107 protein-coding genes and 1 pseudogene (2 of these 108 running past the window's edge) are annotated in these 114188 nt (G+C 62.7%); 59 read left to right on the forward strand and 49 right to left on the reverse strand.

Translation table 11 applies throughout. The features are described from left to right. Positions 1 to 463: the 3' portion of an ankyrin repeat domain-containing protein gene (locus GM415_RS00520; RefSeq protein WP_158945728.1), read on the forward strand. Its footprint begins 821 nt before the window's first position; 463 of the gene's 1284 nt are visible here — the last part of the coding sequence; the start codon falls outside the window, past its left edge; its stop codon occupies positions 461 to 463. 13 nt (positions 464 to 476) lie between these two features. Here the strand turns inward: GM415_RS00520 and GM415_RS00525 are convergent, their stop codons facing one another. After that, complete coding sequence (locus tag GM415_RS00525; protein ID WP_158945729.1) at positions 477 to 959, reverse strand: DUF2569 family protein; 483 nt, start codon at positions 957 to 959, stop codon at positions 477 to 479. 125 nt (positions 960 to 1084) lie between these two features. On the opposite strand from GM415_RS00525, the gene GM415_RS00530 reads away from it, so the two are divergent. Genes GM415_RS00530 through GM415_RS00540 form a run of 3 tightly spaced genes read left to right on the forward strand, consistent with a single transcriptional unit; the run spans position 1085 to position 4290 of the window. Beyond that, on the forward strand, positions 1085 to 2104 hold the full coding sequence (locus tag GM415_RS00530; RefSeq protein ID WP_158945731.1) for an extracellular solute-binding protein: 1020 nt from the start codon (positions 1085 to 1087) through the stop codon (positions 2102 to 2104). Between the two features lie 12 nt (positions 2105 to 2116). Further along, positions 2117 to 3658, forward strand: coding sequence for an ABC transporter permease subunit (locus tag GM415_RS00535; protein WP_158945733.1), 1542 nt, complete (start codon positions 2117 to 2119; stop codon positions 3656 to 3658). Next, a complete protein-coding gene (locus GM415_RS00540; RefSeq protein ID WP_158945735.1) occupies positions 3652 to 4290 on the forward strand; it encodes an ABC transporter ATP-binding protein in 639 nt (212 codons plus the stop codon). The genes GM415_RS00535 and GM415_RS00540 overlap by 7 nt, the downstream gene beginning before the upstream one ends. On the opposite strand, the gene GM415_RS00545 is transcribed toward GM415_RS00540, so the two are convergent. The 13 genes from GM415_RS00545 to tmcD all read right to left on the reverse strand — a co-directional run bounded on the left by GM415_RS00545 (position 4271) and on the right by tmcD (position 23919). Next, positions 4271 to 5611, reverse strand: a complete 1341-nt coding sequence (locus tag GM415_RS00545) for a zinc-ribbon domain-containing protein (protein ID WP_158945737.1) — start codon at positions 5609 to 5611, stop codon at positions 4271 to 4273. The two genes, GM415_RS00540 and GM415_RS00545, sit on opposite strands and share 20 nt — an antisense overlap. A 20-nt stretch (positions 5612 to 5631) precedes the next feature. Further along, positions 5632 to 6753, reverse strand: coding sequence for a zinc ribbon domain-containing protein (locus GM415_RS00550; protein ID WP_158945739.1), 1122 nt, complete (start codon positions 6751 to 6753; stop codon positions 5632 to 5634). Between the two features lie 14 nt (positions 6754 to 6767). Continuing rightward, on the reverse strand, positions 6768 to 10832 hold the full coding sequence (locus GM415_RS00555; protein ID WP_158945741.1) for a hypothetical protein: 4065 nt from the start codon (positions 10830 to 10832) through the stop codon (positions 6768 to 6770). Continuing rightward, a complete protein-coding gene (locus GM415_RS00560; RefSeq protein WP_158945743.1) occupies positions 10829 to 11887 on the reverse strand; it encodes a ligand-binding sensor domain-containing protein in 1059 nt (352 codons plus the stop codon). Before GM415_RS00560 ends, GM415_RS00555 begins: the two co-directional genes overlap by 4 nt. A 145-nt stretch (positions 11888 to 12032) precedes the next feature. After that, the gene (locus GM415_RS00565; RefSeq protein WP_158945745.1) at positions 12033 to 12692 is read right to left on the reverse strand and encodes a substrate-binding periplasmic protein; all 660 of its coding nucleotides are present in this window, start codon (positions 12690 to 12692) and stop codon (positions 12033 to 12035) included. Positions 12693 to 12859: 167 nt separating this feature from the next. Next, positions 12860 to 15274 carry a methyl-accepting chemotaxis protein gene (locus tag GM415_RS00570; protein ID WP_199244317.1) on the reverse strand — a complete coding sequence of 805 codons (2415 nt, stop codon included), beginning with the start codon at positions 15272 to 15274 and terminating at the stop codon, positions 12860 to 12862. A gap of 195 nt (positions 15275 to 15469) precedes the next feature. Beyond that, positions 15470 to 17278 carry a YgiQ family radical SAM protein gene (locus GM415_RS00575; protein WP_158945747.1) on the reverse strand — a complete coding sequence of 603 codons (1809 nt, stop codon included), beginning with the start codon at positions 17276 to 17278 and terminating at the stop codon, positions 15470 to 15472. Between the two features lie 32 nt (positions 17279 to 17310). Then, on the reverse strand, positions 17311 to 18099 hold the full coding sequence (locus GM415_RS00580; protein ID WP_158945749.1) for a hypothetical protein: 789 nt from the start codon (positions 18097 to 18099) through the stop codon (positions 17311 to 17313). Positions 18100 to 18105: 6 nt separating this feature from the next. Next, positions 18106 to 19842 (reverse strand): DEAD/DEAH box helicase, encoded by a 1737-nt coding sequence (locus GM415_RS00585; protein WP_158945751.1) that lies wholly within the window; start codon positions 19840 to 19842, stop codon positions 18106 to 18108. Between the two features lie 380 nt (positions 19843 to 20222). Beyond that, positions 20223 to 20624, reverse strand: coding sequence for an acidic tetraheme cytochrome c3 TmcA (tmcA, locus tag GM415_RS00590; RefSeq protein ID WP_158945753.1), 402 nt, complete (start codon positions 20622 to 20624; stop codon positions 20223 to 20225). Positions 20625 to 20634: 10 nt separating this feature from the next. Beyond that, positions 20635 to 21954 (reverse strand): electron transfer complex ferredoxin TmcB, encoded by a 1320-nt coding sequence (gene tmcB, locus GM415_RS00595; RefSeq protein WP_158945755.1) that lies wholly within the window; start codon positions 21952 to 21954, stop codon positions 20635 to 20637. Positions 21955 to 21985: 31 nt separating this feature from the next. After that, the gene (gene tmcC / locus GM415_RS00600; protein WP_158945757.1) at positions 21986 to 22645 is read right to left on the reverse strand and encodes a TmcC family electron transfer complex membrane anchor subunit; all 660 of its coding nucleotides are present in this window, start codon (positions 22643 to 22645) and stop codon (positions 21986 to 21988) included. Between the two features lie 14 nt (positions 22646 to 22659). Further along, positions 22660 to 23919, reverse strand: coding sequence for an electron transfer complex subunit TmcD (gene tmcD / locus GM415_RS00605; protein ID WP_158945759.1), 1260 nt, complete (start codon positions 23917 to 23919; stop codon positions 22660 to 22662). Between the two features lie 835 nt (positions 23920 to 24754). On the opposite strand from tmcD, the gene GM415_RS00610 reads away from it, so the two are divergent. Then, on the forward strand, positions 24755 to 25534 hold the full coding sequence (locus GM415_RS00610) for an urease accessory protein UreH domain-containing protein (RefSeq protein WP_158945761.1): 780 nt from the start codon (positions 24755 to 24757) through the stop codon (positions 25532 to 25534). Between the two features lie 11 nt (positions 25535 to 25545). After that, on the forward strand, positions 25546 to 25962 hold the full coding sequence (locus GM415_RS00615; protein ID WP_158945763.1) for a MarR family winged helix-turn-helix transcriptional regulator: 417 nt from the start codon (positions 25546 to 25548) through the stop codon (positions 25960 to 25962). 136 nt (positions 25963 to 26098) lie between these two features. Here the strand turns inward: GM415_RS00615 and GM415_RS18160 are convergent, their stop codons facing one another. From GM415_RS18160 to GM415_RS00630, 3 genes are all read right to left on the reverse strand, one after another. Continuing rightward, entirely contained in the window at positions 26099 to 27673 is a 1575-nt protein-coding gene (locus tag GM415_RS18160) for a sensor domain-containing diguanylate cyclase (protein ID WP_277872927.1), read from the reverse strand. Positions 27674 to 27751: 78 nt separating this feature from the next. Beyond that, entirely contained in the window at positions 27752 to 28090 is a 339-nt protein-coding gene (locus GM415_RS00625; protein ID WP_158945765.1) for a thioredoxin family protein, read from the reverse strand. Positions 28091 to 28208: 118 nt separating this feature from the next. After that, on the reverse strand, positions 28209 to 31148 hold the full coding sequence (locus GM415_RS00630) for a sigma 54-interacting transcriptional regulator (RefSeq protein WP_242012301.1): 2940 nt from the start codon (positions 31146 to 31148) through the stop codon (positions 28209 to 28211). 148 nt (positions 31149 to 31296) lie between these two features. On the opposite strand from GM415_RS00630, the gene GM415_RS00635 reads away from it, so the two are divergent. The 4 genes from GM415_RS00635 to GM415_RS00650 all read left to right on the forward strand — a co-directional run bounded on the left by GM415_RS00635 (position 31297) and on the right by GM415_RS00650 (position 33937). After that, positions 31297 to 31539, forward strand: a complete 243-nt coding sequence (locus GM415_RS00635; protein WP_158945769.1) for a hypothetical protein — start codon at positions 31297 to 31299, stop codon at positions 31537 to 31539. Positions 31540 to 31695: 156 nt separating this feature from the next. Next, complete coding sequence (locus GM415_RS00640) at positions 31696 to 32115, forward strand: response regulator (protein WP_242012302.1); 420 nt, start codon at positions 31696 to 31698, stop codon at positions 32113 to 32115. A 17-nt stretch (positions 32116 to 32132) separates the two neighbouring features. Further along, positions 32133 to 33392 (forward strand): glycosyltransferase, encoded by a 1260-nt coding sequence (locus GM415_RS00645; RefSeq protein ID WP_158945771.1) that lies wholly within the window; start codon positions 32133 to 32135, stop codon positions 33390 to 33392. Beyond that, positions 33389 to 33937, forward strand: coding sequence for a peptidylprolyl isomerase (locus tag GM415_RS00650; RefSeq protein WP_158945773.1), 549 nt, complete (start codon positions 33389 to 33391; stop codon positions 33935 to 33937). Before GM415_RS00645 ends, GM415_RS00650 begins: the two co-directional genes overlap by 4 nt. A gap of 82 nt (positions 33938 to 34019) precedes the next feature. Here GM415_RS00650 and GM415_RS00655 read toward each other — a convergent pair whose 3' ends face one another. From GM415_RS00655 to GM415_RS00675, 5 genes are all read right to left on the reverse strand, one after another. Continuing rightward, positions 34020 to 35843: an AMP-binding protein gene (locus GM415_RS00655; RefSeq protein ID WP_242012303.1), complete on the reverse strand. Its 1824-nt coding sequence runs from the start codon at positions 35841 to 35843 to the stop codon at positions 34020 to 34022. Between the two features lie 64 nt (positions 35844 to 35907). Continuing rightward, positions 35908 to 39228 carry a response regulator gene (locus tag GM415_RS00660; RefSeq protein ID WP_158945775.1) on the reverse strand — a complete coding sequence of 1107 codons (3321 nt, stop codon included), beginning with the start codon at positions 39226 to 39228 and terminating at the stop codon, positions 35908 to 35910. Between the two features lie 115 nt (positions 39229 to 39343). Beyond that, positions 39344 to 40033: an aspartate/glutamate racemase family protein gene (locus GM415_RS00665; protein ID WP_158945777.1), complete on the reverse strand. Its 690-nt coding sequence runs from the start codon at positions 40031 to 40033 to the stop codon at positions 39344 to 39346. A 9-nt stretch (positions 40034 to 40042) separates the two neighbouring features. Beyond that, complete coding sequence (locus GM415_RS00670; protein ID WP_158945779.1) at positions 40043 to 40369, reverse strand: AzlD domain-containing protein; 327 nt, start codon at positions 40367 to 40369, stop codon at positions 40043 to 40045. After that, positions 40351 to 41067, reverse strand: coding sequence for an AzlC family ABC transporter permease (locus GM415_RS00675; RefSeq protein WP_338419782.1), 717 nt, complete (start codon positions 41065 to 41067; stop codon positions 40351 to 40353). The genes GM415_RS00670 and GM415_RS00675 overlap by 19 nt, the downstream gene beginning before the upstream one ends. Before the next feature lie 120 nt (positions 41068 to 41187). On the opposite strand from GM415_RS00675, the gene GM415_RS00680 reads away from it, so the two are divergent. From GM415_RS00680 to rarD, 3 genes are all read left to right on the forward strand, one after another. Beyond that, positions 41188 to 42615, forward strand: coding sequence for an aminotransferase-like domain-containing protein (locus tag GM415_RS00680; RefSeq protein ID WP_158945783.1), 1428 nt, complete (start codon positions 41188 to 41190; stop codon positions 42613 to 42615). 118 nt (positions 42616 to 42733) lie between these two features. Continuing rightward, positions 42734 to 43219 carry a cache domain-containing protein gene (locus tag GM415_RS00685; RefSeq protein WP_158945785.1) on the forward strand — a complete coding sequence of 162 codons (486 nt, stop codon included), beginning with the start codon at positions 42734 to 42736 and terminating at the stop codon, positions 43217 to 43219. Positions 43220 to 43305: 86 nt separating this feature from the next. Then, positions 43306 to 44223 carry an EamA family transporter RarD gene (gene rarD, locus GM415_RS00690; RefSeq protein ID WP_158945787.1) on the forward strand — a complete coding sequence of 306 codons (918 nt, stop codon included), beginning with the start codon at positions 43306 to 43308 and terminating at the stop codon, positions 44221 to 44223. A 93-nt stretch (positions 44224 to 44316) separates the two neighbouring features. Here rarD and GM415_RS00695 read toward each other — a convergent pair whose 3' ends face one another. From GM415_RS00695 to GM415_RS00705, 3 genes are all read right to left on the reverse strand, one after another. Next, the gene (locus GM415_RS00695; protein ID WP_158945789.1) at positions 44317 to 45420 is read right to left on the reverse strand and encodes a (Fe-S)-binding protein; all 1104 of its coding nucleotides are present in this window, start codon (positions 45418 to 45420) and stop codon (positions 44317 to 44319) included. Between the two features lie 99 nt (positions 45421 to 45519). Next, positions 45520 to 45900: a pancreas/duodenum homeobox protein 1 gene (locus GM415_RS00700; protein WP_158945791.1), complete on the reverse strand. Its 381-nt coding sequence runs from the start codon at positions 45898 to 45900 to the stop codon at positions 45520 to 45522. A gap of 98 nt (positions 45901 to 45998) precedes the next feature. Further along, a complete protein-coding gene (locus GM415_RS00705; protein WP_158945793.1) occupies positions 45999 to 47285 on the reverse strand; it encodes a DUF401 family protein in 1287 nt (428 codons plus the stop codon). A gap of 194 nt (positions 47286 to 47479) precedes the next feature. Between GM415_RS00705 and GM415_RS00710 the strand changes: the two genes are divergently transcribed. Beyond that, the gene (locus tag GM415_RS00710) at positions 47480 to 47953 is read left to right on the forward strand and encodes a hypothetical protein (protein ID WP_158945795.1); all 474 of its coding nucleotides are present in this window, start codon (positions 47480 to 47482) and stop codon (positions 47951 to 47953) included. A gap of 78 nt (positions 47954 to 48031) precedes the next feature. Here the strand turns inward: GM415_RS00710 and GM415_RS00715 are convergent, their stop codons facing one another. Both GM415_RS00715 and GM415_RS00720 read right to left on the reverse strand, forming a co-directional pair. After that, positions 48032 to 49372 carry a dihydrolipoyl dehydrogenase family protein gene (locus GM415_RS00715; protein WP_158945797.1) on the reverse strand — a complete coding sequence of 447 codons (1341 nt, stop codon included), beginning with the start codon at positions 49370 to 49372 and terminating at the stop codon, positions 48032 to 48034. Positions 49373 to 49555: 183 nt separating this feature from the next. Further along, a complete protein-coding gene (locus tag GM415_RS00720; protein WP_158945799.1) occupies positions 49556 to 50815 on the reverse strand; it encodes a glutamate-5-semialdehyde dehydrogenase in 1260 nt (419 codons plus the stop codon). Between the two features lie 334 nt (positions 50816 to 51149). On the opposite strand from GM415_RS00720, the gene GM415_RS00725 reads away from it, so the two are divergent. The 5 genes from GM415_RS00725 to GM415_RS00745 all read left to right on the forward strand — a co-directional run bounded on the left by GM415_RS00725 (position 51150) and on the right by GM415_RS00745 (position 56951). Further along, on the forward strand, positions 51150 to 51806 hold the full coding sequence (locus GM415_RS00725) for a YfgM family protein (protein WP_158945801.1): 657 nt from the start codon (positions 51150 to 51152) through the stop codon (positions 51804 to 51806). A gap of 35 nt (positions 51807 to 51841) precedes the next feature. Next, entirely contained in the window at positions 51842 to 53677 is a 1836-nt protein-coding gene (gene iorA, locus GM415_RS00730; RefSeq protein ID WP_158945803.1) for an indolepyruvate ferredoxin oxidoreductase subunit alpha, read from the forward strand. Between the two features lies 1 nt (position 53678). Beyond that, a complete protein-coding gene (locus GM415_RS00735; protein ID WP_158945805.1) occupies positions 53679 to 54275 on the forward strand; it encodes an indolepyruvate oxidoreductase subunit beta in 597 nt (198 codons plus the stop codon). A gap of 114 nt (positions 54276 to 54389) precedes the next feature. Beyond that, the gene (locus GM415_RS00740) at positions 54390 to 55967 is read left to right on the forward strand and encodes a sigma-54-dependent Fis family transcriptional regulator (RefSeq protein ID WP_158945807.1); all 1578 of its coding nucleotides are present in this window, start codon (positions 54390 to 54392) and stop codon (positions 55965 to 55967) included. 90 nt (positions 55968 to 56057) lie between these two features. Then, positions 56058 to 56951, forward strand: coding sequence for a hypothetical protein (locus GM415_RS00745; RefSeq protein ID WP_158945809.1), 894 nt, complete (start codon positions 56058 to 56060; stop codon positions 56949 to 56951). 83 nt (positions 56952 to 57034) lie between these two features. Here the strand turns inward: GM415_RS00745 and GM415_RS00750 are convergent, their stop codons facing one another. Beyond that, a complete protein-coding gene (locus GM415_RS00750; RefSeq protein WP_158945811.1) occupies positions 57035 to 57583 on the reverse strand; it encodes a hypothetical protein in 549 nt (182 codons plus the stop codon). Between the two features lie 148 nt (positions 57584 to 57731). Continuing rightward, positions 57732 to 59342 (reverse strand): glycosyltransferase family 2 protein, encoded by a 1611-nt coding sequence (locus GM415_RS00755; protein WP_158945813.1) that lies wholly within the window; start codon positions 59340 to 59342, stop codon positions 57732 to 57734. A gap of 82 nt (positions 59343 to 59424) precedes the next feature. Here GM415_RS00755 and GM415_RS00760 point away from each other — a divergent pair, with 82 nt between their 5' ends. Beyond that, complete coding sequence (locus GM415_RS00760) at positions 59425 to 61125, forward strand: glycosyltransferase family 2 protein (protein WP_158945815.1); 1701 nt, start codon at positions 59425 to 59427, stop codon at positions 61123 to 61125. Between the two features lie 33 nt (positions 61126 to 61158). Beyond that, complete coding sequence (locus GM415_RS00765) at positions 61159 to 61482, forward strand: hypothetical protein (protein WP_158945817.1); 324 nt, start codon at positions 61159 to 61161, stop codon at positions 61480 to 61482. Positions 61483 to 61954: 472 nt separating this feature from the next. Here GM415_RS00765 and GM415_RS00770 read toward each other — a convergent pair whose 3' ends face one another. From GM415_RS00770 to GM415_RS00780, 3 genes are all read right to left on the reverse strand, one after another. Next, complete coding sequence (locus GM415_RS00770; RefSeq protein ID WP_158945819.1) at positions 61955 to 62185, reverse strand: cold-shock protein; 231 nt, start codon at positions 62183 to 62185, stop codon at positions 61955 to 61957. Positions 62186 to 62356: 171 nt separating this feature from the next. After that, the gene (locus GM415_RS00775) at positions 62357 to 62620 is read right to left on the reverse strand and encodes an RNA recognition motif domain-containing protein (RefSeq protein WP_158945821.1); all 264 of its coding nucleotides are present in this window, start codon (positions 62618 to 62620) and stop codon (positions 62357 to 62359) included. Between the two features lie 259 nt (positions 62621 to 62879). Beyond that, on the reverse strand, positions 62880 to 64376 hold the full coding sequence (locus tag GM415_RS00780) for an ATP-binding cassette domain-containing protein (protein WP_158945823.1): 1497 nt from the start codon (positions 64374 to 64376) through the stop codon (positions 62880 to 62882). Between the two features lie 80 nt (positions 64377 to 64456). Here GM415_RS00780 and GM415_RS00785 point away from each other — a divergent pair, with 80 nt between their 5' ends. Beyond that, a complete protein-coding gene (locus GM415_RS00785) occupies positions 64457 to 65380 on the forward strand; it encodes a DUF362 domain-containing protein (protein WP_158945825.1) in 924 nt (307 codons plus the stop codon). A 41-nt stretch (positions 65381 to 65421) separates the two neighbouring features. Continuing rightward, positions 65422 to 67728, forward strand: a complete 2307-nt coding sequence (gene hypF, locus GM415_RS00790; RefSeq protein WP_158945827.1) for a carbamoyltransferase HypF — start codon at positions 65422 to 65424, stop codon at positions 67726 to 67728. Positions 67729 to 67813: 85 nt separating this feature from the next. On the opposite strand, the pseudogene GM415_RS18235 reads toward hypF, so the two are convergent. After that, positions 67814 to 68458 (reverse strand): annotated as a pseudogene (locus GM415_RS18235) (methyl-accepting chemotaxis protein); the annotation flags it as partial. A 1040-nt stretch (positions 68459 to 69498) separates the two neighbouring features. Here GM415_RS18235 and GM415_RS00800 point away from each other — a divergent pair. The 3 genes from GM415_RS00800 (at position 69499) to GM415_RS00810 (ending at position 71548) form a co-directional block, all read left to right on the forward strand. After that, positions 69499 to 69657 carry a YqaE/Pmp3 family membrane protein gene (locus tag GM415_RS00800; protein WP_158945831.1) on the forward strand — a complete coding sequence of 53 codons (159 nt, stop codon included), beginning with the start codon at positions 69499 to 69501 and terminating at the stop codon, positions 69655 to 69657. Positions 69658 to 69895: 238 nt separating this feature from the next. Next, on the forward strand, positions 69896 to 70837 hold the full coding sequence (locus GM415_RS00805; protein ID WP_158950674.1) for a choice-of-anchor A family protein: 942 nt from the start codon (positions 69896 to 69898) through the stop codon (positions 70835 to 70837). Positions 70838 to 70954: 117 nt separating this feature from the next. Further along, positions 70955 to 71548: a hypothetical protein gene (locus tag GM415_RS00810; protein WP_158945833.1), complete on the forward strand. Its 594-nt coding sequence runs from the start codon at positions 70955 to 70957 to the stop codon at positions 71546 to 71548. Positions 71549 to 71631: 83 nt separating this feature from the next. Here the strand turns inward: GM415_RS00810 and GM415_RS00815 are convergent, their stop codons facing one another. Next, positions 71632 to 72792: a glycosyltransferase family 2 protein gene (locus GM415_RS00815; RefSeq protein WP_158945835.1), complete on the reverse strand. Its 1161-nt coding sequence runs from the start codon at positions 72790 to 72792 to the stop codon at positions 71632 to 71634. Positions 72793 to 72855: 63 nt separating this feature from the next. Here GM415_RS00815 and GM415_RS00820 point away from each other — a divergent pair, with 63 nt between their 5' ends. From GM415_RS00820 to GM415_RS00830, 3 genes are read left to right on the forward strand one after another with little or no spacing between them, the layout of a single operon-like run. Beyond that, complete coding sequence (locus tag GM415_RS00820; protein WP_158945837.1) at positions 72856 to 73803, forward strand: glycosyltransferase; 948 nt, start codon at positions 72856 to 72858, stop codon at positions 73801 to 73803. Between the two features lie 59 nt (positions 73804 to 73862). Continuing rightward, on the forward strand, positions 73863 to 74072 hold the full coding sequence (locus GM415_RS00825) for a DNA-binding protein (protein ID WP_158945839.1): 210 nt from the start codon (positions 73863 to 73865) through the stop codon (positions 74070 to 74072). A 5-nt stretch (positions 74073 to 74077) separates the two neighbouring features. Beyond that, positions 74078 to 74599 (forward strand): hypothetical protein, encoded by a 522-nt coding sequence (locus GM415_RS00830; protein ID WP_158945841.1) that lies wholly within the window; start codon positions 74078 to 74080, stop codon positions 74597 to 74599. A gap of 21 nt (positions 74600 to 74620) precedes the next feature. On the opposite strand, the gene GM415_RS00835 is transcribed toward GM415_RS00830, so the two are convergent. Further along, positions 74621 to 74932, reverse strand: a complete 312-nt coding sequence (locus GM415_RS00835; protein WP_242012304.1) for a zinc-ribbon domain-containing protein — start codon at positions 74930 to 74932, stop codon at positions 74621 to 74623. 122 nt (positions 74933 to 75054) lie between these two features. Here GM415_RS00835 and GM415_RS00840 point away from each other — a divergent pair, with 122 nt between their 5' ends. Then, positions 75055 to 75957, forward strand: a complete 903-nt coding sequence (locus GM415_RS00840; protein WP_158945843.1) for an HD domain-containing protein — start codon at positions 75055 to 75057, stop codon at positions 75955 to 75957. Positions 75958 to 76060: 103 nt separating this feature from the next. Further along, the gene (locus GM415_RS00845) at positions 76061 to 77638 is read left to right on the forward strand and encodes a hypothetical protein (RefSeq protein ID WP_158945845.1); all 1578 of its coding nucleotides are present in this window, start codon (positions 76061 to 76063) and stop codon (positions 77636 to 77638) included. Between the two features lie 643 nt (positions 77639 to 78281). Here GM415_RS00845 and purU read toward each other — a convergent pair. Then, positions 78282 to 79157 (reverse strand): formyltetrahydrofolate deformylase, encoded by an 876-nt coding sequence (gene purU / locus GM415_RS00850; RefSeq protein WP_158945847.1) that lies wholly within the window; start codon positions 79155 to 79157, stop codon positions 78282 to 78284. A gap of 208 nt (positions 79158 to 79365) precedes the next feature. On the opposite strand from purU, the gene GM415_RS00855 reads away from it, so the two are divergent. Further along, complete coding sequence (locus GM415_RS00855) at positions 79366 to 79986, forward strand: D-sedoheptulose 7-phosphate isomerase (RefSeq protein WP_158945849.1); 621 nt, start codon at positions 79366 to 79368, stop codon at positions 79984 to 79986. A 112-nt stretch (positions 79987 to 80098) separates the two neighbouring features. On the opposite strand, the gene GM415_RS00860 is transcribed toward GM415_RS00855, so the two are convergent. Beyond that, positions 80099 to 80485: a hypothetical protein gene (locus tag GM415_RS00860; RefSeq protein WP_158945851.1), complete on the reverse strand. Its 387-nt coding sequence runs from the start codon at positions 80483 to 80485 to the stop codon at positions 80099 to 80101. A 151-nt stretch (positions 80486 to 80636) separates the two neighbouring features. On the opposite strand from GM415_RS00860, the gene GM415_RS00865 reads away from it, so the two are divergent. Continuing rightward, the gene (locus GM415_RS00865) at positions 80637 to 81056 is read left to right on the forward strand and encodes a DUF3592 domain-containing protein (RefSeq protein ID WP_158945853.1); all 420 of its coding nucleotides are present in this window, start codon (positions 80637 to 80639) and stop codon (positions 81054 to 81056) included. Between the two features lie 116 nt (positions 81057 to 81172). Here GM415_RS00865 and icd read toward each other — a convergent pair whose 3' ends face one another. Both icd and GM415_RS00875 read right to left on the reverse strand, forming a co-directional pair. After that, complete coding sequence (gene icd / locus GM415_RS00870; RefSeq protein ID WP_158945855.1) at positions 81173 to 82324, reverse strand: NADP-dependent isocitrate dehydrogenase; 1152 nt, start codon at positions 82322 to 82324, stop codon at positions 81173 to 81175. Next, positions 82317 to 82640 (reverse strand): hypothetical protein, encoded by a 324-nt coding sequence (locus GM415_RS00875; RefSeq protein WP_158945857.1) that lies wholly within the window; start codon positions 82638 to 82640, stop codon positions 82317 to 82319. Before GM415_RS00875 ends, icd begins: the two co-directional genes overlap by 8 nt. Before the next feature lie 116 nt (positions 82641 to 82756). On the opposite strand from GM415_RS00875, the gene GM415_RS00880 reads away from it, so the two are divergent. The 4 genes from GM415_RS00880 (at position 82757) to GM415_RS00895 (ending at position 86347) form a co-directional block, all read left to right on the forward strand. Then, positions 82757 to 83488, forward strand: coding sequence for an SIR2 family NAD-dependent protein deacylase (locus GM415_RS00880; RefSeq protein ID WP_158945859.1), 732 nt, complete (start codon positions 82757 to 82759; stop codon positions 83486 to 83488). Positions 83489 to 83504: 16 nt separating this feature from the next. Beyond that, complete coding sequence (locus tag GM415_RS00885) at positions 83505 to 83990, forward strand: GNAT family N-acetyltransferase (RefSeq protein ID WP_158945861.1); 486 nt, start codon at positions 83505 to 83507, stop codon at positions 83988 to 83990. Positions 83991 to 84288: 298 nt separating this feature from the next. Then, complete coding sequence (locus tag GM415_RS00890; protein WP_158945864.1) at positions 84289 to 85632, forward strand: TrpB-like pyridoxal phosphate-dependent enzyme; 1344 nt, start codon at positions 84289 to 84291, stop codon at positions 85630 to 85632. A gap of 247 nt (positions 85633 to 85879) precedes the next feature. Continuing rightward, complete coding sequence (locus tag GM415_RS00895) at positions 85880 to 86347, forward strand: META domain-containing protein (protein WP_158945866.1); 468 nt, start codon at positions 85880 to 85882, stop codon at positions 86345 to 86347. A 16-nt stretch (positions 86348 to 86363) separates the two neighbouring features. Here the strand turns inward: GM415_RS00895 and GM415_RS00900 are convergent, their stop codons facing one another. Next, entirely contained in the window at positions 86364 to 87458 is a 1095-nt protein-coding gene (locus tag GM415_RS00900; RefSeq protein ID WP_242012305.1) for a glycoside hydrolase family 3 protein, read from the reverse strand. Between GM415_RS00900 and GM415_RS00905 the strand changes: the two genes are divergently transcribed. The 5 genes from GM415_RS00905 to GM415_RS00925 all read left to right on the forward strand — a co-directional run bounded on the left by GM415_RS00905 (position 87451) and on the right by GM415_RS00925 (position 91124). Next, positions 87451 to 88581, forward strand: coding sequence for a rhomboid family intramembrane serine protease (locus GM415_RS00905; RefSeq protein ID WP_242012306.1), 1131 nt, complete (start codon positions 87451 to 87453; stop codon positions 88579 to 88581). The two genes, GM415_RS00900 and GM415_RS00905, sit on opposite strands and share 8 nt — an antisense overlap. Positions 88582 to 88639: 58 nt before the next feature. After that, complete coding sequence (locus GM415_RS00910; RefSeq protein WP_158945868.1) at positions 88640 to 89449, forward strand: metal ABC transporter ATP-binding protein; 810 nt, start codon at positions 88640 to 88642, stop codon at positions 89447 to 89449. Continuing rightward, positions 89446 to 90249 (forward strand): metal ABC transporter permease, encoded by an 804-nt coding sequence (locus GM415_RS00915; protein WP_158945870.1) that lies wholly within the window; start codon positions 89446 to 89448, stop codon positions 90247 to 90249. Before GM415_RS00910 ends, GM415_RS00915 begins: the two co-directional genes overlap by 4 nt. 94 nt (positions 90250 to 90343) lie before the next feature. After that, a complete protein-coding gene (locus GM415_RS00920; protein WP_158945872.1) occupies positions 90344 to 90898 on the forward strand; it encodes a HyaD/HybD family hydrogenase maturation endopeptidase in 555 nt (184 codons plus the stop codon). Beyond that, the gene (locus GM415_RS00925; RefSeq protein WP_158945874.1) at positions 90867 to 91124 is read left to right on the forward strand and encodes a HypC/HybG/HupF family hydrogenase formation chaperone; all 258 of its coding nucleotides are present in this window, start codon (positions 90867 to 90869) and stop codon (positions 91122 to 91124) included. Before GM415_RS00920 ends, GM415_RS00925 begins: the two co-directional genes overlap by 32 nt. 80 nt (positions 91125 to 91204) lie before the next feature. Here the strand turns inward: GM415_RS00925 and GM415_RS00930 are convergent, their stop codons facing one another. The 4 genes from GM415_RS00930 to GM415_RS00945 form a co-directional block, all read right to left on the reverse strand. Further along, a complete protein-coding gene (locus tag GM415_RS00930) occupies positions 91205 to 91537 on the reverse strand; it encodes a DMT family transporter (RefSeq protein WP_158950682.1) in 333 nt (110 codons plus the stop codon). A 25-nt stretch (positions 91538 to 91562) separates the two neighbouring features. Continuing rightward, positions 91563 to 92057 carry an RNA-binding protein gene (locus tag GM415_RS00935; RefSeq protein WP_242012307.1) on the reverse strand — a complete coding sequence of 165 codons (495 nt, stop codon included), beginning with the start codon at positions 92055 to 92057 and terminating at the stop codon, positions 91563 to 91565. A 352-nt stretch (positions 92058 to 92409) separates the two neighbouring features. Next, complete coding sequence (locus GM415_RS00940; RefSeq protein ID WP_158945876.1) at positions 92410 to 94128, reverse strand: nickel-dependent hydrogenase large subunit; 1719 nt, start codon at positions 94126 to 94128, stop codon at positions 92410 to 92412. A gap of 61 nt (positions 94129 to 94189) precedes the next feature. Further along, the gene (locus GM415_RS00945) at positions 94190 to 95176 is read right to left on the reverse strand and encodes a hydrogenase small subunit (RefSeq protein WP_158945878.1); all 987 of its coding nucleotides are present in this window, start codon (positions 95174 to 95176) and stop codon (positions 94190 to 94192) included. Between the two features lie 517 nt (positions 95177 to 95693). Here GM415_RS00945 and GM415_RS00950 point away from each other — a divergent pair. Genes GM415_RS00950 through GM415_RS00965 form a run of 4 tightly spaced genes read left to right on the forward strand, consistent with a single transcriptional unit; the run spans position 95694 to position 97885 of the window. Further along, a complete protein-coding gene (locus GM415_RS00950) occupies positions 95694 to 96320 on the forward strand; it encodes a cysteine hydrolase family protein (RefSeq protein WP_158945880.1) in 627 nt (208 codons plus the stop codon). Positions 96321 to 96355: 35 nt separating this feature from the next. Next, positions 96356 to 96658 (forward strand): MTH1187 family thiamine-binding protein, encoded by a 303-nt coding sequence (locus GM415_RS00955; protein WP_158945882.1) that lies wholly within the window; start codon positions 96356 to 96358, stop codon positions 96656 to 96658. A 19-nt stretch (positions 96659 to 96677) separates the two neighbouring features. Next, on the forward strand, positions 96678 to 97331 hold the full coding sequence (locus tag GM415_RS00960; protein WP_158945884.1) for a Crp/Fnr family transcriptional regulator: 654 nt from the start codon (positions 96678 to 96680) through the stop codon (positions 97329 to 97331). Positions 97332 to 97333: 2 nt separating this feature from the next. Then, positions 97334 to 97885, forward strand: coding sequence for a GNAT family N-acetyltransferase (locus GM415_RS00965; protein WP_158945886.1), 552 nt, complete (start codon positions 97334 to 97336; stop codon positions 97883 to 97885). A 7-nt stretch (positions 97886 to 97892) separates the two neighbouring features. Here the strand turns inward: GM415_RS00965 and GM415_RS00970 are convergent, their stop codons facing one another. Then, entirely contained in the window at positions 97893 to 98639 is a 747-nt protein-coding gene (locus tag GM415_RS00970) for a UPF0280 family protein (protein WP_158945888.1), read from the reverse strand. A gap of 126 nt (positions 98640 to 98765) precedes the next feature. Then, positions 98766 to 99419 (reverse strand): lactate utilization protein, encoded by a 654-nt coding sequence (locus GM415_RS00975; RefSeq protein ID WP_158945890.1) that lies wholly within the window; start codon positions 99417 to 99419, stop codon positions 98766 to 98768. 242 nt (positions 99420 to 99661) lie between these two features. Between GM415_RS00975 and rpmH the strand changes: the two genes are divergently transcribed. From rpmH to GM415_RS01000, 5 genes are read left to right on the forward strand one after another with little or no spacing between them, the layout of a single operon-like run. Next, on the forward strand, positions 99662 to 99796 hold the full coding sequence (rpmH, locus tag GM415_RS00980) for a 50S ribosomal protein L34 (protein WP_097012604.1): 135 nt from the start codon (positions 99662 to 99664) through the stop codon (positions 99794 to 99796). Continuing rightward, positions 99784 to 100167 carry a ribonuclease P protein component gene (gene rnpA, locus GM415_RS00985; RefSeq protein ID WP_158950687.1) on the forward strand — a complete coding sequence of 128 codons (384 nt, stop codon included), beginning with the start codon at positions 99784 to 99786 and terminating at the stop codon, positions 100165 to 100167. Before rpmH ends, rnpA begins: the two co-directional genes overlap by 13 nt. Then, positions 100167 to 100442 (forward strand): membrane protein insertion efficiency factor YidD, encoded by a 276-nt coding sequence (gene yidD / locus GM415_RS00990; RefSeq protein WP_158950686.1) that lies wholly within the window; start codon positions 100167 to 100169, stop codon positions 100440 to 100442. Before rnpA ends, yidD begins: the two co-directional genes overlap by 1 nt. Beyond that, positions 100415 to 102070: a membrane protein insertase YidC gene (gene yidC / locus GM415_RS00995; protein ID WP_158945892.1), complete on the forward strand. Its 1656-nt coding sequence runs from the start codon at positions 100415 to 100417 to the stop codon at positions 102068 to 102070. Before yidD ends, yidC begins: the two co-directional genes overlap by 28 nt. A gap of 50 nt (positions 102071 to 102120) precedes the next feature. Beyond that, on the forward strand, positions 102121 to 103224 hold the full coding sequence (locus GM415_RS01000; protein WP_158945894.1) for a Jag family protein: 1104 nt from the start codon (positions 102121 to 102123) through the stop codon (positions 103222 to 103224). 206 nt (positions 103225 to 103430) lie between these two features. On the opposite strand, the gene lgt is transcribed toward GM415_RS01000, so the two are convergent. Further along, a complete protein-coding gene (gene lgt / locus GM415_RS01005) occupies positions 103431 to 104243 on the reverse strand; it encodes a prolipoprotein diacylglyceryl transferase (protein ID WP_158945895.1) in 813 nt (270 codons plus the stop codon). A 105-nt stretch (positions 104244 to 104348) separates the two neighbouring features. Between lgt and GM415_RS01010 the strand changes: the two genes are divergently transcribed. The 3 genes from GM415_RS01010 to GM415_RS01020 all read left to right on the forward strand — a co-directional run bounded on the left by GM415_RS01010 (position 104349) and on the right by GM415_RS01020 (position 106581). Then, complete coding sequence (locus GM415_RS01010) at positions 104349 to 105101, forward strand: hypothetical protein (RefSeq protein WP_158945897.1); 753 nt, start codon at positions 104349 to 104351, stop codon at positions 105099 to 105101. A gap of 45 nt (positions 105102 to 105146) precedes the next feature. Further along, positions 105147 to 105803, forward strand: a complete 657-nt coding sequence (locus tag GM415_RS01015; protein ID WP_158945899.1) for a tetratricopeptide repeat protein — start codon at positions 105147 to 105149, stop codon at positions 105801 to 105803. 160 nt (positions 105804 to 105963) lie between these two features. Beyond that, positions 105964 to 106581 (forward strand): 3'-5' exonuclease, encoded by a 618-nt coding sequence (locus GM415_RS01020; RefSeq protein WP_158945901.1) that lies wholly within the window; start codon positions 105964 to 105966, stop codon positions 106579 to 106581. Positions 106582 to 106615: 34 nt separating this feature from the next. Here the strand turns inward: GM415_RS01020 and arfB are convergent, their stop codons facing one another. Further along, a complete protein-coding gene (arfB, locus tag GM415_RS01025; protein ID WP_158945903.1) occupies positions 106616 to 107044 on the reverse strand; it encodes an alternative ribosome rescue aminoacyl-tRNA hydrolase ArfB in 429 nt (142 codons plus the stop codon). Positions 107045 to 107171: 127 nt separating this feature from the next. Between arfB and GM415_RS01030 the strand changes: the two genes are divergently transcribed. Then, positions 107172 to 107660, forward strand: a complete 489-nt coding sequence (locus tag GM415_RS01030) for a YchJ family protein (RefSeq protein ID WP_158945905.1) — start codon at positions 107172 to 107174, stop codon at positions 107658 to 107660. Between the two features lie 72 nt (positions 107661 to 107732). On the opposite strand, the gene GM415_RS01035 is transcribed toward GM415_RS01030, so the two are convergent. Beyond that, positions 107733 to 108866: an amidohydrolase family protein gene (locus GM415_RS01035; protein WP_158945907.1), complete on the reverse strand. Its 1134-nt coding sequence runs from the start codon at positions 108864 to 108866 to the stop codon at positions 107733 to 107735. A gap of 144 nt (positions 108867 to 109010) precedes the next feature. Here GM415_RS01035 and ispG point away from each other — a divergent pair, with 144 nt between their 5' ends. From ispG to GM415_RS01055, 4 genes are all read left to right on the forward strand, one after another. Further along, complete coding sequence (gene ispG / locus GM415_RS01040) at positions 109011 to 110084, forward strand: flavodoxin-dependent (E)-4-hydroxy-3-methylbut-2-enyl-diphosphate synthase (protein ID WP_158945909.1); 1074 nt, start codon at positions 109011 to 109013, stop codon at positions 110082 to 110084. Position 110085: 1 nt separating this feature from the next. Beyond that, entirely contained in the window at positions 110086 to 111825 is a 1740-nt protein-coding gene (locus GM415_RS01045; protein WP_158945911.1) for a proline--tRNA ligase, read from the forward strand. A gap of 442 nt (positions 111826 to 112267) precedes the next feature. Then, entirely contained in the window at positions 112268 to 112516 is a 249-nt protein-coding gene (locus GM415_RS01050) for a phage regulatory CII family protein (protein ID WP_158945913.1), read from the forward strand. Positions 112517 to 112670: 154 nt separating this feature from the next. Then, on the forward strand, positions 112671 to 114188 hold the 5' portion of the coding sequence (locus GM415_RS01055; RefSeq protein ID WP_158945915.1) for an ATP-binding protein. It continues 735 nt past the right edge of the window; 1518 of the gene's 2253 nt are visible here — the first part of the coding sequence; its start codon is at positions 112671 to 112673; the stop codon falls past the right edge of the window.

Genomic DNA, 114188 nt, shown 5'->3' on the forward strand with positions numbered 1-114188 from the left:
TGCCGACCCCATGGCAAGGGACAAGGATGGCGGCACCCTGCTGCACTACGCAGTGAGCAAACGCGACGCCCCGGCCCTGATCAGGCTCTACGCGGCAAAGGGAGTGAATCCCGAAGAACTGGGTTGGGACAACGCCACACCGCTCATGACCGCACTGGCCGCCGCCCACGAGCGGGGACCGCTCCAGCCCTCCATCCCGGGAGCCGGGCAGGAGGAAATCGACAACGCGCCGGACCTGGACGCCGTGCTGGCCGCCCTGGCCGAAGCCGGGGCCGACCTGAACGAGAGGGGCCATTCCGGCGCCACGCCGCTCATAACGGTGACGATCTGGAACGACGGCAGGCTGGCAAAGGCCCTGCTCAAGGCTGGCGCGGACAAGACCCTTCGGGACAACGGCGGCAAGACGGCCAAGGACCTGGCCTACGAACTGGGGCACCGCTACATCTACCAGATGTTGGAATAGCAGCTGAAAAGGCTCAACGGATCAGGGTCAACTTCACCCGACGAGACACGAGCAGATACCATATCCACAGGCCGGAGGCGACAACGCCCGCCGCGATCCTGCCTAGCATCATGGCCATCTCGTTGAACATGAGATAAACCATGGAGCGGAGCCAGAGCAGATCAACGATATTCATCAGGTGCATGGCGATCATCGCCACTATGTAGGCCCGGACAAACAGCCGTCGCTTGGTCAGCAGCAGGAACAGCAGCCCCGCCGAGAGCACTATCTGGCTGACGGCCACCCCGATCTCGAAACGAAAGATGGGAAGCACCAGGTCCATGGCGGCGGGGTCCACGTGGCGGATGGTCTCCATCAGACCTGAGATGTCCCAGGCCCGCACCCCGATGGTCAGGAGCTGACCGGCGGCGAGCAGCAAAAGCCAGCCACCCAGCTTGGGCAAGCCATCCTTGCCGTGGCATAGTACCAATTCATTCTGTGAGCCGCTTTCGCCCATGCTCCCTCCTTTCGCAAATTCCGACACAGACTAGCACCCCCTGGAGGTGCGGGCAAGACTGGCCGGAATCGGGACAATTCTTCAGGCGATTGCCGTTCTTCGGGATTCCATGCTAGGGGGAAGATATGCCAGTATTCCGATACGCCCTCCTCTGTATTCCTGCGCTCTGCCTTGCGGCGATCTTCGCCTTTGGCGGCTGCTCTGACGCGCCCAAGGACGAGGTGGTGGTATACGTTTCCGTGGACCGCCAACATGCCGAGCCGGTCCTCGTGGCGTACGAGAAGCAAACCGGCGTGAGGGTCAAGGCGGTATACGACGTGGAGGCGGCCAAGGTCACGGGCCTGGTAAACCGGCTCATCCAGGAGCGTGAGGCCCCAGTTGCCGACGTCTTCTGGAACGGCGAGATAGTCCAGACCATGCGGCTCAAGGAACGCGGCGTGCTCGCGTCCTACGACTGTCCCGCGACCCGTTCGCTCTCCAACACCTACCGCGACCCCGACGGATACTGGCACGGGGCCGGAGGGCGAGCGCGGGTGATCATCGCCAACACCGACAGGCTCGACAAAGGCAGCATGCCCTCGGGCCTGGAGGATTTCCTCGCCCCGGGCACCGACCCAAAGACCATGGGCATCGCCATGCCCCTGTTCGGCACCACGGCCACCCACGCCGCCGCGCTCTATGCCATCTGGGGACCGGATAGGGCCGAAGAATTCTTCTCCCGCCTTCGCGACAAGGGAGTGCTCGTGGTCAACGGCAACTCCGAGGTCCGCGACATGGTGGCCGACGGCCGCATGGCCTGGGGCCTGACCGACACGGACGACGCATACGGGGCCGTAAAACGGGGCGCTCCCGTCAAGATAATCCTCCCTGACCAAAACGGTCTGGGCACCCTGGTCATACCGTATACCGTCGGCCTGATCAAAGGCGGCCCCAACACGGAACAGGGACGCTGGCTCATCGATTACCTCGTAGGGACCAAGGCCGAAGCCATGCTCATCAGGTCCGGCTTCAGCCAGCTCAGCGCCCACGGCAATCCGACTCCGGGCAGATGGGAGGGCATCAAAACCATGGACGTCACCTTCGAGGACACCCTGCGCCAGATGAAAACGTCGCACGAAGATCTCAGGCGGATCTTCCTGCAATAACGGATGGACGCCATGGGGTACGCATCACCAACAGCCACCAGGATAACGCGCGCTGGCGCAGCCTGCTTCCTGCTCCTGGTCCTCGCCCCGATGTTCGCCTCGGCCCTCGACGGCGATTCCCTGATCGAGACACTTAGACTGTCGCTGCCCACGGGCCGCAAGGGAGCCCTGCTCCTGAACAGCCTCTCCCTGGCCGCGCTCACCGCCGCCCTGACCACGCTTCTGGGCGCGCTCACCGGCATCGCCATGCTCACGCCGGGCAGGCTCCCGACACGTCTCAAGCTCCTCTTCCCGGCCCTGTTTCTGGTCCCGCCACACATCCATTCCCTGGCCTGGTCCCGCCTCTTCCACTGGACAGCCTCCCTTTTCGGCCTACCCCTGGCAAACGGCCTGCCCGCCGCAGCATGGGTCCAGACCATGCATCTGCTGCCGCTCGGCGCGGGCCTGGCGGCCCTGGCCCTGGCCCATCTCGACCGCGCCGGCATTGAGACGGGCCTGACCATGGCCGAACCCGGAGCGGTCTGGCGCTCCATAGTCCTGCCCCAGGCCACGCCCATGCTGCTGGCCGGAGTCGGCCTCGCCTTTGTCCTCTCTCTGGTGGACTACGGCATCCCGTCCCTGTTCCAGGTAAATACTTACGCAATGGAGATATTCGCCGAATTCAGCGCCAGCGGACAGGCAGCCCGCCCTCTGGCGCTCTCGCTGGCCCTGCTCGTGCCGTCGGGAGCGGTCCTGGCCGCCACCCACCGGGGGCTGCGCAAGGTCCTGCTCGCCCCATCCCGAAAGACGGAGGGAGCGTTTCTTCCCCCTTGGCCGGTAGCGTGGCGACCGCTCCGCCTCCTGGGCTCGGCCATCGCCCTTGTCCAAGCCGCCGTCCCCCTGACGGTGCTGGTCCTGGGGCTGTCAAAGGGGACGACGGGTGGCTCCACCGTGCTCGGCTCATTGGGCGAGCTGGTTTACTCCCTGGCCGTGTCCGCAGCCGCCGCACTCCTGGCCCTGCTCCCGGCCCTCGGCTACGCCCGCGTCATGCAACGAGGCGGCAGCCTCCGCTGGCTTCTGCCCCTGGTGGCGCTGGCCATCCCCGCTCCGTTGACGGGAGCCGGGCTCATTGCCCTGTTTCGCGGCACCCCGCTCATGGGGAGCGACCTGCTCCCGGCCCTTGCCTCGGCCTGCCGATTCATGCCCGCCGCCGCTCTGATCCTGGCCGCCGCCCTGTCGCACCTTCCCGAGGACCGGTTGGAGGCGGGCCTGGTCTTCGCGGGAAACGAAAGCCGCTTTGCCCGGAAGATCTTTCTTCCCCTGCTGGCTCCGGGCCTGGCCGCCGCTCTACTCCTGGTCTTCGCCCTGGCCCTGGGCGAACTGGGCGCGACCCTGATGGTCTGTCCGCCGGGCCGGGGCACGGTGACCATGAAGATCTACAACTACCTGCATGCCGGGACATTCGACGCCGTGGCCGGACTCTGCCTGGCCACCCTCGGGCTGGTGCTGGGAGGAATGCTCTTCGCCCAGCGGATGGCCTTTGGGGACAAAATCGGGAGGAGGCCTTCATGCTGAACCTGACGGACGTAAGCAAACGCTTCGGCGCCACCGCCGCAGTGGAAGGCGTCTCCCTGAATATTCCCCCGGGAGAGCGCCGGATCCTGTTCGGTCCGTCCGGCTGCGGCAAGACCACCCTGCTGCGGATCATAGCCGGGTTGGAATCCCCGGACCAAGGCAGCGTCTTTCTTGGCGAAAGGGACGCCGCCGGTCTTCCACCATGGAAACGGAACATCGGTTTCGTGTTTCAGGAATCGGCCCTGTGGCCGCACATGACAGTGGAGGAAAACATCGCTTTCGGTCTTGAGAACCAAAGGCAACCGGACTTGGACCTGCTGACAGCCTTGGGCGTGAACGACATGCTCGACCTCTGCCCCGGCACTCTGTCAGGAGGACAGGCACGGCGGGTGGCTCTGGCCCGCGCCCTGGCGGTCCGGCCCAAACTGCTGCTCCTGGACGAACCCTTCACCAACCTGGACCGAGAGGCCGCACTCGCGCTGCTCGGCGTCACCCGCGCCTTTGCCCATGAAATCGGGGCCACCGTTCTCTGCGTCACCCACGACCGGGAAGAGGCCGCCCTATGGGATGCGCCGGTTCTGATCATGCGGCAGGGCAGGCTTGAAGACTCTCCTATAGATCAATCAGCCTGAACGTCGCCTGGATGATGTAGTCCAATGGCGAACCAGCCGTGCGGAAGACAACCTCGCCGGTATACACTGCATTGCCGGTGGCGGCATCCAGCACCCGGACACGGTTGTCAAAAGAGACCGCGACCAGCTTTCCGTCCGGGCTGACGCACGCGCTGCGCAGCTTGTTGCCGAACTCGTTCAGTGCCACCACCCGCTCGCTGCCGCCCTTGACCGGATGGAAGATCAGCGAGCGGTTCCACTCGTCTCCGTAGGTGGGAGTGTCGTAGGCCAGCCAGGAGCCGTCCGGGGCGACCACCACATTGCTCGCCCCGGTCCAGTTGTCACCGGAGCGGCGGACGAGCGCCGTGCCCGACTTGGGCTTGAATTTATTCTTACCCCAGAGCAGCACCGACCCCTTCCGGGTCACGGCTGCCAGGATTCGGTAACCGCCGATGTCCAGGGATGTGGCCTTGACTTCCGTCCCGATTGCGATGGGATTGGGCTTGTGCGCGCCGTACTTCCCCGAGGCGTTCCAGACGCGAACCATGTTGTCCGTGGCGTCAAAAACCACCAAGTATTTCCCGTTGGGCGTGAAGCCGAGAAAGGAAGCCACCTCCTGAAGCCGGTCATTGGACTTGGGTTTCCAGGAAAGCGCCTTGAGCTTCTCCCGCGTTATGCCCTGGCCTTTCAGCCGCCACAATTCGATGATGCCCCGGGAGCCATCCCGATAGCCGCAGGCCATCATCCCCTTGTCTCCCCATGCCACGGACTGGAAGCCGCCTGCGGGATGGGTGGAGGGGAACACGGTCAGGAATTGCCCGCCGGTCAGGTCCAGGATGCCCATGTCGCCCATGTCGGTGCCCACGGCCAGCCGCCCGCCGTCCGGGGAAAAGGCGAGCCCCTCGACCCGATTCAGGTAAAGCAGCATCTCCTCCCGTTCCGCAAGGGCGGGCTCCACAACCACGAACCAATAGGCCGCGCCGAGCCCCAAAACCACGATCAGCACGGCGATGCGGAGAAACCATTTTCGTCCCTTGGATTTGCCGCCGCCCGAGCGTTTCTTTCCGGCTCCGTCCGCGTCGAGGGGCGGCGGTGGCGGTGGCGATTGCGGTTCGGGCTCCGGTTCCTGGGGAGGTTCAGCAGCAGGTTCAGGCTCGACCGCTTGCTCAGGCTCTGGAACAGGTTCCGGCTCTGACGCAGGGGGCGAAGGGGCCGGAGCTTCCGGCTCCGGCTCCGGCGGTGGCGGCGCTACAGCCTCAACGGGAGCCCCGCAGGACGCGCAAAACTTGTCGCCGGGCTCCAGAGCAGAGCCACACCGGGAACAGAATTTATCAGCCGCCATATCCGCCTCCTTGCAACAGATCAGCCTTGCTTTGCTCCGCACCGGGAGCAAAAAGCGGCGTCCGGCTTGAGCGCCGCGCCGCAGGAAATACACTTGCCCTGCTTGTGGGCCTCTTCCACCTGATGGCCGCAAGAGGAGCAGAAGGCCGCCCCCGGTTTGAGCTCTGCGCCACAGGACACGCAGCGGGAGCCCGAAGCCTCGCCCGAACCGGCTCGCCTGCCGGGCGCGTCCGACACCTGCCGCTTCATCCAGTCCGCGAGTTCGCCGCCGGAGCATGAGGCCAGAGTGATCTCGACGTCTCCACCGCCGCGCTCCTCGAAGCCCAGAGTCCACAGGTATCTGCCAGCCCCCGTCAGAGCCACAGAATAGTTGACCTCCGCCTTGTCCCGTCCGAAGCGGGTCAGCACGCAGGCTGCTGCAGGCAGCACAGGCTGAAGGGAGGCGCCCATGAAAAGCATCTCGCCCGAGGGTAGCCACCCTCCCGACGAGGGTCGCAACAGCCCGAGCCGTTCCAATTCCCGCGCGCCTCGTTCGGCAGCGTCCGCAGCCAGGAGGCCATTGGGGGCGAGGAAGTTCAGCAGGGTCACCATCCACCGCCCGTCACCCGCTTCCAGGCCCACGGCCAGGTTGTGATCCAGCTCCTCCAGGCTCAGGGTCAGGTCCATGCCCGGAGCCCGGTGCAGCAGGGAAACGCAAAGCTGGGCGCGCAGGTGGTCCAGGCACGCGGCCCAAGCGGCCAGCCCGGCCGGACTCAGCGACGCACGATAGTCCACGCCCTCGGGTCCGCTTCCGGCCCAGAGCATTCCCGCCAGATCCCCGGTCACGGCTTCGGAGTCATACCCAGCCGTGAGCCGGACTCCCTGGTCCACCCCATCCACGCGCACCAGCGGCGAGCGGGGATCATTCCCCCGGTAATAGAGCCGGGGCAGGACGCCCTCCGGAGTTCCCTCCAGCAACCGGACCTCCAGCAGGGGGTCGGCCAGGATTTCGAATGCCTCACGCCATATGCCCCCGGGAGCCGCCACGGGCTCGGCCCGCTCCGAGGCAAAGGGATGAAGCGGGCTGTGCGGGGCCGTGACCATGCTCAGGGCGTCAAAAACCGCCCGCACCTGGCCCGAAGTCAATTCAAGCGTTTCCAACATGAGTCTCTCCCCGGCTACTTGCCTGGTTTGGTGCCGCCCGGCACAAAGGTCCCGCCGTCCGCCCTGCCGCCGCCGCTGCCCGCGCCGGTCTCTGCGGCCTGCATGGGCGAACGCTGCAACCCGCCTTCGTTCATGACCTGATACCAACGCTCATAGTCGTGCGGACGCAAGTCGCCGTTCTTGATCTTGACGTCGATCTCGCCCTGGAACTTCACCCAGGAGTGAGGATCGGTGCCACCCCCGGCCAGCCGCCAGGCATCCCGTATCTCCTGATCAGTACTCTTGAGCCAGGGATACTTGGCCGAGTTGTCGTCGATGAACTGCTTGACCTCGGCCGACGGGGTGATGCCCGGGTCTACCACGGGCTCGCGGGGGCCGCCCTGGGCCGCGTCCTGCGCCTTCCATTCCTTCTGTGAGAACGGAATGTCACGGTCAGGGTCCAGTCCCGGGTCCTGACCATTCCGCAACTTGTCCGCAGCGGCTTCCGCGCGCTGAGTCCTGGCGTCTCCGGCCACATCGTCGCGGATGGAATCGACCAGGTCCCGCTCGCCGGGCGTGTCGCCAAGCCGCTCGGGCGGGCTGCCCGAGGATGCATCGGGATCGCCGCTGACGTGCCAATTCTCCGGTTCCTCCCAGGCCTGGCTCCGCCTGAGTCCGGTGGCTTCGTCGATTTCCGACCAGGGATCGCTGCCTTCGCCGGTCTTTGCCGTGCCGGACGAAGCCTGAGCATCCGCCTCGGGGCGGTTGAGCCCTTCGAAATCAGCCCCGCCCTCGTCCGTCCGGGCTCCTCCGCCACCTTCGCCGAAGAGGTCGCGCGTAGAGACGATGTTCGGATCGCCCTCGCCGGGAGCGTCAGCAGGGCGCACCGAGTCGTCCTGCAACCGCGAGGGCTCGGGCTCGCCGGAGCGCACTATTCCACCGTCGGCGTCGCCGCTCCTTGCGCCGCCTGTTGTGGTCCCGTCCCCGTCAAACAGATCACGCGTGGAGACAATGTTCGGATCATCGGCGGAAGGCGCGTCAGCCGGACGCACCGAGTCGTCCTGGAATCTGCCCGTATCGGGTTCACCGCCATGAGTCGGACCCGCCCCGGAGTCGTTGAACACCTGGTCGTAGGTGAAGATGTTGTCGCCGTCCTGATCCGGCGCGTCCGCAGGGCGCACCGAGTCGTCCTGCAACCGCGAAGGCTCGGGCTCGCCGGAGCGCACCATTCCACCGTCGGCGTCGCCGCTCCTTGCACCGCCTGCTGTGGCCCCGTCCCCGTCAAACAGATCACGCGTGGAGACAATGTTCGGATCATCGGCGGAAGGCGCGTCAGCCGGACGCACTGAGTCGTTGTCGAGGCGTGAAGGATCAGAGTCGCCGGAACGCATGGCTCCCGCGCTCCCTTCGTCCGTTCCGCCGGTTCGGGACATGCCCGCAGAAGCGTCCGTATCAGGAGCCGCGCCCCGAGTGCCCATGGGTACATCGCCATCCGCGGTGCGGACCTGAGGGCCCTTGGACGGAGTAGAATAGGAGGTGCCCACGCCGTCGCCCGCATCAGCGGGCTTCACGCCCGAAGGCTGGTCAAAGCCGCGTGGGGGCGGGCTGGCCGGGGGAGCCTGGACGTCCACGTCGCCCATGCGCACCCGATTACCTGCGGAGGGCGAGGCATAGTGCGACTTGGGACCGCTGATGGGATCATTGGAGCCTATACCGTGGGAGCCCTGAGCCAGCGTAGGATCGTTGCCGGCCTGGATATGCGGCAGCTTGCGGTCGCCCAGCCAGCGATCCAGCCGCGTGCCCGCCGCGCCCAGTCCTCCGGCAAAACCACCGATGGCGAAGGCCTGCTTGACCTCCTCCTTGGTCCCGCCCGTTACCAGGGTCTGAACCGCGTTGGTCGTGCCGCCGGACAACGTGTTGAGGAGGATATTCTCCGGAGCCAGGCCGCCGATCTTCTTATCCACCAATCCGCCTATGGCGTTGACAGCCGCATGGGTTGCCGCGCCCTTGAGTCCCTTGTCCCAGTTCTGGGCCGCTCCGAAAACGGCATTGGCAACTATCCCCCCGGAGGGGTCGATGCGCGAGGCCGCCACCTGCCCGACCTGGGCCGCTGTCTGGAAACCGAACTGCGCGATGGCAAGGTCCACTTCCCTATTCATGTGATGGGCCGCTTCGGCGTCGTGTTTGGCGGTATCGATATTGCCGAGGGCATGGGTCAACCGCCTGAGATCCCGCATATCGTCGTCGGTGAGGTCATCCGGGTTGACCCCGGTGGCATCCGCACCGATGCGGTCAAGGATACGCTGGGCCGCAGCCTGCTGTTCCGGGGTGAACGTATGGATGTGCTCGTCTATCCAGTCACGCCGGTGATAAATTTCGTTGAGCTTGTCGTTGCCGTAGTCCCCGGGTTTGCGATCCGGGGCCACCCAGGCCTGACGGTCGGCATCCCATGTGTAGCCCTGAGCCTGGAGGTCGGCCTCGCGCTCGGCCCGCTGCCGATCCTTGTCCTTTTCCACGTCGCGCCAGAACTGATCGCGCTCCCGGTCCCGATCGCGCAACTGCTGCTTGCGTTCGTCGATCCATTTCTGGGCCTCGGACGGGTCCATCCACTCGCCGTCGTACCATACCTGGCCTGGCTTGCCGCCCTCGTAGGTGCCGTCCTGGACAATGAGGGGTTCCCCGTCCGCGTCATAGATGACAGGGCCGGGCGACACGCCGCCCGCACCCGAAGAAGCCGGGCCTCCCGGATACGCCCCGTTCGCCAGCGCCTGGCTCAGGGCCGTATAGAACGATGGGCCAAGCATGGCCCCCAGCCCGGGAATAAGAGTATTGGCGAACCCCTGAAAACCTCCGTCCGAAAGAAGCCACAAAAGAAAATGTTCCAGCAGCGGCGGCGACTGGCCGGGCCTGAGAGCCTCCTTCCAACCACCGTCGTCTGCCCAGCCGTTCAAGGCGGCCAGAGCCATTGCCGAGGAGACCAGGCCGAACAGCAGAGAGGCCGGAACCGACGGCGAAGGGCCCGAAGTCCGGGCCAGAAGCAGAGCCGTCAACAGCATGGCCAGCCCGCCGTAGAGGGCAACCTCGGGGGACAGCACGGTGCGGAGCAGAAAGGCGAACGAGCCGCCGAACAGAGCCACGTAGCCCGCCGCCTGGGAAAACTCGCGTCCCCTGCCCCCCTGGGCCATGCCGTAGGTGGCCGTCCAGAAGGAACGAAACAGCAGGCAGAGCATCTGTCCCATACGCGAGGAGATCGCCGCGCCCACGCCAACGGCGAGCATGACGTTGGCCCAACCGCCCACGAACGCGCCCGCCACCAGGGCCATGCCCGCGCCTCCGGCCAGTCCGGCCAGAGCCAGGCCGCCAGCCTGGTGGAAATAGCCCCCAAGTTGACCGGGGATGGACACGATGTCGCCCACAGCGGCCACAGGCCCCCTCGTGAACAGGTTGCGCAGGAACCCGAACAGCAAGGGCACCCCCACGCCCAGCACCACGGCCCCGGACAGGCCCGAGGAAAACCCGGTCAGATAATCGTTGTTCACGCCCAGCAGGCTCGCCAGCGCCCTCTCCAGCCAGGCGAAATTACCCGGCGGTATGCTGGGACTCCCATAGCCGCCCCAGCGGACGATCACGAAATAAAAATAGACCGCCCCTGTGGCGAGCATGATGAGCAGGGTCAGGGGCAGCCTGCGCCGGAAGTTGTGCCACGTCATGGCAAGAATCTGTCTGAACAAGGGCCAGAATCGGGGAACGGACGCCTCGCTGTCCGGGACGGGGCCCGAGCCTTCTCCGCCGGGACGTCTGGGAGGCGGCATCGTGGAGCGCGAGGTGCGCTCGCCTTTGATGGCGTCAGTCGGCGAAGCGGTGGAACCCGACTCTGCCGTCATGCCTTCAGCCACGTCGGTCCGAGCGTCTTGCCTGCTCGGCAGTTCGCCGGGGGTCGTCCATTGGCCGGAGTCCGGGTCTAGGCAGTGCTCGTTGCCGTCACCGTCCCGCCAATGCATGTTCAGGACCGCCTGTTCGAAAAATTCCCTGTCCAGCTTGCCCTTACGGTACTGCTTCGCCAGCTTGGCATATTCTTTCTCGATCTTCTTCCTGTTCATGGCGAACTCCCTGTCACGTCATCCGCGAATAACCGCTCCACGGCTTCCGGCCCGATCCTGACCACGCCTCCGAGCGTGCCGAGCCACATCCCTCCGCTCCTCTCCCGGCGCATGGTCATGACCTCCCTGGCAGGGAGGCCGTCGTCCATGGTCAGGCGGCGCACCGCCGCCCCATCCTCGAGGACCGTAATACCGTCGTATTCATGCCCCAGCCACAGCCGTCCGGCATCGTCCCTAAACAGGCTGCGCACCTTGGGACCGGCCAACAACGCTGCCGGAACCGTCTCCGCCAGCCGCCACTCACCGCCGTCCGAACCGAACCTGGCCGCGCCCCCTTCCTGAAAATATCCAAAGCCGACCCAGACCTCCCGTGCGGAGACAGCCAGGATGGAGGTCACGTTGGGGTGGGGAAGCCCGTCGCGCCCGTTCCAGACCTGCCAACGGCTGCCGTCGAACCGGGCCACTCCTCCCATGGGGGCGGCATAGGACCCGGCCCAGACATTGCCCGCCTGATCCAGGGCCACGACCTGCACCTTGTCGTGGGGAAGCCCGTCCCGGCTCGTGAAACGGCGCACCGCGCTTGGGTCACCGTTCCACCCTGCGGGCAATCGGGCCAGGCCGCCGTAGAACGACGCCCAAACCGCCCCGCCCGGCTCGCGGCACAGCCCGGTGGCGAACACGCCGGGCAACCCCTCTTCCATGGTGAAGGAACGCCACCGCTTGCCTTCCAGCACGGACAAGCCGCCCGCGTGAGCCACCCACAGCCTTCCGGAGCCATCGTCCAACAGGGCGTTAACCAGCAGATTGGACTCCTGGCCCGGGATCTCCACCAGCGCGGCTCCGCCGTTGTCGTCCAGCCGAAACAGGCCGACGAGCCCACCGGCGTAGACGCCGTCCCCGAACGGGGCCAAGGCCCGGATGCCGCCGATATCACGCCAGACCTTCCATCCGGCGGGCGGCTCGGGCGGGCCTCCGGGGTCGACCAGATACACGGCGGCTCCCGCAAGCATTGCCACCCAGAGCAGGGAGAGCATTGGCCCCTTCAATCGTCCCATGAAATATACACCTCAGTATATCCCATACGATTTTCAGGTCCATGCGTCCACCCGCCGGGGCAATCCGGGAATATCTCCCAAAATGAAAAAGCCCGCCCCGCAGGATGCGGGGCGGGCTTTCAGCACTGTTTCGGCGCGCCGGTCTCTACCGGCTGAAATTATGCTCCATGATCTTGTCGTATTCACCGCTGGACTTGAGCTCATCGAGCGCCTGCTGCCATCGGGCTATGGTCGTATCCGGGACGTCACGGGAAAAAGCGAGCCACGCCGAGGACTCGGCGAACTTGCACTGGGTGCGCTCGAAGAGCGAAGGGTCCAGGCCCGCCTTGGAGACCATGTAGGCGTAAGTCCTCTCACCCATGAGCACCAGGTCGACACGCCCCTCCTCCAGTTTCTTGTAGCTGGAGTCGTAGCTCGGGCTGATGTCGAGATTTCGGAACCCCGCCGCAGCCAGGGCCTGATGCGTATAGCCGTCCTTGCGCACGGCGATCCGAGTCACCCGCTTGGCTTCCTCCAGGTCGGCGACCCTGACGTCGCTGCCCTTGCGGCAAAAGAAATAGTCGCCCTCGCTGAAGATGGGCCCCACCCACTTGAACAGCTTCTCGCGCTCGGGGATGCGGACAATGGCGAACAGGGCCTGCCCGGGCGAGCTGACCGCCTGCTCATAGGCGCGGAGCCAGGGCGCGGACCGGATAGGGTTGATGTCCCCGACCCGGGCCTGGATTTGCTTGACCACCTCAGGGGCGACGCCAAGCAACTCCCCGTTCACCTCATAGGCGAGCGGCGGATAGATAATGACCTGCATGTTGATCTCCTCGGCAAAAGCACCGAGGGGCAAAAGCAGGCTAACCAGAACGAAAAAAGGAAAATACCATTTCATGGACACCCTCACGAACGGATAATGTAAAGTAGCCATGGGATGTTGTCCACATACCAGCTCTACTTTATTTATCTGCACAAGTGCCCAGATGTTCAACCCTGCATCTTGTCGATAGCCCTCCGCAATTCCCCGGCCAGACCGTTGAGCCTTTCGATGGCGGCTGCGGACTCGCGCATGGAATCGGCGGTCTCTCCGGCGATGCGGTTTACGGTGTCCGTGGCTGCGTTGATCTGCTCACTGGTGGCGGACTGCTCCTCGGCCGCAGAGGCAATGGACTGAACCTGCACTGCGGCCTCGTCAGCCTTGGCCACGATGAGATTGAGCGATTCGCCGGACTGTTCGATCATCCGGCGGCACTCGCGCAACGCTTCTGCCGAATCCTCGGTGGACCGAATATTGTTTGAAGCGCTCTCCTGAATGGAATGGATGTACTCGCCCACCTCGTGGGTGGCGTCCATGGTCTTCTCGGCCAGCTTGCGCACCTCGTCGGCAACCACCGCGAAACCGCGCCCGGCCTCGCCGGCCCTGGCCGCTTCGATGGCGGCGTTGAGCGCAAGCAGATTGGTCTGGTCGGCGATGTCCGTAATCACGCCCATAATCGCGCCGATACCCTTGGCATGCTCGCCCAGATCGTCCATCTGGGCGCGCAAGCCCTCGGACTGCTCGTGCACGGCGCGCATCATCTCCACGGACCGGCCCACGATCTCGGCCCCGGAGCGGGCCAGTTCGCTGGTCTCCTCGGACATGGAGGCCGTGGACGAGGCGTTCCGAGCCACCTCGGTGACCGAGCTGTTCATCTCATCCATTGCCGAGGATGCCTCCATTGCTCGGTTGCTCTGCTCCATGGCCCCGTCGCTGGCGGTTCGGATCTTCTCGGCCAGGTCCCTGGCGGAGGCGGACACCGCCCGGGCGATCTCCGTGGCCTCGTCCGCGGCGGCTTCAATGAGCGCGTTTTTGTTCTCGACGGCTTCTTTCTGCCGCCGCTCCTCGGTCAGGTCCACCCAGATGGTGATGGCGCCCATGAGCTCTCCGTCCAAGTCATAGATGGGCGTTGCCACCACCTGCAGGATGACCTTGACGCCGTCGATGTCCCTGTCCAGTTCAAGCTCCCATTCGACCTGCTTGCGCCTGCGCATGGCAACCTGAGTGAGCGTCTCCCGCTTCAGGTCGTGGTAGACCACCTCGTTGAACAACTCCCCGAAATACTTGTCCGGTGTCTTGCGCTTGCCCAAAATATCCACGGCCGCCTGGTTGAGGTGCGTGACCCGGTTCTCCAGATCGACCACACCACAGGGAATTGTCACCCCGGCCAGCACGCCCCGGCTGAAGCCGAGCCGTGTTTTCATCTCGCGGACCATCTCCTTGACCGAAGCCATGGTCCGGCCGATGGCGTCGTCCGCGCCGTAATCGAAATCGCACTCGAAGTTGCCCTGGCCCACTGCCTGGGCTGTGGCCGCCAGCTTGTTCATGGGGGCCACCAGTTGGCGGCTGACGAACCAGATGATCAGCAGGGCGAGCCCCAGAGGGAGCGCCGCAGCCTCGGCAGCGCTGATCAGGATACGCCTGTCCACGCCCGAGAGCAGATCCGAGGTCTTTACGCTGGTCACCAGATAGGCGTCCCAGGGCTCGAACCGGACCACGCAAGACCAGACTTCGCTCCCGTCCGCCTGCACGGCGAAGGTGCCGCCCCGGGAGGACAGGGTCTCGTCGCCCAAAACCTTGTCGCGGACGGCTGCCGCAGCATGCTCATCCTCTGCCTTGACCGACTCCTGCCCGCCGTGGAGGAACACATAGGAATACCCTTTCCCGCCCACGTTCACCTTGCCTATGAAGGAAGCAAAATCAGCGGAGATCACCGGCCGCGCCACCTCAAGCGCGCCCATCACCTTGTCATCGAAATCGCGGACCGCCTCATAGGCCACCACGTACCACCCTCCATCCAGGGAGAGCAGCCCCTCGTAGCGCTTCCCGGCCAGGATCGCAGCGTAAGCCGGGTTGTCCGCCGGGATATAGCTGCCTTTGGCGGATTTGCCGTCCGGCCCGGGCATGGTCGTGGTCACCCGGATGAGCCGCTCACCGTTCAGTTGGAGCACCGAACAGACCGCCCCGGAAGTCTCGGCCATGGAATCCACCAGGTCGGTGGACTCGTGCAGGTACTTGGTTCCGAGCTTGAAGGCCGGGATGGTGACGTCCTCGGATGCGCCTGTCGCCTGATTGGTGATGGTCATGTCCACGTCGTAGAGCATCTCAAACATGGGCAGCCCACTGACGCCCATGGCCGACTTGAAAATGTTCAGATCCGAGATGATCTTTTTCCGCGCCAAGCGGTCCTGCATGGTCACGGTCTCGGCCAGGGTCGCCGAGATGTCGTTGAGGGAGGTTACGCCGTTTTCGAGATATTCGCTGCGTGAATTGATGAAGTTCACTCCGGTCATGCAGACGATGGTCAGAAGGACGATGCACACCGAGGCAATGGTAAGCTTGCTTTGGAACCCTAGAGCAATCATAATAACCGCCTGTAATGATTGATTTCAGCATTCTTGAGATTCAGCACATTAAGCACGATGAAGAAAAAATTGTAACAATTGGACGTTACAATTCGGCAACAAACGGACGGCAAGCTGCCGCCATCCTGCGGTGTGGAGCGAATCGAAATGATTCAGAAAGAAAAGAAGAAGGGAGAGCCCGAAGCGCTGCTCGGGCTAACGGCGGTTGCGACGCTTTTTCGCGGGAAAGGATTTCGTCCTGGGTTCCGGCTTGCGGCCCTTGCCGCCCTTCGGCGGCTTGCCGCGCGTGGGCATGAGCATGCCGTGCTGGCGAAGACGCTCGGCATCGGTCTTGGCTACCGGAATGGGGTTCCCATCCAAGTCGGTCCCTGCGTGGAACATGGCCGCGGCAGCCGTGCCCGGCAGAGGAATGAAACACTGCACCTGCTCCGGCTTCCAGCCCCGGGAACGGAGCCACTCGCCGAGTTCGCGCATGTCCTCGTCAGTACATCCGGGGAAGGCGCTCATGAGGTAGGGGATCACGTACTGGCGCTTGCCCGCCTTGCGGGACTCCCGGTCAAAGAGGTCGAGGAACTTCTCGAAGGCCGCGAACTTCGGCTTGCGCATGAGCTTGAGGACATGGTCCGAGCGATGCTCCGGCGCCACCTTGGCCTGGCCACCCACATAATTGCGAACCAGGCAACCCAGGGCTGGCATGTCCGTCAGTCCGAGGTCGATGCGCCAACCCGAGGCCACGCGCACATGCTTGACCGACGGCATGTCGGAAATGGCGTCCAGCAGCCCGACAAAGTCCTGCTGGGAGACCTTGAAGTGTTTACAAACAGCTGGCGCCAAACAGCTGGAACGTTTGCACTTTGATTGATCCGTATCGCAAACTGCACCCCACATGTTGGCGCTGGGTCCGCCCACATCGCTGATGGATCCGGTCCAGCCCGGCGTCCGGGTGACGGCCTCCACCTCGTTCAGGATCGACGCCCTGGAACGAGACCGGATACGCCGCCCCTGGTGCAGGGCCAAGGTGCAGAAGGAGCAGCCGCCAGCACAGCCCCGATGGGCGTTGATGGAGGTCTTGATCATGTCCGCAGCCGGGATGCGCTCGGTGTAGCTCGGGTGGGGCATTCGGGAAAAGCCCAGTCCGGCAAGCTCGTCCAGACCGGCGCAGTCCAGGGGTGGGCCGGGCGGCGTGACCATGACTATCCTGCCGCCGCACTCCTGAATTGCCATCTCCCTGTTCTGGTGCACCTGCTGCTCCAGCAGCAACGTGGCCTGGATCAGCGCCTGCGGATCGGCCAGGATAGCCTCGTGCGAGGGCAGCTCCATGACCGGGAAACTATCGGGAATGTCCTTGCGCGCACCGGCCACTGCCAGGCCCGGGATGGTCGCCAGCAAAGGCCTGAGCCCTTTGATCGAACGGTCCTCCGCATCCCGGATGGCCTCGGCCACCGCCACGATGGAGTTCTCTGCCATACCATAGGTAATGGCCGTGGCCTTGGCATCGAGCAACACGGACCGGCGGATGGAATCAGCCCAGAAATCGTAGTGGGACACGCGCCTGAGGGAGGCCTCGATGCCGCCCAGGATCACAGGCAGGCCGGGAAAGGCCCGCTGGACCGCGTTGGTGTAGGCGATTACCGCCCTGTTGGGCCGCGCCCCGGCCTTGCCGCCCGGCGTGTAGGCGTCGTCGCTGCGCTTTTTCCGGAACGCGGTGTAATGGGCGAGCATGGAATCGAGGGAACCGGCGGTCACCCCGGCAAAGAGTGTGGGCCTGCCCATGGCTGCCACGTCATCGGGCCGGTCCCAGCGGGGCTGGGCCACGATGCCAACCCGGTATCCATGGCGCACCAGCCAGCGTCCGAGCAACGCCGCCCCAAAGGAGGGGTGGTCCACATAGGCGTCGCCGGTGACGAGCAGGATATCCAACTCGTCCCAGCCGAGCGCGTCCATCTCGCGGCGGGACATGGGTAGCACGGCGGGTTGATCGATGGGGATGCTGGCAGTGGTCATGAGGAGATAATGGCTGAAATCAACGGGCGCGTCTACGCGTAGTGCTGGCGCACGGCCTTGAACAGTTCCGGCTTGCGATCATACTGATGAACCAGGTGCGCGCGCTCGCCGAGCTCGTTGAGCACGTAGCCCCGGCTGTCGTACGGAGGCTCGCCCTCGGTGTAGCCCAGGGTCAGGATCGGCCCCGCGTTGTCGTGCAGGGTCAGATCGGGAATCCGTCCCGTATGTATGAGGTAATTGTGCACTCCCTGGTCGTAGCCTGCCTTTTGTTCGCCTTCGGCAAAGGGGACGAGCAGCGAGGTCATGGCCTCAAGGTAGCCGAGCATGGCCTGGTGTCCGCCCACGGTGGTCCCGGAACAGGAAATGGGGGCATGGGACACGGACTGCAGGGCCTCCTCCCCCAAATGGGAACGAATCCAATGGCTGTTGTACGGACATGCCCCCAGGGTCATTCGCCTGTCCTCCAGAGTAACGTTGAGCCCCTCGGTCCAGTCAAAGGACAGGGGGTCGCGCTGAAAGATGACGTCGCGAACGTCCGTTATCAGGACTCTGCCGTACTCGCCGGGAAAAGCGCGCAGGAAATCAAGATAGAGGAAATAGCGTAACGCGTTGATGGGGAGATGAGCCAGACCGGACGAACGCTCAAAAGGGACAAGGGTCGCGCCGTGCCCGCCCATGCGCTCCAGGTCGCGCGTGGTCTCGGAGACAAACAGCACGCACTCTCCCGTATAGCCGGATTTCTCCAGGGAAAGCAGGAAAGGCCGCACGTCACCATAGTGGTAACCTGCGGCCAGACCAAATATGCAGGCGGTTTCCGTCAAGACTGGCTAACGCCTTCTGCGCCTGGGACGACGGCGACGCGGGCGGGGCTTGGCCTCGCCTCCGCTCTCACCGGACTCGGCTTCACTGCGGGTTGCGGGCTCGCGGCGAGGCTCCTTGGGGGCTTCGCTCTTTTCACGACGGGGTTCCTTGGGCGCTTCGCGTCGTTCGCGCCGGGGCTCGGCTCTCTCCTCGGCGGGCGAGTCCTGCCGATTCCTGGGCGAACGATCCCTGCTGCCGCCTTCCGAATCCTGCTGACCGCCACCGTTCCTGGGCTTGCGCTTCCGCGGGCGGCTCTTCTTCGGCTTGTCCTCACGGGGTTGCTCCCGATCGGCTCGATCACGTTTAGGCTGACCGGTGGATACTGGCTCGGCGGGCTTGCCGTGCAGGGTGTACTGGTAAAGCTCGTCCAGGAGCATGGCAATGAGTCCCATGGAATCCGCGTCCGAGGCGTACTTCTCCACCAGCGGCAGGAAGCGGGACGCCCGCTCCCGCTGCAGCGGGGTGAGCTTGCGGAATTTCTTTTCCAGCAATGCGGTGAGACGCTCCTCAATGATGGCCGCCACGTCCTCTTCGGTGGGGTCCTTGATCTCCTCGAAGGTGATCTTGAACCGCGTGGCGATACGCTCCAGCTCCATCTTCTGGATGACGTCGACCAGGGTGATGGCCGTGCCCGTGGCTCCGGCGCGACCCGTGCGGCCCGCCCGGTGAACGTAGGACTCCGGGTCTTCCGGCGGCTCCATCATGAAGACATGGGAGAGTTCCGGGATGTCGATGCCGCGCGCGGCCACATCCGTGGCCACCAGGAAACGCAGCTTGCCTTCCTTGATGCGGGCCATGAGCTGTTCGCGCTTGTTCTGGGTCAGGTCCGAGGTCAACCCCTCGGCGTCGAAACCGAACTGGGAGAGGACCGCGGCGATGAACTCCACATTGCGCTTGGTATTGCAAAAAATGATGGCCGAAGCGGGATTCTCCAGTTCGATGAGCTTGAGGAGCTTGCGCTCCTTGCCCATGGCCTGGACCTCGACAAACTGGTGGGCGATAGCCGAGACATTGGTCTCGTCGCTGGAAAGGCTCAGGAACTCCGGCTTGACCATGAACTCCTCGGCCAGTCGGAGGACCGACTGCGGGAATGTGGCCGAGAACATGTAGCTGCCTTCCAGGCGGCGCGGGAGATACCGCTTGACCTCGATCATGTCCGGGTAGAACCCCACGGACAGCATTCGGTCAGCCTCGTCGAAAATGATGACCTTGAGGCTGTCCAGGCTCAGGCTGCGCCGGACCAGGTGGTCCAGAATGCGGCCGGGAGTTCCGACCACCAGCTGCGCGCCCTCGCGGAAGGCGTCGAGCTGGGCCTTGTAGCCCACGCCGCCGTACACGGCGACCACGTTGATGCCGTCGTCGCCGGCCAGCATGCGCGCCTCCTGGGCGACCTGCTGGGCCAGTTCGCGGGTGGGGACCATGACCAGAGCCTGGCACTCTGCCTTGGACGGGTCGAGCTTGTGCAGCAGCGGCAGCACGAAAGCGCCGGTCTTGCCGGAACCGGTCCGGGCCTGGACCATGACGTCCTTGTCGTTCATGACGAAAGGCAGCGCCTTCTCCTGAACGGGCATGAGCCGGTCCCATCCGGCCCGCTCGCAAGCGGCCCGCAGGGCATCGGGCAATTCTTCGAATGTCATTGTCGGGGTGCTGGAATCAGGGGCCGTCTCTTCCTGTACGGCTTCGGGAGTGTTGTTTTCTTCCATAAGTAAAACCTGTGATGTGTAGTGTGCGCTCCGGCCGATCGACTGCGTATGAAATGGGGACCGGAGCAGGAAATTTGTTTCAAGGCCGCGCGCACAGTATACCTTTTGGGCCCGTTTGTACAATAGGCGCGGCAAGGGGGATTTATATGGATTGCCGCCTTTTCTCAAGCAGCTCACAACCGCCGCCTTGCCGGACGCGACACGGCGGACCGACACGTTCCACCGGAACGGTCTTCTGCGCATTTGAATCAGGAGGCTTGCGACGGTTCGGAGGCAACCGGCTCCTCAGCCGGCCCGGAGAAGAATCTCAACCGGCCTGAAAGCAAGAAGGGGATGGACCGTCGGTCCATCCCCTTCCTGATATTATCTGAATGGGGGTGTTACTTCGCGTGACACTCGCCGCAGGCAACGGGGCCCTTGGCCTTTTCCTTGTGACAGCCGATGCACTGCTTGTGGTAGGCGCGCATGAGCGGCGTGCCGCCGTCCGTACGCGTCTCGGCGTGACAGGAGGAGCAGGGCTCGCCTTCGCTGGAATTTTCCAGGTCCTGCTTGCCGTCTTCGGTTTTGGAGTGGTGACAGATTACGCAGTCCTCCAGTTCCGCCTTTTCGTTGTGGGCGTCATGCTCAAAAGCGACCCGGGGACGCTGCAGCGTGGCGAAGCCGTCCGCCGGAACCTCGGTCATGTCGTCCTGGGCGAACGCCAGGGGAACCATGTAGAGAACGACCAGGGCGGCGATGGCCGCCAGGGATGCCAGGAGTTGAACAGTGTGTTTCCTTTTCATGATGACCTCCTTACATCTCCGGCTTTTCCATCAGTTCATAGATGATGTCGCCGATGAACTTACCGTGCATGCCGAGATCATAGTAACCGATGATGTCTTCGAGTCCGCCGTGGCAGTTATGACACGGGATGACAACGTCCTTGACGCCGGTGGCCCTGAGCTGATCGGCCTTGATGCGGTTGCCCGTCATGCGGGTGTTCTTGAACGGCGGACCGCAGTTGATGACGCCGCCGCCCGCGCAGCAGCAGTAGTTGTGCTCGCGGTTGGGGGTCATCTCGACCACCTCTTCGCAGAGGAAGTGGACCACGTCGCGCAGCTTGTCCATGAGGCCCTTGCCTCGGATGATGTTGCACGGGTCCTGGATGGTGACCGGCTTTTCGTACTTGTGAGTGATCTTGAGCTTACCCTGGGTCATCAGCTCGTGGTAGAATTCCACGGCGTGGATGACCGGTACGGGCATCTTCTTGTGGCCGAGCCAGCGGTTGCCCATGTCGTAGACAGAGCGGAAGGCGTGGCCGCATTCGCCCATGACGATGCGCTTGACGCGCAGCTTCTGGGCCGATTCGTAGTGGGCGCGCTTCAGGCGGCCCATGTTCTCGAAGTCACCCACGAACATGCACATGTCCGAGTTGTCCCAACCGGGCTCTGAGGGCATGGTCCAGTCGATTCCAGCCGCGTTCATGATGGCTGCGGCCTGGTAGATGAGCTGGGTGCGGAACTTGGGTTCCGGCGCGATGACCGAGTAGTAGACGTCGGCCCCTTCCTTGTCGAGGGGGATGCGCAGACCCGGGAACTCGTCGCGAGCCTCGTCCTCCTGCCACTGCAGGGAGTCGATCCACTCGTCGTCCTTGACCCACATCTGGTTCATGGTGGAGGCGTGGGAGTGGGCGGTGTCGCGGATATACTGGGGCACCACATCGAGCAGGTAACAGATGCGGCGCACCATGGACATGATGTAGCCGGTGTCGATGCCGACGGGACAGTAGTGGGCGCAACGCTTGCAAAGGTTGCATTCGGTGTAGGCCATCTGCGCCATCTCGTAGATGCGCTGGGGCTCCACCTTGCCCTTCTTGTCCATCAGCTCATACATGGTCTCGGTGGCCTTGTTGACCGGCGAGTAGCTGGGATCGTTGTCATGGGACACGTAGAAGTGACATGCCTGGGAGCAAAGGCCGCAGCGCATGCACGTTTCCCGGTAAGCCTTCAGTTTCGCCCCGGTTTCGCCCTCAAGCATCCGGTTGACCACTTTCTGGATTTTCTCTGTGGTCAATCCTGCGACGCCGTTCTCGAGCCCGGGATCTGATATGATTCTATCAGCAATTTGACTCATTGTTCGTACCTCGTGTTCTTTTGGTTGTGGTCTACCAGTCTCTGGCGTTGCGGACGCCGCCGAATTCCGAACCCATGTACGCTCTGGTGAAGAGAACGAACAGGGCGTGGCTGAGGCGCGTGAACGGAATCAGCGCCAGCAGGAGTTCAGCCGCGAGGACGTGCAGGATGGTCATCAGGAGAACCGGACCCACCTGGTGGTAGGCCAGCACGCCGGTGATGAACGGCAGAGCCACGATGATGAGGGCGAACCAGTCTTTGCCCCGGGTGACACCCTTGACGTGGGGCAGCGCGATGCGGCGGTAGGCGAAGATCGCGCAGGCCGCGATGACCGCGAAGCTGACGATGTCGCCGGCCACGTCGGGCAGGCTCGGGATGGAGATGCCGAAGTTGGTATCCCAGAGGACCACGTGCGCGCCCAGGAAGACGGCGACCACCAGGAAGCCGATGTGGAACACGAAGGTGGCGACGGTCATGAGCGGATCGCCTTTCCACCCCATGGTGTTGAAGGGGATCATCCAGTTGAGGATGGAACGGAGCCCGAAGGGCAGGCTCATGTACGCCAGGGACGAACCGTCCTTGGCCTTGGCCAGGGCATACATGGAAACCAGCCGGTATATGGAACCGATAATGAAGATGCCGAACGCCACCCAGGCAAGGGGGCCGCTGACGAAGGTGTATATTTCAGTCATTGCGTCTCCCCCTCCTAGAACTGGGCTACATCCGCCACGATGCGGACATAGCTGTTGTTTTCGATGGCACGGATGAGAATCTTGGTGCCGTCCTCGGAGAAGATCGGCGGCCAGGCGTGATCGAAATCGCGCTCAAAGGGCTTGCCGTTGACCAGGATCTTGTACCGACCGCCCTTCTCGACCATGGCGGCCACATTCTTGGAGTCGTCGGAGAAGACTACCGGCCAGGCCATGTCGTAGACGCCCTGCCAGGCAGTGCCGTCGATCACGATGCGGAAATCGGCGTTGTCCTTGTTGACCAGCAGGCCGGCCCGCTTTCCGTCGGGGCTGACCACCAGGTCGTAGGCCACGTCCCAGGTCTCTCCCCAGGGCGCGTTGTTGCAGCAGGCCGTGAACTGGCCGTAGCTGGTGGCCACGACGGCCCACAGCTTGCTGCCGTCAGCGGAGTACTGGAGTTCGAGACACTGGAGGTAACGGGGTTCCCACAGCATCTGGCCGTCCTTGGCCACGCCCCACTTGCCCGCCTGGCGAGCAGGAGCGGCCACGGAGCCATCGGTGGGATGGAAGACCGGCTCCCACACCTGGTTGTACACGGTGGACCAGGGCTTGCCGTCCACGGCGATGGTGTAGTCGTACGGGCTGGTGCGGACCTGGGCGGCGACCCGCTTGCCTTCGGCGTCGAAGGTCGGAGTCCAGACGTTGAGGAATTTCTCCTCCCACGTCTTGCCGTCCACGACGACGGAGTAAACGCCTTTCTTGAACCCTTCGACGTCCGCCTGGTCCAGGGACACGACCTGGGCCACGCCAGCGCTGTGCGCGCCGTCACTGGTGATCGTGTACTGGTTGACGTTCTCGTAGAGTTCTTCCCACGGCTCGCCGTTGATGGCCACAGCGTACTGTTCCATGGACTTGTACATGGTGGCGATGACCGAGCCGTCCTTGCTGAATTTGGTCTGCCAGACGTAGTCGGTGGTCTCGCCCACAAGCTCACCGTCCACGGCCAGCGCCCATTCCATGTCCTGCTGACACAGTGCGGTCAGTCGGCCATCGGGCGAAAATCGCGGGAACCAGATTTTTTCGAAAGTGTTTTCCCAGACCGTATCGTTGGTGCGGATGGAAAATTCACCCTCGTCCACCTGAACGATCGCGGCCAGCGTTTCACCGTCGTCCGAGACGTACGGTTCTTCCTGCCAGCCATGCCCTTGCATAGGGGAAAGGGATTCGACGACCGTTTTCTGGCCGACCTCCCAGTCCCAGTTGGATTTCAAACCCATAACACCCCCTTGGGTTGCGTGTTCGCCATTTTGGCGAACTGTTCGTCATCACGGACGCATTACCGCCAGGACGAGACGAAACTCCGCGAGCGGGCGAGGCTTGGGCCGACCGCTTGGTCGGTTCGACCGATGCCTTGGATTCGCACCCGCGTCACGTTGATTCCGCTCCGCCTGGATTGGCGGCATGGACACCCATGGCCTTGAGGCTCATTGCCGAAGCAGGAAAAAACGTCCCGGCGGATCATCCGGGCCGACACTCATCGCGCATTCCATACTTCTGACGGAGACAACCTCAAATTCATTGCTGTCTTCAGCAGAAACGCTGTTTCAACCAGGTGATCCACGGGTCGGCTTCCCATTCAAACCAAACCCCCGCAAGACGGCATCACCATGCCGAATCAGCGACACGACACCATTGCACAGATTATATGAAAGGTAAATATGAATACCCCGAAAATTACACGCAACCACTTGATATTCCCTACCTAACCAGTCGGGAATTATAACGCTGGACGCCCTGATTTTCCAGCTAATCCGGCCTTATCCAATGCGCGTTATAATCGATCACGATCCCTTGCCAGCCTCACCCGATGCGCTATGATGAAGCCGCATAGAAAAGGCCCCTCAACCTCGTGGCGACCGTCCGCAAACCCAGGTCCGTCCACGTGTCATGGCGCGGGTGGAGAATTCCCGAGGAGGTATTCCCGCCCGCGCCACATGCATTGGTCGACCTCCCCCCTCCCGTTCCGGGGAAAACCGCTCCTTTTTGTCTTGACACTCAAAATATCTCCCGCTAAATCATTTTGAGCGTCAAACAATAAGGAGCACAAACCATATGGATTCCCTCTTTCTCGTCGCCCTGCAATCAAGCCTCTTCCTGGGGCTCATTCACGGCATCAACCCCTGCGGCCACTCCTGGGTGGTGCTCGCCCCGTTCGTGGCGGGAGACAGAAGCGGCGCCCGGGTATTCAGCCTGACCGCAGCCTTCATCGCCGGGACAACGGCTGGCTGCCTGGCCATAGGCCTCGCGCTGGGCACCCTGTCCGCCGGGCTGCCGGACTCCATCCGCTATGTGACCGACATGATAACAGCCGCGGTTATCATCGCTCTGGGCGCCATCCTGATCTGGCGCCCACACCTCCTGCACAGCCATGATCACGACCATGCCCACGAGCATGACTGCGAGTGCGGCGGGCACGCCCATGAGCACGGGCACGACGAGTGCCGGCATGATCACGGAGAACACGGCTGCTGCGGCCATCACGACCACACGCACGACCATTCCCATACGCCCCTGTCCGCCAAGCGAAGCACGGTATGGGGACTTGCCACCCTTGGTTTCGTAAACATGATAGTGCCCTGCCCCACCGTGGCCATCATGTACTCTTACGCCCTGGAGTCGGGGAGTGCACTGCGGGCCGTATCGGTCTTCGCCAGCTACGCGCTGGGTACGGGCGTCGCCCTTGCCGGGGTCATTTTTGCCATATATAAGGTCACCGGCCTGATCAGAGACCTGTCAAAGCCATGGATCGAACCCCTGGTCATGCGCACCGCTGGCGTGCTTACCGTGGGCTTCGGCGTCTACACCCTTTACCTGGACTTCGTGCCAGCCTGATGGAAGCACCCATGCCGGACACCAGCGAACTGACGCAACGGATAGTGGAATTCTATGAAAAACTCTCCTCATGGGAGCACTGCGTGGTCCGTGACCAGGGCCTGACGCTCCCCCAGGTACACGCCCTGGAAATCCTGGGCACCCACGAGGCCCTGCGCATGAAGGAGCTGGCGGAAAAGATGGGGGTGACCACGGGCACTCTGACCGTGCTGGCCGACCGGCTGGAAAAGGCCGGGATGGTCCGACGCAAGCCTCACGAGGAGGACCGGCGGTCCATCCTGGTGGAGCTCACGGATTCGGGCCGGACCATCTTTGAGCAGCACGACGAACTGCACAATCAGTTGACCCGGGACATCACCGCCAAACTTACTGAGCGTGAACGCCGAGCCCTGGCCTCTGCGCTGGAAAAGATGAACAGGGAATTCTGAGCGGGCAGGAGAAGCGTCCAAGGCGTATTGATGTTGGAGCGCCTCGGCAAATGCCGGGAAATGTCTCTGCCCGGAATGATGGGGAAAACGATTCGCAGCCGCAGCACGGCCACGTCGGGACTCAGGGAGGGACGGTCTAAACCCGGCGTAGGCGCGACAAGAGCTTTTCCGGCGTGGGGGCGTCGTTGGGGAACAGCCCCGCGGTCACAATGACCCCGACAGGCACGAGGCTCTCATACAGCTTGAACGGCTCCTTGAGCATCTCCCGCGTTTCATGCACGGCTTCGTCCATGGCGGTCCGGTCGTTGACGCGAAGACGCAATACCACGAACTCATCCTCGCCGAGGCGGGCTACGGTGTCCGAAAAATCGGCATTGGCCTTGAGCCGGAGGGCTACCTGCAACAGCAGCCCATCTCCGACGTCCTTGCCATAGGTGTGATTGAAGGAGGCCAGCTCGTCCACCTGGACCCGGACCAGGGTAAATCCGACCCCGGTATCCACGGCCCGCTCCACCGCGGCCGCGAGGCGCTCCCGGTAGAGCACTCCCTTGACCAGGCCCGTCACCTCGTCCCGAAGCGGCGCGGCACCGGCCATTCGGCGGTACAGCCTTCTCTTGACGAAGAAGAAGGCGATGAGCCAGGCCGACACACCGGCACCGCCGGCCAACATCGCGCCCATACCGAACATCCGACCAAAGGCCCAGCCGCGGATCTTGCCTCCGGACACGTCCGGGACAAATGAAACCAATTTCCAGTAATACTCATCCCCACGGACCATCTCGTTGCTGTCGCCGAAAGGGGCGGGCGTTCCCGAGCTGGACGCAACCTCGCTGCACAGGGGACGAATCGTGACATAGGTGAACACGGAATCCAGAGAGACGATCTGTCCCCGGTCCGTGTCCTTGATCTCGGACCAAGGCCCAGGATGCCGGGCCCCGAAATTCACGCCGGACTTGCCGGGGAGCATGAAACCCCACTGGTCTGCGCTGTCGGGGGCCAGCAACCAATACCCGTCCCGGTTGAGGAGCATGGTCCGTCCCTCGGTCAGGATGCCTGTCCTGCGCAACAGGCCGAACAGCCTGTCCGCGCGATAATTTATGATCAGGGTGCCAACGGCCCGGTTCCGATCGTTATAGAGCGGCGTGCCGAAGCGAATCATGGGCTTGAAGGGAACCTCGACTTCTCCGTGCTCGATATTCAAGTCCAACGGAGAAGCGTAAATCCGCCCGCGCTCCAGCATCATGGTATCCTTGAAATAGTACCGTCTGCCCTTGTCCTGGAGGTCCGCCTCGGGGAGAATCTCGGGCCGTCCATTTCGGCGGGAAACGCGGACCAACTCCATGCCCGAGACGTCCAGCAGGCGAATCTGGTCGTATTGACTTCTGGACTGTGCGAACGCGAGGAATTCCCGGGCCAGTGGATCGAGTTCTTCGGCATCACGGCTGCCCACGAACCGGTTGAGAGCCTCCAGGGTCGTCAGATAGCGCAAGTCTCCCAGGACGGACTGCATATCCTGTTCTATGATTTCCTTGCGCAGATGGACTCCAAGGCGCTCCCTGGCCAGGAGTTCGCCCATGAACCCTTCGGATTCGTAGAAGAAGAGGAAAAACAGAATGCCGCCAAACACCCCGCCCGCCAGGACGAAGATGAGGAAAAAACGGAGGAAGACCCTGTTGGCCTCCCGGGTTATCTGCTTGAACTCTTCGCGCACGAGCGACCCTTCCGACCGATCTGCTCACACCGGGCGGCCGTCCCGGCCCTGCGGAACACCCGCGGGGGACACTCAAGCCTAGCCCATCTCAAGAGCGCTCTCGATGAATTCTCCAAGCGTCTCCCGGTCGGACTCGCCGATAAGACGACTCACTTCGCGCCCTTCCCTGAAAAGCAGGAATGTAGGCGTTCCCTTGACCTTGAACCGTTCCAACGCGGTGTCGAGATAATCGGCGTCGAAAAGATAAAAGCGAAACACCCCGCCATAGGCAGCGGAAGCTTCCTCCAGAATTTTCATCTGATCACGATAGCGGTCGTTGCGCTTGAGAAAGGCGACGAGACACGGTCCCTGCCCACTCTGCAACTCTATGTCGAACGCCTGCGGCTCAAGAGTTCGTACCCTGCTTCCTTCCGTCAAACCGAACCTCGTCCTTCTGAGTGTTTGTCAGACCATACCAGCAGCAGCGGCCCATTGCATCATGTTAACGTATGATAACCGTTATAATCTGGAGGGATCAGTGGAGAGGAAAGCGGTTCTAGGCGTCCAGTCCCCAAGCCTTGAGCTTGCGGTAGAGAGTCGCCCGATGGATGCCGAGTTCGCGGGCTGCCCTGGCCTTGTTCCACCCGCACCGGGCGAGAGCGGCGAGAACTTCCTCCCGGCCTGCCTTGCGCGGGAAAACGGGAGGAGCGGGCACCTGCGCGTAGTGGGGTGGCACGGACGCCTGCGCATAGGGGCTCGGGGCAGGCGCCAGCTCGGGCATGACGCCGGGCGCAGACCATGGTGCGGGTGCAGAAGGGGCCGGAGCATAGCCCGGGGTGCGCATCTGGCTGACCAGGTCGCCGCGCATGTGCTCGATGCCGATCTCCTTGCCGGGTGAAAGGATGCAGGCGTGCTCCAGGATATGCCGGAGTTCCCGGACGTTGCCCGGCCAGGCGTAGCTCATGAACAGATCCATGACTTCGTCGGAGACCCCCTTGAAGGCCTTGTTGAACTGACCGGAGAAGATTTCCAGGAAATGCTCTACCAGCAGCGGGATGTCTCCCTGGCGATCCCGCAGCGGCGGCAGTTGCACCGGCATGACGTTGAGTCGGTAATAGAGGTCCTCGCGGAAGGTGCCCTTCATGACCGCCTGGAGCAGGTTCACGTTGGTCGCCGCGATGATCCTCACATCGGCGGAGCGGGTCTTGGACTCGCCCACCCGCTCATACTCCTTCTGCTCCAGGAAACGAAGCAGCTTGAGCTGGATGAGCGGCGAGATGTCGCCGATTTCGTCCAGGAAGAGCGTGCCACCCTGAGCGGCCTGGATGCGGCCCACCTTGTCGCGCACCGCGCCGGTGAACGCACCCCGTACGTGCCCGAAGAGCTCGCTCTCCAGAAGGCTCTCGGACAGCGCAGAGCAGTTGACCTTGATCAGTGGAGCTCCGGCGCGTGGCCCGCCGTAGTGCAGGGCCTCGGCCACCAGCTCCTTGCCGGTGCCCGATTCGCCCAGGATGAGCACGATGGAATCCAGGGGAGAGAGCTGCTCCAGCAGCTTGTACATCTCCTGCATCCCCATGCTCCTGCCGATGATCCCGCGAAAGCCGTGGCGTTCCTGCAACCGTTTCTCCAGATCCGCGATACGCGACACGTCCCGCACCACGAGCACCGCGCCGGTGTGCCGCTTCTCATGGTCGATAAGCGGAGTGCAGTTCAGCTCCACCATGCGCTGCCCCCGGGCTGCGAGGTCGATCTCCGCCTCGTAGCCGCGCACGGCCTTGCTGGTCTTGAGCACCTGCTTCAGGACGCTGAGACAGGGGTTGCCCGAATCATTGACGGCCTCCTCGAAGTCCAGCCCCACCGCACGCTCCCGTTCCACGGCGAGGAGCGAAGCCGCGGCGCTGTTGGTGGCGATGATCCGGCACTGGGAGTCCACCGAGACGATGGCGTCCGGGATGGAGCGAAAAATGGCTTCCAGGTTCTGGCGGTACTGCTCCTTCTCCTCCGTGGCCAGGGCCAGGGCGCGCTCCGCGTCCTTCTGCTCGGTGATGTCCCGCCCCACGGCCTGGATTTCGATGATGTTTCCCCGGTAGTCCAGGATAGTCCGGTTGGTCCACAGGATCCACCGGGCCTCGCCGTCGTGGCGCCGCACGTGCTGCTCGCGATCGAAGACAGGGTTGTCCGGGCCCGCGTCCCGGAGCCAGGAACGAAGGTCCCTCCGCTCATCCATGGCCACGTGCGGAAAAAATTCCGTGCCCACGATCTCGTCCTCGTCCACTCCGAAAAAGCGGGCGAACGCGCCGTTGGCGAAGGTTACCTGGTTATCCGTGTTGTAGCGGCAGATAAGCTCGGTCTGGTCCTCGACCACGGCCCGGTACAGGCGCGCGCCCTCGCGCAGGGCCTCCTCAACCACCTTGTGCTGTGAAATATCCCTGATATAGGCGGTGCACACCTCGCGCCCGTTATGCACGAAGTGGCTCATGGAGACCTCCACCGGAAAGCTCACGCCGACCTTGTTCCGGTGATAACGCAAGGGGACATGCTCCACGCCCGCCCGGATCATCTCCAGGGAACGCTCGGGCTCGTCGGTCAGTTCGAGAATGGTCAGGGCCAGCATCTCTTCCGCGCCGTATCCATAGAGACGGCGGGCCGCCGCGTTGCAGTCCAAGACGGCCCCGTCATTGCGGTCGAACATGATGATGGCGTCGCGGCACGCTTCGTACACGGAGCGGTATCGCTTCTCGCTTTCGGCCAGCTCCACCTCGGAGCGCCTTCGGCCGGAAATGTCCACGGTCTTGACCACGAAGCCCGACGGCCCGCCCTTGCCGGGCACGGGACGAATCCGGGTGGCGTAGACGGTCCCGCCCCGGTGCTCCTCCACACGCTGAATCACGCCGGTATCCCTGGCCCTGCCCAGGGCGGCTCCCTGAAGATCGGAGGAATGGCCTGAAAGGAGATCCAGGTAGCGCTGCGCTTCCCCTGCATCCGGCGCACATTGCAGCATCTGCTCCCCCAGCAGGTTGGTCCGTAGCAGAACGCCGTCCGCGTCGAGCAGGTAGATCGCTCCGTCGTCCGCTTCCAGGACCGCTTCCAGGAAACCGCGGGAAAGGGAGAGATCCTCTGCCCGCCGCCGGCCTCGCCCAAGGCAGTCCCTGAAGACGGCGCCCTGCCGGGCCAGCATCTCCAGCCACTCGCGCCTGACGGGTTTTTGCAGGTAGCCGATGGCGTCCAGTCGTTCGGTCAGCGAGGCGGGGCTTTCCTCCCCGTCCGCCACGGCCACCAGCGGGACGCCCTGCCGCCCGGCCTCACCGGCCACCATTTCCGCACCGTCCAGCGACGCGTCCAGAAAGATCACATCGGGCGCGCCACGCTCCAGCGCCCCCAACGCCTCGACAGCGGTGGAGGCGGTGAGGACGCGATACCCCCTGTTGGACAGGATGTCCCGAATCAGACTGCGTATGGCGGCGTCGCCGTCGGCGACAAGGATGGTCTGCTTCACCTGCGATTCTCCTCGAAACCTCATACATTACTTGCGCCCCGTTCACCAGTCCCGATTCCTGCAGGGAGTTCCCTCTGTTCATTTTTGTGGCAACCGTGTATGGGGGAAGAAGCGGAGTAGTCCATCCAAAATGCCAAGGAGGCATACAATGTCTAGATTCTCAGAAGCCGACCTGCCCGTTAATGTAAGTCATGGAGAAATGATCCAAGTGTCCGACGGCACCACCATCCGGTTCGAATCCAACGGCGAAGCCAAGGATATCATGGTCAACGACGGGTTCGAGCCCGCCATCACCCTCTTTCCCGGCAACGAGTTTACAGTGGAGACGAGCCAGGGCAACTACCTGATAACCTGTGAATTCGGCGACTGCATGCACGTCAAAAAGGCGTAACCGCGCAACGGGGAGCCGCCGAGGCCTCGCGCGCAACAGAGGAACGCGACAGGGACCGGGCGGCTCCGCCACATTCGAGGAAACCCCAGATATTGTCATCGCCTGTTTTTTTTGGCAAAATTACTTCCCTTGCCTGCCTGCCGCGCGGCGTGCGGCATGGCGAAACCCAATCAAGGACTGAACATGGCCAAAATCCTGATCGCCGAAGATGATCTGATCTCCCAGAAAATCGCCTCCAAGATCGTGGAGGAACTGGGCCATACCGCCTTTGTGAGCCCCAACGGCATGCACGCCTACGAGGCCCTCATGGCCTGCAACGATTTCGACCTCCTCCTGACCGACATCATGATGCCCAAGATGGACGGCAAGCAATTGATTCAGACCCTGCGCGGCAAGGAGGATTTCAAGAATTTCCCCATCGTCATCATGTCAGCCGTGGTGGGCATGAGCGACATCTCCAATCTGCTCGAACTCGGCGCGACCCTTTTCCTGGCCAAGCCTCTCAACTACGAAGACCTTCGGGACTACCTGGAACGCTGCCTGGGCAAGAGCTGCGAACAGGACAAGGACGCCTAGCCTCTTCCGCCCCGGACATGCGCGTCCTCTTCACCCACAACAACTTTCCGGCGCAATTCCGCCACCTCTGCGAACACCTGGGGCGCACGCCCGGCAACAGCGTGGTCTTCGCCACCAGGAATCCCCGTCCCGAGTGGAGCATACCGGGCGTGGTCAAGGCGGTGTTCGAACCGGATGGCCCCTCGTCCGGCGAGTCCTACGCCCCTGCCGCCCGCATGGAGGAAAGCGTCCGCCATGGCGTGGGCATGCTGCGCCTCTGCCATAAGCTGCGGGCCGAGGGGTTTGTCCCGGACCTGATCGTGGGGCATTCGGGCTGGGGCCAGACCCTGTTCCTGCGAGACGCCTTCCCCGAGGTCCCGTTCCTCGGCTATTTCGAATGGTACTACGACGCTGACGGCGAGGAGACACTTTTCGACGGACGACCCCGCTCCGCGGGAGAACGCGCCCCCCTGCGCCTGCGCAACACCGCCATCCTGCACGACCTGGTCTCCTGCACGGCGGGGATCACCCCCACCCGTTGGCAGAAAGCCCAGTTCCCGCAGGAGTTCCACTCCAAGCTGACCCGGCTGCACGACGGCATCAACACCCGCTACTTCGCCCCCGCCGAAGAAGGGCCGCTCCCGCCCGAAGCACTGGAGCTGCCGGACACGGACCTGACCGGAGCCACCGAATTGGTCACCTATTGCTCGCGGGGGCTGGAGCCATACCGGGGCTTCCCCCAGTTCTACGAATCCCTGCCCGCCATCCTGGACGCCCGTCCCGGCTGCCACGTCCTCATCGTGGGAGAGGACCGGGTCTGCTACAGCCCCACCCTCCCGGACAACGGGAGCTACAAGGACCTCATGCGGGGGAAAGTGGCCGTGGACGAAAGCCGGGTCCACTTCACCGGCCCCCTGCCCTACGGGCTGTACAGGCAGGTCCTCCAGGCCTCCACCGTCCACGTCTACCTGACCTGGCCCTTCGTGCTCTCCTGGTCCTTCCTGGAAGCCCTGAGCTGCGGCTGTCTGGTGGTCGGGTCGGACACCGCGCCCGTACGCGAGGTCCTCGTCCACGAGCGAAACGGACTGCTCACCGATTTCCGCTCCCCGGCCGCCATCGCCCAATCGGTGATCACGGGCCTGGAGCACAGGGAGGACCTGGCCCCCCTGCGCACTGCAGCGCGCCAAACCATCCTGGACGACTACTGTCTGAGCAAGAGCCTCCCGGCCCAGCTCGACCTCATGACCAAGCTGGTGCAAGCCGGCGCCAACACCTCCAACCCGAAAGGAACACCATGAAAGCATTGCTGAAAGCCCTTGCCGCCGCTCTCCTCCTGACCTTCGTCCTGGCAGGAACAGGGCTGGCCGCCGACCCGGAAAACACCCTGTACCTCGACCTCAAGGACGGCCGCGTGGTCATCGAGATGCGCCCGGACCTCGCCCCGCAACACGTGGCGCGGATAAAGGAACTGGTCCGAATCAAATTCTACGATGGCATCGTTTTCCACCGGGTCATCGACGGCTTCATGGCCCAGACCGGCGACCCCACCGGCACCGGACGCGGCGGTTCCGGAAAGAACCTCCCGGCGGAGTTCTCCGATGCCCCGTTCAAGCGCGGCACCGTAGGCATGGCCCGCGCCCAGTCTCCGGACAGCGCGGACAGCCAGTTCTTCATCTGCTTTGCCCCGGCCTCCTACCTGGACGGCAAGTACACTGTCTGGGGGCAGGTTACCTCGGGCATGGAGTTCGTGGACCACATCAAGCGCGGCTACGGAGGCAACGGCATGGTCTCCAACCCGGACAAGATCATCCGCATGCGGGTGGCCGCGGACGTGACCGAATAACGGCACGCTCCCGCAAGAGCACAAAACGAAACGGCGCGCTCCCAAGCGGGAGCGCGCCGTTTTTATCCATGATGAGCGCAATCTAGTTGAGATAAATGAAGCGCTTGATCTTCTGGGTGGGCGTCTTCTCGAAGGGGTCCACCTGTTCCGTGATACGGGCCAGGCGGGCAAAGGTGGAGACCTTGCCGTTAACCTCGTTTCGGATCTCCTCGAGTATTCCCTCCACCTTGTCGCGGACGTCGGACTCGATCATCCTGGACACGTCGAACTGTTCGTCCAGGGCGTCGTAATTGAGATGGACGCGGGCCATGACCTTGCCCTCGACCTCGTAGACCAGCGACTCCATGACGAGATCGCAGGTGTTGATGATCGACTCCACTTCCTCGGGGTAGATGTTCTCCCCGCTGGGCCCGATAATGACGTTCTTGAGCCGCCCCTTGATGAAGAGGTAGCCGTCCTCGTCGATGACCCCGAGGTCGCCGGTCAGCAGCCAGCCGTCCTCGGTGAAGGTCGCGGCCGTGTCCTTGGGCGCCTTGTAATATTCCCGCATGACGTTGGGCCCCTTGGCCAGGATCTCACCCTCGCCGGTCTCCGGATCGGGATCGAGGATTTTGAGCTCCACTCCCGGGATGCTCGGCCCGATGGCTCTGAAACGCTGCTTGTCCGGACCGATGCCCGCCAGCAGCGGTGCGGTCTCGGTCATGCCGTAGCCGATGGCGTGAGGCACTTCCGCGTCGCACAGGAAGCGCTCCACCTCCGGGGCCAGGGCCGCGCCACCGATGCACATCAGGCGCAAATCGCCGCCAAAGGCCTCGATGAGCTTGCTCCCGGCAATGCGTGCGGCCTTGCGGCGGGCCGCGCCGATCTTGAGCAGGCTGCCGACCACTCCCTTGCGGTTGAGCTTGGGCTTAATCCGTTTCTTGTAGATTTTTTCGATGATCAGGGGCACCACGTTGATGATGGTCGGGCGGACCTTCTGCATGGCCGGGAGCAGGGTCTTGGGAGTCGGCGGTTTCTCCAGGTAGTAGACCGAGCTGCCGCAGTGGATCGGGATGATCAGCCCCACGGTGCACTCGTAGGTATGGGCCATGGGCAGGACGGAAAGGAAACGGTCGTCCTCTTTCACAGGGAAGACTTCAAGCCCTGCCAGCGCATTGGAGACCAGGTTGCGGTGGGTCAGGACAACTCCCTTGGAATGGCCGGTGGTGCCCGAGGTGTAGAGGATGGCGGCCACGCTGTCGGGCGTCAGCTCCACGTCCTTGACCACTCCCTTGCGGTCGATGAGCTTGCGCGCCCGGTCACCCAGCTCCTCGAACTTCTCGCGCGCCGACTCCACGGCCTCGGAAACCTTCTTCATGGTCTCCTCGTCCATGCGGTCGGTCAGCTTGCGCGCCCGGTCGCTGAGGATTTCGAGTTTCTCGCGGGCCATGTCCACGGCCTCGGCAAATCCCGATGCCTGCGGCTCCTCGGCCTCGACCTCATCCTCGTCGTCATTGACGATGGAAAAATCGTTCATGCGCACCACGGTCTTCAGGCGCGGGAAATTCTCTCCCTCCACCTTGTCCATGTAGCGGCTGGACGCGACCACTACCTTGGCCTCGGAGTGCCGGAGGATGTGATGCACCGCGCTGGGGTGGAACTCCTGCAGGATGGGGACGGCCACGGCCCCCATGGAAACAGCGGCAAAATAGGCCACTGCCCAGTTGGGCATGTTCTCCCCGATGATGGCGACCTTGTCCTCGGCGGCCACACCGCATTCGGCAAGGATCTCCTGGAATTCGTGCACCTTCTCCAACAGTCCTGCGTAGGAGAAGGGTTCCCCGCGCACGAAGCCGAGAGCGGGCCGCTCCGAGTGGCGCTGGACCGAGCGCTCGAGCAGGTCCTTCAATGTCATGTCTTTGTTCACGTTGTCCTCCGGTGGATGCTGCGCCGAAGCGCGCACACAGGCATAAACGGGTAGCCGGACGCGGTCAAGAGTCCCGCTCGCCGCCGTCACTCCTGGAGGCAACCGAAGTGAGCACGCTGACGAGATCGACGAACTCCACGGGCTTGGCCAGATAGTCGGTCATGCCCGCCTGCAGGAACTTTTCCTTGTCCCCCTTCATGGCATGGGCGGTCAGGGCGATGACCGGGATGTTCGCCTTGTCTCCGAGAGAAGCGTTTTCGCGGATGAGCCGGATGGCGGTGAGGCCGTCCATGTTCGGCATCTGAATATCCATGAGCACCGCGTCGAAATCGTTGAACTTGAGCAGTTCCAGTGCCTGGCGTCCGTCTTCGGCTTCGGTGACCGTGTGCCCGAGACGCTCCAACAGGATACGCACGGACATGCGGTTGATGCGCTCGTCCTCGGCCAGGAGGATGCGCATGGGGTCGATCTGCACCGACCGCGGGACAGCGTTCGTTTCGGCCAGACGTTGTTCCGGGGCCTCGGCCACATCCAGATACAGGTGGATGCTGGTGCCCTTTTCGCTGCTCTCCACCATGATGCTGCCGTTCATCAGGCCCACGAGCCGCTTGACGATGCCAAGCCCCAGACCGGTACCCCCGTAGCGGCGGGTATAGGACCCGTCCACCTGGGAAAAGGCCTCGAAGATGGAATCGATCATGTCGTCGGGGATGCCAATACCCGTGTCGCTGACCGTAATATACAGCCGCAGGATCTCAGGCCGCGTCTCCAGCGGGCGAGCCCAGGTCTCCACCACGACTTCCCCGCCGTTGGTGAACTTGACTCCATTGCCCACCAGGTTGAAGAGAATCTGCCTGATCCGGGCCGCGTCGCCGCGCATGAAGGAAGGTACGCTGGCGTCCACCTCGACGCCCACGGACACGTTTCTCTCCGCGGCCTGGACCGTGAAGTTGTCCAGGACGCCTCGGAGCACCTGGCGCAGGTCGAAGGGTTCGTCCACCAGGACGAGCATGCCCGCCTCCATCTTGGAAAAATCGAGAACATCGTTAATTACGCGCAACAGGCTGCGCCCCGACGTCAGGGCCGTGCTCACGAAGTCCTGCTGGGTCTCGTCCAGATCGGTCTCGCTCATGAGCTGAAGCATGCCGAAAATACCGTTGAGAGGGGTGCGGATTTCATGGCTCATGTTGGCCAGGAATTCGCTCTTGGCCCGGTTTGCCGACTCGGCCGTCTCCTTGGCGGCGATCAGCTCCATGTCCGCCTGACTGCGTTCCTCCTCGACCATGATGGCCGCCGCAACGATGCCGAACAGATGCTCGTCGTTGCCGGACGGGACGTAGTTGTCCCTGAACAGGACGCAGAGCACGCCGGCGGGCTGCCCCTTGACCCAGATTATCTGCCCCAGATAAGTCTCGACGCCTTGTGCGGCCACTTCCGGGGCCATATCAACATAGCGTGACGACTTCAGATTGTTGAGCAGGAACAGTCCCTTGACGTTTCTCTTGATCAGTTCGTGCGCCAGGCTGACCGCGTCCGCTTCCGCCGCCTCGGTCGCCGCGTCTCCCCAGGCGCTGTGGCGGGTGACGCCGTCCATCCACGCCCGGTTGTAGAAGGCCGCGCAACCGCCGAGTTCCCGTCCCGCCAGCTTGGTCAGGCTGGCGATGTTCAGGTCCGGTTCGGGACCGAACCCGAGCGTACAGTCGTTGATGCTGGTCAGCCGGTCCTGCGTCTGCTTGCGCTCCGTGATGTCGTAGGCGATGCCCGTCACCCGAAGAGGCTTGCCGTCCCGGGTCCGCTGGGAAACCTTGCCCCGGCTGGTCAGCCAGCGCAGCTCGCCGCTGCGGGTCCGGGTGCGGAACTTGGACACAAGCACGCCCTCGCTGCCGTGAAGGCAGTTTTGCAGGTCCTTTTGCACCCGATCGCGGTCATCCGGATGCACCCGGGCGAGGAGTTCGTCCGGGGACCGCCCCATCTGCTCCCTTCCGTAGCCTAGCATTTCGGCATAGTGGTCGTTGTAGATCATCACGTTGTTTTCCACGTCCCAATCCCAAAAGGCGAGATCGCCGCCCTTGACCGCCAGGTCCAGACGCTCCTCGCTTTCCTGGCGGGCCTTTTCCGCGGCCACGCGCTCGGAGATGTCCACCACGGTGACGAGGTGATGCTTCTGCTCATGGATGTAAAGCGAGCTGATGAACAGCTCCACGTCGGCGACGGAGCCGTCGGCCACGCGGTGACGGGTCACCACCTGGCCCCGTCCCAGCTCGACCTTGCGGATCAGGGAATGGGTGGACGACAGGCTGCCCACGCTGACGTCCTGCAGCCCCAGGGTCAGCAGCCTGCCGGGAGGAAAACCGTAAAACTCCTCGGCTGCGGGATTGACCTCGATGATGCGGAAGGTCGGAGAATCCACCAGCATCTGCGGCAGCCGGTTGTCCGTGAACATGGCCCGATGGCGCTCCACGCTTTCCCACAGGGCCACCTGCGCCTGCTTGCGGACTTTGGTCTCCACCTTGAGGGCCTCCTCCTGGAGGTCCGCCTTGGAGGTGGTGGCCATCAGCCGCCGCTTGACCCAGATGACTGCGCAGACCTGCAGCAGGACGAAACCGAGCCCTCCCCACAGGTAATAGGATTGCCACCAGGCTTCGCCCTCCTCGCTGCTCAGCCAGTAATTGATCACGTCGTGATACGGAGAGGCCTTGTCCCGCTTCAGCGCTTCGAGTCCCTGGTCAAGGGAATACAGCAACCGGTCATCCCCATTGCTGGATACGGCGATGCGGAAGGAGACCGGATTGAAAAGCAGAGTGGATGGAATGACGTCGTATTTCCAGGAATAGCGGTGACCGTATAGCCGGTTGAGAATACCCGCGTCCACGTCGCCGTCCTCCACTGCCGAGAAGACGTCGGCATAGGACTCGTAGCGGACCAGCGTGAAGGAGACGCCCAGCCCTGCGGCCAGCGTCTTGAACACGCCGGTGCTGTCGTCCCCGTTCTTGTAGGCGATACGCTTCCCCTGCAGGTCCCGGAGATTGTCCACGTGCAGGGAGTGCGTGTAAATGGCCGCCCAATTGGCTACCAGCGAATTCGTCGTATAACGGAGGGCGGGATGATCGTAGCTGAAAGGCAGGGCCACGATAAAGTCGATGTCGCCGGAGACGAGCCGTTCCAGGCATTGGTCCTGCGTGCCTTGCACCAGCTCCAGATCCCGGTCCAGTCTCCCGGCGAGCAGCCTGACAACGGCCACGGCCAGACCGTCCGGGTCCGAAGCACTGTCCGTGAAGGATACGGGGTCGTTCTCGAAATAGCCGCCGCGTAGCGGAGCGTCTGCCCAGGCCGGTCCGTGGACCAGGCATGACAAGGTGATCAACAGTGCCAGAAATTTATACAAGCCGGACTCTCCCTCGCAACCAGGCGGGAAGGAGACTCCCCGCATGTATGGAGTCCAACCTATAATAAAATAAAGCGGTGTTCCATTATTAAATTAAATCTGATTGTCCCATAAGTTACCGCAGGGCCAGCTCCACCGCGGCGGCGGCATGGATGGCGCAGGTGTCCAGCAGCGGGACGGCCGTATCGCCGGGTCGCACCAGCAAGCCGATCTCTGTGCAGCCGAGGATGACGGCACCGGCACCTTGCCCGGCCAGCGCCTCGATGACGCGTACGAATTCGACACGGGATTCGTCCAGGAAACGCCCCTTGCACATCTCGTCGAAGATAACCCGGTCCACCAGCCTGCGGTCCGCTTCGCCGGGAATGACGGACTCAATGCCGTTTTCTGCCAGCCTTGCCCGGTAGAAATCACGCTCCATGGTCAGGGCGGTGCCGATCAGGCCGACCCTGGACACTCCGAGGGCATGGGCGGCCCGGGCCGTGGCGTCCGCGATGTGCAGCAGGGGGACGGAAACGGCGTCCGCGACGTGCTGTGCGGCCAGGTGCATGGTGTTGGTGCCGATGACCATGAGCTCCGCCCCACCCTGCTCCAGGGTCCGGGCGATCCCGGCCAGCTTTCGGCCAATAGAGTCGAAGCGGCCCGCCAGCATGTCCTCACGGTATTCGGCAAAGTCCACGCTGTGCATCAGGATTCTGGCCGAATGCAATCCGCCCAGCCGCTCCTGCACGGTGCGGTTCATGACGCGATAGTATTCCGCCGAGGATTCCCAGCTCATGCCGCCCAACAGTCCTATGGTTTTCATGCTTCCTCCCTATCCCAGAAAGTATCGGCCGGCCGCCACCAACCCCATGCCCAGAGCCACAGTGCCGAAGAAGCTCCGGGTACGCCATGCCAGCAGGAAGGCCGGGACGGCCGCCCAGAGAAAATAGTTTTCCGGCGAAAAGTCGAAGTGCTCCTCCCTGAGCAGCAGGGAGGGAAAGAGCATGGCCGAGAGCACGGCGGTAGGCACAAAGGAGAGCCAGCGGACCAGCGGCTCGGGCAGCGAGCGCGAGGCCAGGGCCAGCACCGGAGCCACGCGGGGGACGTAGGTCACCAGCATCATGCCGGTGATGGTCAGGATTACCGTCTTTTCATCCATGACTCGACTCCAGCGCCAAGGGTGGCGCCCAGGACGGTTGCGATGATGACGCTCCAGCGATCCGCGCCCGCCTGGATAAGCGCGATGGAGGCCAGGCCGGAGAATCCGGCCACGAGCACATGCAGGCCGTTACGGGTCTGCATAACCAGCAAGGCGATGAACATGGCGGGCAGGGCGTAATCGATGCCCAGCGGCTTGACGTCGGGGATGGCTCCCCCGGCCAGGTAGCCCACCCAGGAGGCGGCGCACCAGGAAACGTGCGCCATGGCGTTGATCAGGATGGACACGGCCTTGGAGCTGTCGCCCCGCGCATACCGGGCCGAGTGCAGGGCAAAGGACTCGTCCGTTATCTCGAAGCTGAACATGGCCTGCTCCCACACACGCCACCGGCCAAGATTCGGGGCAAGGGAAGCGCTCATGAGCAGGTGGCGCAGGTTGACCACGAAGGTGGTGGCCACGATGGACAGCGGCGGCACCCCGGCCGCGAACAGGGCCACGGCGATGAGCTGGGCCGAGCCGGCATAGACCATGACCGACATGAGCACGGTGGAGAGCATGGACAGGCCGGTCTTGTGCGCCAATACACCGAAGGCCGCTCCCACCGGAATATAGCCCATAATGATGGGCGCCACCTGTCTCAGGGCGGAAACAAGGGGGGAGGACGCGGCCTCGTCGCGGGTCATTGCGTCTGTGGACACCGAAAATCGCTCCTTCATGTAGGGTTGCTGCCTGATCTTCCGGTTGCAGTAAACCCCGAAAACTGCCATCGGTACAGATACAGTTTATTTGAAATGCATACAGTACAGACAGGAGCCGCCATGCAGACGGACGAGACATACCGCTACCGAACCGTGGAAAAACATATCCGGGCCATGATCGAAAACCGGGCCCTGGGCCTGGGCGACAAGCTGCCCTCCCTGCGCAAGCTGGCCACCAACCTGGGGGTCTCCATCTCCACGGTGAACCAGGCCTATGTGGAACTGGAACGCAAGGGCGTCATCGAGGCCCGGCCCCGTTCCGGCTTCTACGTACGCCAGCACGCCCTGCGCCTGCCGCGCACCGAGGCCACCGCAACGCCCATGGACGGCCCGCGCCCGGTAACGCGCATCGGCCTGATCCAGACAGTGCTCGAATCCGTGGGTCGAGCCGACGCCGTGGAGCTGGGCGTCATCGCTCCGGGCACCGAGCTCCTCCCGCTCAAAGAGCTGAGCCGGATCACCGCGTCGGTGGTCCGGGACCACCCCGAGCGAGCCCTCGGCTATGCTCCCATCCCGGGCGACCCGGAGCTGATCAGGCAGATAGCCTTCCGGTCCATGGAGCTGGGCATCCCCACGGACCCCGGCGAACCGGTCATCACCGCCGGGTGCATGGAAGCCCTGAACCTCTCCCTGCGTTCGGTCTGCCGCCGTGGCGACACCGTGCTCATCCAGACGCCGACCTACTATTGTTTCCTGCAGCTCCTGGAGACCCTCGGCCTGCGCGCCATCGAGATTGCCTCCGACCCGGAGGGAGGGGTCTCCCCCGCCGACCTGGATCACGCCCTGCGGACCTTCGACATCGCCGCCTGCATCCTGGCCCCCAACTTCAACAACCCGGACTCCAGCCTGACCCCGGACGAGGCCAAACGCGAGATCGTGCGTATGCTGGCGGCCAGGGACATTCCCCTGGTGGAGGACGACGTGTCCACGGACCTGCACTTCACCCCCAAGCGGCCCGACACGTTCAAGCAGTTCGACGAAAAAGGGCTGGTCCTGCTCTGCTCCTCCTTCTCCAAGACGATCTCGCCGGGGTACCGCGTGGGCTGGCTTCTGCCGGGCCGTTTCCGGCAGAAGGTGCTGGAGATGAAGGCGGTCACCAACGTGTCCAGCTCGGCCCCGGCCCAGATGGCCATCGGCGAGTACCTGCGCCAGGGAAGGCTGGAACGGCACCTCAAGCGGCTGCGGACAGCCCTGGAGGAGCAGATGGACACCATGCAGTTCCATCTGGAGCGGTTCTTCCCCGCCGGGACAAGGGTCACCCATCCCGAGGGCGGCGCGGTCCTCTGGCTGGAGTTGCCTGGACGGGTGGACGCCGTGGAACTCTTCTTCCAGGCACGCTCGCATGGCATCGGCATCGCCCCCGGGGCCATCTTCAGCACCCAGGACAAGTTCTCCAACTATGTCCGCCTCAGTTGCGGCATGCCCTGGTCTGAAAGGCTGCACGATGGCCTCCGCACACTGGGAGAACTGGCCAAGGCCATGATCTGATGTCTGAAAAATATCGCCTCGGCTTTTGCGCGCGAAAGGATTTTTTGTTATAGTCGAATCCTATACTTCTCCTTTGACTTATAAGGAGTCGGCTATGCTACGCCCGGTTAATGGAAGAATGTTAGTTATTGCGGTGCTGGTCATGCTGCTGGCCGCCGCCGGCACGATGTACGCAGGGGATAACGCCCTGCGCAAGGATGCGGTCTACATGGTCCACTCGACCGCCCTCGGCCTGGGAGGACTGCTCTCCAAAGTGGAAGATCGAGAAACGCAGCTTATCCTGCTCAAGGAATTCGTTCACAAATCCAGGTTTTTCCCCAAGGACTGCGGCTACTTCTTCATCATAAACCGTGAAGGGGTCTGCCTGGCCCACGGTACCCAGCCGGAGATGGAAGGGAAAACCATCCTGCACACGAAGGACATCGAAGGCGCCCCCCTGACGCAACGAATGATAGAGGAAGCGGAAACGGGCGGAGGCTTCTTCGAATACATGTGGCAGAAGCCGGGATCGAAAAAGGCTTTCCGCAAGCTCGGTTACGTCGAACCGATCCCCGGCACCCCGTACATCATTGGAACAGGGGTCTATTTTCCCACCCCGTGGTAGACCGCCGCCACACTCGTTTTTCGCTTTACCCGCAGTAGGTTGAGGCGTAGGTTCCTCCTTCCGGCCCGCCGGAGACGAGGAAACACATGACGCCAAGTTCGCATACGGAAAAGACATACGGCTTCGCGGCCGCGCTGGGAGCCTTCATCCTCTGGGGCCTGCTGCCCATCTACTGGAAGGCGGTGCAGTCCGTCGACCCGTTTGAAATCCTCTGCCACCGGATCGTCTGGTCCCTGGTCTTCATCGCCGTCATCCTGACCATCAAGAAGCGCTGGGCCGAGACCTTCGTCCCCATTCGCTCGCCCAAGAACCTGGGCATCCTCGTCATGTCCAGCTGCTGCATCGGCCTGAACTGGCTCCTCTACATCTGGGCCGTAAACAACAACCACGTCCTGGACACCAGCCTGGGCTATTACATCAACCCCCTGGTCAACGTGCTGCTCGGCTTCATCTTCTTCAGGGAGCGCCCTTCGCCCATGCAATATCTGGCCATCGGCCTGGCCGCGCTGGGCGTTGTCAATTCCATCGTCAGCCACGGGGAGTTGCCCTGGATTTCGCTGGCCCTGGGCATCAGTTTCGGCTTCTACGGCCTGCTGCGCAAGGTGGCCACCGTGGAATCCCTGCCCGGCCTTTTCCTCGAAACTGCGGTCCTGAGTCCGCTGGCCCTCGGCTATATCATCTTTCTCCAGGCCAAAGGCGCGAGCGGATTCCTGGCCGGCGATCTCTCCGTTGACCTGCTCCTGGTGGGTGCTGGCGCGGTCACGGCAACCCCGCTCATCGGGTTCGCCTTCGGCGCGCGCCGTCTGCAGCTGACCACCGTGGGCATCCTCCAGTATTGCGCGCCCAGCATAGCTTTCCTGCTTGGCGTCTTCCTCTACGGCGAGCCCTTCGAGACCACCCACCTGATCACCTTCGGCCTGATCTGGACTGCCCTGGCCGTCTACACCGTGGACTCGGTGCGCACCATCCGCCGCAGCCGCCGTCTTGCCCGATCTGCGGCCTAGAAAAAAAGCGGCCCTGAGAAGAGCCGCGAATCGCTGATAGTCCGCCTCCCGGCGACAATGTTTCCTTTTATCTTGTGATGATCGGTCCGGCGACTACCCTTTCCCGAACCGCCGCTTGAACCACCGCTTGAGCAGGAGACGCGCTCCGTATGTCAGGGGCGGACGCAGGGGACGCTTGCCCCCGGTGCCGAAGACCACGTCCAGAATGTGCACGGCCTCCATTCGCCTGCCTAGGTAGTTGGCGCACCCGGCGCAGGAGGTGAGCACCCGTTTCCCTGCCACCGTCTTTTCACGGGCGTCGGTCCAGGTTTGCGCGAGATCAGGGCGCACGAACCCAACCATGCCTCCCTCCCCGCAACAGCGCGTCAGAAGGCCTTCCGCAGGTGTCCGTTCCACGACCACGGCGCACCGCTCCGCCAGAGCGCGCACACCCCGCCGCGTGGCTTCATCGTGACGCTGGGGGCAGGCGTCGTGCACCACCACGGGCGGACCGCCGTTGACCTTGGGCGCATACCCGGCCTCATCCAGCAGGGCATAGGCGGTGACCGACTCCAGGGGGCCGCCGCTCTCCGCAAAAACCTTCTGGCAGTTGGGGCAGGCGGTAATCACCCGCCGGACGCCCGCCGCGAGGAGCTTGTCCCGCAACGCGCCGAACCGCTCGCGAAAGAAATCCTCGCGCCCCAGATCGAAGGAAGGCTTGATGCAGCACCCCAGAGCCACGCCAAGGGATGGGACGATCTCCTCCAGGGTTTCGAACAGGCGGCGGACCGTGGCGGGCCGGGTGGAAGGCAGAGCGCAACCGGGAAAGAGGACGGTGTCACCACCCTGGGGAAGACGGAAAAAGGAGAACAGTTCGCTGTCCCCCACCGATTCATAAAACAGAATGGGCTTGTAGGGTTTCAGACCCAGGCGTCCGCGCCGGACCAGCTCCCGGCGCATGGCGAGAAAGAGCTTCTCCGGCCGCAGCCCCTCGGGACAGATCGCGCCGCACAGGCCGCACAGGCTGCAATGAAAGGGATCGGGCCACTCTTCACACGGCAGCGTCCGCACCATCTCGGCGATCCGGCCCGGCGTTCCTTTCTCCTTCAGGAAGGCGCAACGTACAGAGCACGCCCCGCAATCGGTGCAGTGCACATCCATCTCGGCCACGGCGTCCTTCAATGCCTCTCCCAGAATCTCCAAGGGATGCTCCTCCATTAGAATTCCTTGTATGCCATGTGCCGAAAAAGAGAAAGGGCGCAGAACGCGCCCTCTTGCAATCGTCTGACGCCCTGATGGGCGCGGCCTTTCAGCCGTCTAATCCAGCACGACGGTGAGTGGAACCACGTGCAGGGCCTTGGACACTTCGCGGGTACGCCCCAGCTCCCAGGAGCCGGGCTTGCGCCCCACGGTACCGGCCACGGCTTCGGCCACACCGGCCAGGTCGATGACCGGATGCCGGGAAAAGACCTGAGGCAAACCGTATGTCAGGTTGCAGGCAAGACACTTGCCGGGCCGCTGGGTGAGCTTGAGCTCGAACCCGAGGGTATCCCCCTCGGCTCCCACATAGTCGAGGGATATATCGTAGCTGCCCTCCTCAGCCTCCCCGAACAGGGCTTCGAAAAATCGGTCGGTCTTGTCGGGCGGAAAAATGGCCGCCAGTTTTTCGCCGGTAAAGATGTCGCCATACTGTGTCATGCGTCTCGTCTTCCCTCGGTTGGATGTTTTCGTGCGGTCGGGTAGGATTGCCGCTTGTACAAAAAAACCGCCCCGGCATCAAGACCGCCGGACATTACCTAGAGCCAGAACCAGAAAAGCCCCACTCCGAAAAGCAGGAAGGCCGAGCACGGCAGGACGAGCTTGCGCCACGTGCGGCCCAGATCACACTCGAAATACTGGCAGGTGAGGATGAAACAGATGTGGATGGGCGAAACCATGACCCCGGTGAACCCGGCGAAGGTGGCCAGGATCAGGTAGGCGATGGTCTGGGACTGCATGCCCAGGGTGTCCAGCAGGCCGAGGAGCAACGGAAAGGTCGCGCCCACAAAGGCCACGTTGATGCCCGCGACCATGCCAACCAAAAACGGCAGGAATATCGCCGCCGCGAACAGGGCTGCGCCGCCGCCCGCTGTGCGGGACATCTCCTGCACCACGCCAGCGGCCTGCATGACGTCCTTGAAAACGAATATGGCCATGACGACGAAGAGCATGGACCAGACCGACTTGCGCGTGAGCACGTCTCGCAGAAAGGCGAGGCCGAGCTGGGTGTTCTGGAGCATGACGCAGGCCACGCCGCCCGCCAGGGCCGCGATGACGCCCCACTCGAAATCCATGCCCGGCAGGAAGGCGGAGATGCCAGCCTCAAGGCCGATGGCGCCTATGATGGCGATGAGCAGCGGCAGCCCCTCCTTCATGGCCGTCCGCTTCTTCCCGGACAGGGGCACCGGGGCGCTCATCAGTTCGCCCCTACCCAGCACGCTGGGACGGAGGAAGAAGAACCAGCCGATGGCGATCATGGCCAGGGTGCCGGGCCAGGTCTTGGAGATGAGATCGACGATGGGGATGTCGGCCAGGGCCACGGTCAGGATGATGCCGGGATAGAGGGGCCAGCAGACCTCCCAGACGTGGCGGAACCAGTAGTTGACCAGAGCCCGGTCGCCGTTGGTGACCCGCATGTCCTCGGACACGGTCTTGACCATGGGCGCGGAGAAGACAGCTCCGCCGGGCATGGGCAGCATGCCGATGAGCGCCGGGAAAAAGACCAGACGCAGCCGGGGGCTGGTCAGGTAACCCGAGAGAGCGTCCATGAGCCGCCGGGACTGCCCGGAGCGCTCCATGGCGTCGGAGAGGATCAGAATCAGGCCGACGATGGCAGTCAGGAACAGGAACTTCTCCTGGGTCAGGGCCAGCGCGCCGACCTTGGCCCACTGGATGGGCCCGAGGCCGAACAAAAGGGCCATGACCAGCCCTCCGGCCAGGATGGACAGGGCGATGCCCGCTTTCAGCCGAATGCCTACGAGCATGAGGACAAAGGCACCGAGGACCTTCAAAAAGGGAGCGAGTTTAAAGAGTAGGGATTCCATTGGGGTATCTCCGGGTGGTATTGCAATAGCTGGTTTACGCCCTTTCGTTTTGAAAGAAAACGGGAAATCTTCGGCTCATTCCCGAAAGCCCAGCCTGGAATGCGCCCTCTGCCCTTGAACCCGAAGAGACATTGGTCTACAGTGTTTGCGCCCGATAAGGACCAATCATAACCAATCCCTGGAGAGCGACAACCATGTCCATGGCCCCAAAAGAAATCCGCGTCCACATTTTCACCGTCATCATCCGCAAGATCGAGAAGCAGGACGAGGGCAGACGCGAGGAAGCGCTCAAGGAATTCATGGCCGTGACCGGCACCGCAGGCAACGCGAGCGACCAGGTGGCCAGCCTGATCCCGCCGATCATGCATGACCTCTACGAGAAGTGGATCACCATGTTCATCGACCGGCTGCTGGAGACCGTGCCCTCCCAGAACCTGGAACTGCTCTGCGACGGCAGCGACGACAACAATGCCGCCCTGGTCCTGGCCTACATCATGTTCCTGGAATCCGAGCGTATGGAAAAGCAGATCGACGAGGACCTCAAGGAACACGGCCTGGCCGCGTCCGGCAACAACGACCTGGGCGACCTCGCCGCCAACTACCTCCGCGCCCAGATGGCCAAGATCGCCGCCCAGACCAACAAGGACGAAGTCTCCGGCAACTGCTGATCCCGTTTTTTCACGAGACAAAGAAGGCCCGCCTCCCATGAGGCGGGCCTTCTGTTTTCTGTTTGAATGCGTCCTGCGTCAGACCATGTATTTGAGGTAATATCCGCAGGTGGGATAGGCCCAGACCGTGTCCCGGACCTTGGAGAGCGGGATTTCCTGCCGGATGATCAGGGCAAAGAGGTTGACGACCTCCTCACAGTTGTGGCCCAGCAGATGCGCCCCCAGGATGCGGTCCTCCTTTTCGCTGACCAGCACCCGCGCACGGCCAGCCTTTTCACCGAGCCGCTGCCAGGGGAAGGAGTCGGCCAGGTTGGTCTCCTTGACCTCGAAATCCAGCCCCAGGGCTGCGGCCTCCGTCTCCAGCAGGCCCACCCCCGCCAAGGGCGGCACCGTATAGCAGACGTTGGGGACACCGGAATAGTTGACCGTGGCCGATCCCGGCTCAAGGATATTGGCCGCCGCCACCTGGCTCTGGATGGTAGCCACAGGAGTCAGGGCGGCCCCCTGATCAGCCACGTCGCCAAGGGCGAACACGGACGGGTTGGACACGGAGCGCATACCCTCGTCCACGGTGACGCCGTGTCGGGAGAACTCCACACCCGCCGCCTCCAGTTCCAGACCATCCAGGGCAGGACGACGCCCGGTGCAATTGAAGACCATGTCCGCCTCGACGCGGTCCCCGCCTCCCTCGCCGCAGTGGACCACGTAACCTTTTCCCGTCTTCTCCACCCTGTGGATGGGGTGCTCCATGCGAACGTCGATGCCGTCCGCGACCGAAGCCTTCACCAGCTCGTCGGCCAGGACGGGATCGAACTTGCGCAGGACGCGGTCCGACCGATTGAGCAGAACCACCTCGGCCCCGGCCTGCCTGGCAACGTGCGCGAACTCGAAGGCGATGAAACCGCCGCCGATAAAGACGACCCGGCGAGGGAGCGCCTCCAGCTCCAGAAAATCGTCGCTGACCGGAAGATCCTCGCAGCCCGGCGCGTCCAGCGTATTGGGCGTCTGCCCAACGCAGATGCAGATATGCGGCGCGGAGAGCGTCTCACCGTTGACCGAAACCGTCTCCGGACCGGTAAAGGAGGCCTCACCCAGACGCACGTCGATGCCCATGTCCGCATAGGCCTTGCGGGCGCTCTCGGGAACGGGATCGGAAAATGATCGCTTGAATTCCATGAGCTCGGCCCAATCCACGGCGAGCGCCCCCCGCACGCCCTTCCCGGCGAGTCCCTTGGCCATGTGTACGGCCTCGGCCCCACTCAGGAGCACCTTCTTGGGGTTGCAGCCCCGCAACGGGCACACCCCGCCGTAGGCCACGGATTCGGTCATGGCCACGTTCTTTCCGGCCCTGGCGAGGATCGCGGCCACCCCGCCCCCGGCGGGGCCGCCGCCCAAAACGATTACATCATGCGTGTACATTACTTGCTGGCTCCCTTTTTCTGATTCAGGCCTCACCCTACAGGAAAAAGAAAGGAAAAGGCAAAAATGTGCTGCCACACGCCGCAAGAACAAAACCTCGCGATGCAGCTGCTTAAACCTGCCCCAAAAAAAAGAGCCGCCCAAAGGCGGCTCCTGAATTCGATGTGGTTGCCGAAAGCGTGGCTATTCCCGAATCTGCCCCTCGCCGAGGAGGACGAACTTGGCGCTGGTCAGCTCCTTGATGCCCATGGGGCCGTAGGCGTGCAGCTTGGAGGTGGAGATGCCGATCTCCGCGCCCAGGCCGAGCTGGCCGCCATCGTTGAAACGGGTCGTGGCGTTGGCCACCACCAGGGAGGCGTCCACCTCGCGGATGAAGCGCATGCAGTGCTCGTAGTTCTCGCTGAGGATGGACTCGGTGTGATTGGAGCCATGCGCGTCGATGAAATCCATGGCCTCGTCCAGGGAGTCGACCACCCTGACGGCCAGGACCAGGTCCAGAAACTCGTAGCCCCAGTCTGCGTCCACGGCAGGCTCGGCGAATTCGCCCATCAGTGGCAGGGAACGCTCGCACGCCTTGAACTTGACGCCCTTGGGACCGAGCAGTCCGGCCACCTTGGGCAGCAGCGCTTCGGCCACGTCCTTGTGGACCAGCAGACATTCCAGGGCATTGCATCCGCTGGGGTACTGCATCTTGGCGTTCTCCACGATGGGCAGGGCCTTGTCCAGATCGCAGGAGTCGTCGGCGTAGAGGTGGCAGACGCCCTTGTAGTGCTTGAGCACGGGCATGGTGGCCTGCTCGGTAACGGCGCGGATCAGCCCTTCGCCGCCGCGCGGGATGACCACGTCGATGTAGTCGGCCAGCTTGAGCATCTCGGCCACGGCCTCGCGGGCCGTGGTGGGCGGCACCTGGACCGCCGCCTCGGGCAGTCCGGCCTCTTTCAGGGCGCGGTGCATGAGCCCGGCCAGGCACTTGTTGGAGTGAAAGGCTTCGGAGCCGCCGCGCAGGATGACCGCGTTGCCCGCCTTGAGGCAGAGGATGCCCGCGTCAACCGTGGCATTGGGGCGGGATTCGTAAATCATGGCCACCACGCCGAGGGGCACGCGCATGCGCCCGACCAGCATGCCGTTGGGCCGCTTGATCATGGACTCGATCTCGCCGACCGGGTCGGCCATGGCCGCCACCTCGCGGCAGCCCTGGATCATGGAGGCGAGGACCTTCTCGCTGATGGTCAGCCGCTGCACGCGGGCCTTGTCCAGGCCGCGCTCCGCCGCCGCGTCCAGGTCCAGCTTGTTGGCCTCGGCGATGGCGTCCTGCTCGCTCTCCAGCAGCCCGGCCAGGATGAGCAGGGCGTCCTGCTTGGCCTTGCCGGATGCCTTGGCCAGCTCGCGGGCAGCCGCCTTGGCCGACTTGCCCATCTCGATCATCTGTTCACGAATATCCATGCTTGCTCCTTGAAAATACCGGCGGTTCGTCAGCCGAATAAAATTCATTTTTCACGAAAACAATGTGCTAAACCGTGGCGGGGCAAAAAGTCAAACCGGGATAAAACGCATAAACTTCACCTTTCCGAAGGCTCAGTCCAGCCCGTTTACGCTTTTTGTCATTTCCCTTAAATATACCCTATGTAAAACATCCTGTTTTGTCGAAACCGCGGTTCGCCGACAAAATAGGCTTTGACCTTTTTTACAATTTTGCTTATCAACCGCTTTGCGCCGTAGGACCCCGGTTTACCGGCCCACGGCCCGTATATACACCTTATGGAGGACTGTAAAACCCATGGCTGAAAACAATACCGACGGACAGAGCGCCCTGGAGCAGGTCGAATCCCACGTTCCCGAGCAGCTCCACCCCATTCTCGAAGCCGCGTTCAAGCACCAGAAGCAACTCGTCATCGCCGTGACCGCCATCGTCGCGATCGCAGCCATCTACTCCGGCATCACCGCCTACAACCAGCGCGCCCTGACCGATACCCAGGCCGAACTGGGCAAGATCCTCATCAAGACCGCAGGCGAGGAAAAGATCACCAAGCTCGAAGCCCTGCTGGCCAGCGCCCCGTCCGGGGCCAAGCCCGCCATCCTCCTCGAACTGGCCCGGGCCAACATGACCAACGGCCAGTACGACAAGGCTGCTGACTACTGGAACCAGATCACCGGCGACACCGACGACGAGCTCCGTTACGTGGCCCGGCTGGGCAAGGCCAAGGCCCTGTCCCTGGCAGGCAAGCCCGCCGAAGCCGTGGTCATCCTCAAGGACCTCGCCGCCTCCGCCAACCCGGCCATGACCCTGGCCGTCAACCGCCAGCTGGCCGTCGCGGCCGAGCAGGCGGGCGACAACGCCACCGCCCTGGCTGCCTACCGCAAGGTGGCCGAGCAGCAGAATATTCCGGACAAGCCGTTCATCGACTACAAGATCGCCCAACTGGAAGCGAAATAACCGCGCTTTGGCGCACCCATAACGGAGATCGAAACATGGCAAATCCCCTATTGGCCGACACTCCCGGCGAAATCCACCTCCTGCTGGGCAACGAAGCCATCGTCCGTGGCGCAGTGGAGGCGGGAATCCAGGTGGTCACCTGTTATCCCGGCACGCCCTCCTCGGAGGTCCCGGACACGTTCTACCGGCTCTCCCCCGAAGGCAAGTACTACTTCGAATATTCCGTCAACGAAAAGGTCGCCATGGAGGTCGCCTCAGGAGCCACCGTCTCCGGGGCCATGACCCTGTGCACCATGAAGCACGTAGGCGTGAACGTGGCGGCCGACCCGCTGCTCACCCTCTGCTACGTGGGCGCTCCCGGCGGGCTGATCCTTCTTTCCGCAGACGACCCCGGCTGCCACTCCAGCCAGAACGAACAGGACAACCGCATTTACGCCCGCTTGGCCGGCATGCCCGTGCTGGAGCCCGCCTCGGCCCAGGAGGCCAAGAACATGGCCCGCGACGGCCTGCTCCTGTCAAAAAAGCACGGCGCTCCGCTGCTGCTCCGCACCACGACCCGCGTCAACCACCTGCGCGGCCCGGTTGAATTCGGTCCGGCCCCCGATCCCGGCAAGCCCGAAGGCTTCAAGCGCAACCCCTCCAAGTTCGTGCCCATCCCGGCCTTTGCCCGGCCCATGCACCTGGCGCTCATGGAACGCATGGAGGCCCTGCGCGAGGAAGCCGAACAGTCGCCTTACAACACCGTAAGCGGCCAGGGCGATCTCGGCATCGTCTGCTCCGGCATCTCCCGCGCCTACGTGGCCGACGCCCTGGACAACGCCGGACTGGCCGCCAAGGTCTCGGTCCTCAATCTCGGTTTCTCCAACCCCCTGCCCGAACGCCTCTGCCTCGACTTCCTCAAGTCCGCGTCAAAGGTGCTGGTGGTCGAGGAGCTGGAGCCGGTCGTGGAAAACGAACTCCGGGTCCTGGCCCAGAAGAACGGCGTGGAAATCGAAATTCTCGGCAAGGACACCCTGCCGCGCTACGGCGAATTCAACGTAACCATGGTCGAAAACGCCATCCGCGAGCTGGTCGGCGAGGAAGTCCTCCCGGCCTGCGACTGCGAGATGCCCGAGCTGCCCACTCGTCCGCCGAACCTCTGCGCGGGCTGTCCGCATCGCGGCACCTACTACGCCGCGCGCAAGGTCTTCGGCGACGACGCCCTCTATTCCTCCGACATCGGCTGCTACACCCTGGGCCTCCTGCCCCCGCTCAAGACGGCGGACTTCCTCATCTGTATGGGGTCCTCCATCTCGGCCGGCGGCGGCGCCTCCAAGGTCAACGACAAGCCCGTGGTCGCGTTCATCGGCGACTCCACCTTCTTCCACTCGGGCCTGACCGGCATCGCCAACGCGGTCTTCAACAGCCATGACGTGCTCGTGGTGGTCCTCGACAACAGGACCACGGCCATGACCGGCCACCAGCCGCACCCCGGCGTGGACAAGACTGTCATCGGCGAAAACGACCACCCGCTGGACATCGAATCCGCGGTTCGCGGCCTGGGCGTCACCGAAATCCGCAACGTCAATCCCTTCAACCAGAAGAAGACCGTTGCCGCGTTCGAGGAGCTCAAGGAGATGAAGGGCGTACGCGTGCTCATCGCCAAGGAGCCGTGCCCGCTCTACGCTCGCCGCGTCTACAAGAAGGTCTCGCCGCAGGTGGCCTACGTGGCCGACACCTGCAACGGCCGGTTCGAATGTCTGGACCACCTGGCCTGCCCCGCCATGTACAAGGAAGGGGGCAAGGCCGCGGTCAATCCGATCCTGTGCAACGGCTGCATGCTCTGCCTGCAGGTCTGCGGACACATCAAAGCGAAGAAGAGGGGCAGTTAAGATGAGTGATACCAAGAAAGTCCGCATCTTCATGACCGGCGTGGGCGGCCAGGGTACCCTGACCGCCACCACCCTGCTGGCCAAGACCGCGCTCAGCCAGGGGCTGCCGGTGACGTCCGGCGAAATCCACGGCATGGCCCAGCGCGGCGGCGTGGTCGAGTCCACCGTCCTGATCGGGTGCGCGTCACCCAAGATCGGCACGGGCGAGGCCGACATCCTGGTGGGCTTCGAGCCCATGGAGACCATGCGCGCCCTGCCCTATCTCAAGCCCGGCGGGCTGGTGCTCTCCTCCACGGAGTTCCTGCCGCCCCTGTCCGTGGCCATGGGCCAGCAGGAGTGCCCGACCATCGACGATATCAGGAAGGCGGTTTCCGCCTGCACGGACAAGGTCTACTTCATGGCCAGCCAGTCCATCGGCCTGAAAGCGGGCGCGGTCCAGGCGGGCAACATCGCCATGCTGGCCGCCCTTTGCGCCGCGGGCGAGCTGCCCTTCGGCCCCGAGGCCCTGGCAGAGACCATCAAGGCCAACCTGCCGGAAAAGATTCAGGCGGTGAACCTCAAGGCCCTGGAACTGGGCGTCAAGGCCCTGGAGGCCTAGAGGCTGTCCACTAAGCACCATCTCGTCAGCGGCAGAGGCGAATCCAGCCCGCGCTCCGTACCTGGCTCTTATTGAACAACCCTGCGGCCCGAATGGTCGCGAAAGAGAAACATCATGGCTCATACACAACAAGACTCTTCGGATCTCAGCTACCTGAACACGCTGATCAAGGTTCAGGAAACACTGAAGCGGGACACGCCGCTTGAGGAGTCTTTGAACGCGCTCCTGAAAATCCTGGCCCAGGACATGGAGTACGTCCGGGCGTTCATGGTCATCATGGACCCCAAGACCGAAAACCTGAAGCTCTCCCTGACCTACTCCCCGGCCCAGGCCGAGGACGTCACCTACTCCCCGGGCCGCGGCATCATCGGCCGCGTCTTCGATTCGGGCGAGGCCATCACCGTGACCCGCATGTCCGATGACCCCGAATTCCTGAACAAGGCCTTCGGCAGGAGCGAGGAGGAGCTTCGGAAGCTCGGCTTCATCTGCGTCCCGGTCATCAACCGCCGGGCCGAGGAGGAAGAGGTCATCGGCGCGCTCTCCGTGGACGTGCCGCTCATCCCGGCCGACGACATGGCCGCCCACTGCCAGTTCCTGGAAGTGGTCGCGGGCATCATCGCGGGCCACGTGGCGCAGTTGCAGGAAGAGATGGCCACCCAGAACCACCTGCTCACCCAGGGACTCATGGCCGGGGGAGCGGACGCGGCTCCGCCCAAGGACTTCGTGGCGGCCTCCAAGGCCATGCGCCTGGTCCTGCGCCAGTCCCGCCAGGTGGCGCCCAGCCGGGCCACCGCGCTGCTGCGCGGCGAATCCGGCACCGGCAAGGAGCTGCTGGCCGAGGCCATTCACTCCTCCAGCCCTCGCTCCGACAAGCCGCTGATCAAGCTCAACTGCGCGGCCCTGCCCTCCGAACTGATCGAATCCGAGCTCTTCGGCCACCAGAAGGGCGCGTTCACCGGTGCGTTCCAGACCAAACGCGGCCTGTTCGAAGTGGCGGACCAGGGCACCCTGTTCCTGGACGAGATCGGCGAACTCTCCATGGACGCCCAGGCCAAGGTCCTGCGCGCCATCCAGGAGAAGGAGATCCAGCGCGTGGGCAGCGAGCAGTCCATCACCGTGGACGTCCGACTCATCTGCGCCACCCACCAGCCCCTGGAGGAGCTGCTGGAAAAGGGCAAGTTCCGCGAGGACCTCTACTACCGCATCAACGTCTTTCCCATCTTCATCCCGCCCCTCAAGGAGCGGCGCGAGGACATCCTGCCCCTGGCGGAATACTTCCTCAACGAGTTCTGCGACGAGTACGGCAAGGAGGTGAAGCGCATCTCCACCCCGGCCATCGAGCTGCTGGTCATGTACCACTGGCCCGGCAACGTCCGCGAACTGAAGAACTGCATGGAACGCGCGGTGCTGCTGTGCGAGGAGGCGGTCATCCGCACCTACCACCTGCCGCCCACCCTCCAGTCCGCCGAGAGCTCGGCCACCGGCACCAACCTCTCCTTCGGCGAGGCCGTGGCCAAGTTCGAGCAGGAGCTGCTGGTGGACTCCCTGAAGAAGACCGGCGGCAACATGCTCCAGTCGGCGAGGGACCTGCGCGTGTCCTACCGGATCGTCAACTACAAGGTCAAAAAGTACAATATCGATGTGAAAAAGTACTCCCAGAGCAAGAAAAAGAAAAAAAAGCTCGAGAGTTAATCTTGATTTCACTGGAAAAAAAGCCCCCCGGCCCCCTGCAAGGGACCGGGGGGCTTCCCTTTGCGCCGCCATTTCTGGTAACCTTGAAGCATGAACGATGCCGCCTGGCGCATTCGGCGCATAGTCACTCTTCTCCTCGACCGGGGATACCTCGCTCCCGACCATGCCATGGCCGTGGCCAGCAAGCTGTTGGAAGTGGAGCCCCTGACCGACGGGTTCGCCCTGCTCGGGGCCGCCCTGACACGTCAGGCCGCCACTCTCGCGCCCTTTGACCGGGAAAAGCTCCGGCTGGCCAAGGAGGTGGACAGCCGCATCCCCCATCCATTCTTCTCCGGCTGGGTGGAGGTGGCCCTCCGCCTCACGGACAAGGAGCCCATCCCCGCACGGCTGACCATGCCCGACAGGCAGCGCGCCTCTGCCGGAGCCTTTCTGGAATACATGCACAACCAGCCCTCCAACCTGCACCGCTTCCACGCCCTGCTCCACCTGCGCCAGGCAGGAGAGAGCGAGGCTTTCGAACAGGGTGTGCAGATCATCACATCCTCCCACTCGGGCCTGCTGGCCGGGCCTATCATGGCCTGGGGAGCCTACCTGGCTGGCAAGCCGCTGCTGGCCGAGATGCTGCTGGACGAAGGGGTCATCTGCTTCCTGACCCACAACCTGCGGGCTCAGATGGCCTTTGAAAAGGGGGAACGCGGCGAGGCGGCGGCCCAGTTACACACCTCCCTCGAACTGGAGCCACTCCAACCGGTGCTCATCGAAATGCTGGCCGCCATCAAGGGCGGAGCGCAGCGCTCCCACGAGCTGGAAATGGCCCACAATCGCATCGGGCAGAAGGCGGCGTTGTCGGACCTGGCAGAGATGGAGTCCACGGGCGTGGAGACCCAGGCCCTGCGTTTCTCGCAGACCCTGGACGCCGTGCTCCCGACCCTGCCTGCCGGCCCCCGCGACTTCTGGGAACGCGCCAAGTCCGTCCTCGCCTGAGCCGGACTCTCCGAATTTTCGTGCATTGAAAAAAAAAGCGGCCGGGATGACCCGGCCGCCAGTTTTTTGCTGTGTTCTCCGCCCTATTTGAAGGAGCGGGCAAAGAGTTCTTCGAGCGCCTGCTTGCCGTTGTCCTCGAGGAAGCGGGTGCCGGTGCCCGTGAAGTGCGTGGAGGTGATCACCGGAGCCTCGACAGAGGCCCACTCGCCGTGTTCCCACTTGAACCAGCCGTTCTTGACCTGGCCGAAGACGTAAAGGTCCTTGTTGCAAATCTTGGCGAATTCGGCACCCCAACCGGTGCCGCCCTTGACGGTTCCGTCCTCTTGAATGGAGCCGACGACAAAGATTTGATCACCTGACTCCACCTGATGCATGATGGTCTGAAGGACCTTGCGCATTTTCTCGGCGTTGGTGAACCGGCGGTTGAGCAACTTGGAGACGTAGGTCAGGCTGACGTCCTTGCGGACCAGTTCTTCGTTGGTAAGAACCCTGACGCCGCGGGTGCGCTCGATCTTGTGACCCTCGAAGGTGTAGTTGACCTCGCCGAGGCCGTAGTACTCGGCCAGCTTGCCGAACTGGTTCTCCGCGCCCTGGGCGCCGCCGCTGAACAAGGTGTAGGACTCGTTGGACATGCTTTCTCCTTGAATGATGTATCGTGAAATTTGCCGTTCGCGGTGATCTGGTGCCTCAGTATGCACGTCCCCCGTGAGCGGAGCAATGCCATTGCAATACTTTTTCCCAAAAAACCAGCTTTTTCTCGTTATAAGTTTGCGCCCAGCTTCATTCCGCCGCCTTGCCAGGCTCCAGGTCCTCAAACAGGACCCGGTCCATGTGCGCGGCCATGGCCTCGAACTCGGCGGGCGAATATTTGGCCATGAGCTTGTACAGGTTGGCCGAGGCATTGGCGGACTCGGGCCGCCCGGCCTCGCTCATCCCACCGGAACGGCGCTTGTGCGGAATGGCCAGATGCCCGGTGTAGACAGCGTACCCTCCGCCCAGGACCATGCGCAGGTCCCGCTCAAGGTCGTCGTACTGGGTGGGGGAAAAACGCAGGTCGAACCCGCCGCCGGCCAGAAGCCGCTCTGCCCGAAACAGATGAACACACCCGGTCACTGACGCGCAGGGCCGGATGTAGTCGGCCTGGCCGAAGTCTCCGTCCTGCAGCATCAGGGTGGACATAAGCGTTTCCTTTCGCTCTTCGGCGTCAGGCGTCAGATTGTGTTCGCCACACTGCACCCGGGCCGGACCGGAGTGATCCACCACTTTGCAGCCCCAGACCACGGCGTCGGGATAGCGCTTTGCGGCCTCGCCCAACCGCCCCAGCCAGTCTCGGGGCAGAAAAATATCATCGTCGATGTAGGCGGCATACTCCGCCTCGCACACCTCGGGCAGGTTCATGAGCCAGTTCCGGGCGGCAGGCGCACCCGCATTTACCGGCAGGACAATGGTTTCCACCCGTTCCCGCCCGAAACGATCCGCGAACCGGGCGAGGACCTCGGGGGTGTGGTCGGTGGAACCGTTGTCCAGGACGCGCACCGCCACGCTCTCGCCCAGGTCGGACTCGTAAAGGGAGTCGAGGGTGGCCGCCAGGTCGTCCGCCTTGTTCCAACTGTAGGCCAGCACCATGATCCGGCCCTCCGGCATGGTAGTCCGTGAAGGGCCACCCAGCTTGAGGTCGCGCAGGCGCAGGCGCAGGGAGACATTCCACGGGCGGTCCGCCGCGCACTTGGCGAGCAGGGCGCGCGCCCGGTCCTCGCTCCCGGAGCGGAACCAGGCCGAGGCTAGCCGCTCCTCGATCACAGGCAGGGGCAGGACATCCAGACACTGAATGTACATGGCGGCAGCGGCCACGGCGTCGCCCGACGCCAGCAACGCGTTGGCCCTCGCGTAGACGAAGAGCGGGACCAGCTCGTCCGGGGGCGCACTCCGGGTCAGGGCCGAAGCCAACACGCCCCAGTCCCCGGTGATGCGGGAAAATTCGTAAAGGTGATGCCACCAGAACAGGCTGTCCGGGGTTTCCGCAAGGCGTTTTCGCAGGAAGGCCAATTGCTCCTCCGGCGCGCCACCCATGGCGGTCCTGGCCTCGGGCGTGATCTCGGGACGCCAGTGAAGCAGCACGGCCCGCATGACCGGCAGCAGTTCGGCGGGCGACGGAGGCAGCTTTTCCGCGCTCCCGGCCAACGCCGAGACGCAATAGCCGTCGAAGGGATTTTCGCCCCAGGCCGCAAGGAGCATGTCCGCCGCCATGACCGAGGCGTCGTCTCCCGGACGGTGGCTGTGGCGCAGGGCCACTCCGGCCGAAGCGTGCAGATGGGGCCTTCCGGTGAAGCCGAGCAGCAGATGACGGCGGAGATCGTGCGGCAGGCTGGCGAGGTCGCAGGAGCGGAGCATGTTCTCCACCTATGCGGCATGGGCGCGAAAGTCAACAAAGCCCACTTTCGGAGGTCCGTTTTTTCTGCTAGTAAAACCAGTCATGGACCGCTTCGACTTTCCCCATACCCTGGCCCCGTGCCCCGGCATCCTGCCCGTATTCGAAGAACGCTTCAACGGATGGCAACTCGGCATGGGGCTGCCCGGAACCCTGACTGCCGTGCGCCGGGGTTTGCTCACCCTGGCCAAGGCCACCCCGGAATGCCGGAATGTGGCCACCAGTGCGGCCCTGTGGGCTTTCCAGGCCCACCCCCTGGCCCCGGACACCGCCTTCGGCGTGATGGAGACAGGCGCGGCCAAATCCTCGGTTCCGTCCCTGCACCGCATCGCCGCCAAGCTGGCCAAGCTGGACCGGCCCGACCCCGTGCACAAGGAAGACGCCCGGGCCATGACCTCGCTTCATGACCTGCTGCGGCAGGAAAACCCGGCCCTGATCCTCCTGCAACTGAAGCAACTCCTGGAAGATGGGACCAAGATCCTCGCCTGGCTCGACTACTGCTGGCAGGACCTGCTTTTTTACGGCAAGCCCGCCATCCCCAGGGCGGCTCTGGACACGATCCCGTGGGAGACCACCCTGCCGGAGCTCGGCCCGCGCATGGAGGCTGACTGGGCCTTTCACTGCCTGCCGCCCGAGGACGCCCTGCCCTACGTGGAGCGCCTTGATCCGAACCTTTGGGGACTGTGGCGGGCCTATGCCGCCGGGGAGCTGCTCCTGCGCATGGGTCGGACCGGCCAGGCCAAGGGCGTGTTCGCCAACCTGTGGAAGGCCATTCCCTGGCACGTCAACCTGACCCTCAAGCTGCACAGCCTCTTCCAGCCCGTATCTCTCGCCGACGAGACCCATGCCGAAGACGCCGCCGTGCTTCTCTATTCCTGGAACAAGGCGGACCTGCTGGAGCGGACCCTGGACAGCCTGGCCCAGAGCCGCATCGGCGGCGCCCGAATTTACGCTCTGGACAACGGCTCCACCGACCGTACCCCCGAGGTGCTTGATCAGGCCCTGGAGAGATTCGGCGGGGAGCGGCTGCACGTGGAAACCCTGCCGGTCAACGTGGGCGCGCCCGCCGCGCGCAACTGGCTCCTTGCCCTGCCCGGCGTAAGAGAGTCCAAATGGGCCGCCTTCCTCGACGACGACGTGATCCTGCCCGAAGACTGGCTGCTCCATCTGCTCGGGGCAGCGGCCACACGGGAGGACGCAGGGGCTGTCGGCTGCCGGATCACCGCTGCCGCGCCGCCCTACGGATTGCAGTCCGCCGACTACAACCTCATCCCCGGCCCTCCGCCCGCCACCGAACCCGGACACCTGCCCAACCGGGTGCCGGTCTTCGACAACTGCGCCGGGACCACGGACGACGGGATGTTCACCTACACCCGCACCTGCCTGTCCGTTTCGGGCTGCTGCCACCTGGTCAACCTGCGGGCCGTGGAAAAGGTCGGCGGCTTCGACCTGCGCTACACCCCGTCCCAGTTCGACGACCTGGATCGCGACCTGCGCTCGGCCCTGGCCGGAATGCCCGCCCTGTACGCAGGCGGCCTGGCCGTTCGCCACATCCAGCACTCCAGCCTGGCCAAATCGCAGACGACAAAGCAAATCGGGCATGTCATGGGCAACAAGTTCAAGCTCGACACCAAGTATTCGGACGAAGAGCTCATCCGCCTGGGCGAGCAGAACAAGCGGCTCCTCTGGCAGGATCTCAGGGAGAAGCACGGGTTTCTGGTTGACCGTCTGGGGCTTGGGGCATAATTTCCCCGGAACCCATCCCCTGCGAGGCTTTTCATGGACGACGTACGCGTTTACGGCGATTTTCACCGCATCACTCCCGAGATCTACGAGCAGATCAAGGACGCCATCCCCTTTGACCAGGTCCAGTACGACGGCGACGTCCTGCGCGTGGACCACGAGGGGGTCTACCTGATGATAGACGACTTCCTCGAAACCATTCGCGACCTCCTGCCCGAGAACGGCTACGGCCACGTGGAGTACATCGACCACCTGGACTGGGAGGTGACCCGCTACACCATCACTCCCGGCAAGATCGAGGAGAAAAAGGTTAAGGTAGACAACGTGCTCGACGCCCACATGCGCGACCACGGCCTGTAGTATCGGGCGGCAGCCGATAAAGGCCCGATTGCGGCGTTGCTGCGAAAGGTTCAAACCCTCGCGTACAGGAAGTACGCTTCGGCCTTGAACCTTTCTCAACTGCCGTCCAAAATGAACTTTGCCTACATTCTACGCCGCCCGAGGGCGGCTTCATGCTCCCGTAATAGTTCGGTTGACGCTGAAGCAATGCCACGCTCCGGCCTGCATGGCCGGCCTCGGCCACGGGCTCCAGGAATGCCACCCGCAACCATTTGACCTGATCCCAAAAAACACCCACGCCGCAGGCGTACATGGGATTCTCAAGGCCCTCGGCCTTGAGCCGTCGGAGACGAAATCACCCGATACCGCCGCGAAGCGGCCTCCGACTTTGATTTCACGACAACCCGATGCGGCTTCCAAACGAAAAACAGCCCCCCGCGCACATTCTGTGCACGGGGGGCTGTTTTCTCCCCATCCGTCATATGATGGCGGATCAGAGAACCGAAATCGTGGGGACGTCCGATTTGAGGTGGACATTGACTGCCTTGGGGCCGATATCCTCGTCCGTAAGCTCGTAGGTGACCTTTTCCCCGGCCTCCAGGGTCTGGAAGCCGTCGCGGACTATCTCGGTGTAGTGGACGAACACGTCCATGCCGTCCTCACCGGTGATGAAACCGAACCCCTTCTGCTCGTTGAACCAGCTCACTTCGCCTTCACGCCGCACTGCCACCTCCGATACCGATGCCGTTTGTCCACTGCAAGTCGACTCTACCCCGTGACGGCGTGCTTGGCAATCACGCCCGGCATGAAACCTCTCCCGGCAAGGAACAAAAAAACGCCCGCCTCTCCAAAGGAAACGCGGGCGCGGTCGGTCCGGTACTCCGGCCGTTCGGAACTACCAGCGGGGGCGTTCCGGACGGGGACGAGCTTCGTTGACCTTGAGGTTACGGCCTCCGAAATCCTTGCCGTCCAGGGCTTCGATGGCGTCCAGAGCGCCATTGTCGTCCATCTCCACGAAGCCGAAGCCGCGCGGGCGACCGGTCTCGCGGTCCTGGATCAGTTTGACGGAAGCGACTTCGCCGTAAGCGGCGAAAGCGGCGCGGACATCGTCCTCGGTGGCCGCCCAGGGCAGGTTGCCCACATAGATGTTCTTGGACATGAAAAAAACTCTCCAAAAAAGTGTGAAACCGGTGACGCCCGTACGTCACGGGGAAAAACTAAAGGAGCAACGTACAGGATGCGCACACTGCTCCTTGGATACCTGTTCAGATCTCAACCAGCTTCGGCCAACATTCAGACCGCGCCTCCACGGGTGCCACTGGTAATGAAACGCAACCATTCGTCAGGAATGAACTAAAGTCAAGACAATATTGAATTAAGCCTAAAAATATATTTCATGTAAATTCAAAGAGATACGATTATCCCATAATCTGAGAGGCTTCAAACTCTTCTCGAGAACCGCAAAAACGCTGTCTTCCGGCCTCCAATTCCATGACTCGATTGATCACCGGCAGCCGGTCGTCGGCGTGGTGGGTGACCATGACAACCGGGGTCCCATTTTCAGCCAACCCCTGTATCAGAGTGCGCATGACGGCGCGGGATGCCGAGTCCAGCCCGGTGAGCGGCTCGTCCAACAGAAGAAGGGCCGGGCCCGGGGCCATGGCCCTGGCCAGGAAGGCACGCCGCTGCTGGCCGTAGGACATGCGGCGAAGGGGCCTGTCCGCCAGTTCGCCCAGTCCCACGCGCTCCAGCCACTCGCGCGCGCCGAACAATTCCTCGCTGGTAGGCTCATCAAGCATGCCCACGCTGCCCCGGTAGCCGGAAAGTACGGTCTCCAAGGCCGTGACCTCCCAGCCCAGTTCACGGGCGTATGACGCCTGAAGCGCCGGAGAGACTACACCGATGTGCGGGCGGGCCTCGTCCATGGTCATGCCACCCAGCCGCTCCACGGTGCCGGTGCCGCGCTCACCGTCGGCATAAGGCGCAAGCTCGCTGGTGACCAGCTTGAGCAGGGTGGACTTCCCCGCACCGTTGCTCCCGAGCACCAACCAGTGCTCGCCGGGCAGGACGGTCCAGTCGACACCGTCCAGGATGCGCTTGCCGTCGATGACCACGGCCACGCCGCGCATGCGCAGCAGAAATTCCGGTTCCGCGCTCCGACGGGCCACGGGCAGATCGCAGGCCGCCACCTCCGGGGCTCTGTCGCCCAATCGCTCCAGGGCCACGCTCCGGTCCCCTTCCAGGGAGATCAGCCCGGCCTCCATGACCTCGGCGCACTCGATGCCGCGCGGCACGTCGCCGATGCGGTGGGCCGCGCAGACCACCGTGGTCCGTTCAAGGGCCGCCTCCAGCAAGGTCAGGACCTCGCCCCGGGAGACGGCATCCAGCCCCTCCATGCACTCGTCCAGAAGCAAAACGTCCGGGTTCGGAGCCAGGGCTCGGGCTATGAGCACCTTGCGCACCTGTCCGGTGGAGAGGGAGCCCATTCCGCTTCCGGCCAGGTCTTCGATGCCGAGCCTGGCGATAGTCTCGTCCGCCGCGGCCTCCTGCTCCGGAGTGGCCTGCCCGTACAAAAGCGGGGTGTCGTAGAATCCTGAGAGGACCACCGAACGTCCCGTGGCCCGGGCCGCATGCAGGGCGTAGAACTCCTGCATGTCCGGGGAGACCAGCCCGATGCGCTGACGGAGTCCGGCCGGGGAGCGCTGAGCCCCATCACCGAAATCATAGACCCGTTTCCCGCCCCTGTCCGGGGGCAGGTCGCCGCGCAGCAATTTGAGGAGCGTTGTCTTGCCGGAGCCGTTGGAGCCCACCACGGCCAGGTGGCGCCCCCGTTGCAGGGAGAGGGAGAGGGGCCCAGCCAGGCGGATGCCGGCGCGGGTGACCGAGGCATTGTCGAGGGAGATCAGTGAGTGCATGGGCAATAGATGCCCCCTGCCCCGGCGAAAGGCAACCCTTTCGCCTTGAAGGAAAGCGCCATTGTGGCCTATCATGTGGCATGTCCATCCCCGTCGCCATCGCCCGCATACAAGAATACGAGTCCACCCTGCTCGACTCGGCCACGGCCCTGGTCCTGGAGGAATCCGGGTTCCGGCCCGGCCCTGGCACGGAAGTGCTGGTCAAGCCCAACCTGGTCTCGTCGTCCAACGCGCGCCATTGCTGCACCAACCCGCTGCTGGTCCGGGCGGCCTGCGCCTACCTCCTCGACTGCGGGGCCAGGGTGTCGGTGGCGGACTCTCCGGGTTATGGCCCGGCGGCACACGTGGCCCGGCGCTCCGGACTGAAGGAGGCACTGGCCGGACTGGGGCTCGGGGTGACCAGTCTGCGACGTCCCGTGCCGGTCCGACTCTCCGGCGGCGTGACCATGGGCATCTCCCGCCAGGCCCTTGAGGCGGAACGCATCCTCAATATCCCCAAGCTCAAGGTCCACTGCCAGATGGTCATGTCCGGCGCGGTCAAGAACCTGTTCGGCTGCGTTGTCGGCTTCCGCAAGGCAGTGGCCCACAACCGTCTGGGACACGATCCCCTCGCCTTCCGGGCCATGATCATGGACGTCTACGCCGCCCTGCCCCAGGCTCATCATCTCATGGACGGGGTCCACCCCCTGCACAAGGACGGCCCGGTCAACGGCGAGCCCTATCCGCTGGAGCTGCTGGCGGCCTGCGAAAACGGCGTGGCCCTGGACACCGCGACCTACGCAATCCTCGGCCTCAAACCGGGAGACGTGCCGCTCTGGGCCGAAGCGCACCTGCGGCACATGGCCGGAGCAACACCGGACGAACTCGCCTATCCTCTTGAGCAGCCGGGCCAGTTCCGGGCCGACGGATTCCAGCTTTCGGTGGTGCGTCCGCTCGATTTCCATGTCATGCGCATCCTCAAAGGACGATTCAGAAGTCTTTTAAAACATTTCCAAAAACGGTGAACCTCTTGCACTCGTCGAGCGGGGAGGCTATGTAACGGAGCATGTCTTTGCTGCGTCACCGCTTCACCATCACCGGGCAAGTCCAGGGCGTGGGGTTCCGGCCCTTCGTCTACCGCATCGCCATGGAAAACGGAGTCACCGGTACGGTGAACAACTCCAGCGAGGGAGTGATCATCGAGGTGCAGGGCGACGCGGATCAGATGGCCCGCTTCGACGGAGACCTGACCTACAAGCTGCCGCCTCTGGCAAGGGTGGTGACCCGGGACAGGGAAGACCTGTCACCGCTTGAGGCAGAGGACGGCTTCACCATCCTCAAGTCCACGGGCGGGCTGGGTCATTCGGTGCTGATCAGCGCGGACGTGGCCACCTGCCCGGACTGCGTGGCGGACATCGCCGACCCGAACAACAGGCGCTATCGTTACCCCTTCACCAACTGCACCAACTGCGGCCCGCGCTATACCATCACCCGCTCTATCCCCTATGACCGGCCCCAGACCTCCATGTCCTGCTTCAAGCTGTGCAAGGAGTGCGGCAAGGAGTACGAGGACCCGCTGGACCGCCGTTTCCACGCACAGCCCAACGCCTGTCCCCGGTGCGGCCCGCGCATCTGGCTGACCGACAACCTCGGGGTGATGATCGCCCAGGGTGACGAATCAATCCGGCGGCTGGCCTGCGAGTTGTGCGAGGGGAAAATAGCGGCCATCAAGGGCTTGGGCGGCTTCCACCTGGCCTGTGACGCCCGCTCCGACGAATCCGTGGCCGCCCTGCGTGAGCGCAAGCACCGCCCGGACAAGCCCCTGGCGGTGATGGTCCCGAACATGGAATACGCCCGCCGACTGGCGGAGATCACCCCGGAGGAAGAGGCATGGCTGACCGGTACGCAGCGGCCCATCGTCCTGCTGCCCAAGCGCCACCCCTTCCCGCTCTCCAAACACGTGGCTCCGGACACGGAGTTCGTGGGGATCATGCTCCCATACACCCCGCTTCATCACATACTGCTCGGCGATTTTTGCGCCCCCCTGGTGATGACCTCGGGCAACTTCTCGTCCGAGCCCATCGCCCTGGGCAACCGCGAGGCCTCCGGACGGCTGTCGGAAATCACGGACCTGTTCCTGCATCACAACCGGGATATCCTCATTCGCACGGACGACTCCGTGGTCCGGGTCAATCCGTCCACCGGCGACCCGATTCTCATGCGCCGGGCGCGTGGCTTCGCCCCCTCGCCCATATTTCTCTCCCAGAGCGGCCCCACGGTCCTCGGCACCGGGCCGGAGCTCAAGTGCACCCTGACCCTGACCAAGGGGGACCAGGCCTTTCCCAGCCAGCACATCGGCAACCTTTCCAACCTGGAAACCATGGAGTTCTACAAGGAAATCCATGACCACCTGGAGAATATCCTCCGCGTCGAGCCGGAGCTGATCGTCCGCGATCTTCACCCGGACTACATGACCAGCCAGTGGGCCGAGGAGTTGGGCAGGGAGCGGAACATCCCCGTGGCATCCCTCCAGCACCACTACGCCCACATACACGCCGTGCTGGCCGAAAACAGGTTCACCGACCCGGTCATCGGCCTGGCCCTGGACGGCACCGGGCTGGGCGAGGACGGAACCATCTGGGGCGGCGAGTGCCTGCTGGTCATGCCGGAGGAGATGGAACACCAGCGGCTGGCCCACTTCGCCCACATTCGGCTGCCCGGTGGCGAGACCGCCGTGCGCGAGCCCTGGCGCATCGCCCAGGCCGCGCTCTGGGAACTCGGCGTGACCGAGCCCGGCAACTACCGCTGGCCCTGGCTTGACAGTTTCGAAGCGGAATCCCGCTTCCTGCCGCAATTACTGGAAAAAGGCGTCAACGCGCCCAAGACTTCGAGCTGCGGAAGACTCTTCGACGCGGTGGCCGCCCTATGCGGGCTGGCCAACACCATCACTTACGAGGGCCAGGCAGCCATCCGGCTGGAAAAAGTGCAGGACATGCGCGAGACCAAGGCCTACCCGTGCCCGCTCATGGCGGCCGACCCCGTTGCCCTGAACACCCTGGAGCTGGTCAGATGCGTCCTGGCCGACCTCGCCGACGGCGTGCCCGTCCCGAACATCGCCCGGCGCTTCCACCTCGGGCTGATCAACGGCCTGGCCGAGATGGCCTACTCCTTTTCCCTGCTCCTGGACATCCACCACGTGGCCCTGTCCGGCGGGGTCATGCAGAACCTGACCATGGCCGAACTCCTGCCCAAGGCGCTGGAGGGCATGGGCCTGATCCCGCTGGTCCACCGCGAGGTGCCGCCCAACGACGCCTGCATATCCCTGGGCCAGGCGGCCTGGGGACAACGCAAGCTCCTCGCCGAGCGGGGATAATCGAAACATCGGATACCGGAGCGACTCAATACCGTTCCAGGTCGTCCTCTTCGTCCCCGGCCCCCAAGGCTTGGGTCTCCCCGGTGTCACCCAGGGAGAAATAGCTGATGGAGGATTGCAGGATGCGCGCGGTGTCGGCCAGCTTCTCCGCCGTGACGGCCAGTTCCTCGGAGGCCGCCGCGTTCTGCTGCACGCTCTCGTCCAGGTGGCCGATGCCCTGCTTGATGACGGACGCGCCCTGTGACTGCTCGTTGCTGGTGGCGCTGATCTCCTTGACCAGGTCCGACGTCTTGAGGATATCCGGGACCATGCGGGCCAGCATGTCCCCCGCCTTTTTGGCCACCGCCATGGAGCCGGAAGAAAGCTCGCTGATCTCGGCCGCAGCCTTGCCGCTGCGCTCGGCAAGCTTGCGCACCTCGGCCGCGACCACGGCGAACCCTTTGCCATGCTCACCGGCCCTGGCGGCCTCGATGGCCGCGTTGAGCGCCAGCAGGTTGGTCTGCCTGGCAATCTCCTCGACAATGGAAATCTTCTCCGCAATTTCGGCCATGGCCGAGACCGTGGCGCTGACGGTCCGCCCGCCCTCCTCGGCGTCACGTCCCGACTTGTCCGCGATGGCCTCGGTCTCACGGGCGCTGTCGAAATTGCGATCGATGGAGGCCGTGATCTGTTCCACGCTGGCCGAGACCTCCTCCACACCTGCGGCCTGATGGCTCGCGCCCTTGGACACGACATCGGCGGCTCCGGCCATCTCGCGGCTGCCCGTTGCCACGCTTTGCGACACGCTTGCAGCGTCCCCGATGACCCTGCGCAACTGCACGACCATGCGGTGCATGGCCGCATACACGCTGTCCTCCCGGATGGCGTCCCCGAAGCTGACCGTGAGGTCGCCCTCGGCAATGGAGTCGGCCACCACCTTGAGGTCGGCGGGGTCGGTCCCCAGCTTGCGCAGAATATACGTGGTGATGACCACAGCCATGAGAATGCCAACGAGGATGGCGGACCCGCCCGTGGCCAGTGCGACCAGATTGTACAGATCCACGGTGGAGCGGATGTCCTCCAGCTTCTGCAGAGCCATGGCGTCGGACCGCTCCACGATTTGCATCACCGCGGGCTGGATGGTTCCGACCACGGCGAGCATGTTCTTCTCGCCCTCCTTGAACGCTTCGTCGCCGTCCGCTCCGGCCATATCGTAGAAAAAGGACTCATAGTCGAAGCACGCTTTCTTGACCTGCTCACCCAGCTTGACCAGTTCGCCGTCGCCCCCGGCCTTGGCCAGCTCCACCAGCTCCTCGGTTGACTTGACCAGACCGGCCACGGCTTCGATGAACTTGTCCACATAGTCGAAATTCATGTCGCGCAGGAACGCCTTTTCGTCGATGCGGCATTGCAGCATCTGCCCCCGAACCTTGTACGCCTGGTCTTTGATGGCGTATTGGTTCGCCATGAGCTGCGCGTACCCCGAGGCCGAGACATAAGAAGCATACTGATACATGCCCATGACGATCACGAGCAGCGCCAGGACCATGCCGAAGCCGCCTGCCAATTTTATCCTGAGTCGTACGTCGAGTAGATTCACGGTTCGCCCTTTGCACTATTTGATTTAGCCTTTGCCTGAAAACCCTGGATCTTCATCCATTACAGCTGCGGCATGTTCAGGTACATTATTATAATAACCTATCGGAAAAACTCACCGTCCCTTGTCCTGACAGAACAAAGCGTGTAAAAGGTAGCTACTGAATAATCCCTTCATACCGTCAAGGAGCCATCATGGAACTGTTACGCATCATAATCTCAGTCCTCCTCCCGCCCCTCGGAGCCTTCTTCAAAGTGGGGCTTGGTCTGCAATTCTGGATCAATCTGGTCCTGACCCTGTGCGGGTATTTCCCCGGTCTGGTCCACGTCATCTGGTTGCTGGCCCGCAAATAATTCGCAACACCGGGGCAGATAACGCTCTTTGTCCGTCAAATGGGTGCGGTGCTATCGATTACATCGGGACCCGCGCTTTTTTCTTGCCAAATGATGGCATTGCCCATATTGGAACGGTTGTTTCATTAAGTGGCAAAAGATATCATTGTGCAATTAGAAAGTGCTTGCCGTCCTCCACGACCGCTGCCGGGACCGCCGTCCCGCCGGTCCATGAACGGCTGAAATAGAGAACCCGATCATGAGAAATACCTGTCGTCTGTTACTCGTCCTCGTCCTGGCTGCAATCCTGCCGGGAACGGCCAGCGCCTCCATGCTGGGCATGGCGGGTTCTTACAACGGATTCATTTTCAACGACTTCACCAGCTACTTCTCCGACACGGAAGGCCGTCTGGCAGCAGGCGGTGACGTCAATCTCATGAGCTACGGCGTTGGCAACAAGCTGCCCGCCGGAAGTTCCGGCGACGTACTTACCGTGGGCGGCGACCTGAGGGCCGTGGGCGGCCAGGTTTACCACGGCAACGCCAGGGTGGGAGGCCACGCCTACACCGCCGGTTTCAATGTCGTTGGAGAACAGCGCAACGGCGCGGGCATGGACATCGACTTTGACGCGGAAGAGACCTACCTCAAGGCCCTGTCCGCTTCCCTCGCCGACCTGCCCGGAAATGGGAACACCACCTATACCCGTTGGAGAGCCTTCGAGCTGGCCGGCGATTCCTCGGACCTGGTGGTCTTCAACCTGAAAGGAGCCGATCTGGCCCGGGCCTCGGGCTTCAACGTGACCGGCATCGGCGAAGACACCACGGTGATCTTCAACGTCTCGGGCCGGGTTGGTCATATGGGTGGCATGCAGATGTTCCTCAACGGTCTGAGCAATGAAATCCTGAGCTACAGCGACAAATTTCTCTTCAATTTCTACGAAGCCAAAATGCTGGACATATCCTTCTTCAAGGCGGCGGGCAGCATTCTGGCTCCCTATGCCGACGTCACCGGCCAGTGGGGCGCAGTCCACGGCACCCTGGTCGCCTCGTCCTACTTTGGCACCACCGAGCTGGAATACAACCCGTTCACCGGAGAAATTCCAGAAGATCCCGGCACCTCTGTTCCAGAACCAGGCACCCTGGTCCTGCTCGGGCTCGGCCTGGCCGGACTGGGCATTACCCTGAAGCGCAGACGGGCGTAATTGACACGACAGCCAAGCGGGTTGCGGCATCTGTCGCAACCCGCTTTTTTTCATGGAGGCCTTTCCCGCCCGCGACACTCGTTGCGCGAAGCAAAGAAAATTGATACCTCCTGCCTCATGAGCTATCTGAAGGAATTTCAAGCGGCGGCCAGCCGCACCAGGAAACTCGGCCTGGATGACGTCTCCCTCGGCAGGGACGGGCTCGTCCTCGACGGCGCCGTGCTCGACGCGGTGGAAACCACGGGCCATATTCCCTTTGCGCAGCGGGCGGATAACGGCTTTAACGTCAATTTCGGCATGTTCCACATGCTGGCCAAAAAATTCCACATCCCCGGCGCGACCATGACCATCGGCAACGTGGCAGTGCACGGCAAGATGCGCTTTCCGGCCACCCCGGCCCACTTCCGCAAGATGGTCGAAAACCAGACCGGCGAGGAGAACATGGGCAACTATCACCTGTGGACCACTCTGCCCGGCGGCTACATCCTGGACCACGCCATCCTCTCGTCACTGCACAAGGACGGCCTGGCCGTAATTGACGAAACGGTCCCGGCCCAGCGATTCCTCTACGGCCTGGGGGACGAACTGGAGCATGGGTTGACCTACCACCCCATGCTCGTGGGATTGGAATTCTTCGTTGCTTCGGCCACCCTGGACCGGGAAGCCCTGGAGTACCTCATGGGCGAGCGGTTCCCCAAGCAGTACTCCTGACCGCGAATAAACGACATTTCAATGGAAAAGCGGCGCGGCGTTCCGGACAACCGGACCGCCGCGCCGCTGTTTTGGCAGGGAAATCACACGGCAAAGGAAGCGCCGTCATAGGACGAGAAGTCGTAGGCCTCCTCGATCTCCTCCCGGATGAGCTGGACCACTCCGTGGTCCTCCAGCCAGGCGAGAGCCCCGCTTTCGCGCAGGGGATGGGCATGGAGGAAGAGATCGTCCCAGCGGGAGATGTCAACCGCCTCCCGCCCGGTGCGCAGATCGTGGCCCAGACCGCTCAAGTCGGCCCGGAGCAAGGTCCAGATACGGGGATAGCCGGTGAAGAGGTGGGCCAGGGCGGCCAGGAAATCGCGGCGCATGGACGGTTTTGCCCGCCGCCGCCAGATGAGGAAATCGAGACAATCGAGCACGGCGTGGGCCAGATAGAGCTGTTCGACGTAGTGGAAAAGCGGTTCGTCCAGTTCGGCGATCCGCCCGAGACGATCATACATGGGCGCGGCCAGCACGCCGAAGAGGTAGTTGACCACCCCGCTTTCGGGGGCATCCGCCTCGGCCGCCTCCATAAGCTGCTGTTTGATCGGCTTGTGGCACCATTTCCAGACCCGTTTGCACAAGGTTATGCGCGAAATTCTGCGCAACTGCCACGCCTCGGCCCGGGCGTCTGAGAACAGGGTGTAGCCCAGACGCTTCAGCCGGTTGCAGAGATAATGGTCCTGGCAATTGGTCTCCTCGTAACCGAGGAATCCACCCGCGTGCTCCCAAGTCTCGCGGCGCAGGACAAAGGCGTTGCCCGGGACAAAATCAACGGGGCCCACATGACGTTGGTTGTGGTTGTCGCCGAAGTGGGCGAGATAACGGGAGACCAGGTCGTCGCCCGCGCGGTAGGTGAGAGACCCGCCAACCAACCCAACCCCCGGCCTGCCGAGATGGACCAAGGCGCGTTCCAGCCAATCCGGGTTGACCCGGGTGTCGCAATCCATGGAAAATAGAATATCGCCCGAGGCCGCGTCCAGTCCGGCCCCTTTGGCCGCAGTGATGCCCCTATTTTTTTCGAAGCGGATGATCCGCAGAGTATCCGGCGCGTCAGCCATGGCGAACGGCGTGTCCGAGCCGTCGTCCACGACCACTATCTCGTCCGGGCGGACGGTGAAGGAGGCAGCCAGGCGCACCAGATCCGCCGCGTAGGCCGCGTCATTGTAAGTATAGGTGATGAAACTGATGGCCGGTTCGCCCATGGCGGTCTCCCCCGTGTGCATTTTTTTGACGGCGCACCGTCTTTCCGAGTATATGCAAAAACCATGACGGCCAAGATCGCGATTCTCATTCAGGGCGGCAACGACGCCTTTCTGCCACCTCTCCGGGCATGGTTCAGAGACCGGTTCGAGATCCGGGAATATCTTTCCCCGGACTCGGAAGACCTCCGGGAAGCGTTGGCCTGGGCGGATTTGACATGGGTGGAGTGGGTACAGGACACGGCCGTGGCCGCATCCGGCATGGAACGGCGCGGCAAGCTGGTCATGCGGCTGCACAGCTTCGAGGCCTACACCTCGCAGGTGGAAGCCGTGGACTGGCAAAGCGTTGACGCACTGGCGGTCGTGGCCCCGCACGTAACCGATATCCTCTCCCTGCGCGTGCCGGACATCCGGGAGCGAACGGAGGTCTTTGTCCTGCCAAACGGCGTGGACACCGACCGCTTCACCATACCGGAGCGCAAGACGGCGACAGGCAAAATCGCCTTTGTGGGGCAAATCAGGCACACCAAGAACCTGCCGATGGTCCTGCAATGCTTTGCCGCCGCCAGGGAGGCGCAGCCGGACCTGACCCTGCACCTGGCCGGGCAATATGCGGGAACCGAGCTGGAGGTTTCGGAGCTGGCCCTGTACCTGGACCACATGATCCACGCCATGGGACTGGCCGAGGCCGTCACCCTGCACGGGCATGTGGAAGACATACCCGCGTTCCTGGCCGACAAGGACGCGCTCATCTCGGCCTCCCTGCGCGAGAGCTTCGGCTATAACATCGCCGAAGCCATGGCCTGCGGCGTGCGCCCGGCCATTCACAATTTTCCGGGCGCCGGCTCACTCTACCCCGAGGAGTTGATCTTCAACACCGTGGCCCAGGCCAGGGACATCCTCACGGCGGACGGTCCGGCCCCGGACCTGCTGCGACGCTACGTTCTGTCCCGCTGGCCCCTCGCGCTGCAGCACGCCAAGCTCGCAGAACTTTCGGCAAGGGTGCTGTCTTGACTTTGCAAAATGGGAGCACTCGGTGTAGTCAGGCCTAAACTTACCGGAACAGAGTGACGATGAAATTCAAGGATGAAATAAAAAAGCAGGGTTACGTACGCTACAAGGGCGCGGTTGACGCCTCGGTGTACGAATATTTCAATTGCGACTGCTCGTGGAAGGCCGTCTGGTATCTCAAGGACGGCCATTACCAGTGCTGCGGCTGCAAGGAAAAATGCGAAACCTCGGACCCGGACGGGTTCCAGTTGTTTCTCGACCTCGGAGAATGAGACGCATGCGACGGATCACGATACTGACTGCCACGCTTCTGCTGGCCGCGCTCACCGCGCTGCCGGCCCTGGCCACGGAACTGACGGACATGGACATCTGCGTCGGCAGGAGCGTCCTGGCCAGGGGATTGTGCAAGACCCCGGCGCAGATCAACTACGTGTCCAAGGTGCGTGACAACATCTATCTCTTCTCCGTGTTCTACGCCAACAAGGAAGCCCACTTCTTCGTGGGCGTCTACAAGGACATCATTCGCATCCAGGGCAAGGAATTCAGGAAAGTGACCCGCTCCATCCCCTACGACTTCGACAAGGAGTCCAAGTGTGCGGTGGTCAACTATTCCGTACCGGACTGCCCCAACAGCGAGCCCATCGTCTGCTGCTCGGAAAAGACCATCGAGGAAAAGATGGACGACAAATTCTGGGACAGGACCATCCCCGAGTTGCTGGAAGAGGATCTGCAAAAGGCCCTGAAGGCGGACAACGCCACGCAACCCGGGCAGGGGACGCCCCAGCAGCCGGGACAATAGCGTCGTCTCCGACGGCGTGTCTCAGATCCGCCTGAACCACAGCAGCAGGCCGAGCACGACCACCGCTGGATAGAGCGGCCACCACGTCTTCTGGAAGAAGCAGACCGCGGCCACTACCGCCAACACGCCGAGGTAGCCCCACGCCTCCACCAATCGCCTGAAAGTAAGCCAGCGATCCTCCGGCAACCCATGATGCGTAAAGCGCGGCAAGGGAGCGGAAGAATTGTCGTCCGAAGCCGCCATTCGGCGGGAGGACTGGAGCTTCTTGCCGCATTTTTGGCAGAAACGTTCGCCGTCCTGGTTTTGTTGGCCGCAGCCTGTGCAGATGATCACATCGGTTTTATTGCCAATTCTAGGCAACCAGGTCAAGAAATCCCGATAAATGTAGTTGACGGAATCCCCTGTTTGTGGAAAACGAAAAGTAATAACATTGTCACACGAGAGTCATACTGAGCATGATGCAACCCATCCGACTTTCCACTAGAAATCCGGGAACAACGGACCAGGAGGTCCGGGCTATCGTGACTTCCATGTATCGCGACTTCGATTTTCGCGATTACGAGGCGGTCCTGGGAAGCACGGTGCGACTCTTCGAGGGCAAGATGGCCGGCTTCGCGGGCTGTGATACCGGCTACCACGATCTCTCCCACACACTGTCCTCGCTCCTGGCCACGGCCCGGTTGCTGCACGGCGTGCACATCAGCCGCCAGCCCATCTCGGAGCGAATCATCCACCTCTGCCTCATAGCTGCTCTTTTCCACGACACAGGCTACATTCGCCGTCTGGGTGAGAACAAGGGCACCGGGGCGCAGTTCACCCGCACCCACGTGCAGCGCTCCGTCGATCTGCTCAAAGCCGACGGCGCCTGCCGCCAATGGCCCCAGGACGATATCCAGGCCATGGCCTCCATGATCCGCTGCACCGACCCGGCAAGCGCCCCTGAAGCCATCTACTTCGAAAGCGAGGAGGACCGACTGGGCGGGCACATTCTGGCCACCGCAGACCTCCTGGCCCAGATGGCTGACGACACCTACCTGGAAAAGCTGCCCATGCTCTACGCCGAGTTCGCCGAAGCGGGCATCGCCGAATTTGAAAGCGAGTACGACCTGTTCAGCCAGACCATGGACTTCTGCCAGCATATGCGCAGAAAGATGCAGGGCAGGCTGTCCAATGTCATGGCCTGCATGGGCGATCACTTCCGCCAACGGCACGGCGTGGCCCGAGACCTCTACTCCGAGGCCGTGGACCGGAACATGAACTATCTCACACTGATCCTGCAGGACTACGGAGAGGACTACCGCCGTGGCCTGCGCAGAAACCTGGACCGCAAGCCCATGCCGGTCCTTGTGGCGGCGTAATCCTGTCACAGCCCCTTTCCGATTCATATTTTTTTTGCAATGAATCCCGAGATGACATAGAGTTTTCGGCAGCCGCTTACGTCATTCAGCCAACTGAGAGAACATGACTGCATCGCCGCCCGGAAACAATTCGCCCCGCAAGCCAGCTGAACAACGCCTGGAAATATACCAGCGCAAGTTACGTGCTCTTAAAGACCGCTCCTCCCTGCGCGAGGTCATGGAACGGGAGTTGCTCCTCAAGTTCATTGAGGTCAACCATTCCAGCATCAACGAGTACCCGCTCCTGCCTGCGCAGCAGAAGAGCGTGGTTGAGTTGCTGTGCGGCCGCATCGGGCACCCGGGCTATGAATTCATCCACAAGCACATCGGCGATTTCATCGTCCTGCTTGTCCACTATGAAAAGGCGGGCAAGGTAGGCGACAAGGAGAAGGCCGCCGAACTCAGGGCTCGGCTGGTCAACACCGAATCCATGCTTATCAAGTGCGTGCAGGGCATCGTCTACACCATGGCCCTGATCACGGACAACTTCGAGGAGATCGTCCTGCGCCACTTCGGCCAGTCCGCTCTCAAGAAGTACAGCGAACTCATCGAGAAATACGAACTGGACGAACGGTTCTGGACCGCCTTTGTCGAGGAATTCGTGGCCACCCAGGTGGAGGAGGCGCACAAGGAAATCCTGGAAGGAGAGAAGTTCAATATCTCCAAGGAGCGGAATTTCCTGATCATCCGGTTCCTTTTCGACGACATTCTTTCCAAGCTGAACCCCACCTCCCAGGCCATCGACAAGACGCGAATCCAAAAGAGCTACCTTGCCAGCCTGGAGGACGAGGCAACCACCCGGCGAAGCAAGCTCGTCCAGTCCATCCTGGTCAAAGGTGTTTCGTCCCTGCCCAAGGCGGACACCATCCCTCAGAAGGAATTCGTCCAGGCGGCCCGCATCACCTGTATGGACCCGGTGGCCCAGGATTTTGAAAAGGCCTACGCCAACAGGGTAACGCAGGCCAAGGAACAGAAGGCCAAAGGCGAAACGCCGGACCCGGAGAAGGCAAAACGGGAGCAGTTGGAGTTCAAGTTCCTGATGGATCAAGTCATCGGTGCGGGCGTCGGCGCGGCCATCGCCATCGGCAGGACCAGCGACCACTTCTACCGGGCCATGGAGGAATTCGTGCCCGAGCAGATCAGCGGCATCCGCTCCCTGTCCCACGACTTCACCTTCGCCACCCTGGAACGAATTCTCTATTTCCTGCTGGAAAACCACACTATCCACATCCTCAGGGAGACGGGCCGGAGCGAAGGCGGCAAGATCCAGGTCCGCAGCGGCCGCGCCCGCCGGGCTCCAGCAGCCGAAGTAGATGCGCTGCCGGGCATGACCAAGATCCGCAAGACGCAACTCTTCGCCAACGACGTGACCCGCGAGGACACCCTCCTTTTCAAGCCCAAGACCGCCAAGCAGATGGCCTCGGCCATGGCCATGCTCAGCCTGGAGCCGGAGTTGCAGGCCGCCCTGTCCCGCATATGGAAGGAAGCCGCCTTCCGGGTGGACATCATGGTCCTGCTCAACCTTGAGCTGATCGCCAAGACCACCACCAATCTGCAGAACAAGCTCGCTGAGATACTGGAAAAATATGGCGTGGCCAAACGATCTTCCAACGACCCTGTGGATGAAGTACTGCCCTCCTGACCTGTCCGGCGGCTCCCTCCAGACGGTCCGGCCGCGTTCCAAGCCATTCCAAAACGGAAAGCCATAGCTCCACAACCGTTCCCGCCTCATAACGGCAAAGGACGACTTTTTCACGACAACGCAGCAGACGGCCTCATGCCACACCCGCCCAGACGGGCGGGGAATGGTCGGCTGAAAGGCGCAAGAAAAGGATGGGATTGAAGCGTATCCCAATACGCGAAAGTCCGGCCTTTTCACAGCAACGCAGCAGGCGGCCTCATGCCATACCCGCCCAGACGGGCGGGGAATGGTCGGCTGCAAGGCGCAAGAAAAGGATGGGATCGAAGCGTATCCCGATACACGAGAGTCCGGCCTTTTCACAGCAACGCAGCAGACGGCCTCATGCCACACCCGCCCAGACGGGCGGGGAATGGTCGGCTGCAAGGCGCAAGAAAAGGACGGGATCGAAGCGTATCCCAATACACGAGAGTCCGGCCTTTTCGCAGCAACGCAGCAAGCGGCCTCATGCCACACCCGCCCAGACGGGCGGGGAATGGTCGGCTGCAAGGCGCAAGAAAAGGACGGGATCGAAGCGTATCCCAATACGCGAGAGTCCGGCCTTTTCGCAGCAACGCAGCAGACGGCCGTTTCCCGCCCGTCTGGGTTAGCGGCGAAAGACTATGGTCTTGTTCCCGTCAACGATTACCCGGTCCTCAAGGTGCCACTTGACGGCGCGGGCAAGCACGTGACGCTCGATGTCGCCGCCGAGGCGCTTGAGGTCGGCAATGTCGTGAGAGTGGGTGACGCGGATGACGTCCTGCTCGATGATCGGACCTTCGTCCAATTCGGCGGTGACATAGTGGGCGGTGGCGCCGATAAGCTTGACACCGCGCTCATGGGCACGGCGGTAGGGATCGGCTCCCACGAAGGCTGGCAGGAAAGAATGATGGATGTTGATGATCCGATTTGAGAACCGGGACACGAAGTCCGAAGTGAGAATCTGCATGTAGCGGGCGAGAACGATCAGGTCCACGTCCCCCATGAGCTCCATGATGCGGTCCTCGGCGGCCACCTTGTCGCGCAGGGACGGTCCCACCGGCACGTAGTGAAAAGGCACGAAATGCTCGACGGACTCGCGCAGGTCGGGATGGTTGCTGACGACCATGGCGATGTCCGCCTCCAGGTCGCCGCGCTTCCAGCGCCAGAGCAGTTCCATGAGCGCGTGGTCCACCTTGGAGCAGAGAATGACCATCCGCTTGGGCTGCCACACGGGGTTGAGCGACCAGTCCATGATGAAGCCGTTGGTCACCTCTTCCTCGAACTCCCGACGCAGACCGTCCAGGCCGTCCAGGTCGAGACCGGGCAGGAAGAACTCGTTGCGCATGAAGAAGCGCCCGCCCTCGGGGTCGGTGGAGTGCTGGTCGGAATGAATGATGTTTGCGCCTTTCAGGTGGAGAAAACGGCTGACAGCCGCCACGATGCCGGGCTGGTCCGGGCAGGTGATGAGCAATCGAACGGTGGATTCCTTGGATTCGGTCATGGGGATCGTCACTTCTTTTTTCTTGGTATTTTCGCCCTCGTCCGGTAAACGGCTTGGGCCAAGGTTGGCCTGTACCGCAAAACCGGACCGAATTAAAGTCTTTTTCCTGGCCGGACGCGCCCCGGAAACCGTTGCGCCGATTGCGCAGCCAACTCATTTGCGATAGTGTTGCAAGACGCACAAACCGAATTTTCAAGGATACTCATATATGTCTGAAGCCGCTCTGAAAAAAGTCATGGACCACGCCGCCGCAGGGCTTACGGCCCGCAAGACCTTCTTCGACACCAAGGGGGAACTGGTGGTGGAAATCGCCCGCACCATGGCCGTATGTCTGGCCAGCGGGGGCAAGATCATGTTCTGCGGCAATGGCGGCAGCGCCGCCGACTGCCAGCACCTGGCCGCCGAGTTCACCAACCGCTTCAAGCTGGAGCGTCCGCCCCTGCCCGGGCTGGCCCTGACCACGGACACCTCGGCCCTGACCGCCATCGGCAACGACTACTCCTTCGATGAAATCTTCTCCAAGCAGCTCCAGGCTCTGGGCCGCCCCGGCGACATGCTTGTGGGCTTCTCCACCTCGGGCACCAGCTCCAACGTGATCCGGGCCATGCGCGAGGCCAAACGGGTCGGTATCGTCACCATCGGCATGTCCGGCCAGACCGGCGGCGAGATGGCGGCGGTCTCCGACTTCCTGGTCACCGTGCCCTCCGGCGACACCCCGGTGATTCAGGAGATCCACATCGCGGCCGGACACATGCTCTGCCACCTGGTGGACCACTTCCTGTTCGAGGCCGTTGCCGAGCTGACCCCGTACCTGCCCCAGGAAGGGTAGTCCCACCCGCAACCACGGACAAGAACCCCAAAAGCGGCAAGGCCGACACGCAGTTGCGCGTCGGCCTTGCCGCTTTTGCAGGGACTGAAGGTCACCCGTTCACTTAAAGCAGCTAGATCATCTCCCGCCGCACGCGCACGATCAGCCCCTTGCGCCGGAGATGTCCGGCCAGGCGTTCGGCCCGACCCAGCGTGGGCAGGGTGGATATGACCAACTGGGCAATACCTTCCTCGTCCCAGACCCAGATATTTTCCGACAGCACAAGCCCGGCCAGGCGCACCTCGCGGAGCAGGGTATCCCTCGCCGCGTCACGCTGGCGCTCGTCCTCCTCGTCGTACTTCTCGCCGCACGCCAGCACCCACCATCCCAGGGGGCGCTTCTCGGCATCCGGATTCTCTCCGAAGCTGCGGGCGACCTCGTCGGCCTGCCCCTGCCGAACCATGGCGGTCATGCGCAGAATGGATTTTTCCAATTCGTAGATAGCGTTGCTCTGTTCCATCATCTGTTCCTTAACCCGTATAACGGGGCGGCACATTTCCGCGTCGGCGGCGAGAATAGCCGCTCCCTCCCTTTCAAGGCAAGCGGTGATTTGTCTTTCCCACTTCGGACCGACGCCTTGCGCCGAAAATTTGTCCGGTGTATCAGGGGACATGGTCTATTTCCCCGGCACCCACCCCAGGCGAACGCCAACCCAGCGGGCCGTGCGCATCCTCATCGGCATCGCGGCCTGTACGCTCATCGTCCTGGCCCTGTACGCCATCCCCTACGACATCCTGCGCGAGGAACGGTTCCGCATCTACGGCGAGACCAGCACCACGGGCGTTGTCCTGGAGACTTCCACCGAAGGGAACGCCGCACCGGAACACCGCTTCCTGCTCCGCTACAAATACGTGGACCAGGATGGCATCGCCCGCGAGGCCACGGCTCCGCTCCCCAGGGAGGCGTGGAGCCGCTACCGCCCGGGACAGCCCATTGAGGTCATCTACATCCGCTCTCGCCCCGGCTACTCACGCATTCAGGACGAAATCGAGCCGCCATTCCAGAAGTGGCTCCGCAAGGCTCTGGAATAACGCCACTCTGATCCTGTTCAACCAAGGCAGACTATCGCCCTGCCAAGATCACAGTGACAAAAAAACCGGCCTGCCGCTCGAAGCGGCAGGCCGGGTCCATTACGTTTCCGAACGCCTTAGGCGTCGGTGATCTTCTTCAGCAGGATTTCGCCGAAGGCCTGGCAGCCCACCTCGGTGGAGCCGCTGATCTGGGAGGCGAGGTCCACGGTGACCTTCTTGTCGGCCAGCGCGCCCTCCACGGCGTCGTGAATGAGCTTGGCGGCCTCGTGCCAACCGATGTGCTCCAGCATCATGGTGCCGGACAGGATCAGGGAGCCGGGGTTGGCCATGTCCTTGCCCGCGATGGTCGGGGCCGTGCCGTGGGTCGGCTCGAAGAAGGCGAGGTTGTCGCCCATGTTCACGCCGGGAGCCAGGCCGAGTCCACCCACCTGCGCGGCCAGGGCGTCGGAGATGTAGTCGCCGTTCAGGTTGGTGGTGGCGATGACCGAGTACTGTTCGGGGTACATGAGCACGTTCTGGAACATGGCGTCGGCGATGCGATCCTTGATGATCACGCCTTCGCCTTCCTCGCCTTCGCGCACGACGCGGCCCTTGTATTCCTCATCGGCCAGTTCGTAACCCCAGGCGCGGAAGCCGCCTTCGGTGGTCTTCATGATGTTGCCCTTGTGCACCAGGGTAACCGAGGGCTTGCCCTGGGCGATGGCGAAGTCCAGGGCCTTCTTGACCAGACGCTTGGAACCGGCCGGGGTGATGGGCTTGATGCCTACGCCGGCGGTGATGTCGATCTTGGCGCCCAGCTCGTCCACGAGGAACTCGATCAGCTTCTTGGCTTCCGGGGAACCGGACTGATACTCGATGCCCGCGTACACGTCCTCGGTGTTCTCGCGGAAGATAGTCATGTCCACCAGGTCGGGACGCTTGACCGGGGACTCGATGCCCTCGAAATATTTGATCGGACGGATGCAGGCATAGAGATCGAAAACCTGGCGCAGGGTGACGTTGAGGCTGCGGAAGCCCTTGCCAACCGGAGTATTCAGGGGGCCCTTCATGGCCAGCTCGGCACCGGCCAGAGCGTCCATGGTGGCCTTGGGCAGGTGCTCGCCGGTCTCGGCAAAGCCCTTTTCACCGGCCAGCAGTTCGACCCAGTCCAGCTTGTTTGCGCCGCCGTAGGCCTTTTCCACTGCCGCGTTCAGAACGGGCATGCCAGCCTTCCAGACCTCGGCTCCGACGCCGTCACCTTCGATATAATATACTTTCTTATCAGCCAAAACGTCCTCCTTGCATACGGATAAGCGGGGGTAAACCAAAACGGTTCTCTCTTAAATTCGGGACCGGACTATGACGTTTATTCGGCCCGATTGCAAGCGAGACTGCGCCAAACGGCCCGCCAGCACCATTGCGCCGGACACTTTGTCCAATGAAGATTCGACGAAGTTTTTCCTTCGAGTCATCGGACCACGGTATCCGTTCCACCGTGAAAAAGTGTTTTTCCTTGCTTGCGATCAAAAGAAAACGGAAGATATGGGTAGGAGAAAAAGCAAAATTGCGTACGACCGCCATACCAACAAGCGTCGTTTTCCACATCGATTATACACGCACCGAAGACGCCCTTGCCCGCCGGAGGCAAATTCATCTATCGTGCGGCCAAAGGCGGCTTCCTCCCCTGATTTCCGCACTCTATTTTAAGGATCACCATACGAATGCAAGCTGAACTGGAAATGGTCAAGGCGCTGCTCGGAGGCAGCAAACGGGTGGTGGCGCTCACGGGCGCAGGCGTGTCCGCCGAGAGCGGCGTGCCCACCTTTCGCGGCCGGGACGGCCTGTGGAGGAATCACCGGCCCGAGGACCTGGCACGACCGGACGCCTTCAAAGCCCATCCGGAGCTGGTCTGGGAGTTCTACAACTGGCGGCGCGAACTGGTTGCCGGATGCAAGCCCAACGCCGCCCACTACGCCCTTGCCGAACTGGAGCGACAGGTCCCGAACTTCCTGCTGATCACCCAGAACGTGGACGGGCTGCACGCCGAAGCGGGCAGCGTCAAGCTCATGGAGATGCACGGTTCCCTGTGGAGGGTGCGCTGCACCAAATGCACCCATGCCCGCGAGGAACGCGACCCCCTGCCCCCGCTGCCGGAGTGCCCGGTCTGCGGCCATCTGCTCCGCCCGGGCGTTGTCTGGTTCGGCGAACCGCTGGTCCCCGGCGTGCTCAAGGTAACCATCGACCAGATCACCAAGGCGGAAATTTTTCTCTCCATCGGCACCTCCAGCCTGGTCCAGCCTGCGGCTTCCTTTCCGCAACTGGCCAAGGACCACGGCGCGGTCACCGTGGAGATCAACCCGGACCCGACCCCCATCTCCGGGCTGTTCGATTTCGCCTTGCATGGCAAGGCGGGCGAGGTCCTGTCCGAACTGATCACCGGCCTCGACGACTGATTCACCGGAACGCTTTATGAATAATGACATTATCTACGGCCCCCTGCCCCCGGAACGGGAAGCTGAGGCCGTGGCCCTGGTCCGATCCGTGTTCGACACGGCCGTGGCTCCAGGCTACGGCGAACAGGGACGCGCCACCTTTCACGACTATGTGACCCAGCTCGCCTTTTCGCAGCGCAGCCAGGGAGCCTTTGCCCTGACCGCCGAACAGGGCGGAAAAGTCATCGGCGTTATCGAGGTGCTGGACACCGGCCACGTGGCCCTGCTCTTTGTTTCACCCGACAGGCAAGGCCTGGGCGTGGGCGGCGAGCTTATGCGCCGCGCAGTGGCGCACTGCCGCCGAAGCAGCGGAGCCCCCACCCAATTCACGGTCAATGCCTCGCCCAACGCCGTGCCCGCCTACGAGCGCATGGGCTTTGCCGCCACCAATACGGAGCAGGAACTCAACGGCGTCCGCTTCGTGCCCATGACCATGCCGCTCTCGCCTCCGGCAACATCCTGAAATTCCTGTTCCGCTTGACTTCAAAGCCGTGACCGGAGTATCGCTCTGGACTATGCAAACACCCATTTCATACACCTATTTCTGTGGACGCGGGTGGCGCAACGTCAAGCGGCCCGATTCCTGATTGCGCGCGTATGCCCGTCGCCTCTTGCGGCGGGATGAAGCACGCAGTTACGAGTTATCGGAAGCCGCCGGCGTCTTGCGCCGACGGCTCTTTTTTTACCCGAAACCGTGTCGAGATGCCGGGGAAGCCTGCAGCCCTCGACGCCGGACTCACAACTGCCGGAGGAACCAACTCATGACCAAACGAATCTTTCTACCGCAGGACCAGATGCCCACGCAGTGGTACAATCCCATGCCGGACCTGCCCACCCCCCTTGCGCCGCCCCTCAACCCGGCGACCATGCAACCCCTCTCACCCGAAGACCTGGCCCCCATCTTTCCGAACTCGCTTATCGCCCAGGAGATGAGCCCGGACCGTTTCATCGACATCCCGCAGGAGGTCCTCGACGTCTACAAGATCTGGCGTCCCTCCCCGCTGGTCCGCGCCGACAAGCTGGAAAAGGCCATCGGCGCCAAGTGCAAGATCTACTACAAGGACGAGTCCGGCTCTCCCGCCGGGTCGCACAAGCCCAACACCTCCGTACCCCAGGCCTATTACAACAAGATGGAAGGCGTGGAGCGACTGGCCACCGAGACCGGCGCTGGCCAGTGGGGCACCGCCCTCTCCTTTGCCTGCGCCCAGTACGACATGGAATGCGTGGTCTACATGGTCAAGGTCTCCTACGAGCAGAAGCCCTACCGCAAGATGATCATCAACACCTACGGCGGCACCATCTACCCCTCCCCGTCCGAGCAGACCCGCACCGGACGCGAGATGCTGGCCAAGGACCCGGACTGCAAGGGCTCCCTGGGCCTGGCCATCTCCGAGGCCGTGGAGGACGCCGCCACCCATGACAACACCAAATACGCTCTGGGCTCGGTGCTCAACCACGTGCTTATCCACCAGACCATCACCGGCCTGGAGGTCAAGAAACAGCTCGAAATCGCGGGTGAAAAAGTCACCCATCTGGTGGGCTGCGTGGGCGGCGGTTCCAACTTCGGCGGCCTGGTCCTGCCCTTCCTGCCCGAGAAACTCGCCGGAGATCCGGTCAGGTTCATCCCGGTGGAGCCCAAGGCCTGCCCGACCCTGACCCGAGGCGAGTACCGCTACGACTTCGGCGACATGGCCCGCCTGACCCCGCTGGTCAAGATGCATACCCTCGGCCACGACTTCATGCCCGCACCCATCCACGCGGGCGGCCTGCGCTACCACGGCGACGCGCCCATCGTCTGCAACATCGTCGAGGAAGGGCTCTGCGAACCCGTGGCCTACTTCCAGACCGAGTGCTTCGAGGCCGCCAAGCTCTTCATGCAGACCGAAGGATTCCTGCCCGCGCCCGAGACCTCCCACGCCATCAAGGGAGCCATTGAGGCCGCCAAGACCGCCGGACCGGACGACGTCATCGTCTTCCTCTACTCCGGCCACGGCATGCTCGACCTCGCGTCCTACGACGCCTTCAACCAGGGCCTGCTGACCAACTTCGAACTGCCCCAGCGCGACATCGAAGAAGCCCTCAAAGCCTGCCCCAAGATTGATTAAGTTGCCTCCGGCGGCCGGGGGAAGGGGAGAAAAAACCTTTTGTAAAGGGTTCTTTCCTCCCCTTTCCCCGGACCCCCATCCCCTCCTTTTCCCAAACTTTTTGGTGCCGCTTCGCGGGGTGTTGCGCGGAGGGATGGTTTATTGAAAGAATAATTTCGAATACGGGAGAGAGGCTATGGATGATGTCTGCCTTGCCACCTTGATGGCGGGCTGGTAGGTTCGCCGCATCAACCTCAAGGAGACTTTCATGTTTGTACGCCGCGCCCTCGACGCCGCCTTTTTGTCCTGCGTTCTGCTGACCCTGCTGCTCGCCGCCGGATGCGGCACCGGCGAGACCCCGCCGGTGGACCCCGAAGTGGTCAGGAAGGAATTGATAGGTAAGGTCTGGCACTGCGAATCCATGTTCGGACGGCCCATCCTCGGCGACGACAAGCCCACCCTGGAGTTTCTGGCCGACGGCACGGTAAAGGGCAACGGCGGCTGCAACGACTACAGCGGGACATACGCCCTGGCTGCGGAGAGTCTCTCCTTTGGCCCCATGACCCAGACCAAGAAGGCCTGCGGCGCCGCACTCGGCGACCAGGAGTTCACCTACATCACCTCACTGGGCAAGGTGAACAAGCTCAAGGTCGACGGCGGCGAACTGCTGCTGTTCGGTGAACAGGCCATTGAGCCCATGAAGTTCACCAAGAGCGGCGGCGGACTCTTCTGGTAATTCCGGGTCCCTGTCGCTAGTTCAGAAACGCCTTCAGGCTCATGATCCGGGAGTAGGAAAGCTCGATTCGCTCCCTCGGAATCGCACCGGTGTCCACCAGCCTGCGGATGATGGCGTGCGCCTTGCGGACCACGTCCGGGTCGAAGCGGAGGTTGTTCCCGAATAGCAGGATGTCCGCTCCGGCCTCGATGGCCAGGCGAACCGCCTCTTCCCTGCCGTACATCTCGGTGATGGCCCCCATGTCCATGTCGTCGGTGATGACCACGCCGTCGAACCCCAATTCGCCGCGCAGCAGGCCGCCGATGACCTTGCGCGACAGGGTCGCCGGATAAACCGGGTCCAGCCGGGCGTTGAAGATGTGCGCGGTCATGATGACCTTGGCCGCACCTTTGCCGATCAGCTTTCGATAAGGAGTCAGCTCGTCCTTGCTCCAGGTGGCGGTGACGTCGGTCACGCCCTTGTGGCTGTCCGTCCCCGCGCTGCCATGACCTGGGAAATGCTTGAGGCAACCCAACACTCCATGGGAGGCCAGGCCCCGCAGAAAGAGCCCGTCGCACTCGGCCACCCTGTCGGGATCGGCGGAAAAGCTCCTGCCCAGCGCCCCGATGGCCGGGCTCTCCGGGTTGACGTTCACGTCCGCCACCGGCGCAAAATCAAGATTGAAGCCCGCTTCCTGAAGGGTGCGCCCGACCACGTCCGCAGCGGCCGACACTCCCTCATCCGGCCCGGCCCCCAGCTCCTGTGCCGAAGGCGTCGGCGTAAAGCCATAGGTCTCCTTGAGGCGCTGAACGCGCCCCCCCTCCTGGTCCACGGCCACCAGCAGCGGGATGTGCGCCGCCGACTTCAGCTTGGTGATCAGCCCCTTGACCTGCGCCGGGTCCTTGATGTTGCGCCCCTTGTCGAGCCAGGCGGTCATGTCGCGGTCGAACAGGATGACCCCGCCCAGATGGCGTTCGCGGATGTCGCGCATGATGGTGGAATCGTCGTCCACCGTATAGCCCCGGAACCCGGCCATGAGCATCTGCCCGATCATGACGTCGAGATCGTCGGCACGGGCCGGGATGGAGAGACAGGTAACAACGAGCAGGGTGAGGATAAAACGGATGATCATGCGGACTCCATGGTTTGTTTCCCACCTCATACCGCCCAACCCCGCCGCCTTCAAGGCGAAACCGGTTTGCACCCGGCCGATTTTGCCCTACCATGCCCTCATGCCGATCACCCCTCCCAGCACAAGCTTTCTGCGCCGCACCTTCCGACCGCAATGGGTGGACCTTGCGCCGCGCGTGCTGAACGCCGCCCCCGAGGACCCAGGGCTGGACCTGCCGACCGCCCGGCTCTGGGCATTGGTCCTGGCCTCGCGCCACATTCCCTGCCGGGAGCGCACCCGCTCCGAGATCGAGGGAGGCGGACACACCGTCCAGGTGAGGCAGTGGTTCGCGGACCGCGCCGAGGAGGAGATCCGCCTCTACCTGGAAGAGAACAAACCTGACGGACGCGCCGTGGTCCTGCCCGACCTTCGCCCCGTGGGCGGCCTGGAGCCCACCGTGTTCGCCATGGCCGCGCTGGTCCTCTTTCACTGGATTTGCAGCCGGACCTATCCGTCGCTGGCCCTGCACCCCTCCACCTGGCTCGACCTGGGGAGCTGCGAGGCCCGGCGTGTATTGGCAGGCGAATGGTGGCGCATCTTCACCGGGCTGACCCTGCACGGGGACATCGCCCACGTCATGGGCAACGCGCTCATCGGCGGGGTCTTCGTCTGGCTCGCAGCCCGACGACTCGGCTCGGGGCTGGCCTGGGTCCTGGTCCTGCTCGGCGGCGGCCTGGGCAACCTGCTCAACGCCATGGCCCACGGCGCGCCGCACAACTCCATAGGTTTCTCCACTGCCTCCTTCGCCGCCGCAGGCCTGCTCGCGGGCATCGCCGGTTTCCGCGTGGGAGGCGGACTGCACGGCCTGGGCGACGGCCCCCTGCCCCGCCGCATAGTCCGCTTTCTCGGCTCGGCCCTGCTGCCGGTGGCCGCCGGGCTGGGGCTTCTGGCCATGCTCGGCGCGGGCGAGGACACTGACCTGGGTGCGCACCTGTTCGGCTTTGCCTCGGGCCTCGGCATCGGGATCACGACCGGCCTGATCGCCACCCGCCTCGGGCTGCCTTCCCCCCGCAAGGACAAGGCGCTCCTGACCGTGGCCTCGGCCATGCCCGTCCTCGCTTGGTTTGCGGCCTGGTTGGCATAAAATTTTTGACTGTGCTAGTCTTCGCCTTGGCGCAAAAGAAATTATTCAGGAGCAACGAGTGGTTGAACCAGCGGTTTTCATCAAGGACGTAACCCTGTCCCTGGGCGGGGTGCCCATTCTGGAGGATGTCTCCCTGACAGTGGAGCATGGCGATTTCATGGCCGTGCTCGGTCCCAACGGGGGCGGCAAGTCCACCCTGCTCAAGCTCATGCTCGGACTGCTCAAGGCAGACCGGGGCACGGTCAAGGTGCTGGGTCTCCCGCCGGGTGAAGCGGGCGGGCGCATCGGCTACCTGCCGCAGTATACTTACGTCTCCACATCCTTTCCCGTGACGGTGCTGGACGCCGTCCACATGGGGACCGTCCGTCCCGGATTCAGCGGCATCGCGCGCCGAAGGCAAAGACAGGACGAGTTGGACAACGCCCGCCAGGCCCTTGAGCGCGTCAACATGCTCCAACACGAGAAACGACGGCTGGCAGGACTCTCCGGCGGCCAGAAGCAGCGCGTGTTCATCGCCCGCGCCCTGGCCAGCGGCCCGGAACTCCTCCTGCTGGACGAGCCCACGGCCAGCGTGGACTCCTCCAGCCGCAACTCACTTTTCTCCCTGCTCACCGAACTCAACGAGGAGATGACCGTGATCATGGTCAGCCACGACATTTCGGCGCTGGCCTCCGGGGTCAAATCCGTGGCCTGCGTAAACCGCAACCTCCACTTCCACAACTCTCCGCAGATAACCAGGGAGATGTATCAGAGCAGCTACGGCGCGCCGGAAGGAGAATGCTGCCCCATGGACCTGGTTACCCACGGCAAGGTGCCGCACCGGGTCCTGGCAGAGCACCCCGGCCCCAGAGAGGAGGACGACGAATGATGGACCTCCTCCACTTCGAATTCATGCGCAACGCGCTCATGGCGGGCCTGCTGGCCAGCCTCATATGCGGCATCATCGGCACACTGGTGGTGGTCAACCGGATCGTGTTCATCTCCGGCGGCATCGCCCACGCCTCCTACGGTGGGGTCGGCCTGGCGTTCTTCCTCGGCCTTCCCGTGCTGCCCGTGACCACGGCCTTCACCCTTGCCGCCGCACTGCTCATGGCCATGGTCACCCTGCACGCCAGGGAGCGAGCAGACACGGTCATCGGCGTCATGTGGGCGGCGGGCATGGCGCTGGGCATCATCCTCCTCGACTTCACGCCGGGCTACAACGTGGACCTGATGAGCTACCTCTTCGGCTCCATACTGGCCGTGCCCCGGAGCGACCTGTGGCTCATGGCCGGGCTGGCCTGCCTTGTCTTCGTGCTGGTCATGGCCTTTTTCCGGGGCTTTCTGGTCATGGCCTTTGACGAGGAGTTCGCCCGGAGCCGAGGCGTTCCCGTAGATTTTCTCTACTGCCTGCTCATCGCCCTGATCGGCCTGTCCGTGGTCATGATCATCCGGGTGGTCGGGCTGATCCTGGTCATCGCCCTGCTGACCATCCCGCCCTTCATAGCCGAGCGAAGGGCCCGTTCACTGGGCTCCATGATGGCCGTGTCCACAGTGCTGAGCGCCCTGTTCACGGTCATCGGGCTGATCGTCTCCTACATGGCCGACATCACCTCGGGCGCGTCCATCATCGGCGTGGCATCCCTGGGCTTTTTCCTCTCCTTCCTTGTTCCCGGCAAATCGCGCTGAGCAAGCGCAGCCTATCACCTGTCCAACCGTCGAAACGCCGATCCGAAACCACTTTGCCCTTGCGGAAAATTGCCTCGTCTACTAATGAAAACCCATGTCTGAAAACAACACACGCATCCTGATTCTCGGCGTGGGCAATATCCTCTACACGGACGAGGGCTTCGGCGTCCGGGTGGCCGAGGAACTGGAACAACGCTACGAATTTTCCCCCAATGTCACGGTGCTGGACGGCGGCACGCTCGGCTCCAAACTGATCGGCCCGATCATGGAAGCGGACTACCTGATCGTCGTGGACATCGTGCTCAACGAAGGCAAGCCCGGAGACGTCTTCCGCCTGCTTGGCGACGACCTCGAAAAGGCCTGTGCCTTCAAGAACTCCATGCACCAGACCGACCTGCTCGACACCCTGGCTCAGTGCAGCCTCATGGGTGAGGTCCCGGACGAGGTCATCCTCTACGGCATCGAGCCGGTCAACTACCACGACATGTCCCCGGCACTGTCTCCCGAACTGGAGGCCAAGCTGCCCGAAGTCATGGATGTGGTCCTCAAGGAAGTGGAACAAGCAGGAGGAAGCTACTCCCTCCGTACGGATACCAACCCCGCCCAGGAGAAGATCTATGTGCCTCGCGATACCAGCCAAAATTCTTGAAATCGATGACGGCGTCGCCACCTGCCAGGTGGGTGAAGGCGACACCACGGTTCAGGCGTCCATCATGCTCCTGGACGAGGAAGTGGTCCTGGGCGACTACATCATCATTCACGCCGGGTTCGCCCTGCGCCGCCTTGACCCCAAGGAGGCCGAGGAGACGCTCAAGATTCTGCGCGACATGGTCGAGCTCATGGGCGGTGAGAACTACGAGCACGAAATGCTATAACTCTCTTCAGCATCAAACGCAGCAAGGCCCGGAACGTCTGGACGTTCCGGGCCTTGCTGCGTTTGATACCGCTCCACGACCTAGTGACCGGTGGTCCCGGAGAACAGATTGATGACCGCCACCCCCGCAACAATAAGCCCCATGCCGATCATGGCCGGGACATCCGGCACCTGTTTGTAGACTACGGCTCCGGCGATGCCGATAAGCACAATCCCGAGCCCGGCCCAGATGGCATAGGCGATGCCCACCGGGATGGACTTGAGCACCAGCGAGAGGAAATAGAAGGCGATGGCGTACCCAATCACCACCACAATAGCCGGAGCGAGTCGGGTAAAGCCCTCGGAGGCCTGCATGGCGGTGGTGGCGACGACTTCCGCCACGATGGCTATGGCCAGATAAAGATATCCCACTATGTCCTCCAGGTTTGATGTCTGCGGATCAGGCCCGCGCCTTCTTGCCCGGCATGAAGCAGGCGCGCAGAAAACCGGGCCGCAAGAATGCCAGCGGATTGCGCACGACCTTGTCCGGCAGGACATGATACCAGCGATACCCCAGCCCCGTGAAATACCGCCTTGCCGCCCCGCCGTGCCCGGTCTCGTCTGCGGCGAAAAGGGCCGCATCCCGCTGGCAGCGAGATCCCGCCACCGGCTCCAGGATGCGTTCGCAGTAGCCGAACCGCAGGAACATGGCCTTGATCCGGCGATACTCGCGATACCGCGATACGCCGTCGGCCAACGCAAAAAAGGAAACCACCAGCCACCCTGCGCCCCAGCCGCAAAGAACTGCCGCCCCCGGCAGGTCGCCCGCAGCCAACCGGGCCGCACCTGCGCCCTTAAGCCCCAGGGCGAGAAGCAGCGATGCTGTCCCGGTAAGATACGGCCACGGCGCGGCCTTCACATAACGAATGGCTTGTTTGCAGCGGAAACAGAGCATGACTTTCTGTTAGCCAAGGCCCAAGCCGGGGTCAATGGCCTGAACCGAATGGACGGTCTTGAAATCAGGAGAGGAAGCCTCCTGCGGCGGCCAGCGTCAGCTCTCGGGCTCAACTTGTTCGGCCTTAGAGATGACGACAGCAGAGATAAGGGGCGAGCCCCAGGACGGGACGAATCAAACCAAAAAGTTTGGGAGAGTCCAGAGAACCTTTTACAAAAAGGTTCTCTGGTCCCGCCGAAGGCGCCCCCCGGTAGGGCCGCCGGAGGCCTCTGATCCGCCCTTGACGCATGCGCAAAAAAAGAGGCCCGGCTGGGCCGGGCCTCTTGTATTCGCTTTCAAGCCTGTGGACGAACTACAGGATCTTGAACTTCTTGACGTTACCGGTCTTGTTGTCGATGACGTGCACGCCGCAGGCGATGCAGGGGTCATAGGAGTGAACGGTACGCAGGATTTCGACCGGACGTTCCGGATCGGCGATCGGGGTGTTGTCGAGCAGAGCCTCTTCCAGCGGGCCGGGGAGGTCGTTGTCGCAACGGGGACCGATGTTCCAGGTGGAGGGCACCACGAGCTGGAAGTTTTCGATCTTGGAGTCCTTGATCACGATCCAGTGGCTCAGGCCGCCGCGCGGGGCGTTGACGAAACCGACGCCCTTGGCTTCGGAAGGCATGTCCCAGTCCTTGCAGATGCTGGTGTCGCCCTTGGCCACGTTTTCCTTCAGGTCGTTGACCCATTCCTCGGTCTTCAGGGCCACGATCAGGCACTCGATACCGCGGGCAGCGGTGCGGCCCAGGGTAGAGAAGAGCGCATCGGGACCGACGCCGAGGGCGTTGAGCACGAAGTCCACGTAGGTCTTGAACTCGGGATGACCCTTGGCGTAGTTGACCAGGCAGTGAGCCAGCGGGCCGACTTCCATGGATTTGCCCTCGTAACGGGGGGCCTTCATCCAGGAGTACTTGGTCTTGTCGTCCAGGCTGGTGTACATGGGATCGGTCACGCCGCTGTAGGGATGTTTCGGAGAATCATCCTTGTACCAGGAGTGCTTGACGTGCTCCTCGATCTTGGAGGGATCGAAGTCCATGATGTTGGAGAGGTCGCGGTTGTAGATGACACCGGGCTTCTCGTAACGGGAGTTGAGGTCGGCCTCGCCGCCGGGGGCGGGGAATTCGCCGAAGCTCATGTAGTTGGTGGTACCGCCGATCTTGGCCCAGTCCTTGTAGACGCCGGCGACGGCCAGCAGGTCCGGGATGTAGCAATCGATGATGAAGTCCTTAACCTCTGCGTACAGGGCCAGGTAGTCATTGATGTACTTGTCGGTCAGGCCTTCGTAGCAGGTCACGCCGCCCATGACGGTGAACTGGGTGTGCGGGTTCTTGGCACCCCAGACAGCCATGGCGCGAGCGGCCTTGACCTGCATGTGCAGGGCCTTCAGGTAGTGGTCGGTAGCCAGCAGGTTGTACTCGGGGGGCAGGATGTAGGCATCGTGGCCGCCGAGGAAGTAGGCGTTGGTGAAGATACCGAGACGGCCGGAGTCGACGATCTTTTTGACGGTATCCTTGGTTTTCTGCAGGTCGGCCTTGGTGGAGACGACCTTGGGATCCGTGCGGACGGTCTTGGAGACGGCGTCGGCGATCTGGGCGGCCTTGTCGACATCGGCGCTGAGGCAGCCGGCCACATCGACGAAGTCCAGGGCATGCAGGTGATAGAAGTGCACCAGATGGTCATGCATGAACTGGGAGGCCATCACCAGGTTACGGATGATGGTGGCGTTATGGGGCATTTCCTTGTCCACGCCGACGGCGTTGTCGACGGAGCGGATGGAAGCCAGAGCGTGGGTGTAGGTACACACGCCGCAGGAACGCTGGGTGAAGTGCTGTGCATCGCGGGGATCACGGCCTTTCAGGATGATCTCGAGACCACGGAACAGCTGGGAGCTGGAACGCACGTCGATGATCTTGCCGTCTTCGACCACGGCTTCCACGCGAAGGTGACCCTCAATCCTGGTTACCGGGTCTACGACGACGTCGTGTTTCCCCTTAGCCATCGCGGGGCCGGATTTTGCGCAACCGGACATAGTATATCCTCCTTAAGGAATGAATTCTGATTTGCGTCTGCTTACTAAACGGGACCGGCGACTAGAGGTCGGTGAGGTCGGCGTAGAAGTAGGTCTCGCCATCCCAGTCCGCGCCGTCCCAGAAATCGGGCTGGGAGCAGCCGATGCAGGGGTGGCCGGCCTGGACGGGCCAGTTGTACTGGTTGAACTTCACGGTCGGACAGTTGTTGAACGTCTCGGGACCGCGGCAACCGAGTTTGCGCAGACACCAGCCCTTCTTGGCTTCTTCGGAGCCGAAGGAGGGTGCGAACTCGTCCATGTCGAAGTGCTCCTGGCGGGGGCAGTTGTCGTGCACGGTTTCGCCGAAGAAGGCGACCGGGCGGCCGACGTCATCGAGCTCGGGGAGACCCTTGGTCACGTAGTGCACGATGGTGCCGACCAGGTTGTAGGGGTTCGGCGGGCAGCCGGGGACGTTGATGATGGGCTTGCCGGGGAAGACCTCGGCGACGCCCTTGGCGCCGGTCGGGTTCGGGGCGGCCTTCTGGACGCCGCCGTAAGACGCGCAAGTGCCGTAGGTGATGGTAGCCACGGCTTTTTCAACGACCTTGGTGGTATTTTCGAGCATGGTGTGACCGCCGACCTTGCCGTGGCCACCAGGCTCGTTTGCAGTTCCGGTCACGGCAGTGGGGATGCCGCCTTCGATGACTGCCACGTACTTGCCTTTCTCAACAGTTTCCCACAGGGCCTCTTCGGCCGCATGGCCGGCAGCGGCCATGATGGTCTCGTGGTAGTTGAGAGAAATGTAATCCAGGATGAGAGCGTCGATATAGGGCTCGACGGTCCTCAGGATGGACTCGGAACAACCGGTACATTCAGCGTTGTGCAGCCACACGACATCGGGCCTGTTATCGCTGGTGAGGGCTTCGGCGACCTTCGGAGCGAAAGCCGGCCCCATGCCCATCACTGCGGCCACGGTTCCGCAGAACTTCATGAAATCACGACGGGTCACGCCGCGTTTTTCCAGCCGTTCCACGGCTCCGTCCCTGCCATGACCTACGGAAAATTTCATAGAACACCTCCGTAATAAAATGAGTCTGTCGTAAACCGAAGAACACCGTTTTTCCCGGTTCACGACTGTCGGGCAAAACCCGAACTCGGACCTAACCTCAGAAGTGGCACGAATACAGCAAACGTACCACTTTTTGCATTCTTTTCCCGAGTTCGTGCTATAACCCCCCGGAAAAATTAATTAACAATCTCGTAACCCGCTTTACAAACAAAATCAATAGGGAACTACGACAAAGTTTCAAGCGTATCGGCACGCTAGGCACCCAACATATGTTTTAACAGTTTCCATTGCGCTTTTCTTCGCAATCTGCCGTTTTTCACTGAACCCCATGCAATTTTCTCCAAATGCCCGGGTTCGAGCATTCCCGAAACGAGACTCCGGCAGCTCGGGGTTCCGCCTATTTCCGACAACGCCACAGGAAATGGACTTCCCCTCGCAAGGATTGACATCCCGGTGAGGTCATAGCACCGTAGAACATCGAAAATCCGTACGGCAACCCGCACCCAAGGAGAACACCATGCGCACCGCCGTCACCGCCGCCCTGTTCTGCCTGCTGGCCCTTCTCCCCGCCTCCGCATTTGCCGGCGACACGGTCGTGGACCGGTGGGAACAGGCCGTTCCGCCGGCACCGCCGAAAATCAAGCCTGTTGCCGTCAACGCGGCCGACACCGCCCTCCTTGTCCTGGACATCGAGGAGCGGACCTGCAACGCGGAACGCAGGCCCCGCTGCCTGGACACGGTGCCCAGAATCGCCGCGCTCCTGAAGCGCGCCCGGGAGCACGGCATGCCCGTGATATACAGCCAGATCAGCAGCCCCACTCCGATCCTGGACCCGGTCCGTCCCCATCCCGGCGAGCCCGTGGTCAGCTCCAGCGTGGACAAATTCTACGGGACGGAGCTGGAGGCCATCCTGACAAAGGCGGGCGCAAAAACCGTGATCATCACCGGCACGGCGGCGCACGGAGCGGTCCTGCACACGGCCACCGGCGCGGCCCGGCGCGGCCTGAACGTCGTGATTCCGGCAGACTGTCTTTCCGCCGCGAGCCTGTACACCGAGCAGGCCGCGGTCTGGTGTCTGGTGGACGGCCCAGGCACCAGGAAAAGAACCACCCTGACCACCTCGGACCTGATCACGATCAGGTAATCGATCGAATTCACCCAAAAACGGAGAAGCATACCATGAGCGTCATCGTTGATCTGACCATTTTCCCCATGGACAAAGGCGGCTCGGGGTTGAGCACTTACGTGTCCCGCGTCCTGAACCTCATCCGGGAGTCCGGCCTGAAACACCAACTGGGCCCCATGGGCACAGCCATCGAGGGTGAATGGGACGAGGTCATGGCCGTGGTCACCCGCTGCTACAAGGCGCTCGAACCTGACTGCGACCGGCTCTACGTCAACATCAAGGCGGACGTCCGCAAGGGCCGCACGGACGGGCTCAAGACAAAGGTCGGGGCGGTCATGGCCAAGGCCGGAAGTTGACCCCTGCCCGGAGGCCCGCATGACCATCATCCAGCAGCCGCTCCAGATGAAGCAGGTGTCCCGGGGGCACTACCTGATGCGCAACGTGCTCAAGCACAACGTCGTATTCAATGAAGGAGCCAAAGGAGACGCCGCATACATCCTGACCGAGGGCAAGATCGAGATTTCCGGGATCATCGAGGGGCACAAGAAGGTCTTCGCCATCCTCAAGCCCATCTCTCTCTTCGGGGAGATGGCCCTGTTCCTGGACGAGGGGACGCGCACCGCCACGGCCACGGCCCTGGAGGACTCCAAGGTGGTGGTCGTGACCAAGGACGACCTCCAGGAATTCCTGCGCGAGTCCCCCAAAGTCATCGCGGCCATCATCACCGTACTGGTGGGACGCCTGAAGTCCACCACCCGCAAGGCCATGCAGGTGCCCTCCGTGGGCATGGGCGTGGTCCGCACCCTCGACCTCATGGCCGACCACGGGATCACCACCATCCGCTATGACAAAACCGTCCGCTCCCTGGCCGACACCTTCGTGACCACCCCGGAGCGCATCGAAGGCTACATCCACGGCCTGGCGGACCAACGCCTGCTCGTGGTGGGCCGCGACGAAAACGACACCCGGATCATCCGCCTGCGGGAAAAGCACCTGTTCAACGAAATCATGCGAAGTAAACAGGAGTAACCATGACGTCCGCCCCGCCGCCCTTTGCCGACACCGTCCTGCTCACCCGCCGCTGCGTCATGCGCCCCTGGCAAGATAGCGACGTGGCCCTGCTCCCGTCCATTGCCAGCACACGCAAGATTTCATGGAATACCTCCAACAAATTTCCCTACCCCTTCGGCGAGCCCGAGGCCCAACGGCTGCTTCGCTTCAGCAACGACGGCGCGGGAGAGGACGTCTGGCAGTTCGCGGTGGAATTCGGCGGAGAACTCGCCGGCAGTTGCGGCGCCATCCGGGGAACGGACGTCCAGGCGCACACCGCAACCATCGGCTACTGGCTCGGCGTCGACTACTGGGGAAAGGGCATCGCCACGGAGATGGTCGCCCGGCTGGTGGACTACATGACGCTGGAAACGGACATCGAACAGTTGACCGCCACCTGCTACGGCTGGAACCCGGCCTCGGCGCGAGTGCTGGAGAAGGCGGGCTTCGAAAGGGAAGGCGTGCGCCGGGGTGTGGTCAAAAAATGGGGCGAGACCACGGACCTGCTCATCTATGGCAGGCCCCTCGCCTGAGGTCGGCTCACTCCAGGGCCACCAGCTCCAGCTCGCCCCAGGCGGCCACCTGTTTTCCGTACTGGGCGAAGACCCCCTGCAAACCATGCCCGGCCAATTCCCTGGCCCGCTTGAGCACACGGTCCACGTCTGCCTCGGCCTTGAGCAGGTTGCACAGCGCCGTGGCCGCAGCGTCTGCCAATCGCGCGTCCGCCGCCCGGACGGCAACCAGATCGCCGGACCCCAGGCTCAAGGAATGGCCGATGGTCGCACTGGAGGCGCAGACCGCCGCCGGAAACGTTCCCGCCTCCAGGCGCAAGCCTATGACTGCCCCGGACTCAGGCTCGGGCAGGAGCGCCACCACGCGCTCCCGGGTGGAGCGAAGGTAGGTGTCGCCGCCGTTCTCAACCAGAATATTGGGGCTCTCGACGGCAAAGCGATCGCCTACGGCCTGGGCCACGGCCCCTGCCACGGCGGCCATGGGGCCAACCCCGCAGACTGAAGCGGCATCCGCCATGGCCCGAATAATCTCGGGCGCGGTCTCCGGCACGTCCAGCGGCACCAGCGACTCGGCGAACTCCGGGTGGAACATGATCCAGTTCTTGATCTCGCCGCGCACCTGGGAAACAAATGAGGCGATCTCGTCCCGCAGGTCCTTTTCGGCCACCACCAGCAGGTCGGTCTGCTCCACAGCCACCTGAAAACGAACCTCGCCCCCCCTCGGCCGGATGGCGTCGCGGTAGTCGCGGGCTGTGGAAAGATGGCGTTTGTTCATGGACGGGGCCTCCGAGGCGATGTTCGTAAAAGGGAACCAGTTTGGAACAGGGTTGGGAACAGGTTTTCCACACCTCTCGGCGGAGCGGGCGGAAAACCTCTTCTCGAATCGGACAGGGAGCCGGGCCTAGAAGCCCATATCCTCGTTGATCAGAACGACCTTGATGCGGCCCTTGGGAAAGGACTTCTCGGTGATGCACCAGACGTTGCAGATGCGCTGGGGCGACTCGCAATCCATGCAATAGCCGGTCTTGACGCACGGGGTCTTCATGTCCAGGCGCATGGTGTTGACCGGAGCCACGTATTCCTTGATCCGGTCCATGGCCCGCTGAAGGTCGGGCACGAGCTTGTTGCGCGACAACAGGATGATGACGTTCTTCGGGCCGAAGGTAATGGCTCCGGTGCGATTGCCGATCATGTCCAGGTTGACCAGGTGCCCCTCCTCGGTGACTGCGTTGGTGCCGGTCAGGAAGCAATCCACCAGCAGGGCCTGGCGGCGGCGCTCGTACTTGTCCTCGTTGGACAGGGAGTGGTCCCAGGTGTCCAGGGTTTCATACTCGTCCCCGTCGCGCAGAATCTCGTAGAGTCCGGTGGATGCCAGGGTGGTGGAGCCGCCCCAGGACAGGGTCCGGGGCTTGATGGCGGGCAGGATGTCGTTGAGCACCAGGTCCTTGGCGGCGGCCGCCGAATCGGCCAGATAGACGTCGAAACCGTTTTTTTCGAGCTTGGGCTTCAGTTCACGAAGATTGAGATTCCAAAAATTATCGATGGGCTTGTCCATATCGTCTCCTTGGCTTGCTGTAATTGCTGCCGAATCGGACCGGTTCCGGCGAGAGGGTGAAAAAAGACTCGCCTTCGGCAGGGAAATCTTGTAGCAGAATTCGCGCCCGCGAGGAAGCGGCCCATGGACAGGCCTCGCCAAGCGGCGTGATTTTTGGTCTTGACGACCGCCAGGGACCCGGTTATATGCTTCCGTTCACCGGAACTTTTACCGCGAAATTTTACTCTCAGGAGATTAGCGATATGAAACGTACTTATCAGCCCAGCAAATGCCGCCGCAAGAGGACTCACGGTTTCCTGGTGCGTTCCCGCACCAAAAACGGTCGCGCGGTGCTCCGCCGCCGTCGCGCCAAAGGGCGTAAGAGATTAGCCGTTTAGCTTGGAACAAGGAGCGTCGGCTGCTCAAAAGCCCCGAGTTCACGGAATGCTATGAACGGGGCAGGAAATATTTCACTAGAAATTTCATCCTGTTCGTTAAACGGCGCAATGAAGGCCAGGGCGGTATCCGCCTTGGCCTTACCGTGAGCAAGAAGATGGGCCATGCGGTGGCGCGCAACCGGATCAAAAGGGTGGTGCGCGAGTATTTCCGGCTGCATCAGTTCGAGTTTTACCTGCCTCTGGACATCGTCGTCGTTCCGAAGCGGAACCTTGAGGCCAAGCAGCTCACACTCGCCCTCGCCATAGAAGAGTTCACCCCGCTTTTAGCCCGCATCCGCGCGGAAGCGGCGGCCTCACAAGAGAGGAAATGATGCGCTCCATACTATTGGCGCTCATTTGGTTCTACCAAAAACTCATCTCTCCCTTGCTGCCAGCGGCATGCAGGTTCTATCCGACGTGCTCCGAGTACGCGAAGGAAGCTGTCATCCGACATGGTGCGTTCAAGGGTACCCTTCTCGCGTCCTGGCGTCTCCTTCGTTGCCAGCCATTATGTAACGGGGGCTACGACCCCGTCCCGGCCGTCTGGCCAGACCCTCAAATGATAGCGAGAATCACCCCATGGACAAGCAGGAGAAAATCCGCCTAGTCATTGCAATGGCCCTGAGTGCCGTGGTCATCTTCGGATGGTCATACTTCATGGGCCCCTCGGCCGAAGAAAAGGCCGAAATGGCCCGCAAGGCCGCCGAAGCCGAAAAGAAAACCGCCGCTCTCACCCAGCAGGCCCCCGAGACCAAGGCCGCTCCCGCCGCCCCCGCTTCCGCATTCGTTCCCAGCGAAGGCGTCACCGTCAAGGTGGACACCCCGCTGTACACCGCCGTGTTCAACTCCCAGGGCGGCATCCTCGAAAAGTTCATCCTGAAGAACTACAAGGACTCCATCGAGAAGGATTCCCCCAACGTGGACCTCATCGGCGAAAACGCCTTTGCCAAGGGTCCCCTGGGTCTGTTCCTGTCCCGTGGCGGCGACGACCAGGTCCACACCTGGCTGCACGGCCAGTGGTCCTTTGACGGTTCCGACATCAACCTCGACCAGGGCACCAAGACTCTGACCTTCACCGGCCAGGTGCACGGCTTCCGCATCGAGCGCGTGCTGACCTTCCACGCCGACACCTATCTCGTGGAGGAGAACACCAAGGTCACCAACCTCAACGCCACCGGCGTGGAGGGCGGCATCTCCTACACCGCGGCCGCCAAGTCCATGTCCGCAGAGGACAACCGCTACAACCCGACCAAGGTCGCCTACATGACCTCGGACGCCCGCGAGGAAGTGACCGACCGCGAAGACCTCCAGAAGGATGGCCTGACAGCCACCGGCGACCTCAAGTGGGGCGTCATCGAATCCAACTATTTCATGTTCGCCGTGCTGCCCGGCAGCAGCGAATCCGCGTTGTCCGCAGGCTATCAGGACGACGTGTTCCGCATGGCCGTGAACGAGGAAGCCACCTTCATGCCCAACGTGGCCAAGACCTTCAAGGCGTCCTACTTCATCGGCCCCACGGACCGCGACATGCTCGCTAAGATGCCCAACCAGCTGGCCGACGTCGTGAACTTCGGCTGGTTCGACTTCCTGGCCAAGCCCCTGCTCATCGGCCTGAACTTCTTCTACAAGTACGTAGGCAACTACGGCGTCGCCATCATCATCCTGACCATCATCATCAAGATGATCTTCTGGCCTCTCTCCCAGAAGAGCTACGCCTCCATGGAAAAGATGAAGAAGCTCCAGCCCATGGTCAACAAGCTGCGCGAGAAGTACGGCGACGACAAGCAGCGTCTCAACCAGGAGACCATGGCCCTGTACAAGACCTACAAGGTCAACCCAATGGGCGGCTGTCTGCCCATGGTCGTGCAGATCCCCGTCTTCTTCGGCCTGTACAAGGCCCTGCTCGGTGCGGTTGAACTGCGGCACGCCCCGTTCATCGCGCACGTGCCGTTCACCGACCTGCCCTGGCTGGCCGACCTGTCCGCCAAGGACCCGTATTACATCACCCCCATCATCATGGGCGCGTCCATGTTCCTGCAGCAGAAAATGACTCCCAATGCAGGTGACCCGACCCAGCAGAAGATCATGCTCTTCATGCCCCTGGTCTTCACCTTCATGTTCCTGCAGTTCCCGTCCGGACTGGTCATCTACTGGCTGCTCAACAACATCCTCTCCATCGGCCAGCAGCTCATGATCGCCCGCGCAGGCAAAGCCAAATCCGCCCAGAACGACTAACAGCGCCACCGGGGGGCCCTATCACCCCGGCATGATAAGGATACGAAACCATGAGTGACTTCAAGGAATTCCAGGGCAAGGACCTGGACGAGGCCATAGAAAGCGCCTGCGATTACTTCAATCTAAAACGGGACCGGCTGGAAATCGAAATAATGTCCGGCGGCTCCTCCGGCATCTTCGGCATCATGGGCGTCAAAAAGGCCAAGGTCAAAGCCCGCCCCCGTGCCCAGGTCAACACCTCGGACATTCTCAACGGCGAAGCAAAGAAGCCGGAAAAGAAGGCGAAGCCCGCGCCCCGGCGCGAGCCGGAAAAGGCCCCGGAACCGGAAGCCGCAGCCGAGCCCGCAGCCGAGCCCGCAGCGGTCAGCGAACCCGCCCAGACCATTGAGCCCGGCAACCAGGCCGAGGCCGAAGTGGACTTCGAGGAGCTGGACAACAAGGTCAATGGCAACGTGATGGAGGAAGAGGTTGACCTCGACTCCCTCGACGAGCAGGTCAACGGCAATGTCGCCCCGGATGAACGCGAACCCAAACCCAAAAAAAAGCGCGATCGCAAGCCCCGCGAGAAGAAGGCCCGTGAGGAGCGAAAGCCCCGGGAAAGGAAGCCTCGCGAAAGGAAGCCTCGCCCTGAACCGCGTGAGGAACGCCCCCGCGCCAACATGGCCGATTTCGATCCCGAGGTGCTGACCAGCGCCACTACCGAGGTCATGACCGAGCTGCTCAAGCCCATCGTTGGCGAGACCACCCTCGAAGTGACCATCGAGACCGACCGGGTCAAGGTTTTCATCGATGACGAAGAAAACTCCGGCCTGATCATCGGCCGCGAGGGACAGACTCTGTCCTCCCTCCAGTACCTGGTCAATCGCCTGGTCTCCCGCAAGATGGAGGCCTCGGTGCGCATCCAGGTGGACACCGGCGACTACCGCGAGCGCCAGGACGACAAGCTCAGGCAGATCGCCGAGCACCTGGCCGAAAAGGCCGCCGACCTCGGCCGGACCCAGTCCACCAAGCCCCTTTCCTCCTACCACCGCAGGGTGGTGCACCTGACCCTGCAGGAGCACGAGGAAGTCTTCACCCGCTCCAAGGGCGACGGCCCCATGAAGCGCGTGCTCATCGTGCCCAAAAGCCGCCGGGACAGCCGCTCCCGCCGCTAGGCGCGACAGATACGACGAAACAAAAGGCCGGAGGAAAATCCTCCGGCCTTTTTTATGACCCAGCACTGGTTGGCAAAAAAATCACTACTCCATTTCCCTCTACTCCTCGGCTAAACAGCACGGCCTTGGCGCACGCACAACTCTGAGCGAAGCGGACCCAAAGAGTTTAGGAAGGGAGAGGGGATGGGGGGCCGGAGGCTTCCACCCTACCGGAATTCAGCGGGGATGGTCGGGTGAGTCTGCTCGCGACGGTAGGCCCAGACCAGGTAACCCGCGCCGAAGACGATCATGGGCAGGCACAACACCTGTCCCATGGACATCCAGTCCAGGGCCACGAAACCGAGCTGGGCATCGGGCTGGCGGGCGAACTCCACCGTGAAGCGGAACACCCCGTAGCCGAGCAGGAACAGCGCCCCCACGCACCCCTTGGGGCGGGGCTTGGCCGAATAGAACCAGACGATGAGGAAAAGCAGCACGCCTTCGAGGGCGGCCTCGTAGAGCTGGGAGGGGTGCCGCGGCTGGTACCCCGCGCCGGGAAAGACCATGCCCCACCAGCCGTCCGTGGGGCGGCCCCACAGCTCCGCGTTGATGAAATTGCCGATGCGTCCGAAAAACAGGCCCGGCGGCACCAGCGGGGAAACGAAATCCCCCACCTCGGGAAAGGTCATGCCGTGTTTCCTGCCGAAGAGCCAACAGGCCAGGAGAACGCCGAGCATGCCGCCGTGAAAGGACATGCCGCCTTCCCATACGTAGAAGATCTTGTACGGATACCCGGCGTAGTAGCTGAAGTTGTAGAACAGGCAGTAGCCGAGCCGTCCGCCCGCCACCACGCCGACCACGGCCCAGGTGATGAAGTCGTCGAAACTTTGCGGCGTCATCTTGTTCCAGGGCTTGGTCGCCCGGTAGCGGCCGAGGAGCCAGCCCGAGGCCACGCCGAAGACGTACATCATCCCGTACCAACGGATGTGCAGCGGGCCGATGGAGATCATGTCCGGGTCGAAATAGGGGTAGCTGAGCATAAGTGGTCGCGGCGGCTGCCGTCTTTGTTTTCTCGTAAAATTCGGGTAAGCTGGGTCGGCAACAAGGTGGGCCTTTTTGATTTGGACGTCAACCCCGGACCAGAGATGCACAAGGAAAAGACGCAGGACCTCGACATAGTGGACATGCCCTTCGAAGGGCTGGCCGCCTATTGGCTGTCGGTCAAGAAGATCATGGACACCAAAAAGGGGCGCACCTTCCTCGACGAAGAGATCGCACACACCGACGAGCCCTACATCCTCCATCTGCTGGAAACGGTCTTCACGTCCTTTTCCCGACGCATGGTCCGGCGCCTGGCAGGAGTGAAGAAGGAAATCCTGCTGGAGGACTACGGGCGCAAGATCGACCTGATGCGCATCGCGGCCTATGCCATCGCCTCCGGGGAGAACCCGCGCATGACCCTGGTCCGCATGGACTCCAAGTTCGCGTCGCCGCTCATCCAGGAAGACAAGGCCCTGGAGATGGCCACCGCCATGTTCAACGCCATCAAGCCCAAAGGCGTCAATCTCGGCATGCTCCTGTCCGTGGACCACAAGGTCCAGGCCGACAGGTTGTTGGTAAAATTGCTCTTTTTCGTCATGTTTGCCCGGCGCGAATCCAAGCAGAACCTAGACCGTTTCCTGCCTTACCTCGGTTCGCGCTTCTTTTCCGAAGGTGTCTCCCTGGCCATCGACAACTTCGAGGCCGACTTCCTGGCCCACCACCTGATGAGCATGCGCGACAACGTCATAACCGAAACCGGACGCAAGATGGACATGGCCCTGGAAATGGCCCTGGCCATCCGCGACAAGCTCCCCTACGATGACGTCTTCCGCATTGCCCGGGCCTACATGCCCTAGCGGACAGGACTCCATTTCCGGCACAGCATTTCAAGGATATATACAATGAACAAAATCGTCCTCCTCCTCGTCGCCCTCATCGCCACCGTGGTCCTGAGCCTATCGGCCCTGGCCGTAAGCCCGGTACGCAGCGGCGAAAAGAATTTCGAACGGGCCTGGAAATCGCTCATGACCAGAAACGCGGACAAGGCGGCGCAATACTTCGGCACTGCCGCCGACGCCTTTGCCGAGGCCTTGGCCGGAGACCCGCCCAGCCGCACCACCCGCTTCCCGTCCAACCTGACCAAGGCGGGCATGTCCCTCTACTATGCCGGACGCTACAAGGAGAGCATCGACGCCTTAAACCGGATTCCCGAGCGGGAAAAGGACATGTGGGAGGCAGCCCTCTACCGTGCGCTCTCCTATGGCCGCCTCGGTGACCGTGAGGCCATGGTTCGCTGGCTGAATATCTACCTCGACCTCTACCCCAGTCAGCCCATCCTCTCGTCCGAGGTTCAGCGACAACTGGACGGTCTGGACTCCGGCAGCGCAGCCCCGGATGCCGCAGCAGCCGCCCTGGATGATTCCGCCATCAAGCAATTCAGGAACAACGTGCTGGTCAAGCAAAAGGGATCGCTCGCCGGTCCGGAGAACTGCAATGGCGCGTTCTGGTGGCGGAACTACCGAGCCCCCTGCACGCAAAAACAGTTCGAGGACGAATAACCCTTTCGCCCCGGCTGGCTGACAGCCCGGAAAGAATCGGCCGGAGGGATAACAATCCGGCCATTTTTCACTTTTTTCACGCCGGACTTGACGAAACCGGTCAAATATTCAAACATCCGTCCACTTCGACGACGCAATATATTCAGAGACTATTTTTTTCATGACCCAGGCCGCAAGCATACCCGAACAATACCTGAGAGCCTTTTCCAAGGACGACATCAACGAAATGCCCCTTCGCCGATACGAGGGGCCCATTCAGGTGGTGCGCACGGAAAAGCAACGCGCCCAGGCGCTCAAGGAAATGGCCGGGGAACGGCTCCTCGGATTCGATACCGAGACCCGTCCGGTGTTCAAGAAAGGGAAGAAGCCCGGACCGCCTGCCCTGGTCCAGTTGGCCACGGCGGAAAAGGCCTATGTCTTCCAGATCCGCATCCTGCCCATGTGCAACGGTCTGTGCGACCTGCTGGCCGACCCCAGCGTGGTCAAAACCGGCGTGGCCGTCCGCGACGACATTCTCGGCCTCCGGCGGCTGGCTGATTTCAACCCCGCCGGATTCGTCGACCTCTCGGACATCACCTCCGGAGCAAAAATGCAGACCCACGGCCTGCGCAACATGGCCGCAAACCTGCTCGGCTTCCGCATTTCCAAGTCCGCCCAGTGCTCCAACTGGGCCAAGGACAAGCTCACCATGCAGCAGATCAATTACGCTGCCACCGACGCCTGGGTCAGCCGCGAGCTCTACCTCGCCCTTGAAGATCTCGGCCTCATCGCCCGCTAGTCTTTTTTGAACAGTATCAGTTTGCGCGTGCGCTTTAATACTCGCCGCTGACGTCCGGAGTCTTGCGCTGTCGTTTACGCTCGGAAGTGTGGCGTTTCCGCTCCAGCCTCCTGCGCTTGGCGGACTTGGGCACGACCGTGTCCTTGCGCGGGGTCACCGGTGTAAGAGCCCAGCGCATCAGCTCCACGAAACGCTCGATGGCCGAATCCTTGTTGGTCTTCTGGGAGCGGAACTTCTGAGAGGTGACGCGAAGCACGCCGCGCTTGTCGATGCGGCGCCGGAGCTTGCCCTTGACCGCCACCTTCTGGAACTGGGTCAGCGAGGGCGAAGCGTCCACATCGAAGAGCAGGGTCACCCGCGTGTCCGTGGTGTTGACGTGCTGGCCGCCGGGTCCGGAACTGCGAGAGGTGATGAATCGGAGCTCCCCATAAGGGATGCAAACGGTGTTGGTCAGGCGAATCATGAACACAGGGTGCCATGCTGCCAGGGAGGACGCAACCCCTTCCGGCGATTGACAATAGCCACGCTTGCTATATAGTTCGGAAACAATTGAGGAAGGATACAATTTAACCAGGCTGACGAGGTGAAAGATGACCAAGCCCTGTCCATGCGGTTCCGGCAAGGAACATGTCGAATGCTGCACCCCCTACATTAAGGGAGAGAAACCCGCGCCCACAGCGGAGGCACTGATGCGCTCCCGCTATTCGGCCTATGTTTTCAAGGAGCTGGACTACCTCAAAAAATCCTTGGCGCCCGAAGCCGTGGACGGCCATGATGACGCCTCGGTCAAGGATTGGGCCGAAAAGGCCGAGTGGCTTGGCCTGGAGATTCACGACACCTGGGCCGGCGGCGAGACCGACGACACGGGCATCGTGGAGTTCACCGCCCGCTACGCCATCGACGGCGAGGAGCTCGCCCACCGCGAGCGCAGTGAGTTCAGGAAGATTGCCAACGAGTGGCGCTACGTGGACGGCACCATGGTCTCCGGCCCGCCCGTGCGCAAGGAGCCCAAGGTGGGACGCAACGAGCCCTGCCCCTGCGGCTCCGGCAAGAAATACAAGAAGTGCTGCGGCCGCTAGGCCGGGCATCAAGACGCGACAGGGGACGCCTCGCATGAAGCGTCCCGCTTCCGTCTCTCCCCCTTCAGTCCGTCATTTTCCGACGGACACCCCATAGACCTTTTCCGCATTGCGGTAGGCAATCTTTTCAGCGACCGCGCGGGGCAACTGCCCCAGAATGAGCCGCTGACCTTCCACACCCTCAGCGTACCGACGCCACAGCTTGCGCATGTGCGGGTCCGTGGCGAACAGGATGCGGTCCTGAAAACGGATCAGCAATGCCTTCCACTCGGGCCGGAGCCGTTTACCATCGAGCATGGCCTCACCGATGGCAGCCTGCTTTGCCGAGTCCGCGAAGTCACCCATGTACCGCTCCTTCTTGGAGGTCAACGCGTACAGGTTGGGGTGCTGCTCCAGAAACGACGCAAGCTGATCCGCAGAAGCGAAGCCCATGTGCGGAAGCAGGAAGACCTGATCCGGCCAGGCCGCATACAGGGCATGGAATCGGGGAAAGTCGCGCTCCGGAGCATACGGCTCCCAGTGAGCCATGAACGGCACCTTGAGCGGAGCCAGGGCCTTGAGCAGCCGGGCCGTGCCCGGACGGGACGGGTCCACGTACCGCTCCCCGGCGGCGTTCAGCTTACCCGACTGCTTGTCGCCATGGGTGTAGAGCAGTTCCCCCACGAACCGGTAGCCGTGCTTCCGTATGCCGTCCGCCGTTGCCCTGATGTAGTCGGAGCTGACGTCGCCCGATAGCTGGAAATACTTGGGCGCGCCGAGGACAACCAGGTCCGGGTTGCGTTTCGCCAACTCAAGCACCGCTTTCTCGTTCTGGTGCAACCGCTTGCGGCTTCGGGCAAAGAGCGCGATCCGGCTTACGCCCGCCCCACGGACCAGGGTCATGGCCTTGTCCATGTCCACGGTCTCGTCGATCTGGGCCATGGCATCGAACAACGGGCCGTCATACACGGGCACGTCGGACAGCCCCGCACTCTCCGCACATTCTTCATAGGCCGCTCTGACCGCCATCCGGGCCGCCTTGCCTTCGGGACGACTGCCGTTACGGATGTCGTCCATGGTCTCCGCCCCGAGGCGGGCCTCCATGCACGCCTTCACTTCCGGCGAAGCATTGCGCACCTCGCCAGGACCGAACCCCCAGCCGGAAGTTGCCCCAAGCAGCAAAAGAGCGAACACAAGAAGAGTCATCAGCCTGAAATTCAAATTCACGGGAACGCTCCTTCATCGCTTTCCAAAATGACAAGTAGGTTTCATCACTACTACGCGTCCCGCCGGACAGCACCATTATTATCGGGACATCCCCATGGCGCGCACTTGGCTTGGGCAACGAAATGACGTACTGTCCCACTCCCTATGAAACGAAAGCAGACACGCACCCTGCGCGTGGGCAACGTGGGCATCGGCGGGGACAACCCCGTCCGGGTCCAGTCCATGTGCAACACCGACACCCGCGACGTCATGAGCACGGTCGCCCAGATCAACCGGCTGGCCGAGGCCGGTTGCGAAATCGTGCGCCTGGCCGTGCCCGACGACAAGGCTGCCGCAGCCCTGGCCGCCATTCGCGAGCAGTCGCCGGTGCCGCTCATCGCGGACATCCACTTCGACCACAGGCTGGCACTGGCAGCCCTGGACGCCGGACTGGAAGGGCTGCGCATCAACCCGGGCAACATAGGGAACGAGTCCAAGGTGGACGCCGTGGTCCGCGCCGCCAAGGCGGCTGGCGCGCCCATCCGCATCGGCGTCAATGGCGGCTCGCTGGAAAAAGACCTGCTCAAACAATTCGGCGGGCCCACACCCGAGGCCATGGTCGAGTCAGGCCTGCGCCACGTGGCCATGCTGGAGAAGCGCGGCTTCCACGACATCAAGATTTCGCTCAAGACCTCATCGGTCCTGAACACCATCGCCGCGTACCAGCTCATGTCGGAGAAGGTGGACTATCCCCTGCACATCGGCATCACCGAGGCGGGCACCCTGCTCCGAGGCGCGGTCAAATCCGCCGTGGGCCTGGGCATCCTGCTGCACCAGGGCATCGGCGACACCCTGCGCGTCTCGCTGACCCACGACCCCGTGGCAGAGATCGGGGTGGCCTATGAAATTCTCCGCGCCCTTGGCCTGCGGGAACGCGGCCCGGAGATCATCTCCTGCCCCACCTGCGGGCGCACCGAGATCGGGCTCATCGAGCTGGCCGAAAAGGTGGAGGAAGCCCTGCGCGGCGTGGAGGAAGTCTTCACCGTGGCGGTCATGGGCTGCGTGGTGAACGGACCGGGAGAAGCCCGCGAAGCGGACATCGGCATTGCCGGCGGACGCGGCCTGGGCATCATCTTCCGCAAGGGCGAGGTGGTCCGCAAAGTCAAGGGCGACGAGAACCTGCTGCCCGAATTCATGAAAGAGATCGAGGCCTTCCTGGCCGAAAGGAGAAACAGATAATATGCGTCTTTCCCGTTACTACGTCCCGACCCTGAAGGAAGACCCGGCCGACGCCGAGGTGGTGTCCCACAAGCTGCTCATGCGCGCCGGGATGGTCCGCAAGCTGACCAGCGGCATCTACAACTACCTGCCGCTGGGCCTGCGCTCCATCAACAAGGTAGCGAACATCGTGCGCGAGGAGATGGATCGTGCCGGAGCCATGGAAGTGCTCCTGCCCACGGTCCAGCCCGCCGACCTCTGGCAGGAGACGGGCCGCTGGGAATACTACGGCAAGGAGCTGCTCCGGTTCAAGGACCGCCACGACCGCGACTACTGCCTCGGCCCCACCCACGAGGAGGTCATCACCGACCTGGTCCGACACGAGATCAAGTCCTACAAGCAGCTGCCGGTCAATCTCTATCAGGTCCAGACCAAGTTCCGCGACGAGATCCGCCCCCGCTTCGGGCTCATGCGCGGCCGCGAGTTCATCATGAAGGACGCCTACTCCTTTGACAAGGACGAAGCCGGAGCCGAGGCCTCCTACTGGAATATGTTCGAAGCCTACAAAGCGGCATTCTTACGCATCGGCCTGAATTTCAAACCCGTCCAGGCGGACTCCGGCGCCATCGGCGGCGACTTCTCCCATGAATTCATGGTTCTGGCCGAGACCGGCGAGGACACCATCGCCTCCTGCAAGGCATGCGAGTTCGGCGCCAACCTGGAAAAGGCCAAGGTGGCTCCGCCCACTGAGACCGGCGGCCTCGAGGCCCCCTGCCCGCCCATGGAAGAGGTCTCGACCCCGGGCACCCACACCGTGGAGGAGGTCTGCGGCTTCCTCGGCATCTCCGCCGACAAGCTGGTCAAGACCCTGCTCTTCGTGGTCGACGGCAATCCGGTGGCCGCCCTGGTGCGCGGCGACCGCGAACTCAACGACGTCAAGCTGCGCAACCTGGTGGGCGGCAACGAGATTGAGATGGCCGACGAGGAAACGGTCAAGAAGCTGACCGGAGCGCCCGTTGGTTTTGCCGGCCCTGCCGGCCTGGCCGAAGACGTGCCCGTCTACGCGGACCACGAGTTGCTCTCCGCCACTGACTGGGTGGCAGGCGCCAACAAGGGCGACACCCATGTCCAACACCTTTCCCTGGGCCGCGACTGCAAGGTCGAGGCATTCGCCGACCTGCGCGTCATCGAACCCACCGATCCCTGCCCGGAATGCGGCGGCGAAATCGAATTCAAGAAGGGCATCGAGGTCGGCCACGTCTTCAAGCTCGGCCTCAAGTACTCCGAAAAGATGGAAGCCACCTTCCTGGACGAGAACGGCAAGTCCCAATACATGATCATGGGCTGCTACGGCATCGGCGTCTCCCGCATCGTGGCCTCCGCCATCGAACAGAACCATGACGAGAACGGCTGCTGCTTCCCGCCCTCCATCGCTCCCTTCGAGGTCTGCCTGATCTCCTTGGGCGGCAAGGACCAGGATGTGGCCGACAAGGCCGAGGAACTCTACGCGACCCTGGAGGGGCTCGGCGTGGAGGTGGCCTACGATGACCGCAAGGAGCGCCCCGGCGTCAAGTTCGCCGAGGCCGATCTCATCGGCTATCCCATGCAGCTCGTACTCGGCGGCAAGGGCCTCAAAAACGGCATCATCGAGGCCAAGAACCGCAAGACCGGTGAAAAGACCGAGCTGCCCCTGGAAGGCTTTGCCGAGGCCTTCGCTCAGTGGCGCAAGGACATCTGGAACGGCTGGGGACTGGACGCCTAGCCTTCACGGAAAAGATTCCTCAGCAAACAGATCAACGCAATCAAAAGCGCACCATGCCAGGCATGGTGCGCTTTTCGTTTGTCGCAGTAATCGCGGCAGTCATATCATTCTGGCTTCAGCTATCGGAGGGCTCGATACTCCCATCCCAAAAACATCAACCTCATCTCTATCGACGGATCGCTGCAGCATGGCCGATACGACGCCAACACAACGTCGCAATATGTCGCATTGCGACGTCGCAATTGTTGCATTTGTCGCGCGACAGTGTCGCATGCGACGTTTGAAACACATTTGCGTGAAATGCGGGGTTTCTCTAGAGTTTGTATAACCATTAGTCTTTACAGAATATAATGCGACTAATGCATGCCTTGGCACACCGATTGCTTTAATGAGTTCAACAGCGCATCACTCGAGCCTGCAACAAACCAATGTGGAGGGAAATATGTTTGAGAGAAACGTGACCAAGGTGGTTCAGGACTGCATTCTCGACAGCGGCATCCAGGCCAAGGTTGTAGCGGAAAAGATCAACAAGCCGTACTCGACTCTCATGCGGGAAATCAATCCCTTTGACGCCAGCGCCAAGCTCGGTGCCGAGACCCTGCTCGAAATCATGAAGGTCACCTCGGACATCCGCCCCCTGCAGTTCATGGCTTCCGAGATGGGTTGCTCTCTCGAATCCGGAACTGCATAGTTTTCGCTGAACCGTCCAGCCTTCGACAGCACAAGCACATTTCGGGCCGGAGTCTTCTCCGGCCCTTTTTTTGTCCCGCTTCCGGGTAAAAGTTCAATGCGGCCTTGCGAAAGCGGCAACGCGCCTTTATACTGGGAAAAACCCGGAAAACGCGATGACCGAAACCAAAAGCAAGAAGACATCCTCACCCAGCGCTCTGAGCAGAAGGGCCGCGTTGACGCAGACCGTGGCCATAGCAGGGGTTGTCCTCCTGTTTTCCATTGCCGCCATTCTCTACAACACCTACCGCCTCTACAACCAGGTTGACAGCAAGATAGCGAGCGTGGCCGCCCTGGCGGAAACCAGCCTGGCCACGGCGGTCTGGCAGGTGGACCACGCCTCGGCCAGGGATTTCATCAACGCCGTCCTCCTGGACCCGGACGTGGTCTTTGCCCAGGTGGTCACGGGCCGCGAGACCATGGCTTCACGCGCCAAGCCGGGCTACGCGGGCATGGACTTCGCCGCCTTCGGGAAAAACGGACAGTTCCGCACCATCGCCGTGGAGATCAGAAAGAACGGCAACCGGATCGGCACGTTCAACCTGGCGACCTCGCTTCAGTCAATCCGCCGGGACGTGGTCATCAGTTGCCTCGTAACCCTGGTCCTGGCCTTCGTGCTCATCGTCGTCATCTCCCAGACCACGCTCTATTTCTCCCGAGCCAAGCTGTTCAACCCGCTCAAAAGGCTCGAGGAGTCGGCAACATCCATTGCCGACGGCGATCTTGATGCTCCCATCGACACCCATCTGCCCGGAGAACTCGGCACCCTGGCCCACGCCATTGACGATATGCGCGACTCGGTACGCCACCTGATCAGTGACCTGCAGGAATCCAAACTGCGTCTCGAGGATCACCGCAATGCCCTGGAAAAGACCGTCAAGGAACGCACCGAAGAGCTTGAGCAGAAAAACGAATCCCTGAACAAGGCCCTGGACGACGTACGCAACGCCAAGCGGGCGGCCGAGGTGGCCAACCTGGCCAAGTCCAGCTTTCTGGCCAGCATGAGCCATGAGATCCGCACTCCCATGAACGCCATCCTGGGCATGGCCGACATTCTCTGGGAAACCAAACTGACCGAAGACCAGTCTCGTTATGTGCAGGTGTTCCGGTCAGCAGGAGAAAACCTGCTGGAAATTCTCGATGACATCCTTGATCTCTCCAAAATCGAGGCGGGACGCCTCAGCCTGGAGGAAATCGAATTCAACCTCTACGAGGTAATCAGCAAAACCTGCGCGCTGATCGAGCCCAAGGCACGGAGCAAGGAGCTGAGCTTTTCCTGCGACATTGCCCCCACAGCCCCGGAATTCCTGAGCGGAGACCCGGTCCGGCTGAAGCAGATCATCATCAACCTGCTCGGCAATGCCGTGAAGTTCACCGAAGAAGGCACAGTGAGCCTGAGCGTGGACCCCCTGCAGACTGAAAACGAGGACCTGCTCCTCCAATTCACCGTCAAGGACACCGGTCCGGGAATCCCCCCGGACAAGCTCGACGCCATCTTCGACTCATTCACCCAGGCGGACAGCTCCACCACCCGGCGATTCGGCGGAACCGGCCTGGGACTGGCCATCAGCAAACGGCTGGTGAGCATGATGGGCGGCCGAATCTGGGTCGAGAGTTCCCACGGATCGGGTTCG

The sequence above is a fragment of the Pseudodesulfovibrio cashew genome (genome assembly GCF_009762795.1).
Lineage (GTDB): Bacteria > Desulfobacterota > Desulfovibrionia > Desulfovibrionales > Desulfovibrionaceae > Pseudodesulfovibrio > Pseudodesulfovibrio cashew.

Bases quoted from the DNA above. Each gene is read 5' to 3' on its own strand.
- GM415_RS00525 (WP_158945729.1), bottom strand. From the start codon at position 959: ATGGGCGAAAGCGGCTCACAGAATGAATTGGTACTATGCCACGGCAAG.
- GM415_RS00530 (WP_158945731.1), top strand. From the start codon at position 1,085: ATGCCAGTATTCCGATACGCCCTCCTCTGTATTCCTGCGCTCTGCCTT.
- GM415_RS00535 (WP_158945733.1), top strand. From the start codon at position 2,117: ATGGGGTACGCATCACCAACAGCCACCAGGATAACGCGCGCTGGCGCA.
- GM415_RS00540 (WP_158945735.1), top strand. From the start codon at position 3,652: ATGCTGAACCTGACGGACGTAAGCAAACGCTTCGGCGCCACCGCCGCA.
- GM415_RS00545 (WP_158945737.1), bottom strand. From the start codon at position 5,611: ATGGCGGCTGATAAATTCTGTTCCCGGTGTGGCTCTGCTCTGGAGCCC.
- GM415_RS00550 (WP_158945739.1), bottom strand. From the start codon at position 6,753: ATGTTGGAAACGCTTGAATTGACTTCGGGCCAGGTGCGGGCGGTTTTT.
- GM415_RS00555 (WP_158945741.1), bottom strand. From the start codon at position 10,832: ATGAACAGGAAGAAGATCGAGAAAGAATATGCCAAGCTGGCGAAGCAG.
- GM415_RS00560 (WP_158945743.1), bottom strand. From the start codon at position 11,887: ATGGGACGATTGAAGGGGCCAATGCTCTCCCTGCTCTGGGTGGCAATG.
- GM415_RS00565 (WP_158945745.1), bottom strand. From the start codon at position 12,692: ATGCAGGTCATTATCTATCCGCCGCTCGCCTATGAGGTGAACGGGGAG.
- GM415_RS00570 (WP_199244317.1), bottom strand. From the start codon at position 15,274: ATGATTGCTCTAGGGTTCCAAAGCAAGCTTACCATTGCCTCGGTGTGC.
- GM415_RS00575 (WP_158945747.1), bottom strand. From the start codon at position 17,278: ATGACCACTGCCAGCATCCCCATCGATCAACCCGCCGTGCTACCCATG.
- GM415_RS00585 (WP_158945751.1), bottom strand. From the start codon at position 19,842: ATGGAAGAAAACAACACTCCCGAAGCCGTACAGGAAGAGACGGCCCCT.
- tmcA (WP_158945753.1), bottom strand. From the start codon at position 20,624: ATGAAAAGGAAACACACTGTTCAACTCCTGGCATCCCTGGCGGCCATC.
- tmcB (WP_158945755.1), bottom strand. From the start codon at position 21,954: ATGAGTCAAATTGCTGATAGAATCATATCAGATCCCGGGCTCGAGAAC.
- tmcC (WP_158945757.1), bottom strand. From the start codon at position 22,645: ATGACTGAAATATACACCTTCGTCAGCGGCCCCCTTGCCTGGGTGGCG.
- tmcD (WP_158945759.1), bottom strand. From the start codon at position 23,919: ATGGGTTTGAAATCCAACTGGGACTGGGAGGTCGGCCAGAAAACGGTC.
- GM415_RS00610 (WP_158945761.1), top strand. From the start codon at position 24,755: ATGGATTCCCTCTTTCTCGTCGCCCTGCAATCAAGCCTCTTCCTGGGG.
- GM415_RS00615 (WP_158945763.1), top strand. From the start codon at position 25,546: ATGCCGGACACCAGCGAACTGACGCAACGGATAGTGGAATTCTATGAA.
- GM415_RS00635 (WP_158945769.1), top strand. From the start codon at position 31,297: ATGTCTAGATTCTCAGAAGCCGACCTGCCCGTTAATGTAAGTCATGGA.
- GM415_RS00640 (WP_242012302.1), top strand. From the start codon at position 31,696: ATGGCGAAACCCAATCAAGGACTGAACATGGCCAAAATCCTGATCGCC.
- GM415_RS00645 (WP_158945771.1), top strand. From the start codon at position 32,133: ATGCGCGTCCTCTTCACCCACAACAACTTTCCGGCGCAATTCCGCCAC.
- GM415_RS00650 (WP_158945773.1), top strand. From the start codon at position 33,389: ATGAAAGCATTGCTGAAAGCCCTTGCCGCCGCTCTCCTCCTGACCTTC.
- GM415_RS00665 (WP_158945777.1), bottom strand. From the start codon at position 40,033: ATGAAAACCATAGGACTGTTGGGCGGCATGAGCTGGGAATCCTCGGCG.
- GM415_RS00670 (WP_158945779.1), bottom strand. From the start codon at position 40,369: ATGGATGAAAAGACGGTAATCCTGACCATCACCGGCATGATGCTGGTG.
- GM415_RS00680 (WP_158945783.1), top strand. From the start codon at position 41,188: ATGCAGACGGACGAGACATACCGCTACCGAACCGTGGAAAAACATATC.
- GM415_RS00685 (WP_158945785.1), top strand. From the start codon at position 42,734: ATGTTAGTTATTGCGGTGCTGGTCATGCTGCTGGCCGCCGCCGGCACG.
- rarD (WP_158945787.1), top strand. From the start codon at position 43,306: ATGACGCCAAGTTCGCATACGGAAAAGACATACGGCTTCGCGGCCGCG.
- GM415_RS00695 (WP_158945789.1), bottom strand. From the start codon at position 45,420: ATGGAGGAGCATCCCTTGGAGATTCTGGGAGAGGCATTGAAGGACGCC.
- GM415_RS00700 (WP_158945791.1), bottom strand. From the start codon at position 45,900: ATGACACAGTATGGCGACATCTTTACCGGCGAAAAACTGGCGGCCATT.
- GM415_RS00705 (WP_158945793.1), bottom strand. From the start codon at position 47,285: ATGGAATCCCTACTCTTTAAACTCGCTCCCTTTTTGAAGGTCCTCGGT.
- GM415_RS00710 (WP_158945795.1), top strand. From the start codon at position 47,480: ATGTCCATGGCCCCAAAAGAAATCCGCGTCCACATTTTCACCGTCATC.
- GM415_RS00715 (WP_158945797.1), bottom strand. From the start codon at position 49,372: ATGTACACGCATGATGTAATCGTTTTGGGCGGCGGCCCCGCCGGGGGC.
- GM415_RS00720 (WP_158945799.1), bottom strand. From the start codon at position 50,815: ATGGATATTCGTGAACAGATGATCGAGATGGGCAAGTCGGCCAAGGCG.
- GM415_RS00725 (WP_158945801.1), top strand. From the start codon at position 51,150: ATGGCTGAAAACAATACCGACGGACAGAGCGCCCTGGAGCAGGTCGAA.
- iorA (WP_158945803.1), top strand. From the start codon at position 51,842: ATGGCAAATCCCCTATTGGCCGACACTCCCGGCGAAATCCACCTCCTG.
- GM415_RS00735 (WP_158945805.1), top strand. From the start codon at position 53,679: ATGAGTGATACCAAGAAAGTCCGCATCTTCATGACCGGCGTGGGCGGC.
- GM415_RS00740 (WP_158945807.1), top strand. From the start codon at position 54,390: ATGGCTCATACACAACAAGACTCTTCGGATCTCAGCTACCTGAACACG.
- GM415_RS00745 (WP_158945809.1), top strand. From the start codon at position 56,058: ATGAACGATGCCGCCTGGCGCATTCGGCGCATAGTCACTCTTCTCCTC.
- GM415_RS00750 (WP_158945811.1), bottom strand. From the start codon at position 57,583: ATGTCCAACGAGTCCTACACCTTGTTCAGCGGCGGCGCCCAGGGCGCG.
- GM415_RS00755 (WP_158945813.1), bottom strand. From the start codon at position 59,342: ATGCTCCGCTCCTGCGACCTCGCCAGCCTGCCGCACGATCTCCGCCGT.
- GM415_RS00760 (WP_158945815.1), top strand. From the start codon at position 59,425: ATGGACCGCTTCGACTTTCCCCATACCCTGGCCCCGTGCCCCGGCATC.
- GM415_RS00765 (WP_158945817.1), top strand. From the start codon at position 61,159: ATGGACGACGTACGCGTTTACGGCGATTTTCACCGCATCACTCCCGAG.
- GM415_RS00775 (WP_158945821.1), bottom strand. From the start codon at position 62,620: ATGTCCAAGAACATCTATGTGGGCAACCTGCCCTGGGCGGCCACCGAG.
- GM415_RS00780 (WP_158945823.1), bottom strand. From the start codon at position 64,376: ATGCACTCACTGATCTCCCTCGACAATGCCTCGGTCACCCGCGCCGGC.
- GM415_RS00785 (WP_158945825.1), top strand. From the start codon at position 64,457: ATGTCCATCCCCGTCGCCATCGCCCGCATACAAGAATACGAGTCCACC.
- hypF (WP_158945827.1), top strand. From the start codon at position 65,422: ATGTCTTTGCTGCGTCACCGCTTCACCATCACCGGGCAAGTCCAGGGC.
- GM415_RS00800 (WP_158945831.1), top strand. From the start codon at position 69,499: ATGGAACTGTTACGCATCATAATCTCAGTCCTCCTCCCGCCCCTCGGA.
- GM415_RS00805 (WP_158950674.1), top strand. From the start codon at position 69,896: ATGAGAAATACCTGTCGTCTGTTACTCGTCCTCGTCCTGGCTGCAATC.
- GM415_RS00810 (WP_158945833.1), top strand. From the start codon at position 70,955: ATGAGCTATCTGAAGGAATTTCAAGCGGCGGCCAGCCGCACCAGGAAA.
- GM415_RS00815 (WP_158945835.1), bottom strand. From the start codon at position 72,792: ATGGGCGAACCGGCCATCAGTTTCATCACCTATACTTACAATGACGCG.
- GM415_RS00820 (WP_158945837.1), top strand. From the start codon at position 72,856: ATGACGGCCAAGATCGCGATTCTCATTCAGGGCGGCAACGACGCCTTT.
- GM415_RS00825 (WP_158945839.1), top strand. From the start codon at position 73,863: ATGAAATTCAAGGATGAAATAAAAAAGCAGGGTTACGTACGCTACAAG.
- GM415_RS00830 (WP_158945841.1), top strand. From the start codon at position 74,078: ATGCGACGGATCACGATACTGACTGCCACGCTTCTGCTGGCCGCGCTC.
- GM415_RS00840 (WP_158945843.1), top strand. From the start codon at position 75,055: ATGATGCAACCCATCCGACTTTCCACTAGAAATCCGGGAACAACGGAC.
- GM415_RS00845 (WP_158945845.1), top strand. From the start codon at position 76,061: ATGACTGCATCGCCGCCCGGAAACAATTCGCCCCGCAAGCCAGCTGAA.
- purU (WP_158945847.1), bottom strand. From the start codon at position 79,157: ATGACCGAATCCAAGGAATCCACCGTTCGATTGCTCATCACCTGCCCG.
- GM415_RS00855 (WP_158945849.1), top strand. From the start codon at position 79,366: ATGTCTGAAGCCGCTCTGAAAAAAGTCATGGACCACGCCGCCGCAGGG.
- GM415_RS00860 (WP_158945851.1), bottom strand. From the start codon at position 80,485: ATGGAACAGAGCAACGCTATCTACGAATTGGAAAAATCCATTCTGCGC.
- GM415_RS00865 (WP_158945853.1), top strand. From the start codon at position 80,637: ATGGTCTATTTCCCCGGCACCCACCCCAGGCGAACGCCAACCCAGCGG.
- GM415_RS00875 (WP_158945857.1), bottom strand. From the start codon at position 82,640: ATGTGGAAAACGACGCTTGTTGGTATGGCGGTCGTACGCAATTTTGCT.
- GM415_RS00880 (WP_158945859.1), top strand. From the start codon at position 82,757: ATGCAAGCTGAACTGGAAATGGTCAAGGCGCTGCTCGGAGGCAGCAAA.
- GM415_RS00885 (WP_158945861.1), top strand. From the start codon at position 83,505: ATGAATAATGACATTATCTACGGCCCCCTGCCCCCGGAACGGGAAGCT.
- GM415_RS00890 (WP_158945864.1), top strand. From the start codon at position 84,289: ATGACCAAACGAATCTTTCTACCGCAGGACCAGATGCCCACGCAGTGG.
- GM415_RS00895 (WP_158945866.1), top strand. From the start codon at position 85,880: ATGTTTGTACGCCGCGCCCTCGACGCCGCCTTTTTGTCCTGCGTTCTG.
- GM415_RS00905 (WP_242012306.1), top strand. From the start codon at position 87,451: ATGATCATGCGGACTCCATGGTTTGTTTCCCACCTCATACCGCCCAAC.
- GM415_RS00900 (WP_242012305.1), bottom strand. From the start codon at position 87,458: ATGATCATCCGTTTTATCCTCACCCTGCTCGTTGTTACCTGTCTCTCC.
- GM415_RS00915 (WP_158945870.1), top strand. From the start codon at position 89,446: ATGATGGACCTCCTCCACTTCGAATTCATGCGCAACGCGCTCATGGCG.
- GM415_RS00920 (WP_158945872.1), top strand. From the start codon at position 90,344: ATGTCTGAAAACAACACACGCATCCTGATTCTCGGCGTGGGCAATATC.
- GM415_RS00925 (WP_158945874.1), top strand. From the start codon at position 90,867: ATGTGCCTCGCGATACCAGCCAAAATTCTTGAAATCGATGACGGCGTC.
- GM415_RS00935 (WP_242012307.1), bottom strand. From the start codon at position 92,057: ATGCTCTGTTTCCGCTGCAAACAAGCCATTCGTTATGTGAAGGCCGCG.
- GM415_RS00940 (WP_158945876.1), bottom strand. From the start codon at position 94,128: ATGTCCGGTTGCGCAAAATCCGGCCCCGCGATGGCTAAGGGGAAACAC.
- GM415_RS00945 (WP_158945878.1), bottom strand. From the start codon at position 95,176: ATGAAATTTTCCGTAGGTCATGGCAGGGACGGAGCCGTGGAACGGCTG.
- GM415_RS00950 (WP_158945880.1), top strand. From the start codon at position 95,694: ATGCGCACCGCCGTCACCGCCGCCCTGTTCTGCCTGCTGGCCCTTCTC.
- GM415_RS00955 (WP_158945882.1), top strand. From the start codon at position 96,356: ATGAGCGTCATCGTTGATCTGACCATTTTCCCCATGGACAAAGGCGGC.
- GM415_RS00960 (WP_158945884.1), top strand. From the start codon at position 96,678: ATGACCATCATCCAGCAGCCGCTCCAGATGAAGCAGGTGTCCCGGGGG.
- GM415_RS00965 (WP_158945886.1), top strand. From the start codon at position 97,334: ATGACGTCCGCCCCGCCGCCCTTTGCCGACACCGTCCTGCTCACCCGC.
- GM415_RS00970 (WP_158945888.1), bottom strand. From the start codon at position 98,639: ATGAACAAACGCCATCTTTCCACAGCCCGCGACTACCGCGACGCCATC.
- GM415_RS00975 (WP_158945890.1), bottom strand. From the start codon at position 99,419: ATGGACAAGCCCATCGATAATTTTTGGAATCTCAATCTTCGTGAACTG.
- rpmH (WP_097012604.1), top strand. From the start codon at position 99,662: ATGAAACGTACTTATCAGCCCAGCAAATGCCGCCGCAAGAGGACTCAC.
- yidD (WP_158950686.1), top strand. From the start codon at position 100,167: ATGCGCTCCATACTATTGGCGCTCATTTGGTTCTACCAAAAACTCATC.
- yidC (WP_158945892.1), top strand. From the start codon at position 100,415: ATGGACAAGCAGGAGAAAATCCGCCTAGTCATTGCAATGGCCCTGAGT.
- GM415_RS01000 (WP_158945894.1), top strand. From the start codon at position 102,121: ATGAGTGACTTCAAGGAATTCCAGGGCAAGGACCTGGACGAGGCCATA.
- lgt (WP_158945895.1), bottom strand. From the start codon at position 104,243: ATGCTCAGCTACCCCTATTTCGACCCGGACATGATCTCCATCGGCCCG.
- GM415_RS01010 (WP_158945897.1), top strand. From the start codon at position 104,349: ATGCACAAGGAAAAGACGCAGGACCTCGACATAGTGGACATGCCCTTC.
- GM415_RS01015 (WP_158945899.1), top strand. From the start codon at position 105,147: ATGAACAAAATCGTCCTCCTCCTCGTCGCCCTCATCGCCACCGTGGTC.
- GM415_RS01020 (WP_158945901.1), top strand. From the start codon at position 105,964: ATGACCCAGGCCGCAAGCATACCCGAACAATACCTGAGAGCCTTTTCC.
- arfB (WP_158945903.1), bottom strand. From the start codon at position 107,044: ATGATTCGCCTGACCAACACCGTTTGCATCCCTTATGGGGAGCTCCGA.
- GM415_RS01030 (WP_158945905.1), top strand. From the start codon at position 107,172: ATGACCAAGCCCTGTCCATGCGGTTCCGGCAAGGAACATGTCGAATGC.
- ispG (WP_158945909.1), top strand. From the start codon at position 109,011: ATGAAACGAAAGCAGACACGCACCCTGCGCGTGGGCAACGTGGGCATC.
- GM415_RS01045 (WP_158945911.1), top strand. From the start codon at position 110,086: ATGCGTCTTTCCCGTTACTACGTCCCGACCCTGAAGGAAGACCCGGCC.
- GM415_RS01050 (WP_158945913.1), top strand. From the start codon at position 112,268: ATGTTTGAGAGAAACGTGACCAAGGTGGTTCAGGACTGCATTCTCGAC.